45 protein-coding genes (2 of these 45 only partly in view) are annotated in these 115,343 nt (G+C 46.2%); 15 read left to right on the forward strand and 30 right to left on the reverse strand.

The genetic code is table 11. The features are described 5' to 3' along the window. Positions 1-1,581, reverse strand: the 5' portion of a protein-coding gene (locus DTQ70_RS14665; RefSeq protein ID WP_122931501.1) for a hypothetical protein. It extends 147 nt beyond the left edge of the window; 1,581 of the gene's 1,728 nt are visible here — the first part of the coding sequence; its start codon is at positions 1,579-1,581; its stop codon lies beyond the left edge, outside the window. A 59-nt stretch (positions 1,582-1,640) separates the two neighbouring features. Between DTQ70_RS14665 and DTQ70_RS14670 the strand changes: the two genes are divergently transcribed. Next, on the forward strand, positions 1,641-2,135 hold the full coding sequence (locus tag DTQ70_RS14670) for a histidine phosphatase family protein (protein ID WP_122931502.1): 495 nt from the start codon (positions 1,641-1,643) through the stop codon (positions 2,133-2,135). A gap of 4 nt (positions 2,136-2,139) precedes the next feature. Further along, a complete protein-coding gene (locus tag DTQ70_RS14675; protein WP_122931503.1) occupies positions 2,140-2,331 on the forward strand; it encodes a hypothetical protein in 192 nt (63 codons plus the stop codon). A 41-nt stretch (positions 2,332-2,372) separates the two neighbouring features. On the opposite strand, the gene DTQ70_RS14680 is transcribed toward DTQ70_RS14675, so the two are convergent. Continuing rightward, entirely contained in the window at positions 2,373-9,956 is a 7,584-nt protein-coding gene (locus DTQ70_RS14680) for an SdrD B-like domain-containing protein (RefSeq protein ID WP_122931504.1), read from the reverse strand. Positions 9,957-10,616: 660 nt separating this feature from the next. Next, a complete protein-coding gene (locus tag DTQ70_RS14685) occupies positions 10,617-11,303 on the reverse strand; it encodes a LytTR family DNA-binding domain-containing protein (RefSeq protein WP_122931505.1) in 687 nt (228 codons plus the stop codon). A gap of 305 nt (positions 11,304-11,608) precedes the next feature. On the opposite strand from DTQ70_RS14685, the gene DTQ70_RS14690 reads away from it, so the two are divergent. After that, entirely contained in the window at positions 11,609-12,190 is a 582-nt protein-coding gene (locus tag DTQ70_RS14690) for a helix-turn-helix transcriptional regulator (protein WP_122931506.1), read from the forward strand. A gap of 25 nt (positions 12,191-12,215) precedes the next feature. Here DTQ70_RS14690 and DTQ70_RS14695 read toward each other — a convergent pair whose 3' ends face one another. The 5 genes from DTQ70_RS14695 to DTQ70_RS14715 all read right to left on the reverse strand — a co-directional run bounded on the left by DTQ70_RS14695 (position 12,216) and on the right by DTQ70_RS14715 (position 18,389). Further along, positions 12,216-13,124, reverse strand: a complete 909-nt coding sequence (locus tag DTQ70_RS14695; RefSeq protein WP_229600135.1) for a DUF2279 domain-containing protein — start codon at positions 13,122-13,124, stop codon at positions 12,216-12,218. An 8-nt stretch (positions 13,125-13,132) separates the two neighbouring features. Beyond that, positions 13,133-15,217, reverse strand: a complete 2,085-nt coding sequence (locus DTQ70_RS14700) for a VWA domain-containing protein (protein ID WP_122931508.1) — start codon at positions 15,215-15,217, stop codon at positions 13,133-13,135. 149 nt (positions 15,218-15,366) lie between these two features. Next, a complete protein-coding gene (gene fabG, locus DTQ70_RS14705; RefSeq protein ID WP_028526963.1) occupies positions 15,367-16,113 on the reverse strand; it encodes a 3-oxoacyl-[acyl-carrier-protein] reductase in 747 nt (248 codons plus the stop codon). 34 nt (positions 16,114-16,147) lie between these two features. Continuing rightward, positions 16,148-16,723, reverse strand: coding sequence for an SIS domain-containing protein (locus DTQ70_RS14710; protein ID WP_122931509.1), 576 nt, complete (start codon positions 16,721-16,723; stop codon positions 16,148-16,150). Positions 16,724-16,850: 127 nt separating this feature from the next. Further along, the gene (locus tag DTQ70_RS14715) at positions 16,851-18,389 is read right to left on the reverse strand and encodes a maltokinase N-terminal cap-like domain-containing protein (RefSeq protein WP_122931510.1); all 1,539 of its coding nucleotides are present in this window, start codon (positions 18,387-18,389) and stop codon (positions 16,851-16,853) included. Between the two features lie 601 nt (positions 18,390-18,990). Here DTQ70_RS14715 and DTQ70_RS14725 point away from each other — a divergent pair. The 4 genes from DTQ70_RS14725 to DTQ70_RS14740 all read left to right on the forward strand — a co-directional run bounded on the left by DTQ70_RS14725 (position 18,991) and on the right by DTQ70_RS14740 (position 25,405). After that, a complete protein-coding gene (locus tag DTQ70_RS14725; RefSeq protein WP_122934415.1) occupies positions 18,991-22,281 on the forward strand; it encodes a SusC/RagA family TonB-linked outer membrane protein in 3,291 nt (1,096 codons plus the stop codon). Between the two features lie 19 nt (positions 22,282-22,300). After that, on the forward strand, positions 22,301-23,911 hold the full coding sequence (locus DTQ70_RS14730) for a SusD/RagB family nutrient-binding outer membrane lipoprotein (protein WP_122931512.1): 1,611 nt from the start codon (positions 22,301-22,303) through the stop codon (positions 23,909-23,911). Positions 23,912-24,026: 115 nt separating this feature from the next. Further along, a complete protein-coding gene (locus tag DTQ70_RS14735; RefSeq protein WP_122931513.1) occupies positions 24,027-24,578 on the forward strand; it encodes a hypothetical protein in 552 nt (183 codons plus the stop codon). Positions 24,579-24,772: 194 nt separating this feature from the next. Then, positions 24,773-25,405 carry a nitroreductase family protein gene (locus DTQ70_RS14740; RefSeq protein ID WP_122931514.1) on the forward strand — a complete coding sequence of 211 codons (633 nt, stop codon included), beginning with the start codon at positions 24,773-24,775 and terminating at the stop codon, positions 25,403-25,405. Positions 25,406-25,465: 60 nt separating this feature from the next. On the opposite strand, the gene DTQ70_RS14745 is transcribed toward DTQ70_RS14740, so the two are convergent. From DTQ70_RS14745 to DTQ70_RS14775, 6 genes are all read right to left on the reverse strand, one after another. Next, on the reverse strand, positions 25,466-26,251 hold the full coding sequence (locus DTQ70_RS14745; protein WP_164490039.1) for a helix-turn-helix domain-containing protein: 786 nt from the start codon (positions 26,249-26,251) through the stop codon (positions 25,466-25,468). A 61-nt stretch (positions 26,252-26,312) separates the two neighbouring features. Further along, entirely contained in the window at positions 26,313-26,891 is a 579-nt protein-coding gene (locus DTQ70_RS14750; RefSeq protein ID WP_122931516.1) for a cupin domain-containing protein, read from the reverse strand. Between the two features lie 75 nt (positions 26,892-26,966). Next, a complete protein-coding gene (locus tag DTQ70_RS14755; protein WP_122934416.1) occupies positions 26,967-27,584 on the reverse strand; it encodes an N-(5'-phosphoribosyl)anthranilate isomerase in 618 nt (205 codons plus the stop codon). A 96-nt stretch (positions 27,585-27,680) separates the two neighbouring features. Continuing rightward, positions 27,681-35,756, reverse strand: coding sequence for an SdrD B-like domain-containing protein (locus DTQ70_RS14760; RefSeq protein ID WP_122931517.1), 8,076 nt, complete (start codon positions 35,754-35,756; stop codon positions 27,681-27,683). 270 nt (positions 35,757-36,026) lie between these two features. Then, positions 36,027-37,931, reverse strand: a complete 1,905-nt coding sequence (locus tag DTQ70_RS14770) for a HAMP domain-containing sensor histidine kinase (RefSeq protein WP_164490040.1) — start codon at positions 37,929-37,931, stop codon at positions 36,027-36,029. 40 nt (positions 37,932-37,971) lie between these two features. Then, positions 37,972-38,652, reverse strand: coding sequence for a LytTR family DNA-binding domain-containing protein (locus DTQ70_RS14775; RefSeq protein ID WP_122931520.1), 681 nt, complete (start codon positions 38,650-38,652; stop codon positions 37,972-37,974). 213 nt (positions 38,653-38,865) lie between these two features. Here DTQ70_RS14775 and DTQ70_RS14780 point away from each other — a divergent pair, with 213 nt between their 5' ends. Continuing rightward, positions 38,866-39,447, forward strand: a complete 582-nt coding sequence (locus tag DTQ70_RS14780) for an AraC family transcriptional regulator (protein WP_122931521.1) — start codon at positions 38,866-38,868, stop codon at positions 39,445-39,447. A 104-nt stretch (positions 39,448-39,551) separates the two neighbouring features. On the opposite strand, the gene DTQ70_RS14785 is transcribed toward DTQ70_RS14780, so the two are convergent. The 11 genes from DTQ70_RS14785 to DTQ70_RS14835 form a co-directional block, all read right to left on the reverse strand. Continuing rightward, a complete protein-coding gene (locus DTQ70_RS14785; protein ID WP_122931522.1) occupies positions 39,552-49,127 on the reverse strand; it encodes an SdrD B-like domain-containing protein in 9,576 nt (3,191 codons plus the stop codon). 549 nt (positions 49,128-49,676) lie between these two features. Next, positions 49,677-62,462 carry an SdrD B-like domain-containing protein gene (locus DTQ70_RS14790; RefSeq protein ID WP_122931523.1) on the reverse strand — a complete coding sequence of 4,262 codons (12,786 nt, stop codon included), beginning with the start codon at positions 62,460-62,462 and terminating at the stop codon, positions 49,677-49,679. A 373-nt stretch (positions 62,463-62,835) separates the two neighbouring features. After that, complete coding sequence (locus tag DTQ70_RS14795; protein ID WP_122931524.1) at positions 62,836-63,675, reverse strand: transglutaminase family protein; 840 nt, start codon at positions 63,673-63,675, stop codon at positions 62,836-62,838. Between the two features lie 69 nt (positions 63,676-63,744). Further along, the gene (locus DTQ70_RS14800) at positions 63,745-64,479 is read right to left on the reverse strand and encodes a peptidase (RefSeq protein ID WP_028526977.1); all 735 of its coding nucleotides are present in this window, start codon (positions 64,477-64,479) and stop codon (positions 63,745-63,747) included. Positions 64,480-64,488: 9 nt separating this feature from the next. Further along, the gene (locus tag DTQ70_RS14805) at positions 64,489-65,472 is read right to left on the reverse strand and encodes an alpha-E domain-containing protein (protein WP_122934417.1); all 984 of its coding nucleotides are present in this window, start codon (positions 65,470-65,472) and stop codon (positions 64,489-64,491) included. 97 nt (positions 65,473-65,569) lie between these two features. Continuing rightward, positions 65,570-66,730, reverse strand: coding sequence for an aldose epimerase family protein (locus tag DTQ70_RS14810; protein ID WP_122931525.1), 1,161 nt, complete (start codon positions 66,728-66,730; stop codon positions 65,570-65,572). A 139-nt stretch (positions 66,731-66,869) separates the two neighbouring features. After that, entirely contained in the window at positions 66,870-78,779 is an 11,910-nt protein-coding gene (locus tag DTQ70_RS14815) for a BspA family leucine-rich repeat surface protein (RefSeq protein ID WP_122931526.1), read from the reverse strand. Positions 78,780-79,057: 278 nt separating this feature from the next. Then, positions 79,058-83,113 carry a two-component regulator propeller domain-containing protein gene (locus DTQ70_RS14820; protein WP_122931527.1) on the reverse strand — a complete coding sequence of 1,352 codons (4,056 nt, stop codon included), beginning with the start codon at positions 83,111-83,113 and terminating at the stop codon, positions 79,058-79,060. Between the two features lie 179 nt (positions 83,114-83,292). Then, positions 83,293-93,246 carry a glycine-rich protein gene (locus tag DTQ70_RS14825; RefSeq protein WP_164490041.1) on the reverse strand — a complete coding sequence of 3,318 codons (9,954 nt, stop codon included), beginning with the start codon at positions 93,244-93,246 and terminating at the stop codon, positions 83,293-83,295. A 354-nt stretch (positions 93,247-93,600) separates the two neighbouring features. Beyond that, positions 93,601-97,140 (reverse strand): T9SS type A sorting domain-containing protein, encoded by a 3,540-nt coding sequence (locus tag DTQ70_RS14830; RefSeq protein WP_122931529.1) that lies wholly within the window; start codon positions 97,138-97,140, stop codon positions 93,601-93,603. 402 nt (positions 97,141-97,542) lie between these two features. After that, positions 97,543-102,921: a T9SS type A sorting domain-containing protein gene (locus DTQ70_RS14835; protein WP_164490042.1), complete on the reverse strand. Its 5,379-nt coding sequence runs from the start codon at positions 102,919-102,921 to the stop codon at positions 97,543-97,545. 215 nt (positions 102,922-103,136) lie between these two features. Between DTQ70_RS14835 and DTQ70_RS14840 the strand changes: the two genes are divergently transcribed. The 4 genes from DTQ70_RS14840 to DTQ70_RS14855 all read left to right on the forward strand — a co-directional run bounded on the left by DTQ70_RS14840 (position 103,137) and on the right by DTQ70_RS14855 (position 109,563). Then, positions 103,137-103,853, forward strand: a complete 717-nt coding sequence (locus tag DTQ70_RS14840; protein WP_122931531.1) for a LytTR family DNA-binding domain-containing protein — start codon at positions 103,137-103,139, stop codon at positions 103,851-103,853. Between the two features lie 53 nt (positions 103,854-103,906). After that, the gene (locus DTQ70_RS14845) at positions 103,907-105,742 is read left to right on the forward strand and encodes a sensor histidine kinase KdpD (protein WP_122931532.1); all 1,836 of its coding nucleotides are present in this window, start codon (positions 103,907-103,909) and stop codon (positions 105,740-105,742) included. A gap of 43 nt (positions 105,743-105,785) precedes the next feature. Continuing rightward, complete coding sequence (locus DTQ70_RS14850) at positions 105,786-107,636, forward strand: tetratricopeptide repeat-containing sensor histidine kinase (protein WP_164490043.1); 1,851 nt, start codon at positions 105,786-105,788, stop codon at positions 107,634-107,636. Between the two features lie 79 nt (positions 107,637-107,715). Beyond that, on the forward strand, positions 107,716-109,563 hold the full coding sequence (locus DTQ70_RS14855; protein ID WP_122931534.1) for a sensor histidine kinase KdpD: 1,848 nt from the start codon (positions 107,716-107,718) through the stop codon (positions 109,561-109,563). A 12-nt stretch (positions 109,564-109,575) separates the two neighbouring features. Here DTQ70_RS14855 and DTQ70_RS14860 read toward each other — a convergent pair whose 3' ends face one another. The 4 genes from DTQ70_RS14860 to DTQ70_RS14870 all read right to left on the reverse strand — a co-directional run bounded on the left by DTQ70_RS14860 (position 109,576) and on the right by DTQ70_RS14870 (position 112,599). Then, on the reverse strand, positions 109,576-110,826 hold the full coding sequence (locus DTQ70_RS14860) for a DEAD/DEAH box helicase (protein WP_206019522.1): 1,251 nt from the start codon (positions 110,824-110,826) through the stop codon (positions 109,576-109,578). Between the two features lie 94 nt (positions 110,827-110,920). Next, positions 110,921-111,589 carry a DUF4386 domain-containing protein gene (locus DTQ70_RS14865; protein WP_122931535.1) on the reverse strand — a complete coding sequence of 223 codons (669 nt, stop codon included), beginning with the start codon at positions 111,587-111,589 and terminating at the stop codon, positions 110,921-110,923. A gap of 257 nt (positions 111,590-111,846) precedes the next feature. Continuing rightward, on the reverse strand, positions 111,847-111,990 hold the full coding sequence (locus DTQ70_RS30725) for a hypothetical protein (protein WP_164490044.1): 144 nt from the start codon (positions 111,988-111,990) through the stop codon (positions 111,847-111,849). Between the two features lie 150 nt (positions 111,991-112,140). Next, positions 112,141-112,599, reverse strand: a complete 459-nt coding sequence (locus DTQ70_RS14870) for a hypothetical protein (RefSeq protein ID WP_122931536.1) — start codon at positions 112,597-112,599, stop codon at positions 112,141-112,143. A gap of 112 nt (positions 112,600-112,711) precedes the next feature. Here DTQ70_RS14870 and DTQ70_RS14875 point away from each other — a divergent pair, with 112 nt between their 5' ends. The 3 genes from DTQ70_RS14875 (at position 112,712) to DTQ70_RS14885 (ending at position 114,777) form a co-directional block, all read left to right on the forward strand. Further along, positions 112,712-113,662, forward strand: coding sequence for a YafY family protein (locus DTQ70_RS14875; RefSeq protein WP_122931537.1), 951 nt, complete (start codon positions 112,712-112,714; stop codon positions 113,660-113,662). Between the two features lie 75 nt (positions 113,663-113,737). Continuing rightward, the gene (locus DTQ70_RS14880) at positions 113,738-114,166 is read left to right on the forward strand and encodes a VOC family protein (RefSeq protein WP_122931538.1); all 429 of its coding nucleotides are present in this window, start codon (positions 113,738-113,740) and stop codon (positions 114,164-114,166) included. A 158-nt stretch (positions 114,167-114,324) separates the two neighbouring features. Continuing rightward, positions 114,325-114,777, forward strand: coding sequence for a GyrI-like domain-containing protein (locus DTQ70_RS14885; protein WP_122931539.1), 453 nt, complete (start codon positions 114,325-114,327; stop codon positions 114,775-114,777). Positions 114,778-114,862: 85 nt separating this feature from the next. Here the strand turns inward: DTQ70_RS14885 and DTQ70_RS14890 are convergent, their stop codons facing one another. Continuing rightward, a protein-coding gene (locus DTQ70_RS14890) for a cupin-like domain-containing protein (protein ID WP_122931540.1) crosses the window boundary here: on the reverse strand, positions 114,863-115,343 show its 3' portion. Its footprint extends 365 nt past the window's final position; only the last 481 of its 846 coding nucleotides appear in the window; its start codon lies off the right edge, out of view — the gene reads right to left on this strand; it ends in the stop codon at positions 114,863-114,865.

The following is a 115,343-nucleotide window of genomic DNA, read 5'->3' on the forward strand; positions in this document are numbered from 1 at the left end:
ATTACGTGTTTTTAGAAACGCTTTCCGATCATGACTAGGTGTCAAACGGGCCGCCGAAATATAGGAAGTAGAGTCATTTGTAAGCAAAACAAACAGTGCATTTTTCGCTTGACTTTGGTCGATAGCTATCGACGAGTTTGCTATTTTTTGAATCAAAATTCCACCATAAGCAGGCAGCGTATCCACCTGATGTGTAAAAGGAACTACGCTCAATTTAGTTGTGTCTGCTCTAGTGGTCGGAATTGTCAACGAAGTATCAAGTGGTAAAACGTACATTTTTCGTTGAACCGACTCATCAAAATATTTTTTGGTCACGCTATTGGTCATTGTTTCCAACTTCCCGCTCACCCGACCATGTGCCCGCAACGACAGCGCATCAGCCACCAGCGAATTTCGGAAGTTAACCACTTCAGGCGCGGCAAACAGGTAGGTTCCCAAGAAAAAAAGCCCGCCAAAAAGTGTCATTCCAACAGCCACAAAATTGCGCACCTTTTGGGGAACCAAAATGAGCAGCGTCGAATACAAGGCCACCATTGCCATAACCGAATAAATCATGTAACGCGCGGGGGTTTCTAAGGCTTGGCCAGCGCGGGCGGTGGCTACGCCTAAGCCCGTAATGAGCAACCACGCCAACAATGCCAACAGGGATAAATTTTCGGGTTGTTTAGTAAAAAAGGTCAGGATTGTGGGGCGAGAAAAGGTGGACAACTCTTTACTCCTCTGACGAAAGACCGAAACCACAAACGTCCCTCCTACCCAAGAAGCCAATGTGAGCAACGCCAAAGTGATAGCTCCCCCCAGCACGGCAACTTCGGGCAAACGCCCACGCAGGTACGACGCCCCAGCGCCAAAAAATGAAAGTAAAGTAAGCAATGAATTTTTGAAACTTTTGTCCTGATTTAATGACCCAAAGCCAAAAGGATAGTACCAATAAAAAGCAACAGTAGTAAGAATACAGGCCAACAACCACACCAACGCAGCACGGTAACGATACTGAAGTAAAGGCATCAACAGCCCAACATACATACCAAATAGTCCGTTTCCATTGGTGTAGGTTAGCAAATAACCTCCTACAATTGCTCCTGCCAAAGTACCCCACTTAGGTACAGCAAGTAAATAATAGGTGATAATACCCACCACAAAAGAAGCGGTATATTGCCAAAGTGCGGCTGCCCAAAAAATATTCTCGTGATACGCAGGCGTAAAAAGAAACAGCCCAACTGGGAACACAAAATAAAAAGGCAATTTATTGACAGACAACACTTTCCAGAAATAGCCAAACAGGATAGCTACTAATAAACTACCCGCCAAAATCAACGTTCGGTAGTTGACTTGCCCCGTCAACAAGTAATCAACCCAAAAAGCAAGCTTTGCCGTAATCACCCCATGGCCATTGTGCTTAAACTCCAATGCCTGTAAAAATGCCTGAAATGTAGGGGCGTCGGTAAACTTTATAATATATTCCAGATAGGCATAATCATCAAAATAAGGGACATTGACTGCATTCTGAAATACGAAGCGATAAAAAACAAATGCAATGCTAAATAGCAGGAATGCAGCGAGATAATTAAAAAATTTCATGCGGGCGACACTTGGCGAGCCAGCAAAGATAGCCTATTTTTGCCAAAAACATTTCATCAATGACACGCTACTTATATATTGTTCGGCACGCAACCGCAGAGGACTCTATTTCTTTCTTTAAGGATTTTGAACGTGAACTTTCTGCGTATGGTAAAGCTGAAGCTACTCGAATGGGTCGTTTTTTGCATAATAAAGGGCTTGTCCCCGACTTGCTCATCAGCAGTTCGGCACCCCGTGCATTTCAAACTGCCCAACTGTTGGGCGAACAATTAGGCTACAGCAAAGAAAAAATTCAAAGCACCCGCAACTTATACGACGGAGGCCCAAGGTCTTACATTAACACCGTCAATCGTGCTCCTGAAAACTGTACACATTTGATGATTATTGGGCATAACCCTGACGCAAGTTATTTTTCAGATTACCTGGCCAATACCGATATAGATTCTATGGTAAAAGGTGGCGTGATTACCATTGCATTTGAAAACCTTCAATGGAGCGAAGTTTCTGCCGAAACAGGAAAGTTTATTAGTTATGATACACCACCCAACTTTTAAATTAATGAACCGAAATCGAAAAATATTTATCATTGTTAGCATCGTTTTTATTGCCATTTTCATAGGCGTTGCCATTGATATGGCAAGCCGCACGACTGCCCCTTGGAACAAGAAAAAACAGCTTGTCAGGGCATTTGATGTCGCCAGTGACGCCGACTCTATTGGAATTGATACCACTACTGTCAACGTTAAATAACAAAGGCGGCCCGATGGCCGCCTTTGTTATTTACGCTATTTTTATTTTCGCTTCTTCTTCACCGTAAACGGTACGCATATATCCACAGGACAGCAATTCGTCCCCGCTTCGATGATGACTGGACAACAGCCGTTGGCTGGGCACGCCTGGTTCGTCGCTGTGAAAGTATAAACGCCCACTTCCGAGAACAACACCACATTACCCGTCGCGACCGACGTCGTGCCGCCGTTTTTGAACCATTGTACGTTCGTCAAGTTAGCAGGAACACTCACTTCCAACTTTTGGTTTGGACATAAGTCAAAAGGTACCGTAAAGCATTGTTGGTCGATATCATCTTCACCACCTTTGCCGTTGCCTGGCGTGCTGTCTCTGTCTTTCTCGTTGGTCTTGCTGATTTCAGCCGTGTTCAAATGAATTCCCACCTGCGTTGCCTTCACTTGATAACGTAACGTTACCGTATCGCCTCCCGCAGCGATGTTGCCTATGTTCCACTTAATCACATTGCCACTGATTGTCGCACTACCACGACTCGCGACAAAGCTGCCGCTCACAAACTGCACCGTCGTAGCAATACTATCAACAACCTCTACTCCCGTCGCGTTCTTAGTCCACTCGTTCCATACTTTGATGGTGTAAGTCAGCACATCACCAACCCGTGCTATCTTCGTATTAATTGACTTCTTCAACGCCAAGTCAATCGTATCGATACAGCTTTGGGCATTAATCGTCGCTGGTACACGACTCGTGCTTATGGCCGTTGGACAGGTCGGGTCAGTGCTCCGCGCTTGGGCGTAAAAGGCTGTATTTGCCGCTACCGTTCCACTTGGTTTGTAATTTAAACCTGTGAATAACACCGTTCCGCCCGTTTGTTGGCTAAACCATTCTACCGTTGCTAGTCCCACCACCGTTGCTTTTAAGGTTGGGAAAGTATCCCCGATGCAAGCCGTCAAACTTGGCGTCAACAACTGGGGCAAGGCTGGATTACAGTTACAATTAACGCCCGCTATCGTCGTATCAGTCTTACAAATTGCGCTCAAACTGTCGGTAATAATCACATTCTGACCCGATGGAATACCTGATACCGTGTAAGGATTACTTCCGCTCAACGTGCCTTTATTCACTTTTACAATGCCTAACTGATTGTTAATCGTAAAGGTAAAACTGTAGGTTTGCGCATCATTTGAACATACAGGGGCCGCTGAACTAATTGTTGACTCTACACATGGAGCAGGGCAAGTAGGAACAATTACCTTCACCGTATCTTGACAACCATTTACCGAATAAACAAAGTCAAACGCCTTACCTTGGGCAGTGGCGTTGGTGATACTTACTAAACCTGAACTGTTCACCGTCGCGCCCGTTGGATTGCCCGTCAATGCTGACCATGTGCCCCCCGTTGGTGCCGCTGATAATTGAACACTTGATGGAACATTGCCGTTTGAACAAACCAAGGTCGTGTCTTTACCTGCGCTTGGTTTTGAATTCACCGTCACTACTACGTTCGCCGTGTCTTTGCAACCAGCTGCATTTTGAGCCACCAACACATACGTCGTTGTGCCAGTTGGTTTCACTGAACTTGGCGTTGCTACGGCTGTCCCGCTCGCCGTGCCCACTGTCCATACTGGACTCAAGTACGTATTGTAATTGGTAATCTTAGATGTCAAATCTACTGACTCGCCTGCGCAAATCGTCGCAGAACCGTCGGCAATTACTGGCTTGGCAAGTACAATCACTTGCGCCGTGTCCGTACACGTTTGACCACCACTTGTTACCGAATAGACAAACTTATACGTGCCTGCCGCATTCAAACCGCTGATATTGCCATTGGCGTCTATCGTTGCTGCGCTTGGGTTAGCGGGGCTGACAATTGGTGCCCATGTGCCACCTGTCGTCACTGCCGTTAACTTCGCCGTACTCGTCGGTTGGCATACATTCGCCGCATCAGCACCTGCATTTGGTTTCACGCAACCTGCGCATGGCGCTACCGTCACCGCGACCGTGTCTTTGCAACCTGCGGTCGTCGTGTAAATGAACTGATACGTTCCTGCCACACTCATACCCGTCACGTTGTTGCCAGAAATCGTCGCCGTCGCTGGAGTCGTGCCTAATTGTGACCAGCTTCCTCCCGCAGGACTTGGCACTAAAGTATAACTTGTTGCCAAAGTATTTGTCGCTGCATTCACGCACGCCAAGGTCGTGTCTTTACCCGCATTGGGTTTGGCATTCACCGTCACTACCACATTCGCCGTGTCTTTGCAACCTGCTGCATTTTGTGCTACCAATACATACGTCGTTGTGCCAGTTGGTTTCACTGAACTTGGCGTTGCTACTACCGTGCCATTTGCTGTTCCTATTGTCCACACGGGGCTTAAATACGTGTTGTAATTCGTAATTTTCGTAGTCAAATCAACTGACTCACCTGCGCAAATCGTCGCGCTGCCGCCGCTAATTACTGGCTTGGCATTTACTACCAAACGTACAAAAGCCGTATCCGCACAATTCACATCTCCCGTCGTGTTTACTACCACTGCGTAATATTTTGTTCCAGCCGTGGTTAATGCTGCGCCACTTGGTATAAACGTCGCACTTGTTGCACCGCTCACTGCTGCGCCCAAGCTGCTCGTTGTGTCTGCCAATGGGCCATACCATTTGTATTCCACCCCCGTACTTGGCGTGGCTGTGTAGGTCGTTGCTGCACTACCTACGCATATCGACTGTGTTTTCGGCGTAACTACTGCCACTGGTTTGGTACACAAAATACACTCATAGGTATAAGTCACTTTCGCACTTGCATACGCTCGCGTCCGTTGTAAAGCAAGCAAGTTGCCTCCACCGCCTGTCGAACTAAGTCCTGATAACGTGCTCACATTCAAAGGAACATTTCCCGTTCCAATAAAGGGTGCCAACGCCAATGCTGTATTATACGTAAACGTTCCACTCGCTGAGTCTGCTATCATCGGGTTTAGATACATGTCATCGTCATCCGTCGCATCTCCCGTCGCATTTGTCACCCAACGTGCATCCGTACGAGGATCTTTGAAGACCGTCAAATAATCACTCACCCACGATGACATCCGTCCCAAGGTTGTTGGCGTGGGTACTGGTGATGGAATACTATCTCCCGCCCAACTGCCCGTCGCTGGTACCAAAATACCTCCTGGCAACGTCGTCTGTGGAATCAACATTTCCAACGTATTCGTCGCAATGTCTGTCCCATTCAAATTAATCGTTGCCACCGAACTGGCCGTCGCACTGAAAGACTGAGATTGAGCTGCCCTATTCTCAAAGATGAAGGCCGTTTTGCCACCTACTAAATATTCTAACTTTACCGATTTTAATACCCGCGTACCGCCTTGTTCGTCAAACTTTGGTATGATAATCGGCAAGGAGTTTAGCTCTGTAATGTCAACTTGGGTACCATATTCATAGGTAACCGTGCTAGGCGTTCCTTGCACGCAAGTTACGGCACAAGTTCCTGGGTCGGTCACGACCACTGTCGTAGAGCAGCCTGTTACGTTATCCGTAATCGTTAAGGTCACGTTACCTTTGCCCGCGCTACCCGCTGGCGTACGCAATGGGGTATTCAGTCCGCAATTAATTGCTGTCGCCGCGCTGCCGTTTGACAACGTTATAACTAATGGATTCCCGCCTTGCGTAGCCGTTACCGTAAATTTATTAGCACTCATTGGAGTGGTGGACACACGAATACTGAATGTCATGTAATCGTTCGTACCATCTTCAGGCGTACCGTTGGCGTGGCAAAGTGGAGTAGCAGCAACGGGAACAATAGCATTCACAATTACGGCCGCCGTATCCGTACAATTCAGGCTACTGACCGAATACACAAAACGATACGTTCCTGCCACTGTCATGCCCGTTACGTTGCCATTGGCATCAATGGTCGCAGCCGCAGGGTTGGCAGGGCTACCAATCGGTGCCCATGTACCACCTGTCGTAACGGCAGTTAGTTTAGCAGTAGTAGCTGGTGCACAAACGCTCACATTATTTCCTGCATTTGGTTTGATACATACACAATTTGGAAGCGTAAATTTGTCCGTGTCTTTGCAAGCGGTGGTTGTTTGAAAACCTACATTGATGGGCACATCCACTTGGCCATTGCTTGGCATATTGAAGTTTACCGTCACTGGCGAAAGTACCCCTCCAGCAACATTGATGATACGGGTTGAATCTCCCGCAGTTACAACGATATTTTCGCCCGATGGATTACCCGACCAAGACACCACTATATCCAATGGCGCTTTGCCATCTTTGCAAGCACCTACGTTTACTGCATCTATATTTAATACACAAACGGCTGGCTGACATGGCAACGGGGTGCGTATGGTCTTGCTATCCTTGCATGTGCTGGTTCCACTAAAGACCGCATTGAGCACATAATCGGTATTGTTGGCAGGAAGTGTAAACGATACCAACGCGGGCGAAGTGGCTGTCGTTAGGTCAATGGTTTGGGTTACGCCATTGAGGGTAACGTTGATATTTTGGCCACTTGGCGCATTTGCCCAAGCTACAAACACATTGACTGTTACTTCACTGGCAGTACCTGTCCATACGCATGGACTAAGCGTATAATTCGTAATTTTGACATCACAGTTTGTATCTTGATAAATACCCAAATCCCACGTACGATCATCCTCGCCTGCATCTAAGGTTGTGACAATCGTAATGATACCATCAGAATCTAAAGCGTCATTGCCGCCCTGATCGGTAGTAGTGGTTACATAGCCTGCTGGTGGATAAAACTTGGCGAAGTAATCACCTGGTTGTAAGGTAGAGAACAAATATTTACCCGTGCCATCAGTCACTGTAAAGCCAACAAATAGGTCAGTAGCAGGGTCTGATACGCCATCGCCGTTGTCTTTATAAAGTTCCACGCGCACGCCCGATACCCCCGTTGCTCCGTCGTCCTGAATGCCATTTTTATTGGTATCTATCCACACATAATCACCATAAAGTGCAGGCTGTAAAGGCTTTAGTTTAATCCCCACTTTAATAGGCTCGGCGGCAAGCAATGGTTGATTATTGTCGGTACGAGTAGCAACAAAACCAAAGGAATTCCACGCAATTTCGTCATTGGTCGGGGCATCTACTGGCGCTCGCATCGGCCAACTGAAAACCAGCGAATCGCCGCCAATCAATGTTTTTGTACCAAAATCAATTTTTACCGCCTGAACTTGCGTAATATCCAAAGGTGGCGTCACGCTCCAGTTGGGAGGTGTACAACCCGTTGGGAAAGGCGAAGGGTCAGAGGGTTGCTTTACTTCATCACGGCAAGGATTAGAGACAGTTGTATAATAAACTGTTACCCCCGTTGGCGCAGAAATTGGATTGGCCAAGTTGGGGCGCCATTGGGTTTGGCGCCCTTGGGGATCAATCACACCTCGGTCGCCCACAAAAGGTAAAATATCAATGATTTTGATGTCTTTCATCACTACGTTACCCGTGTTTTTGATGATGAGACGGTAGTCGGCATCTCCTCCTGGAACCGTTTGGCCAAAAGCAGGATAACGAGAATAAGCGACATCGCACAGCCCTTTGACCCATTTGATGGATTCCATAGATGCAGAAGCGGCAATATTAATGTCACATTGTCCGTAATTTGTATTAGCTCTTCCTACCAACTCAGTAGTATTTCCGTCTAAATCCCAGTCCTTTGTATCCGTAAAATTCCCAAAGTTGTAGTCTGGCGCATTCGCAGAAGCATTGGAGAAGGTAGCAATAAACTCGGCATTATAAGAGCCAGGGGGAAGCGCTTGCGAAATTTTCACGGAAACCCCCACCGTGAATCGTTCACCGTAAGGTACTACAGTTCCGCTTGGAAATGTCCAGCGGTATAAATCTCGTAGTATTCCTCCCGTTGTGATATAATTAGGAATAATCTCTAAGGTAGGCGGGGTCGTAATGCCCGTATTATTAGCGGTAAAAGTCTCGGAGCCTGGCACATAAATAGAGCCCGAAGGGATCAATAAAGCACAGACAGGATTTAGACCATTTGAATACCCTATATCTGCGAGTAACGTACCAGAAAAAGCCACCGTTCCTCCTGCTACTTGCGCGCAATTTGACCCATGTGCTGCACTATATATAGCCCTGGAGGTAGTAGGTCGGGGTTGTAAAGTCACCGAACTGTTACATACTGTCCGCCCTGCTTGGTTGGGTATTCCTGCCGAAGTACTTGTCCACTCCATGCAGTTAGTGACTGTTTCGGCAGCAGTTACCTCTCCAATTGCTTTAAAATGCAATATCTGGTTAACTGCTAATATGGAAGCATTCGGAAGGAAGGGAGTTGTTAGGACAAACTTGATTTTTGTAAAGTAAGTACCTGAAGGAAGGTCAGGAACACCCGTAGCGGCGGCTAATACAACCCAAGTACTTCCTGACATATTGGTCTGGTACTCAATGTGATGAATATCCTCCCACTCAAGTACCCGTACCCCATTGTATTCGGCATCTTGGTCAATGATAACATTGGCAGGGATGGTTTCGATGATTTCTACATTTTCCAAAGGAACGTTTCCTGTGTTTGTAAAACTCCACGGATACGAAAATCGCTGCCCTGGAAAGTAATTACCACTTCCACCTTTGGCCAATACCGCAGCAGTAACAGGGTTGGCTAAGGTGGTCGTCTCTATTAAATCAGAAACACAGTTGCCTCCCACATTGTCGCCATTATTGAGCACAGCCGCACTCCCTGAAAAAGGCGTATAATCGACCGTTGCAGTATTGGTCACCACATCGGATGCGTTGAAAGTAGGTGAGTTAAATTTCACCTGTATATCTAAATTAAAATAAAAACTTTCCCACGTGCCATTGCCGTATTGTCGTAAGGTCAAATTTGGTATAGCGGCCGTAACCACCCCTGCGGAGTATGTTCCTGTCCCAACTTGGGTACCGTTAAGGCTATACACTTTGGCGCTGATAAACTCTGCATTGGCGGGTAAGTTATCGGTTACGGTAATATTCGTTGCCTGCAAAGTTCCAAAGGGGGTAAACAGAGGATTAGAACCTCCGTTTGCCGAGACCCGCACCCGATACGTTGTAATGTTGTTGATAGCTCCACCATTGAGTAATGTTTTCAAGGCACAAATCCGAGGGATGGCCGTTACATTGATACAATGATTTTTAGCCCCCGAAGTAGCCCCACTGCCATCCGTTATCTCGGCAGTTGTACAAAGTTGGGTATTGTTGGGCGTAGTCAGGTTATTGGTTCTGACAATAAACTCCAGTACGCCCGTCGAGCCCGATGGCACTGGATTGACAAAGTTTATGGTTAGTTTTTTGGCGCCTACCGTGTTGGTAAAAACGAAGTTCGCCACTGGCGCGTGGATTGTTCCCACAAATTCGCCCACGGTATAAATATTATCGGGCAAATTAATAACGGCCTTTACATTGGAGGCATTTCCTGTCGTACTGGAAATCGAATAATCCAATTGAAGCGTGTATTTATCTCCCGATTGGACGCTGGTCAGGTTATTTTTCTCTTTGTAGTCCAAAGAAATGGTTACCTGAGCCATCGCAGACAAGACTGTTCCCAATAACAAGGTTGTGAAACAAAATAACCTGTAGATTTTTGGATGAATAGAAGGAATGTAGATGTACTTTTTCATGGGTAAAATGTTTGGAATAGTATGTAACAAAGACCATCCCAAAAAGTACACAATTAACTAAAAAGGATACATACGGCTTCTTATAGGATACTAAAGAAAACGACAAACGAGATCAATCACCAACTATCATAAAGAAAGAAACAAACACAAGCAATCGCAATTATGGTGCCGACGATAAAACATTATTATAAAAAAATAATATCAACATATAAATAAGTAATCTATGTAAACATATAGCTATTTTTATTTATCATAAAATAGACATTCAGACACATTTATACACACAAACTACTGATTATAAAATAATTACATAAAATAAAAGGAAAATAAATATCATACAATTCATTAATACACTTAAAATAAGTACATAATTTATTCAACCTAAATGGATACTTTAAATCAATTAATTTTCAAAATTTTGCAGCAAATAAAAATAAATCATTTCTGATGTACTAAAATTAAAATACATATACCATACCTAATTATATTTCAAAAATAGGTCTATTTAAACTTTCAATACCTCTATTTTTATATACCAATACAAATTATATTTTTTAGTATATAATACGGAAGTAATGCAAGCCATTGGGTCCAAAACGCATAAACAAACCAAAGCCGATAAGTTTACTAGCTAAATTTGGTATATAGACTTATATCCCACTAAATAATAGTATTGAGGTTTTTCGACTGCAATTCATGTTTTGCCCGCCGACTTATTGGTAGCAAATGCCCCTCTTCAAGCTCTACCTGACTCTTTTCAAAGTCTATTTTTTTGACAAACATCTTCTGAACCAGAAAACTACGGTGTACTTGTAAAAAGCGACCTAGAGGCAGGTGTTGTTTCAACAACGTAAGCGATTTTTTAAACGCATAACGCTTGGTCTTGGTCTGAATGAAGGTGTAGGTACGTTCTACCTCGATGTACAGAATATCTTTAATCGCAATAATTTCACCGCGAGAAGTACCCCTGATAAATTGTGGTTCTTGCCTGATTTGTTGCGATAAGATTCGGATAGCGCTCTCTAGGGTATTTGTATGAAAGGGCTTTACTAAATAAAATACGTGCGTAAAATTGGCGACCTTCTCATAGATTTGGGGCACGTCTTCATTGATGATTAATATAATCGGAATGTGAAAAGCCCCCAACGACCCCAAGCATTCCTTGTCTTGTGCCGTTGCATCTTCGAAAATCGTCGCGATAATTAAGTCCACGTGACTTACTTCAATCAAATCAAGTCCTTCTTCACAAGAGCCAACTTTACCAACGATTGAGTAGCCTAAATCAGAAAGCAGGGTTTCAAAATGAGAGTTTTCCAGTGGATTGGATTGGATAAACAAGATATTCATAGGTGAGAATAAAGCGGTAAAAACCAAAAATCTTAGGCAAAAGAATTACTTATTATAATAAATACCTAAAGAAAATCTATAAACGTTTACCTAAAGGGTATATTCGATTTATATCAACGTGTTTAATAGGCATATAAAATATGTCTATTAGAAAAGTGTAGAATTGACACAAGTATAGTTTCGTAACCGTTTTAATACCTAATATACCCATTCAAGACCGTTTAATAAGTAGTCCCTTTTTAGCTTTAAAAAAATCCTTACTTTTGAAATCAGTATAGTTTACAATCGTTTACCCTACCAGTAATATGATACATATAGACCCTATTTCCAATCAAGTGGCTCCGCCCTATGTCAACATTTTTATTAAGCAAGAGGAATTACCACACGTAGTAGAACTACTACTACAAACTAAGGTACCCTTTGTTGTGAGCCACCAACCTAACGATGTAAATGTGACTTCACCTTCAAGCTATGACACTACAAATCAAGCTAGTATGGAAGACCCACCTTATGAAATGGGCGGGGGTTCAAAATCACAAGAAGGGCATGTAAAGCGTCTTTTTTCTCTAAAGAAGGAAATTGAACGAATGATTGATCATTATTTGTCGGCAGGAGAAGAACCCAATTTAGAAGTTGTTGCCCAACGTTTAAACTTTAAAGTATCGGTATTCAAGACACATTTTAAGGATGCGTACGGCAAACCATTTTATCAATTTTATATTGATAGAAAAATGGAATACGCCGCCGACCTACTGCGAAAAGGAGTCAGGGGAGCGCAGGTATCCCTACGAGTAGGGTATTCTCATCCCATTAAGTTTAATAAAATGTTCCAGAAGCATTTTGGGGTAACGCCAAAAAAGTACCAAGAAGCACTAAGTATTTATTAGAAGACCTCGTTCTGATAAGCCATTGTTAAAAATATAACCAATGGGCTTTGACTCCATATTTTCGCGTGTATTCCAACGTCGGAGCAGGTATTTTCACTGTATTTAGCAGAAAAAACAATGCCTTTAACCCTTTTCGACGGGTTGGAATACGCCGAAAATCTATGTCTAACGACAGGTAGTATTGCCGATAAGGGTCATACCCTAACATCCTACTTTTTTCGATTTCTGCCCCTACCATATCGTGAATGCCGTACCCAAACGACACACTAAGCCACTTTGGAAAGCGAGCGGCTGGTATAAATGAAGCCACGTTGAACGAAAACCAGTACGTTTGGCCGTTATAATCTTTAAGCCATTGTTCACTGAGGTTTTGCCCAAGCAGTTCGGGGCGAACTTTGGCAAGTGGCGTGGGGTGAAACGAAAATTTTGGAACAATGCGTTCTTCGTTCCAAAGTGCATACTGACCTAGGTACAACGACGGCCCCAGCACGTTGGCCACCATGTCGGAAGGTGAAAAACCATAAGTCGGGTATTGAAATCCATCCAAAATTTCGATAGGAGTCAAAAACAAAAAACCAGAAAGCGCACCGTACAAGGCAGCTTGTTTGCGGCTCACATTGGTTTGCCGATAAAGCGCCGCAGTATGGCGACAAATTTGGTAAGCTGTAAAGAAATGTCCTACTTTGTCGAGCTGTTGCCACTCGTGCGCATCGTCACTTACGTGGAAATGGCTGAAATCATTGGTCTTGTACCACGCCTTGCTCAAGCCATAAATAGACCCGACGTAGGCTGCGCTCTCTCCCGCCATTATCCAGCGCAAAGCTCGGTAATTGGGACGGGTCGCAAGTGTATCTTTTTGAGCAAAAGCCTCTTCTTTCCCCAACGTAAAAATGCACAATACTAGAATTACTAGCTGTCGTCTAATTTGAGGCATTATGATGGTTAATAACTTCCTTGGTACTTTCGTACTCCCCATTCGGCTGTTGCCAACAACAACAACAAGAAAAACAACCACTTGTTCTGAATCAGTTCGGACAAGTCTTCGGCACTGTCTAGGCGGTCAGGAGCCTTATTTTTAAGCAAATAGTCTTTCAATTGTGCAATTTGGTCGGCCTTCACAAACTGCCCGCCTGTTTGTTGGGAAAGTGCGCGTAGCATCCCATAATCAGCCGTCAAGTTAAGCGTTTCAAGCGCCAAATCACGCACAATAAACTGCCCCGTTACTGATTCTACTTTGTTTTGCAAACTGGTCGTTGCCTTGTACTGATATACCCCTTGACCAAGACCACTCAACTCAAAACGCGAACTTCCCTCGGCATTGGTATAAGTGTAGGGCTGGGTTTTTCCGCGTTCGTCTGTGATTTCGAGACGAATGCTTTGTCCGTACGTTTTTTCGTAAATATCGTTATATACTTCGGTTTCAAACGTTACTTTGTCGCCTACGTTGTATTCATTGGCTAGAGGATACACCCGAAACTTGCGTTTGTCTTCTTTGACCGAAATCAACTGAATTACTTTTTGAAGCAGCTCATCCACCGCTTCTTGTTTTTCGGTCAAGGCGTATTCTTCCATTCGCCATTGCCAAATCCCCTCTCCTGCCAGTACCGCCGATTTACGGGCACCACCCGTATTCAGCACCAACAGCGGCTTTGTAGTTTTGAGATTGCCTACGTTTTGGTACAACACCACCTCGCTACCAGGCGACAGGCGATATTCACCAAAAGGGACGGTCAACGGAGGCATTTTTTCCAAAATACGGAGTTTTTCGGGGTCAAGGTTTAACAAATTAAAGTTTGGGTTAAACCGCCCCGACACTTTATCAATTTGGCCTGGATTTGCCATCACCGTCACGGCCGAATTAAGCTGACTAGCCTTGGCAGTATTGGCTTGCGAACCTAAAATAAAGAAAAGAGGCGTGTTATCGCGCTGTAAATAGCGCTGAATAATGTCACCACCGATGTTGAACAAATCGGGCAATTGGTGCAAAATAATGAGATCATATTTTTTGTCGGGGTAAGTTTCAGCCGACGGATTGACGCCAAAGACTTTGACATCCACCTCGTAGTTGAGGTTTTTCTCTAAAATTGTCCGAATTGCTTTAATGTCTGGGTGAGTAGCCAAGGCCAATACAAGCACTTTCTCTTTGCCGTCGATGATGTCAAGATACACATCGCGGCGGTTATTTCGGGTCGTAAATTCACCCTTGAGCGCCTCCACCTCGATGACATAGTGTTGAAGCCCCTTGACGGTCGAAGTAGCTTGAAAAGAGATCTGTTTAAAATCATCTTTTTGACCAAAAGTCACGCGTTGGCTGCTCAGCGTCGAGCTTCCTTGGCGGAGTGTCACTGTCACCGTCTGACCTTGAAAACCGCTAGCAACAATATCGGCGTTAATTGGGAATTGATTTCCCAAGTAGGCAATTTTATTGGCCGCAATGTTCTTGATGCTAATGTCACGTTTGGGCAAGGTATCCCCCACGCCTACGCTGTGAATTCGGAATGGATAATTGGTAAAAGTGGGCGCAAGTCCTTGGTTGCTAATGCCGTCGGTGAGCAGCACCACATCGGTCAAGTTGCGACCTTCGTAGTTGCTTTTTGCTCCTCCCAACATGTCAGCGAGATTGGTAGTAGGCTGATTAAAAGCCACTTTCGACAACTCTTCTTGGTAATTTTCGGAATTTAAGGTTTGAACGGCCACATCTATTCCTTCATCGGCGAGGGCTTCACGAAGGTTTTCGAGGGCTTCGAGGGCTTTTTTTCCATAGCTCGCTACCGATTCGGAGTTGTCAATCGCCAGTACTACCTTCGACTTATCGCTGAAAGTTTGAATAGTTCTCAACAGCGGATTAAGCAGTAAAAAAGCGATGATACTCACCAGCGCTCCCCGAAAAAGGGCAAGCGCGTAGTTGGTTGTTTTACTCCAAATAGGTTTAGGTTGGTAAAGAAAAAAAGCATAGGCCGCCCCTGCCAACAAACACAATCCTACGTACCAATATGGTGTCTGAAAAATAATCTCGGCTGCAAACATTAGAGAATTATCGGTTATTTATTAGTCCATTTTAAATCAGCTACCCGCTTTGATTCAATAACCTACATTATTTTTATTTGTTACAGAAAAAGGCTTAGGATAAAAACTTCCCGAAAAGCTTGAAGCTTTCGGGAAGTTGAATCTATGTTTTACATCACCATTCCACCGTCCACTTGTAACACCTGCCCTGTGATGTACTTCGACATGTCAGAGGCCAAAAATACGATGCAGTCGGCTACTTCTTCGGGGGCACCACCGCGTTTCAACGGGATTCCCTGTTTCCATTCTTCAATGGCTTTTTCATTAAGCTCGCCCGTCATTTCGGTTTCGATAAACCCTGGCGCCACAGCATTGCAACGAATATTGCGTGAACCAAGTTCTTTGGCGACTGATTTTGTGAAACCAATCATTCCCGCTTTAGAAGCCGCGTAGTTGGCTTGTCCAGCGTTTCCAGTCAAACCTACCACCGATGTAATGTTGATGATTGACCCACTACGAGCTTTCATCATCACTTTGGTAACGGCTTTGGTCAAGTTAAAAATCGACTTTAAGTTAACGCGAATTACCTCGTCCCATTGTTCTTCGGTCATGCGCATCAACAAGCCATCGCGGGTAATACCTGCGTTATTAACCACTACATCAACCGTGCCGAAATCGGCCACAACTTGCGCGACAAGGTCTTCGGCCGATTTAAAATCAGAAGCATCTGAGCGATACCCCTTTACTTTTGTTCCAAATTGTTTGAGTTCTTCTTCTAAGGCTTGGCCTTTTTCGACGCTCGACAAATACGTAAAGGCCACTTGAGCTCCCTCTTGGGCAAAGCGAGTGGCAATGGCTTTCCCGATTCCACGAGAAGCCCCCGTTACGATAGCGACTTTGTTTTGTAAAAGAGACATGTATAAAATTGGTAATTAGTGTTCTACTGGGTCATTACTTAGGAAACACATTCTCCTCCACCAATTGGCACAGGATATGCCCTAGTAAGATATGGCACTCCTGAATACGAGGGGTATCTTTGGAAGGAATATTAATCAAAAAATTACTTACTTCTTTCATCTTTCCTCCCGTTTCGCCCGTCATACCGACGGTAATCATGCCGAGTTTATTGGCCGCTTCGAGGGCTTTGACGACGTTGGGCGAGTTGCCAGAGGTAGAAATTCCGACCAAAACATCGCCTTCTTTACCCATCGCCTCAATCATCCGCGAATAAATCACGTCGTAGCTGTAGTCGTTTCCGACAGCCGTCACATACGACGAATTGACGTGCAATGCCTCCGAATACAAGGGAGGGCGGTCGTAATAAAAACGGCCGCTAAATTCGGCCGCTAGGTGTTGGGCATCGGCAGCACTACCGCCATTTCCACAAAATAATACTTTTTTACCCGCTTTGAAGGCTTCGGTCATCGCAGCAGCTACTTCTGCCACGGTATTGAGTAAAGTTTCGTCGGCTAAAACGCGATTTTTTGTATCAATGGAAGCCTGTACGATGGATTGAATTTTTGACATTAAAATAAAAGGTTGTGCCCGAAAAACTCGGTACGAAGGTGATACAATGATTTTTAGACTAACCACTATACACCCCTACCGCGATGAATGGGCCATCAATGAACGCGACAAAAATACAAAACTTACCCTAGGATTGCATCCCCAATCGGCTAATCCTTACCGTTGGCTCTTTCAATTTCTCGATTTCACGGATAACTTCGACAATCCCGCGCAAGGGAATGTTCACCCACGATGGTCGGTAACTGATTTCGTAACCGAGTTCATAAACGGCTTTTTCGAGCAAGAAAAACAGCAATAAAAAGTTGATTTCGTTTTGACTTTTAAACAACGGATGCGGCCAACCAAAGGCTTCCAAGTAAGCATCCATGTAAGTATCGCGCATGAGTTTGTACCAACGGTCGGAAACGATTTGTAGCTTTTCGGACGAAATTCCCTTCGTTTCGGCACTTTCAAACAGCTTGGCACTCACGGCGTAGTGGTAGCTCCGAATCATCCCCGCCACGTCTTTGAGCGGACTGTGTTTTATTTTCCGTTCGGCAATGGTAGCCTCGGGTTCGCCCTCAAAATCAATCACGATAAAATCACCCTTGTCGGTCAGCACTTGTCCCAAATGGTAATCGCCGTGAATCCGAATCCGCAACGAATCCAACGGGCGCGTCAGCATTTCGTTGGCAAAATCATCAATCAATTCCCGCGCTTCCATAAAAATCCACGCCAAACGTTGCGTAGGTTCGTCGAGTTTATCGTAATTTTCAATCAACAACGCATAGCGACGGTCGAGGAGGTCAGTAAGACGTTTTAGTAAAAAATTACGGTAAAAATCATCAAATTTTTCGGGGGCAAAAGCTACTTCAGCGCTAGGGGCAAACAAGCCAAGGTGCATTTCGCCCGTGCGCTTTCCCAATAAACCAACTTGCTCAAACACACTTTCGTTGATACCAAACATCCCCGACGGGACGCCGTACATAAAGTCATTGAGAAAATCGCCCGTCAGCGCCCAGTTGTCTTTTTCGGCCCGAATGGCTTGCTGCATCATGCCCAACGTCACGTCGGGCTGCCCTGCTCGTTGCCACGTGATACTCCCCGCATAGGCAGGAATGTTGCTAAAATCAGAGTGTTGGGTCAAAAAACTCACCATTTCCACCTCAGGGTTGGTTTGGTCAAAGAGCTTTCGGTACAACTTCATAAAGTATTTCCCGCCAAACAACATCGCCGAGTTACTCGAATCAACGGGCAACACGCGGCTGTCAATCACCTCTGGTGCATCTGCCTCCGCAAGTCCTCTCCCTTTGGTCGCTTGCAACTGCCCATCGTCGGTCGAAAGTGCAAGTTGCCCATAAATAGAGGTATATAATTGATGCCTAAAACCTGCATCATAAATCGCATCAATCCATTGTGAGGTATCTGTTTTTTCAATGATTCCTTTAGCTGGAACATCCATGTCGCTTCCCACTTCCGCAAAAGGCAACTGGTATAATTCGGGCTCTCCGTCGTGGTAGGTAGCCTCTACTATTAAAATTACGGCGTCGCCCACGGGCAAACGATGTCGAATTTGAAAGCCTTTTTGAGCACGCGCTTTTCCCGCAAACCACCTACAAGTATTAAAATAAATAGGAAACACCTGAGTTTCGAGGTGTTCGATTTGAGTAGTAGTCAAATGTATCATCTTCGGTTAAGTGTTTTGAAAAACAGTGGTATGCTGTTTCAAAAGGTAAATATACAAGTAGTAGGGAGTAAAGTAGAAACTACCAAATATAAATAGCCGTAGGACAGGGTCCTACGGCTATCGTTCTTAACCTAAACTAAATCGTATGAGAATTTTAAAATGAATGTCTATTTTGAAATCTCGGGTCAAAGTTCTGCAAAAAACCAATCGCCCAAATCACCCGATATGCGCCATTTTTTTCGGCGTTTTCATGGCACAAAACTAGCAAATGCCCCTCAAAGCGTCGTTAAAAGCTCTGTTAGGCTTTATTTAAGTTTTTTTGGGGTAGCTAACTATGGGGGTAGCTAAAAATGAGGGAGGTATCCAAATGAAATACGGTTTTTTGGGGAAAGGGGCTACGGAAAAGAAAGCCATTTTTTGAAAAAATACGCAGAAAAGATGCCCATTGAGCACATAAACAAACTTCACATTCGGATAACATTAGCGAAAATAAACCACTAAAAACGGGTGATTTCTGGCATACATGAATTGGGGAACTTTGTTGTGGCAATTGTTTCGAGTTGCCGCAACAGATGTAAAAACCAAATTATCCAGTTCATCTATGAAAAAAAATCTATTGTTTCTGATGCTTGGTATGCTGCTAAGTGTCGGGTTCGTCCACGCCCAAAACCGCACCGTAACGGGAAAAGTTACTGCTAGTGCAGACGGCAGTCCACTGCCTGGGGTCAATGTCCTTTTAAAAGGCTCAAATACTGGTAGCTCTACCAATGCCGAAGGGGCCTACCAAATTCAAGTTCCTAACGGTGCTACCCTCGTTTTTAGCTTTATTGGTTATGCCAACAAAGAAGTAGTGGTAGGGAGCCAAACAACCATCAACGTATCGCTTTCGGACGATGTCAAACAGCTCGGCGAAGTGGTCGTAACGGCCGTCGGAATCGAACGTAGCAACAAAACCTTGGGGTATTCCGTCGAGCGCCTTTCGGCCGATAAACTGGTTCAGAAATCGGAGCCCGATGTGCTGAAAGCTATGCAAGGAAAAATCCCTGGGGTGAACATCAATGGTTCAGGGGGAACTGCGGGTAGTTCGTCGCGCATTACCATTCGCGGCGCTAACTCGTTCTTTGGCTCGAACCAACCGCTTTTTGTGGTGGACGGAATTCCTTACAACAACGACCTCAACGAAAGTGGCAACTTCCGCGACAACGGAGCGGCTTTTTCAAGCCGTATTGCCGACCTTGACCCCAACAACATTGCCTCTATGACGGTACTAAAAGGAGCTGCCGCCGCCGCTTTGTACGGAACTCGGGCTGCTAACGGGGTGATTGTGATTACGACCAAATCGGGCACCAACAAACTTTCTAAAAAAGGCTTAGAAATTACGTACAATTCTTCTTTTTCGGCCGAAAAAATCGCCAGCTACCCCGACTTCCAAAACAAATATGGGGCAGGTTCGCAGCAAGTATATGCCAATGCTAACGGAACGTGGGGCCCTGCTTTTGGTTTGGGGCGAATTTACAACGCAGCAGGTGGTTGGACCAACACCACTGCTCCCGTTGACTCAATTCCTATTTGGGTGGGTTACAACACCTACGCGGCCAACTATCCCGCGATTGCGGCTCAGTACGGCCTTCGTCCCAACGGCAACGTAGCCTATCAAGCCTATCCCGACAACGTCAAAAACTTCTTCCGTACGGGTAATGTCTATGAAAACTCCATCAGCATCACGGGCGGAGGGCCAAAAGCAAGCATTACCTCGGTGATTTCGCGCACCGACCAAAAAAGCTTTTTCCCTGGCTCGGCCTTTGAACGTACCAACATCAGCATTGGCGGAAATACCACCCTTGAAAATGGCATCGTCGTAGGTGCCAACTTGGCCTATACCAATACCGTTCAGGATAGCCCGCTCTTTGGGGGTGATGGGACGTCGCCACTCGCGCGGATGTTCCAACAGCCTCGTAACTGGCCACTTGATAAGCTTCCTTACGAAGACCCGTTTGGGAACGGTGTATTCTTCTTCCCATTTGGGCAAGCGGATAACCCTTTTTGGTCAATCAACAACAGCATTTATACCAGCAAGGTCAACCGTATTTCGATGAACGGGAGTCTTTTGTACGACATCACCAACTGGATGAATATCAGCTATAAAGGCGGCTATAATACGTACAACGACAACCGCTTTCAGCGCATTTCGGCAGGGTCACTTTCGGGTGCGCAAGGCATTGGAAGTATGCAGTTTGATGCCATTTCTTTTGGAGAACAAGACCATAACTTACTCTTAAATTTCAAGCACGATTTGACGCCCGACATTGACCTTCGAGCGGTGATTGGCGCCAACTACAACGAACGGAAATTTGACCAAACGAGTGTCAATGGTCTTGGGATTGTCACGCGGGGAATCGACCTGATTACCAACGTCAGCACCGTTACGCCCAACACAGGAAACACGGGCATGAGCAAGCGCCGTTTGTACGCAACTTTTGCGGATTTAACGCTAGGTTACAAAAACTACCTGTACCTTACACTCACGGGGCGTAATGACAAGTCATCGACCTTACCCGCCAACAACCGCAGTTATTTCTATTATTCGGGAAGTGCTTCCTTTATTTTGACCGAAGCCTTGGGTATCAAGTCGAATGTGTTGAGCAACGCCAAACTTCGGGTAAGTTATGCCAAAGTAGGGCGTGACGCCGACCCTTACCAAGTGCTTAATACCTTCCGTATCAACTTGGGTGAAAGCTCTGGCTTGGTAGGCTCAACCCGTTACAACGACTATCCGTTCAACGGCCAATCGGGTGCTTCGGTAGCAGCTTCGGCTTTCGACCCGAACTTAAAACCTGAGTTTACCAAAGAGGTAGAAGTAGGAACGAATCTTGAGTTTTTTGGTGGACGCGCGTCGTTGGACTTGACCTATTATAACCGTTTGAGTACCGACATCATCGCCCGCCGTTCGTTGCCGCAATCATCGGGTTATACTTCTTTTGTCACCAACTTTGGTTCTATTCGTAACTCAGGTATTGAAGCAGGACTTACTTTGGTGCCCATTCAACTAGCCAATGGATTTAAGTGGGATATTTTCACGGCCTATACCCAAAACCGCAACATCGTCGAGACTTTAGCGGAGGGTGTTGAAGAAGTAACGTTACGTAATATTTACACCAATCAGCCCATTCCTGTGGTGCGCCCTGGCGAGTGGTTTGGGGTATTGCGCGGTACAGCCGTAGCCCGCGACGAGAACGGCAACGCCCTCATTAATCCCAACACAGGTCTGACCATTCCTGATACCAAACAAAAAATCATTGGTAACCCTAACCCTAAATTTACCTTGGCAGTTAGCAACACTTTCCGTTTCAAAGGCTTCACCCTTAGCGGCGTGATTGACTATCGTCACGGCGGTGATTTGTATTCGTGGACTAACCAATTCTTGTTAGGACGTGGGGTAACGCAAGACACCGAAAATCGTGAAATACCTAAAGTAGTAGCGGGGGTTCTTGGCGATGCCAATACGCTCAAGCCGTTGTTAGACGGCGATGGAAAACCCATTCCTAACAACATTCAGGTGATGGAAAACAACCTTTGGTTCCAATCGGCGGGTGGTTCGTTGGCCGTCAATGCCCCTAACGAATTTTCGGTTTGGGACGCCACGGTTGTTCGTTTGCGCGAGATTACCCTGGGATATTCGCTGCCGAAAGGTTTGTTGGCAAAAACACCTTTTGGTTCGGCCAACATCACGTTGAGCGGTCGCAACCTTTGGTTTTTTGCCCCTAACTTCCCCAAACACTCCAACTTCGACCCTGAAGTAAACACCTTCGGAAACAGCAACACGCAAGGAATCGACCTATTTGCCGCTCCTTCTGTTCGCCGTTATGGGGTCAACCTAAGTGTTACTTTCTAACAACAAAACTAAAAATACCATGAATAGAATCTTAAAAAGTGTCACCCATATTACGCTCATTGCGTTCCTATTACTCCTCAATGCGTGTAACCTCGACATCAACAATGACCCTAATAACCCCTCGTCGGTCAATTCGAGTCAACTTCTTACCAATGCCCAACTCGACATTGTCAACTCACTCGGGGCTGGACCAACGGGCTTGGCCAATCCTGCGGGGGTTTTTGTACACCAAGTAACCCAGCGTAGCAATAACGACCAATACGCCATCACGGGGCAGGATTTTCCCGTGACCCAAGCGTGGGCCAACATGTACCGTGCCGTACAAAACTTAAATGTGCTCATTGAGCAAGCCAATGCAAGCCAGCAATTTGCCTACACGGGCGTTGCCCAAATCACAAAAGCAATGGCTTTCAGCTACATGGTGGACGTATGGGGTGAAATTCCTTTTACCGAAGCCAGTACTTCGGCCAAAGTTCCTTTTCCTAAGTTTGACAAAGGGCAAGACGTTTATCCTCAGCTTTTTGCAATGATTGATGAAGGAATTGCCAACCTCGCCAAAACATCGGCGCTCAGCCCTAAAACCGATGATTTGATTTATGGCGGAAACCTAACGCGCTGGCGGCAATTTGCCAAAACCCTGAAACTCAAACTTTATAATCAAATCCGTTTGGTTCAAAATGTGAGTACACAGGTGAATGCCTTGATTGCAGAAGGCGATTTGATGACGTCGGCGGGAAGTTTTTCACTCAACTACGGTACATCAAGTGCCCCCGATAACCGTAACCCGATTTTCCGTGAAGATTACAACATCACCACTTCGGGCCGCGACAATTACATCAGTCCGTATTTTCACGAAATTTTACTTGGAACGAGCACCCTCAATACCGTATTGGATGGCATTCGTGACCCGCGCATTCCGTACTATTATTTCAACCAACTTTCGGCGGCTCGTCCCACGGCCCAAAACCCCGTTGAGTACCGCAATGGCAACTTTGTGTCGATTTACTTTTCGTCGCAAGGCCCTAACCAAGGCTTTGACCAATCTTCGTCTAACACCATCGTTGGGTTGTATTACTGCGGTGGTCGGTACGACGATGGCAATGGCGTAACGGCAGCGGGCGTAAGTGGGGCTTCGGCCCGTGGTGATGGCCCACAACGCATTTTACCGTATCATTCCTACTTGTTTACCAGGGCTGAATTAGCACAAACGGGCGTCGGAACGGGCAACGCAAAACAATTATTTACGGATGCAATGAACGCCGCTTTTACTGAGGTCAACGCTGCGGCTGCTCGCGGAGGTGCCCCTGCCCTTTCGGCTGCCGTCATCAAAGAATACGTGGATGCTGTTTTGGTAAAATTCGATGCCGCCAATGACAATGGCAAACTGGAATTAATTATGACCGAAAAATGGATTGCCAACTTTGGTTTTGGGCTTGAGTCGTACAATGACATTCGCCGTACGGGTTTTCCAAAAATTTATGACCCTAACACGGACAACATTGCCTTTACCAACCTCAACCGTGGTTATCCTCAGTCGATGCCTTACCCAGTTCCTGGCGAGCTTCAATTGAACCCCAATGCTCCTGCCCAACGCGTGATTGCAACCGCAAAAGTCTTTTGGCAGAAGTGATTTAGTCGATAGTCGATGGTCGATAGATTATATTTCAAAAACCTTCACTATGGACTATGGACTATCGACTGTGGACTATCAACTATGGACTACTAAAAACAAACAGAACATTTTTATGAAAAAGACAACATATTTTCTCTCCCTCCTCGGTTTTTTCGTGCTGGCACTGGCTGGCTGTGAGACCAAAAGCCCGTTTCCTGATATTGCGCACGGGGCTAGTTTTGTGGCTTGGCCCGACCCGCTTCCTGCGGCTGTAACGGCGGCCAATATCAACATTATTAACGTGCCGCTTGCCAATGTAGCCTCGGCCAACATGGCATTTACGACCCAAAGTGCCAACGCCGACGAGATTTCAAAAGTAGATGCCTACGTAAGTCACGTACGTGGTACGGTAGTAACACCAACAGCTTCTACGGCCGCACCGCACGGCGTGATGGTCAAAACCCTGACGAGCCTCAATGGCAAAGAACAACTTTCGGTGTCGGAACTGCTTTCAAAAACGGGCGTAACCGCCGCTAATTTACGCGCCAACGACCGCCTTCGGGTTCGCTTTGTGGCAACGATGAAAGATGGTCGGGTATTTTCGTGGCAAAATTCGGGACCAGGAATTAATGCCAATGCTTTGGGTACTAATTTTACGCCCCTTCTTGATGTGATTTTACAGTAAACTACCTCCCAGTCGATTTCAAACGGGCAATAGGAAACTATTGTCCGTTTTTTTTTGCGCCAAAAACTACTGTTAATCAATAGATTACTTCTGCAAAAATCCCTTTAATGCGTTTTTAATGGCGCATTTGGAACAAAATCTAACGTACACTTGTATATTACGTACAGACATTAAATGTATCAACATATAAAATCATGGATTTAATTGAAAGCTTACAGTGGCGTTATGCCACCAAAAAAATGTCGGGCAAGCAAGTGCCACAAGACAAAATAGACTACATTTTGGAAGCCATCCGCTTGTCACCTTCTTCGTCAGGATTGCAGCCTTATGAAATTATTGTCGTAACGAATGAAGAATTAAAAGAGAAAATTAAGCCCATCGCGTTTGGTCAATCTCAAATTACCGACGCTTCGCATTTATTGATTTTTGCGGCGTGGGATAACTACACAGAAGAGCGTATCAATGCCGTTTTTAAACGTTCCAATGCCGAAAGAGGTCTTCCTGACAGCGCCACCGACGAGTACCGCAAGCGCTTGTTGGGCATGGTACTTGCCAACACACCCGAGCAGAACTTTGCCCACACGGCCAAACAATCTGCCATTGCGCTGGGCATTAGCCTCGTAGCTGCTGCCGACCAAGAAGTGGATGCCACTCCGATGGAAGGCTATAACGCCGCTCAATTAGATGAGTTGTTGGGATTGGCCGAAAAGGGGTTGAAAAGTACGGCCATCGTAGCACTTGGCTACCGTGATGAAGACAACGATTGGTTAGCAAAACTCAAGAAAGTAAGAACTCCGAAAGAGCTATTATATACCCACCTCAATTAACAGCCCACTCACAAGTAAAATGCCACCGATGACTATCTGTTCAGGGTGGCATTTTTTATTTTAATCCAACGTCGTATAGATTTTCAATTGATGACGACTTTCTTCTTCCGACAGCAATGCTGGGGTTGCGTCGGCAAAATCCTTAAAATCGCGCACCAAATGCCTAAAATCGTGATAACCTGTGATGGTGACTACATCCAGCCAGTCTAGTTTTGGATTTTTTTCTTTTAGTCGAAACGCCTTGCTAAATCGAACAATTCGAGCAAATGTTTTGGGACTTAGCCCCATTTTCTCGTAAAACTTCCGACGGAATTGCCGTCCGCTTAAACACGCCATATCAGCCAATTTGTCAATCGAATATACCTGCGGTGACTGTACCATTGTGTGAATAATTTTGTCAAAAGGCAGTTGAGATAATGATTGTCGAGCGTATTGGCGCACTAAAAATCCTTCGACCAAAGCCACCATCAAATCATAATTTGAGGTAGCCGCCAACTGCTCATTAAGCTCTCGTATTTCGGTTGGCCAAATCAACGAACTATCTATCGAACAGTCAAACAGCTCCGTCATTGGAAACTGCCCCAAAAGTGCGTGCAACCCACCTGGCCGAAACACCACTGCCACCGTGAGGTGATTAGGATGTAGTTCCAGGTTCACCCGCGTCACTTGCGGCCCAACAATAATGCTTGGCGCATTTGTTAATAAAGATGTTTCTCCACCCTTCCGACTAATGACGGGGTCACGGGCATAAAAGTACAAACACTGGTCTGGGCTAGCAGGAAACGGTTTGGTAATGATTCCTTTTTCGCGCTCAATTTCTACGTGCATAACCGTGTATTCTCTCACAAAAGAGCGCAAGGCTAAACATGGTGAATAAACACGTAAAAACATATTTGATACGGCTAGATTACAACTGAACTTGGTACTTTTTGATGATTTCGGGAAGTTTGTCCCAGAAATACACAATATCGTGTTTTTGTGCCAAAGCCGCAAAATCTTCGGGTTGAGGGCGAGTTCCTTTGGCCAGCACCTGACTCAAATCGCGCAGGTAGTCTTCGTGCCCCCCTGGCATACTGATTTCAAGGCACTTGGCAGGGATTGTTCCTGCATTCCAAAAGGTGTGCATTTTTCCTTTGGGTCTCAAATGTAAATCTCCCAAATGGAGTGTAACTACTTCTCCCTCAACCCACACCTGTACCGTACCCTCCAAGACATAGCATATTTCGTCAAACGTGCGGTGAAGATGGGGCGGAGCTCCTAACGCTCCTACCGAAATAACTGCTTCGGCAAACGCCAATTTGCCTCCAGTTTGGTTTTTGTTTAGTTTAAAGTCGAAGGTAGAACCCCCTATTTTAAGGCGTTCACCTTCGCCTTTCCGAACCAAAACTGCTTGGGTTGACGTATCGGAAGTAGCACTAAATCGTGGAAATAAACCTGCGACAAACAAGGAACGCAGCGTAAATCGGCGAGAAAAAACAGGCGTCATTCTAGTAGTGGTTTGTTGACACAAAACTAGAATGACGCCGCTAACAAAGTAGTGTAAAAAACGGACAACCTAAGGCTATTCGTCTTCCAATGCCTCCAGTACATCCATCAACTCCCCAAAATCTTTAAATCCTGGACGAATTTCTTCGCTTCCTCGTAAAGCAACGCCCGTTATTGGCGTCGTTTCAGACAAGGAAGACGCATTTTCGGGCGTAATTCCAAACCCAATTAAAATGGGAAAACGGCTCGCAATCGTCCCCAAAAACTCAGGCCAATCGCCGTCCAGCGCACTTTCAGAGGCAGATTCTAGCAAGAAGTAAGACGCATACTGCAAGTTGTTTTCCATGATTTCAACCACCGTGTCCACGTCTTGATCGGCTTCTACTCGTAAAATAATGGGTTTGATTGTCTCGGCTTTAAGCCACGGCAACACGCTTGCTTCACTCACCTGAACGGCATCGGGTTGATAGCTCATTATCTTTTCTAAAATCACTTCGGCATCGGTCGAAGTGGTTTCGGCCACAATTTGCACCCCCGAAATCCAAGAGCGTATTTCTTGAAATTTTTTAAGGTCAACAAAACTCTCCGAGGTTTCATCCACCGAAAAACCCAACATTTCCACCCCCATTCCTGCACAATAACGGGCATCGGAGAGGTTGGTTACATCACTTATTTTAACAATTGTCTTTAGCATATTTTCTTTCAAAATAACGGGCGAATATACACCAAATAAGCCAAAAGCCCCCACCAAATTGATTTGATGGGGGCTTTTACTAAAAATCCACTGCTTTTACTTCTTCACTTTCTTCACCGTAAAAGGAATACACAAGTCAACAGGGCAACAGTTTGTCCCCGCTTCGATGATGACTGGACAACAACCGTTGGCTGGGCACGTCTGGTTCGTCGCTGTGAAAGTATAGACTCCCACTTCCGAGAACAACACCACATTACCCGTCGCGACCGACGTCGTGCCGCCGTTCTTAAACCATTGTACATTCGTCAAGTTTGCAGGAACTCCTACTTCTAACTTCTGACCCGCGCACAACTCAAACGGTACCGTGAAACATTCTTGGTCAATGTCATCTTCACCACCTTTGCCGTTACCTGGCGTGCTGTCTCTGTCTTTCTCGTTGGTCTTACTGATTTCCGCCGTGTTCAAATGAATTCCCGCCTGCGTCGCCTTCACTTGGTAACGCAAAGTCACTGTATCGCCTGCCGCTGCGATATTGCCAATGTTCCACTTTATCACGTTGCCGCTGATGGTCGCACTACCACGACTCGCGACAAAGCTGCCGCTCACAAACTGCACCGTCGTAGCAATACTATCAACAACCTCTACTCCCGTCGCGTTCTTAGTCCACTCGTTCCATACTTTGATGGTGTAAGTCAGCACATCACCAACCCGTGCTATCTTCGTATTAATTGACTTCTTCAACGCCAAGTCAATCGTATCGATACAGCTTTGGGCATTAATCGTCGCTGGGACGCGGCTCGTACTTACCGCCGTTGGACAGGTCGGGTCAGTGCTCCGCGCTTGGGCGTAAAAGACTGTATTTGCCGCTACCGTTCCACTTGGTTTGTAATTTAAACCTGTGAACAACACTGTTCCGCCCGTTTGCTGGCTAAACCATTCTACCGTTGCTAGTCCCACCACCGTTGCTTTCAAGGTCGGGAAAGTATCCCCGATGCAAGCCGTCAAACTTGGCGTCAGCAATTGGGGCAAGGCTGGATTACAGTTACAATTAACGCCCGCTATCGTCGTATCAGTCTTACAAATTGCGCTCAAACTGTCCGTAATAATCACATTCTGACCCGATGGAATACCCAAGACTGTGTATGGATTACTTCCGCTCAACGTGCCTTTATTCACTTTTACAATGCCTAACTGATTGTTGACCGTAAAGGTAAAACTGTAGGTTTGCGCATCATTTGAACATACAGGGGCCGCTGAACTAATCGTTGATTCTACACATGGAGCAGGGCAAGTAGGAATAATTACCTTCACCGTATCTTGACAACCATTTACCGAATAAACAAAATTAAACGACTTGCCTTGGGCGGTGGCGTTGGTGATGCTTACCAAACCAGAACTGCTTACCGTAGCGCCCGTCGGATTGCCCGTCAATGCTGACCATGTGCCTCCCGTTGGCGTCGCTGATAATTGTACGCTTGATGGCACATTGCCGTTTGAACAAACCAAGGTCGTGTCTTTACCTGCGCTTGGTTTGGCATTCACCGTCACTACTACGTTCGCCGTGTCTTTACAACCAGCCGCATTTTGTGCTACCAATACATACGTCGTTGTGCCAGTTGGTTTTACTGAATTTGGCGTTGCTACGGCCGTGCCATTTGCTGTTCCTATTGTCCACACTGGACTCAAATACGTATTGTAATTGGTAATCTTAGACGTCAAATCCACTGACTCGCCTGCGCAAATCGTCGCAGAACCGTCGGCAATTACTGGCTTGGCAAGTACAATCACTTGCGCCGTGTCCGTACACGTTTGACCACCACTTGTTACCGAATAGACAAACTTATACGTGCCTGCCGCATTCAAACCGCTGATATTGCCATTGGCGTCTATCGTTGCTGCGCTTGGGTTAGCGGGGCTGACAATTGGTGCCCATGTGCCACCCGCCGTTACTGCTGTCAACTTCGCCGTACTCGTCGGTTGGCATACATTCGCCGCATCTGGACCTGCATTTGGCTTGATGCAAGGTGAGTACAAGGCAGCATCCACTGTCAAAATATCTTTCTTCGTTGGGTCGAATGGGTCAATCACATAGTTACCTGATTGACCTGTCGTTGGATCTACATCCGAGTCGTTGGCTTCGGTACCACCGCTAGTGCTCACGTCTTTCATCGCCGAAATGGCACACCCTGCTGGAATAGATGCCGCTACAATTTTGATGTAATACTGGCCTGCATCCAAGTTAGTGAACAAATATTTACCAGTCGCTTCGGTTGTATCTTTGGCGATGGCTGCAGTAGTCCCTACTTTATACAATTCCACCTGAACTCCTGCGACACCACCACCGTTGGGCGTGGTTTCATCTTGAATACCGTTGTTGTTGGTATCTTTCCATACGAAATCACCGAGGCTACCTTTTGGTACAGAACAACTGGGTGAAATGACAATTGTCGAATCCTTACAACCATCCAATATGGCTCTGATTGTTACACTGGTACCAACAGGAATATTCACAACTGAACTTCCTGACACCGTTCCTGCCGAAGCAGTTACTGTTCCAGTAGCACTAAAATCAACACGGTAGGTAGTGCCGCTCGCATCGCAAACAGGCGTAGCACTCAGTGTAGGCTTGGCCTTCACAATGATAGTACCTGCGTCGGAAGCAGTACAGCCATTGATGGTGCAGGTAGCCGTAAAACTTTGATTGACAACTACATTCGTTACAGTTAAAGTCGTACCAGTGGTTCCGTTGTTCCAAGAAATCGTTCCTCCAGTACATCCGGTAGCCGTCAGAGTGGCTGTCTCTCCAGTACATACCGAAACATCGGCTACCGTAACCGTTGGGTCATCTTTAATGTATTTGAATACCAACGCATTTGTAATATGAAACTCTCGAGCGAATGACCCGTTATAGAATACGTTGTAAGAGTTTACTCTGTAATTGATTTCATTCGTTGACGCGTTGACAATCGAACTTAGATTGAATTTGTCAATATCCAAATTAAAGTTTGATGTACCGTCAAATGAATTTTGTCCGTTCAGTAAGTTATCGCCCTGATTGACTCCATTAATGAACGTAGTTTCACCTTTATAGCTATCTCCCTCCCAACTAATAATGGTCAGTTCAGAAGATTTTATGCAAGGAGAAAGGTTAAGATTGCACAACTTGGTAGTTTGGTCAAATTCATTCGAGCTGAATACCCCATCGAATGTATCATAAAGGGTTATCTCGGACGGTGGTAAAGACGGATTTTCATACACGACTACCATTGACCAGCCACCATAGGCTGCTGCAAAATCGCACTCAGTGCCAGCATTATCCCAATCTAAATTGGTCAAGGTAAAGGCTCCGCCCGCAGTGACCAGCGAGGTCACATCGGCAAAAGCTCCATAAAAATCCAAACGGGGCGGCAGATTTAAGGTACGAGTCCAGGTTCTTGTCGCATTTACGGTCGTACCATTCAGGGTAACCGAGTTGTCAACATTGACATTACCGTTCGTATTGTTTGCACTACCCGACCAGTATAGATAAGCCGCTTTAACGGTTGAACCCGTTGGGATAGTCAGTGTTCGACTTGAAGAGCCAGCATCCATACATTGGCCTGGCCCAGCCAATTCTCCGCTATTTTCAACATTTCCGATGACGGTGTAGTTATAGCGACCACTGAAAGCCATTACTTGGTCGGCACAGGCAGCCTCACACGAATTTACCGTTATTTTTACGGTGTCACTGCAAGTACCTATATTATAAATAAAATTATAAGCTCCGGAAGCACTGCTGGTAAAGGCAACGGAGGCCACTCCCGAAGCGGTCGTACCCAAGGTAGCCCCTGCTGGGTTATTTGACTGTGCAGTCCAAGTACCCGTATTGGCAGTACCAGTCAGCGTGGCATTAGATCCCGCACAAATTGTCTGATCTACGCCCGCACTAGGTTTGGCATTCACCGTCACTACCACATTCGCCGTGTCTTTGCAACCAGCTGCATTTTGTGCGACCAATACATACGTCGTTGTACCCGTTGGTTTTACAGACGCTGGCGTCGTTACTGCCGTGCCATTGGCCGTACCCACTGTCCATACTGGACTCAAATAAGTATTGTAACTTGTAATCTTAGAAGTCAAATCAACTGACTCACCCGCGCAAATCGTCGCAGAACCGTCGGCAATCACTGGCTTGGCCAAAACTACTACCTGCGCCGTGTCCGTACACGTTTGACCACCACTCATTACTGAGTAAACAAAACGATACGTACCTGCGGCATTCAAACCACTGATGTTGCCATTAGCGTCTATCGTTGCTGCGCTTGGATTGGCGGGGCTGCCAATCGGTGCCCATGTGCCGCCCGCCGTCACTGCTGTCAACTTCACCGTACTCGTTGGTTGACATACATTCGCTGCATCAGCACCTGCATTTGGTTTCACACAACCTGCACATGGAGCTACTGTTACTGCTACCGTGTCTTTGCAACCTGCGGTCGTCGTGTATATAAACTGGTAAGTTCCTGTTACACTCATACCCGTCACGTTATTGCCAGAAATCGTCGCCGTCGTTGGACTTGTACCCAACTGCAACCAACTACCACCTGCGGGACTTGGTACTAAGGTATAACTTGTTGCCAAGGTATTCGTCGCCGCATTCACACAAGCCAAGGTCGTGTCTTTACCTGCACTAGGTTTGGCATTCACCGTCACTACCACATTCGCCGTGTCTTTGCAACCTGCTGCATTTTGTGCCACCAACACATACGTCGTTGTACCCGTTGGTTTTACAGAACTTGGCGTCGTTACTAACGTGCCATTGGCCGTACCCACTGTCCATACTGGACTCAAATAAGTATTGTAACTTGTAATCTTAGAAGTCAAATCCACTGACTCACCCGCGCAAATCGTCGCAGAACCGTCGGCAATCACTGGCTTGGCATTGACCACCAAACGTACAAACGCCGTATCCGCACAATTCACATCACCCGTCGTATTTACCACCACTGCGTAATATTTTACACCTGCCGTCGTCAACACTGCGCCACTTGGTGTAAACGTCGCGCTTGTTGCTCCGCTCACTGCTGCTGTGCCCAAGCTACTCGTTGTGTCTGCCAATGGCCCATACCACTTATATTCTACTCCCGTACTTGGCGTAGCCGTAAAAGCTGACGCTATGCCGCCTACACAAATCGTCTGTGTTCTAGGTGTGGCCGACGCCACTGGTTTGGTGCAACATTCTAGTGTCAAATCTTTCAGTAACACGTCCCAGCCTGTGCGCGTGCTCACCGTATTGGGAGACATATCTATGAACATGACAACTGCTCCAATATTCGACAAGTCCACACCACTGCCTACAAATGGCACTAAGTCACTGAATTTAAACTCTATGGCATTGAACGTCGAAGAAGTAAACTTAAAATTCTTGGTAATACGCGATGCTGCCCCTGCATTGGTATATAATTCCAACCGTATCTGCAACGAGTCGTTGGTATTTGGCGGAAAATCAGCATTTAACTGTGCTTTCAAACGATTGATGCCGAGTGCCGCAAAGTTTAATCCACCCAGGCCCGTTGGGTTTAGGTTGACGGCGTCGCCATCAAGGCCATCCCACTGGACTGTCAAAGTGCTTGATGAGGCCGCCTGATTTGTTATCTCAATTACGTTGCCGCCTGCAAAGTAAGGCCCCACCTCAAAGAGCGTTGTGGTGCTACTCGTTGGGATATTGGACACAAAATTCATATCACGCTCACCGCCCAGCAATATACTCGATGATTGCACGCTCGACACGCGACCGTTGGTTAGAGAGTTTTGTACAGTCGTCAATGAGTCGATTAGCATACCACAAAAAATGGGACTTGACAATGGAATAAACCCAGCATCGAAGCTATGGTTTGATGCCCCTTCACTACCTGTCGTCAGGTTGATACCTATTGAACCACCTTGTAAGGCAACGTCCGAATCGTTTTGGTCGTTGCCATTGTTGGCAGTAACATCTTTGGGTGAAATTGAAAATTGGCCTAATCCTGAAAGCGTTACTAATCCAGCCGTACTTTGACCTTCAGCAAATACCAATTTATAAGCTGTATTGGTAAGCAAAGCCGTATCAGCCCCTGTTCCGCTCCACGTTCCTACTGCAAGTGCTGATTTGGAGGAGAAATAATATTCACCCTGTGCGTTGGTCTTCGTTGTGGCTATTAGAGTATTGCCTTTATATAGTGACACGTTCATATTCGGAAGTGAGCCTTCGCATGGGTCTTGAATCCCATCTTTGTCAAGATCAATCCATACTCGATTACCGATTTCAATCGGTGCCAATCCACACAGATACTCTACATCACCCAACCCAGCCGATTTGCCGAATGATTCGGGGCCTGCATAGACGTAGTAACCCTGATTTCGCGATGAAGCACCCGTTGAGTTGCTGAACCAGTTTATACCCCCACTATCGTAACGAGTCTCGAAAGGATCCATGGCCGTCAGGGCGATTTCGCCACTACCTTTGCGAAACGCCAAGCCCCCCATCGACGTTTCAGCGTGGGGCTCGAACAAGAAATCGTGAAAGTAAAACTCACCACCACCTGGTCCTTGTCCTTTATTAGCTCCTCCTGACGTATTTGGCCCAGCAGTCCCATTGTTTTCTAATACATACGTGCCATTGTTATTATATATACGCAAAATATCACCACCCACAAAGGAAGACCACGTATCATTGATGTTTGTTGGACTAGCATTTCGCCAGCCAATTTGGTGAGCCGTTCGATCCATAAAAGCCAAAATCATAGAACCATCCACGTCAAACTCAATATCTGAAAAGATGGGCGTCGGATAAACAAACCCACGTTCTCCCCCTTGAATGTCGCAAGCAGCAGGGGGAGTATCTGTCCAAGGATACCAGCCAGTGTTGTTGATACAACTACCCCAAAAAGCATATCCTTTTGAGTAATCCATCGTCATGCTGAATATTTCCGTCCAGGTGGTACCATCTAAGCGATACACTTTTGAGTTCATATTTGATGGTGTTGTCCCATCACAAACACCCCCCATGAATAGTTTTCCCTCGTGGTATTTGAGGGCAAAAATTCTGAATGTACCTGCACAACCAGCGACTGTAGGCGGCGGATACGTACCTGCCAAGGTCTTTGTGCCTACATTGATTGCATAGATGGTTCGGTTAGTCAGATTCACAAAAAACAGGGTATCCGCATTTTTATTAAATTCAATGTTGCCAATACTCGTCTTACCCACAGCGGTATAACCCGCAGCATCAAGTGATTTAGCTAATTTATCACCCACCAAACCACGGCTTATATTGCGGTCTGCGATGGTTGTACCAGTTCCTACATTATCAACGGGAATTCCCAGTGTTTTGACATCCAGCCAATTGCTTACAACGGGTGCACCTGATGAATAATCTACCTGATAAATACCGCCTTCACCCAATGGACCAAACCCTACATGCCGCTTGGCAAAGGCACTGACCAGCATCTTTTTATTTTTTCTATCCCAAGCAATACCAAAAGAAGAACCAATTTGGCTGGCCGTCGCTGCTTTGGTGGCAGGGTCGGTTCCAGTAGCTGTACCATTGCCGATACTATTGTTGTCAAAAGTAACCAAAGCTCCGTCAGGGCCTGCCGTACCATTTACGAGTGGGTCTCCATTGGCAAAACAAGTAGTGGCTAAAAGCGGGTTGGCTTCGCAATAATCTTCTGGCCTAGCGATTCCTAGACTAGCACATTGTCCTGCTTGTACAAATTGTACAGTGGTTCGGCCCCCTGCACCTGCTTTTGTTAAGTTATAAGAAGAACTGACAATGGCAGGCAAGGTAAACTCAATTCGGTATTTTTGCCCAGCCACCATTCCCGTAAATTTGTAATTACCACTGCCATCGGTGGTAACCGTGCCTACCAAAATACCATTACAGTCATACGCTTTGACCGTAACTCCCTGTACACCAACAAGTGTTTCATCCTTGGCTCCGTTGTAGTTATAATCTTTCCAAACACTACCTGCAATCTCCGTTGCAGCAAGCGTAGGACAATTACTAATGGTTTGAGCCTCACTCCAAGCTATACTAATAAGACAAAGCGCTACTGCCAAAAAAGCAATACGCAACTTTTCGGTAAAGGTATCACCTCGGTGCAGTGAAGCATCGTGTAGCAGGTTATTCCTGTTTGAACGTAATAATTTTTTCATTGCGAAGTAGGTAAGTAAATGTTTGAATGAGTGGCGAACTAAGTGGTATATTTTGTTATGTAATTAATGCCAAAACATACCAACGCATCGTCTGACACAACTCTCACTCCGTCAATTTTCATACTAATCTACCCCATTAATCATTTACAGGGTGGTGAAATGCACAACATGGTGATAGACAACACGTCGTTCCAAACCCGACCGTTGAAACAAAAGAAGAAGCCCCTTTTAGCAACAAACTTGCCAAAGGAATTGAGAAAATAGAAGAATTTATCCTTTTGAAGTAGTAGCCAACCTGGCAGGAAATTGCAATTTGAAAGTTGTGCCCACGCTAAGGTTGCTGACGACACTGATACTGCCTCGGTTTCTTTTTACGAACCTAGCTACCATAATCAGCCCTAAACCCATTCCCTGCGTTCCCACAAATGCCTTTTGAGGGTTAGAAAATACCTTACGAATTACCGCCAATTTATCGGCATCAATTCCTTTACCGTTGTCGCTTATGATTAGCTCAATATATTTTGTATCTATCTGATGGGCATAAAGTTCAATTTTGCCTTCGGGCATCATCGCTTTGTATGAATTGTCCAATAGGTTCCGAACAATTAATTCGATGGCGTTAGGGTCGGCATAAACCTTCATTCCTTCTTGGCAAGTTACCTCAAAGAGAACACTTTTATTAACCCCCACTTTTTGGTATAGCTCCACGACATTCATCAGCAATTCTGATAGCAATACTTCGGTAGGATTATAGGGCAGCAATTGATTCTGAGATATTACCCAACTTAACAAATTTTCTAATATACGTTGAATAGCCAATCCTGACTCATCCAATGAATGTGCTAATCGTTCAATCGACTTATAATCTTTCTTTTTAAGGCAATAACCAATCGCTTCCGTCATACCGTGAAAAGCGTGCATAGGCCTTCTTAAATCATGGGCAATCATTCCAAACAGTTGCTCGCGTGAAGTGGTGTAGATTTTAAGTTCTTTATTTACTTTATAAAAATTATACCCCAAAATTCCTACGCCTATTATAACTAACCCTGCGACCAATAGGAGAATAAAACTACGTCGTTCGGTTTCCTTCAATGTGGTTATTTCTTTTTGCCTCGCATCAAACTCATACTTAGCTTGTAGCTCTAGCATTTTTATGTCGTTACTTTGTTGATTACTCAGGCGCTCATATTTCAATACGCTGTCGTCAATGCTTATCACCTCTTCAAACCTATTTTTACGAATCATAAAAGTCCGTAAATTTCCGTACAAAGCACTCTTCGATACATAATGAAGGGGCTCGTATTTATCCACAATACTTAGTCCTTTTCGGCAGTATTCTATCCCTTCTTCTATTTTATTGAGTTCCACACAATCGTTTGACAAATTGTAGTATATCACTCCTCTTTCGTGGGTCTGATTAGGGGCCAGAATACGCTCCGCTTTTTTATTCAGTTGGTAGGAGTCCAGGGTTCGATTTTGAAAATAGTATCCTATTGCCAAAAAAATGTACACTCGAAAATATCCATACGACAATTTTGGCTGTTTTTTAATGAAATCAATCGCTTGGTTTGACATTTTTTCGAGCTTTTCTGCTGACTTTGCCCCGTTTTCACCATATTCTACCAGTAGTTTGACGGCTTGGTAATATAAATAGTTATGGGGAGTTGGCTTTCTTTTATAATGCAGCTCGATATACTCAGTGTAATTTTTCTTAAAAATCTTTGCTTGGGTTTTATTTTCGCCAAAGGGAGTATATTGCAAAGTCAGGGCCAAACCATAGCAATGAAGTAGCCCTCCACTATCCTTCAATTTTTCAAAAATAGTAATGGCATTTTCTAATTCACTAAATGCTTTTTGATATTGTTTATGGCGATTAAAATAGAAGGCTCTAATGTAAAAATAGGCCCCACGACCTACTTCATCATCAAATTGATTTGATAATTTATTGATTTCTTCCGTGTGTGAAAGTAGCTTATTGATATTTGACCAAGTGTAACTTCGCTCAAGTATAATTAAGTTTTTGAGACGTTCTGTAGAAGGTTCTTTATGATTCTCCAGCCACTTATTAAGACTATCTACTTTAACAATAGGATGTACGTCAGAAAACGTAAAAGCTTGTAAATCTTTAACGTTAGAATAGAGAATAATAAATATCAAAAACAGTAGTTTTTCCATAGACATCTCAAGATGTTACAATGTAAAGAACAAATATCAACTATTGCTCAAACATTTCAATAACATCCTGCCGAAAAGAACGACCAACGGGTATTGACTTCCCCTGAACAATAATTTGCTGTGCTGACAAATCGAGGCGTTTTACATAGTTTTTATTGACGACAAATGCTCTGTGTACCTGCACAAATCTTTTATCCAAATCGAATAAGATAGCCCGTAATGTTCGCTTAAAAATATAATTACGCTCTGCCGTATATATGTGCACATAATTTCCATCGGCTTCTATGTAAAGTAAGCTATCGAAAGCTAAAAATATTTTTTGCCGAAATCTCCCAGGCAAACTTATCCCTTTAGGGGCATCATCAGGTGCGTTTTCTGGCACCATGGCATGAACCATACCCAATAATGTAAAAGGATGAAATGGTTTTACTAAGAAAGAAGTATTTGGTAATGATAACGCATTTTTAAGAAATTCATCCTGTGGATAACCCGTTAAAAATATAACAGGATAGTCTCGTTTCAAGCCTTTGAACAAATCATAGCTCAATCCATCAGGCAACATTACATCAGCTAAAACCAAATCTGGTTGGGTTTCACTCAAAAAATCTTGCGCTTCTTTGAGTGACCCTGTACTGGTTACCTCCAATATATTTGCTTCTTCTAACATCAGCAAAATCTTTATTTGCCAAAAGGGATCATCTTCAATAAGTAGGATAGTCATTCAGGGATTGCATTTTGTTCAAATATATACTTTTGGTATGGAAATTTTAGAAGTTCCCCTTTAGTACGGGGTGATAAAATGCAATTGAGGGTGACAAACTTTATTTCTCTTTTATTCATATACATATGGTGTATTTCATCACCAAGTGTCTATTGATTATATCTTTTTTGCACTAACGTTGCTTGTTATTTGAATAAACAACCATTAAAAATCATGAACAGCAACCTTATCTCATCCCCAAGTGATGTTTCTAAAAAGCAAACCTTAACTGTACGTCTTCAAATTGAGCAAAAAGATACAGCGATGCTTCTTTCCTTTTTGCTTTCAGAACAGATTTCATTTGAATTTGCGTACCAACCACATACTTCGCTGATACCTGTTATTTCTATTCCCAAAACACCACCCGCTTCTTTAACCAACACAAACGAAATAAACCCTACCCCCGTTTTTGCTAAGATGAGCAGTCTTGAAAAAATAAAATGGGCTTACGAGTTTTATATCCTACAGAAGCACTTGGGAGCTATCCCTTCAGAAATAGAAATATCCGCAAAGCTAAAGATCGCTCCAAGTCTTTTTCGTATTCTTTTTAAACGAAACTACGGCAAAGGATTTTACCAGCTTTACCTCGAAAAACGCATGGAATATGCCAGCGAGCTGCTACGTAGAGGTCTAAAATGCAATGAAGTAGCCAAGATGGTGGGTTACAGCAATAATTCAGCCATCAAATTCAATAAGATGTTTCAAAAGCATTTTGGCATGACCCCTAAAACATATCAGCGTGAACACATTAATTAATTGCTATTAAACACTCCTATACACACCATTTTTAGTTTTTAGAAAAAATCCCCCAGCAGGCAACCTACTGAGGGACTCATTGAGAGAGAGAATAGTCTCCTCTTTTACTTCTTCACTTTCTTCACCGTGTAAGGAATACACAAGTCCACAGGACAACAATTTGCACCCGCTTCGATGATGACTGGACAACAACCGTTGGCTGGGCACGTCTGGTTCGTCGCTGTGAAAGTATAGACTCCCACTTCTGAGAACAACACCACGTTACCCGTCGCGACCGACGTCGTGCCGCCGTTCTTGAACCATTGTACATTCGTCAAATTGGCAGGAACTCCTACTTCTAACTTCTGACCAGCGCACAACTCAAACGGTACTGTGAAACATTCTTGGTCAATGTCATCTTCACCACCTTTGCCGTTGCCTGGCGTGCTGTCTTTGTCTTTCTCATTGGTCTTGCTGATTTCAGCCGTGTTCAAATGAATTCCCGCCTGCGTCGCTCGCACTTGGTAGCGTAACGTTACCGTATCGCCTGCGGCCGCGATGTTACCAATGTTCCACTTAATCACGTTGCCGCTGATTGTCGCACTACCACGACTTACCACAAAGCTGCCGCTCACAAATTGAACCGTCGTAGCGATGCTGTCTGTTACTTCTACACCCGTCGCGTTCTTGTTCCACTCGTTCCATACTTTAATCGTGTAAGTCAGCACATCACCAACCCGCGCGATTTTTGTATTAATTGACTTCTTCAACGCCAAGTCAATCGTATCGATACAGCTTTGCGCATTGATTGTCGCTGGTACGCGGCTCGTACTTACAGCCGTTGGACAGGTCGGGTCAGTACTGCGCGCTTGGGCGTAGAAAACCGTATTCGCCGTTACTGTGCCACTTGGCTTGTAATTTAATCCTGTTGATAATACCGTTCCGCCCGTTTGTTGGCTAAACCATTCTACTGTGGAGAGTCCCACCACCGTTGCTTTTAAGGTTGGGAAAGTATCCCCGATACAAGCCGTCAAACTTGGGGCTAACAACACTGGAACTGGTGGATTACAGTTACAGTTAGGCCCAACAATCGTCGTATCTGACTTACAAATCGCACTCAGGCTGTCCGTAATGATCACACTCGCTCCCGACGGGATACCTGTGACCGTGTAAGGATTGTTCCCGCTCAATGTGCCTTTGTTCACTTTTACAACGCCCAATTTGTTGGTTACACTAAACGTAATGCTGTACGTTTGTACATCCGCCGAACAAACGGGAGCGTCCGTCAAAGTTACGCTGGTTGCCACACAAGGGGCTGGGCAAGTAGGTACAATTACTTTCACCGTATCTTGACAACCATTTACCGAATACACAAAGTCAAACGACTTGCCTTGGGCAGTAGCGTTGGTGATACTTACTAAACCTGAACTGCTTATGGTCGCTCCCGTTGGATTGCCCGTCAAAGCTGACCAAGTTCCTCCCGTCGGCGTCGCTGATAATTGTACACTTGATGGTACATTGCCGTTTGAACAAACCAAGGTCGTGTCTTTACCTGCGCTTGGTTTGGCATTCACCGTCACTACTACATTCGCTGTGTCTTTGCAACCAGCTGCATTTTGAGCGACCAACACATACGTCGTTGTGCCAGTTGGTTTCACTGAACTTGGCGTTGCTACGGCCGTGCCATTTGCTGTTCCTACTGTCCATACTGGACTCAAATAAGTATCGTAATTCGTAATCTTCGACGTCAAATCCACCGACTCACCTGCGCAAATCGTCGCAGAACCGTCGGCAATCACTGGCTTGGCAAGTACAGTCACTTGCGCCGTGTCCGTACACGTTTGACCACCGCTCGTTACCGAATAGACAAACTTATACGTGCCCGCTGCATTCAAACCACTGATGTTACCACTGGCATCTATCGTTGCTGCTGACGGGTTGGCGGGGCTGACAATCGGTGCCCATGTGCCACCTGTCGTCACTGCCGTTAACTTCGCCGTACTCGTCGGTTGGCATACATTCGCCGCATCAGCACCTGCATTTGGTTTCACGCAACCTGCGCATGGCGCTACCGTCACCGCGACCGTGTCTTTGCAACCTGCTGACGTCGTGTAAATGAACTGATACGTTCCTGCGATAGTCATACCCGTCACGTTGTTACCCGTAATCGTCGCCGTCGTTGGCGTTGTACCTAATTGTGACCAACTGCCTCCCGCGGGACTCGGTACTAGCGTATAACTTGTTGCCAAAGTATTTGTCGCCGCATTCACACACGCCAAGGTCGTGTCTTTGCCTGCATTCGGTTTAATATTCACCGTCACGACCACATTCGCCGTGTCTTTACAACCAGCCGCGTTTTGAGTAACCAATACGTATGTCGTTGTTCCCGTTGGTTTTACTGAGGCTGGCATTGTCACTACCGTGCCATTCGCCGTGCCCACTGTCCACACTGGACTCAAATAAGTATCATAATTCGTAATCTTCGACGTCAAATCAACCGACTCACCTGCGCATATCGTGGCACTTCCATCAGCAATTACTGGCTTGGCCAAAACTATTACCTGCGCCGTGTCCGTACACGTTTGGCCACCACCCGTAATTGAGTACACAAATCGGTAAGTACCCGCCGCGTTCAAACCACTGATATTACCACTGACATCTATCGTTGCTGCTGACGGGTTGGCTGGACTACCAATCGGTGCCCATGTGCCGCCCGACGTTACCGCCGTTAACTTCGCCGTTTTCGTTGGTTGACATACAGACGCTGCGTCAGCACCCGCATTTGGTTTTACGCAAACTGGGCACGGTGCTACCGTCACCGCAATCGTGTCTTTGCAACCTGCTACCGAAGTATAAATGAACTGATATGTGCCTGCTACCGTCATGCCTGTTACGTCGTTACCAGAAATCGTCGCCGTCGTTGGAGTCGTGCCCAATTGTGACCAGCTTCCTCCCGATGGGCTTGGACTCAGCGTGATACTCGTCGCTAGCGTATTGGTCGTCGCATTCACACACACCAAGGTCGTGTCTTTGCCTGCATTTGGTTTGACATTCACCGTCACTACCACATTCGCCGTGTCTTTACAACCAGCCGCGTTTTGAGCAACCAATACATAGGTAGTCGTACCCGTTGGTTTTACTGAGGCTGGCGTTGTCACTACCGTGCCATTCGCCGTGCCCACTGTCCACACTGGACTCAAATAAGTATCATAATTCGTAATCTTCGACGTCAAATCCACCGACTCACCTGCGCATATCGTGGCACTTCCATCAGCAATTACTGGCTTGGCGTTCACTACCAATTGTACAAATACCGTATCCGCACAATTCGCATCACCCGCCGTATTTACTACCACTGCAAAATATTTCGTTCCTGCCGTGGTTAATACTGCGCCGCTCGGTGTGAAGGTTGCACTCGTCGCGCCACTCACTGCTGTGCCCAGGTTGCTCGTCGTGTCTGCCAATGGGCCGTACCATTTGTATTCTACCCCTGTGCTTGGCGTGGCTGTGTAGGCTGTTGCTGCGCCGCCTGCACATATCGTCTGTGTTTTCGGCGTAGCAAAGGCCACTGGTTTGGTACACAAGATACACTCAAATGTATAAGTTACTTTAGCACTCGCATACGCCCGCGTCCGTTGTAAAGCACGCAAGTTGCCTCCACCGCCTGTCAAACTAAGGCCAGATAACGTACTCACTTCTAAAGGCACATTGCCCGTCCCAATAAAGGGAGCCAGCGCCAATGCTGTATTATACGTAAACGTTCCACTCGCCGAATCCGCTATCATCGGGTTGATATACATGTCATCGTCATCCGTCGCATCGCCCGTCGCATTCGTCACCCAACGCGCATCCACCCGAGGGTCTTTGAAGACCGTCAAATAATCACTTACCCACGACTCCATGCGACCCAAGGTTGTCGGTGTGGGTACTGGCGATGGAATACTATCTCCCGCCCAATTACCCGTCCCTGGTACCAAAATACCTCCTGGCAACGTCGTTTGAGGAACTGCCATCTCTAACATATTCGTCGCGATGCCTGTTCCGTCCAACGTAAGCGTCGCCTCAGAACTTGCTTTGGCATTGAACGACTGCGATTGGGCTGCCCTATTCTCAAATATAAAGGCCGTTTTGCCACCCACTAAATATTCTAATTTCACCGATGTTAGCACCCGCGTACCGCCTTGTTCATCAAACTTTGGTATAATAATCGGCAATGAGTTTAGCTCTGTGATGTCCACTTGGGTACCATACTCATACGTCACTGTACTAGGCGTTCCTTGCACGCAAGTTACAGCACAAGTTCCTGGGTCGGTCACAACTACAGTCGTCGAGCAGCCCGTTACGTTATCCGTTATCGTTAAGGTCACGCTACCTTTGCCCGCGCTTCCTGCTGGCGTACGTAATGGGGTATTCAGTCCGCAATTAATTGCTGTCGCCGCGCTGCCGTTTGACAACGTTATAACTAATGGATTCCCGCCTTGCGTGGCCGTTACCGTAAATTTATTGGTGCTCATGGGCTCAGTGGACACATGGATGCTAAACGTCATGTAATCATCTGTACCATCTTCGGGCGTACCGTTGGCATGGCAAAGAGCTGTCACTGCGGGAACCGTGATTTTGCTCACATCCAATTGAACAAAAGCCGTATCTGCACAAGTCACATCGCCCGTCGTATTCACCACTACCGCATAATATTTTGTTCCTGAGGTAGTTAATGCTGTACCCGTTGGCGTAAACGTCGCATTGGTAGCACCACTAATGGCCGTTCCTAAACTACCCGAAGTGCTTGTCAATGGGCCGTACCATTTGTATTCTACGCCCGTACTTGGCGTAGCCGTGAAGGCTGAAGCAATACCACCTACGCAGATCGTTTGTATTTTTGGAGTCGCTGAGGCTACGGGCAAAACACAACAAGCCACTGGTGCAATAGTTATCGTCGTGTCTTTGTAGCAACATTCGCCGTTATAGAAACGAATCGTGTATGTTGCGCCCGCGTTACTAATGCCTGTCACCAAGTCTTTGGGGAAAGTGCTACCAATCGCCGTGGCTGTGGCGTAAGTCGTATCGCCACTCCATGCACCCGTTCCCGTTTTTGTCCTATATTTATCATAAGGAGCTATCGCAATGCTCAAACTGATTTTTCCATCGTTTTGAGGAACTGTAACCGCACATTTGGGAGCTGTCAAGGTGATTGAACTAGCGCCAATCGAAGGACTTGTACAATAAAATCCTGCATCAAAAGTATGATTGACACTTCCTGCATTTCCAGTGGTAAGATTAATACAAAAAGCGCCACTGATTACCTCCGCATCGCTGTCGTTTTGGTCGTTGCCGTTGCTGGCCGTGGCATCTTTGAGCGTTACGTCAAATTGACCCAAACCCGCCACTGTTAGTTTTCCTGCAACTAATTGGCCTTCCCCAAAAACCAACTTATAAGCTGTGTTTGGTAGAAGTGTGGTATCAGCACCTGTGCCTTCCCAAGTTCCCGTAGTCAGGGTTGATTTTGATGAAAAATAATATTCGCCGTTGGTACCCGTCTTGGTCGTGGCGATTTTGGTCGTGCCTTTGTAGAGCGTTACGTTGATGTCTTTCAGCGCTTTTTCACAAGGGTCTTGTACCCCGTTTTTGTTGGCATCGTTCCACACGTAGTTACCTAGTTCGAGGTAGGTTGGAATAGAACATCCTAGTTCAATATCTCCTAAGCCCGTTGATTTCCCAAATAGTCCTTTATTACGTATGCCTTGGTACACCACATAGCCTCCATTTTTAGCTCCCGTTTGGTTGTTTGCTTTAATAACTCCCCCTGCATCAAATGGGTTGGACGACCAGTCCGCTGGCACATTATAACCTCCCACGGGATCCATCGCGGTTGTCACGATTTCGCCCGAACCTGGGCGTAAAGCAAGCGCTCCTAAGGCAGTTTCGGCATGGGCCAACTCTATGTTACCACCATTGTAAGACCAAGTAAGGTTTTCATCATAAAATTCCCCAAAACCTGGCCCTTGGTCATTGGTTGGGTTTGACCCCGTGGTTGGCCCCGCTTTTGCTGCATTTTCTAAAATATATGTTCCATTGGAATAATAAGCCCGTAAAAAGTCTCCTCCCGACGTCGTAGAATACAGCGGTGAGTTCCCCGTTGGGGCATAGTTGACACTTCCGCCGATTAATCCTGCGCGGTCGCCAAAACCCAAAATCATTGACCCATCAATGTCAAACTCTATATCGGTCAACATAGGCATGGGGTACGTCCAGCTATAGATATTCCCACCCATGTCTCTTAGGGTAGCAATGTAAGTACTCCAATCATCCGTCCAAGGAAACCAACCTGTTACAGCTCGCACAGAGGGATGCGTATCCGCTGGGCCTTTGGGGTAAGTCAAAGGAAAATCAAACACAGTTGACCAAGTTGAGCCCGTCAATTTATATACGTAAGCCCGTAGATCTGATTTGTTCTGAGAAATACTTCCATCACAAACAACGCCCACATAGGCATTTCCATCCACAATTTTCAACCCAAACGGGCGCGCTACCCCAGCTACACAGCCAGGATTAGGAATCGTATAGCCAATAGCATCGGCTGCTGTTGGTTTTGTCGTACCGTCTGCATTGTAGGCAGAAATATTGACTGAATAGAGCTTCTTGTCATACACATTGACAAACCAAAACATATTACCATCTTCGCTCAAATCAATGTCCCCAATTCCTACTTTTCCAATTTGCGAGATTACGGAAGGATCATTAGACGCATCTGCACGATTGGCAGGAAGAAGTCGGGCGGCGTTTGAAAGCACGGGGCTTCCAGCGTCTTCGACATCAATGTTCAAATCGTTTTTCACATTGATAAAACTACTCACCACTGGCGAAGCTGGGTTTGTCAAATCGGTTACATAAATCGCCGCAATTCCGTCAGGACCAAGTCCCGCATGTCGTTTCAAGATGGCCGATTGGAATATTCGTTTGGTAAAACGGTTGTAAGCCGTTCCCCATAAAGTACCTACTTGAACGGCGTTGGCAATGTGCGATGGCGCTACGTATCCACCACCAGTTTGATTGGGAAGTCCTGTATTGGCATAATCAAACATAACAGTCGCATCCATCGTTCCAGCATCTCCGCCCGCCAAGGGATCACCGTTGACAAAGCAAGGCACAAAAACAAGGGGGTTCGTTTGGCAATAATCGTTGGGATCTAACACTCCTAAATCCACGTTGCAGTCGGCTGCGGTAACAAATTGTACGGTTGTCCGTCCATCGGCTCCATTGACCGTTCCGTTGCCATAAATAGAGGGTAAATTGCTAAACTCGACCCGAATTGGATAACTTCCTGCAGCCAGCCCTGTAAATACATACTTACCGTTGAAATCGGTGGTGGTTGTACTTACCAGCGCCCCATTACAATCAAAGGCTTTCACGGTTACTCCTTCCAGCCCTTGGGTTTCACCCGTTTGTTTTATCCCATCGGCATTGTAATCAAAAAACACCGAACCTCCCGTTTGGTTAGCCCCACAAACCAACGGTTCGCAAGCAGCTGGTGCACTGAAGGTGGTGCTAGTAACCGAGCAGGAAGTCGTTGTTGAAAAATTGGCACTTACCGATAACCCACTTGCGCCATTGGCAGGAATTTCAAAAGCAATCACTTGGGGTGAAACAATAGTTTGAGAGCCAGTTGCCCCAAAACCATAATTGACACTGATTGACCCAGGTGTAATTGTTCTAGTCGCAGGCACACTCCCCGCTGGCCCCGTTACCGTGATGGTTTCGCCCGCTGGTGCGTTTTGCCATGCTACTTCAACGCTGACCGTGGCCTTGCTGCCATTGTTTTGGTAACAACCCGAAACCATCGGCTTGACGGTAATAGAGCAAGTGGCAGTACAGGTTACTGCCGCTACTGTGATGGTTGTATCTTTGGTACAGTTATCGGCCCCGTTGAAAAATCGAATCGTGTAAGTTCCTCCTGTATTGGGAATGTTATTTTGTAAGGTTGAAGGAAACGAAACAATTGCCGTTGCTGTCGAATAAGTTGGCCCCGAATATGTTGCCCCCGTACTGATACCATATCGGTCGGCATTGTTTATACTATTAAGAACAATAGCACCATTATTGTCGGCAGTAGCTCCGCTGCAACTCGGAGCTGAGACAGCTGCGCCGATGGTACTGGGTACTACGCAGGGCTCTGGGTCTCCAACATTCCCAATTTCGACATCCCCTAAAGCCAATCCTTTTGAACCCAAAAGTGGGTTAGCGCCAACTCCCGCGCCTCCATTGTAGGAAACCAAATCTTGGTTATCAATCATGGTTCCTGCCAGGCTCATTACTGTTAGTCCATTGCTGTTTGACGCAACAGGATCCACAGTTACTCCGATAAACTCATTTGAACCACTTTTATAAGCAATACCTCCAAGGGCTGCTTCGTTTTCGAGGTTTGACATGGCATCACCATAATAATTGCTAATGGTGCTACTCCAACTCCCTCCCCCCGATGATAACACCCTGACGACGTCGCCGCTGGCACGTACCCGTTCGTCGGTATTGGATGTCCCAGGTTGGGTATTACCTTCCGACCCCGTTTGCAATCCATGTCTGTCCATCAGGGAGATGAGCATCGAGCCATCGTCTAAAATCTCCAAATCAGCTATCAATGGCTGTGGGTATAATTGGAAATACCCATCTCCAATGTTTGGAATACCATTGGTATAATCATCGTACCAAGGTACCCACTCTGCGGTATTATTATTCCCCACGCCAGGATTTCCGCGTGCGTAATTCAAGTCAATTGCGACCACTTGGGTAAAATTCCCAGTGGTTTTATCTAGTTTAAAAACGTAGCCTTTTAGTTTGGCTCGGTTACTCACACTTTCACGATTTGTTGTTGAAGAAAGATCAATAGGACCTGAGGTTGTTGGTGCAGCGGGTGTCACGTTTTCAGCGGAAGCTACCACCCCTAAATACACTGAGCCATCGCTTGTTACCTCTAGCCCCCAAGGACGCAACTCACCATCAGTAGGGGTAACTCCCGTTGATGTTGCATTGATAGGATATACCTTTCCAACTGTTGGATTACTAGAGTTGCTAATGTTAACTTCTATTAATTGACGGTCTCTTAAATTAACAACCCATAAAGTATTACGAGTCGGGCTAATGTCCATATCCCCTAAACCAGATTTACCAGCCAAAGCATAGGCTGGGTTGTCCGCATTTGGATCACTGAATGCCCCTAGCGTCCCATGGTCATTGCTAGCACCCGTGTTGATAGTCACCGAACTACCGTTGGGCAACTGGCCTGTTTTTCCATTCAGGTCAATTAATAAACTTGCCGTGGGAGTGCTACTTGATGCAGGAATGACATAGATAGCCCCAGAGCCATTTGGCCCATAGCCCGAATGCCTTTTTAAAGCGGCGGCAGCATAAAATGAATTAATCCGAACGTCGAATGCTGTCCCCCAAGTAGCACCAATTTGGCCGAAATTTGCCAAATGGCTAACTGCAGAAGCCCCCGAAGATAAACTATTACTCCCCTGCCCTGCATTGTAATACACACCAACAAAAGCATCTTGGGTGCTATTATTTGCGTTTGTGTGGCTACCATTGACATAGCATGGAACTCCCACAACGGGCGTTTGGGCACGTACTAAATAATTGACCGTACATTGCAAAAGCAACACAATGTATCCAATGACAGGCAAATAAAGTTTTTGAGTTTTCATTCAAGAAAATTCTAAATAGTTGAAAACGAAATTGATGTGCTCCTAGTCAGTAACCATCTTCTCATCTATTCACATGCTGTATAATGCGAAATAAATTATTTCATTTTTGTAAAATATATACCCAAAAATGAAGGGTCACTTCAAAAGAAGACCACGATTTGGTTTGTAGCAACTACCATACCATTTTTCTCAAATGATATACCTTATTCTAAAAAATCAGTACATTAAATACTAGTTATTTATTCCATTTCAGTTATTAAAGGAAGTAGTCCACCAATAAAAAACGCTATTTAAGAATATATAGAGTGTATTAAAGCCCACTCTATGTATGTCTTTTAAGTGTTCAATCAAAAGTTTTTGAAACATTCAAACTAGTCCCGGTACAGGCGTAACATTTGTAGTAGCAGCTAACTTTTATGTTCAACTATTTAAGGCTCGACACACACCACACAAAACCCTCATTTTCAGAAATTTACACCTTTAATAAGTACAAAAAAAATAGGCTACCCAAAAGGCAGCCTATTTAAAGTTGATTTAACTATCCTCTATTTATTTTTTCACTTTTCGCACTGTAAATGGCACACAAACCTCGGCTGGGCAACAGTTGGTGCCTGGTTCGATGATGACTGGACAACAGCCGTTGGATGGACATGTCTGGTTCGTTGCAGTGAAAGTATAAACGCCATCTTCACTGAATAATACCACATTACCCGTTGCAACGACCGTTGTACCACCGTTTCTGAACCATTGGACATTCGTCAAATTGGCAGGAACACCTACTTCTAACTTCTGACCCGCGCACAACTCAAACGGCACCGTGAAGCATTGCTGATCGATGTCATCTTCGCCACCTTTACCATTACCTGGCGTGCTGTCTCTGTCCTTCTCGTTGGTCTTACTGATTTCGGCCGTGTTCAAGTGTACTCCCGCTTGCGTCGCTCGCACTTGGTAGCGCAAGGTCACTGTGTCGCCATTTGCTGCGATGTTACCTATCGTCCACTTAATCACGTTTCCGCTGATGGTCGCACTGCCTCGGCTCGCTACAAAGCTACCGCTCACAAACTGCGCCGTGGTCGCGATGCTGTCCGTTACTTCTACACCCGTCGCGTTCTTGTTCCATTCATTCCACACTTTTACCGTGTACGTCAGCACATCACCCACTCGCGCTATTTTAGTACTAATTGATTTCTTCAACGCCAAATCAATGGTGTCGATGCAGTTTTGTGCGTTGATGTTGGCAGGAACTCGGCTCGTACTAATGGCTGTCGGGCAACTTGGGTCAGTGCTGCGTGCTTGGGCGTAGAACACTGTGCTACCCGTTACGGTGCCAGCTGGTTTATAATTTAAGCCCGTTGACAGCAACGTTCCGCCTGTTTGTTGGCTATACCACTCTACAGTCGCCAAACCTACTATCGCTGCTTTCAAGGTCGGGAAGGTATCACCGATACAAGCCGTCATGCTTGGTGCCAACAACACTGGTACTGGAGGGTTACAGTTACAATTAGGCCCAACAATGGTCGTATCGGCTTTACACAAAGCACTCAAACTATCAGTGATAATCAAACTCGCACCCGATGGAATACCAGTTACGGTATATGGATTATTGCCTGTTAAAGTCCCTTTGTTGACCTTCACAATGCCCATTTTGTTGTTTACCGTAAACTTAATGCTGTACGTTTGAACGTCCTGCGAACACAACGGCGCTTCGGTCACAATCACACTTGATTTCACACAAGGCACAATCAATCCTGCATCCACCGTCAAGTTATCTTTTGCAATACCCGTGCCTAATGCGTCGATTGGCACCACTTGACTCCGTCCTGTTGTCGGTCCAAAATCACTGTCTTTGGTATCATCAGCGCCTTCGTTTTGTTTACTTGTAATTTGACACGTATCGGCCAAACTTGAAAGGACAAGTTGCACAAAATAATTGCCGCTCGACAAGTTGGTAAACAAGTACTTACCCGTTGCATCGGTGGTATCTTTGGCTACCAAAACAGGTGTTGGAGTAGTTATACCTTCCAAGCGATATAGTTCTAGGATTACTCCAGCCACTCCTTTTTCCGCTGGCAAATCTTGTAAACCATTGTTGTTCACATCTTTCCAAACGAAGTCCCCAATCGAACCTTTGGGAGAGTACAAGGCCGCATCCACCGTTGGGTTGTCTTTGACAATGCCTGTACCCAATGCGTCTATCGTTACAGTTTGTGATAAGCCCGTCGTCGGGTTGAAATCGCTGTCTTTCGTATCGTCGCCGCCTAAATCTTGCTTACTGCTAATCACACAACCTGCTGGTAAACTCGTCGTCACAATTTTTACTTGGTACGTGCCTGAGTTCAAATTTGAGAACAAGTATAAACCATTGGCATCCGTCGTGTCAGTCGCCAATACGGCGCTCGTCGATGGGTTCAACAATTGAACAATCACACCCGCTACCGCTGGTTCGCCTACATCCTGAACGCCATCATTGTCTTGATCTTTCCAAACATAATCCCCAATCGAACCTTTTGGCGAGTACAAACCTGCGTCAACCGTTGGGTTGTCTTTGACAATGCCTGTACCCAATGCGTCTATCGTTACCGTTTGTGATAAGCCCGTCGTCGGGTTGAAATCGCTGTCTTTCGTATCGTCACCGCCCAAGTCTTGCTGGCTGCTAATCACACAACCCGCTGGCAAACTCGTCGTCACAATCTTTAATTGATAACTGCCTGAGTTCAAGTTCGAGAACAAGTACAAACCATTGGCATCCGTCGTGTCAGTCGCCAATACGGCGCTCGTCGTTGGGTTCAACAATTGAACTATCACGCCCGCCACCGCTGGTTCGCCTGCATCTTGTACGCCATCATTGTCTTGGTCTTTCCAAACATAATCCCCAATCGAACCTTTGGGAGAGTACAAACCTGCATCCACCGTTGGGTTGTCTTTGGCAATGCCTGTACCCAATGCGTCTATCGTTACCGTTTGTGATAAGCCCGTCGTCGGGTTGAAATCGCTGTCTTTCGTATCGTCACCGCCCAAGTTCTGCTGGCTGCTAATCACACAGCCTGCTGGCAAACTCGTCGTTACTATCTTCACTTGATAACTGCCTGAGTTCAAGTTCGAGAACAAGTACAAACCATTGGCATCCGTCGTGTCAGTCGCCAATACGGCGCTCGTCGTTGGGTTCAACAATTGAACTATCACGCCCGCCACCGCTGGTTCGCCTGCATCCTGAACGCCATCATTGTCTTGATCTTTCCAAACATAATCCCCAATCGAACCTTTGGGAGAGTACAAACCTGCATCCACCGTTGGGTTGTCTTTGGCAATGCCTGTACCCAATGCGTCTATCGTTACCGTTTGTGATAAGCCCGTCGTCGGGTTGAAATCGCTGTCTTTCGTATCGTCACCGCCCAAGTTCTGCTGGCTGCTAATCACACAGCCCGCTGGCAAACTCGTCGTTACTATCTTCACTTGATAACTGCCTGAGTTCAAGTTCGAGAACAAGTATAAACCATTGGCATCCGTCGTGTCAGTCGCCAATACGGCGCTCGTCGTTGGGTTCAACAATTGAACTATCACGCCCGCTACCGCTGGTTCGCCTACATCCTGAACGCCATCATTGTCTTGGTCTTTCCAAACATAATCACCAATCGAACCTTTGGGAGAGTACAAACCTGCATCCACCGTTGGGTTGTCTTTGACAATGCCTGTGCCCAATGCGTCTATCGTTACAGTTTGTGATAAGCCCGTCGTCGGGTTGAAATCGCTGTCTTTCGTATCGTCACCGCCCAAGTTCTGCTGGCTGCTAATCACACAGCCCGCTGGCAAACTCGTCGTCACAATCTTCACTTGATAACTGCCTGAGTTCAAATTTGAGAACAAGTACAAACCATTGGCATCCGTCGTGTCAGTCGCCAATACGGCGCTCGTCGTTGGGTTCAACAATTGAACTATCACGCCCGCCACCGCTGGTTCGCCTGCATCTTGTACGCCATCATTGTCTTGGTCTTTCCAAACGTAATCCCCAATCGAACCTTTTGGCGAGTACAAGGCCGCATCCACCGTTGGGTTGTCTTTGGCAATGCCTGTACCCAATGCGTCTATCGTTACCGTTTGTGATAAGCCCGTCGTCGGGTTGAAATCGCTGTCTTTCGTATCGTCGCCGCCTAAATCTTGCTTACTGCTAATCACACAGCCTGCTGGTAAACTCGTCGTCACAATTTTTACTTGGTACGTGCCTGAGTTCAAATTTGAGAACAAGTATAAACCATTGGCATCCGTCGTGTCAGTTGCCAATACGGCGCTCGTCGTTGGGTTCAACAATTGAACTATCACGCCCGCTACCGCTGGTTCGCCTACATCCTGAACGCCATCATTGTCTTGGTCTTTCCAAACATAATCCCCAATCGAACCTTTTGGCGAGTACAAACCTGCGTCAACCGTTGGGTTGTCTTTGACAATGCCTGTACCCAATGCGTCTATCGTTACCGTTTGTGATAAGCCCGTCGTCGGGTTGAAATCGCTGTCTTTCGTATCATTACCGCCCAAGTCTTGCTGGCTGCTAATCACACAGCCCGCTGGCAAACTCGTCGTCACAATCTTCAATTGATAACTGCCTGAGTTCAAGTTCGAGAACAAGTACAAACCATTCGCATCCGTCGTGTCAGTCGCCAATACGGCGCTCGTCGTTGGGTTCAACAATTGAACTATCACGCCCGCCACCGCTGGTTCGCCTGCATCTTGTACGCCATCATTGTCTTGGTCTTTCCAAACGTAATCCCCAATCGAACCTTTGGGAGAGTACAAGGCCGCATCCACTGTTGGGTTGTCTTTGGCAATGCCTGTACCCAATGCGTCTATCGTTACAGTTTGTGATAAGCCCGTCGTCGGGTTGAAATCGCTGTCTTTCGTATCGTCACCGCCCAAGTTCTGCTGGCTGCTAATCACACAGCCCGCTGGCAAACTCGTCGTCACAATCTTTAATTGATAACTGCCTGAGTTCAAGTTCGAGAACAAGTACAAACCATTGGCATCCGTCGTGTCTGTGGCTAATACCGCGCTGGTCGTCGAATTTAACAATTGCACAATCACACCCGCTACCGCTGGTTCGCCCACATCTTGAACGCCGTTGTCGTTTTGGTCTTTCCAAACGAAGTCCCCAATCGAACCTTTAGGCGAGTACAAACCTGCATCTATCGTTGGATTGTCTTTGCTCAGGCCACCAATTACTGGGTCTAACTTCACTACATTGCTCAGACCGTTTGTGCCAAAATCATTATCAGTCACATCTGGTCCAAGGTCTTTTTGAGAACTTATCACGCAGCTATCGGGCAAGGTACTCAACACCAACTGAACGATGTAATCACCTTTAGGCAAGTTTTTGAACTCATACTTACCGCCCGTTGCCGTTACGGTAGAATCCAACTTAGCGACAGGATTACCACTTGCGTTGGCAGACCACAATATCATTTTCACACCATTTACCCCTGGCTCACCGCTGTCCTGCTGACCATTATTGTTTAGGTCTTTCCAAACAAAGTCGCCGATTGAACCTACGGTTGAGTTAAATCCAGCATCGAAGGTATGATTTGCCCCTGCATCAGGTGTGGTTTCACAAATTACAGGATAACCTTGTAAAACAGCGGGGGCGGTATTGGTGGCAATTTCAAAGTCACTGTCGTTTTGGTCGTTACCCCCGTCAGTTGTGCTGTTAAGTTTTGTCAACTGATAGCCTACTCCACCTACCGTTAGTGAGCCAGTAGTCGTGTTAAATTTACTATCTTCTTTCCCAATCACGATATAGTACTGGGTGTTAGGTTGTGGCCCTAAAACATTGGGTTTGGCAGCGCCAATCGTATCAACAACGTTGGTGGCATCGAAATAATACTCCCCTAGTGCATTCGTTGTATCTTTGGCTAAGAAATTACCCAATTTATCATAAAGACTCACGACCACATTGGCAATACCAGGCTCGTTGCAAGGGTCTTGCACTCCATCTTTATCGGTATCAATCCACAAACGGTTACCAATTTGGACGGGTGCAACGTCACAAAGCGCTTCCAAATCTCCCAAGGCAATGGCCTTACTAAAGAAGGTTGTGCTCATCGACACAGGAGTTACTTGGTATCTTCTGGCGCTGTTACCGTTGGTATTATTGAAGTACGTCACCCCCGATGACACCACATCAAATGGATCTAACACAGTCACTGCTAACTCATTACGACCTGCGATAAATGCCATACCACCGTAGCTGGTTTCTAAGTGATCAGTCTGGTAGTTATCACCCGAATAAAACTCACCTCCACCTGGGCCTTGGTTGTTGCCGACACCTCCTGCTGAGGTATTGGTACCCACTTTACCATTACTTTCGAGGGTGAAATTACCCGCATTGGCATCTGCTCTCAACACATCGCCCGCAATGGTGGAACGAATGGTAGCAGTTCCGTACGTTTTGTAATTTCTATCGCCCGATTGATGTCCAAAACGGTCAAAAAAGCCTAATACCATGTCTCCATCTTCCAAAAACTCAATGTCTGACAACACGGGTTGAGGATATACCGTGAAAATATCCACATTAAATGCTTTGTCAATCGCGCCCGTCCATGCTTGCCATCTTACAACAGGTTCTTGACTATAAGGGCGGCCGTGTGTGTAAGTAAGTGGTACGGTCAAAACAGGAGTAAAAATGGTAGAACCATCGTCTGTCAACTCATAGACAATGCTTTTTAGCTGTTCTTTGTCTTGGGTCAACTCGGCAGGGCAAGTAGTTCCTACATACACTTTTCCTTTGTGGTATTTCAACGCAAACGGATAAGCCCTGTCTTCAAACTTCGCCCCTGCTACTGACCAAATTTTAATCCCACTCAAAATCGCGTTGGCATCTCCTCCTGGCAAGTCATTAATAGTAATATCCAAGCGATCATCGGTGACGGCCACGTTGTTGAACATTTGTGAAACACTCGCATTGGCCGCTATCGCTAGGGTTTGCGCTGTTCCTTCTACTGTATTGGTCTGATTTCTTGCCGCTGTATTATTACCAAAGTACAATTGAACATTGTATGTACCATTGGGAAGGCTAATCTTGTACTCAAACCCTGCCCCATTTCGGAACGTCGAATAAGCCGCGCCAGAACGTCCTGAAGAAGTTGTGACCCCTCCCGAGAAGAATTCATCACCCACAAAACCATTGATCAATGCGCCATTGACGTTTCCTCCTGCTTTAATATACAAAGTATCGTAGCTGCTTCCGCACGCTTTGGGAATATTAAAAGTTGTCAACGCTCCTGCTGAACCATCGGTATTGATAGCAATTTTGTGCAGTTGACTGCCTTTGGGATTCACCACCCAAAGGGCTGAGTTATCGTGTGAAATGTCAATGTCACCAATCCCAACCTTTCCAATTAATGGGAAGGTCGTAGCGTCATTACTAGGGGCAGTAGGAACACCCAATCCACGGGCAGCGTCATCACCAATGGTACCAAAATCTAAATTATAAGGCGCTTTGGTTAAATCAGCCCAAACGCTGTTGGTTAAAGTCGCCGCGTACGGATTTGAAGTTTGCCAAATGATGCCTAAATCGCCTTTGTTATCTCCATCCATGTCTTTCAATCCTGCATGTCGTTTGAGGAATGAACCCGTAAATAACTGTTTGGTCTGGTTGTTATAAGCAGTGCTCCATACCGAGCCAAACTCGCCTTTATTAGACAAATACTGGGGTTGAGGCGTCGTACCAGAAGTATTGTAGTTAAACTTCACCAAGACTTCCAATGGATTAACCCCATTGCCTGACGCTCCGTTGACAAAGCAAGTAGTAGTCATCAAAGGACTTGCCTGACAATAATCGTGCAAGCCCGTCAGTCCCATGTCCACCGTACAATTAGGTGCAATTACAAACTGCACATCCGTACGGCCGTCCACCCCGTTGTTGGTAGGACGAGCCCAGACAGGGAAGGTAGCACGCACAAATTCAATGCGTACGGTATCGTTGGCCGCTGTGACATTAGTCAACGTATAGCGGCCACGGTAATCGGTCACGGCGGAGTCAATTTTCGCGCCAGCACAGTTGAAGGCATATACTTTAATTCCCGCAAAACCCAATGAATCGGTGGTATTGAATACGCCATTGTTGTTAAAGTCGTTGAAAACCGTTCCTCCTATGGTGTTCGTACAAGGAGGCGCAGGACACAACACTGTGTTTACTTTGAAGGTCGTGTCTTTAAAACAAGCGTTTTCGCCTTTGAAAACCCGTACTGTAATGGTACTACCTGCGATTTGATTGTTTAAAGTAAACGATCCCGTGAAAGTCGTCGCCGATGCGTAAGCGGTATTAGTACCAATCGCATACTTGTCGCCATTCGACGTAATCGTCACGGAAGCATTGTTTTGTACAACCCCGTTTGAACAAGTAGCATTTACTTGCGTAAAGGCCGTGAACAACGGCTTAACGCAGGCGGGAATGAAGCCAGCATCAAAGGTGTGATTAGCACCTGAACTTGGGGTAGCTTCACAAATAACGGGGAAGCCTTGCAACGCCACAGGGGCTGAACTACCCGCCAGCTCGAAATCGCTGTCGTTTTGGTCGTTACCACTGTTTTGGGTACTGTTCGCAATGGTCAATTCATATTTTTGACCCGTACTCAACGTAAGTATGCCGTCAGCTCGGTTGAACTGCGCCCCCGTACCGATGGTTTCTTTCCCAATCACAATATAGTATTGGGTATTAGGTTGTGGCCCTCTGAAGTTAGGTTTGGCCAAACCTACGGTGTCCACCACGTTGGTTGCATCAAAGTAGTATTCTCCTAGCGCGTTGGTGGTATCTTTGGCAATAAAATTACCCGCTTTGTCATAAAGGCTCACGACCACGTTGGCAATGCCAGGCTCGTTGCAAGGGTCTTGCACCCCGTCTCTGTCGGTATCAATCCACAGGCGGTTACCAATTTGAATGGGTTGTGGGTTACATTGTAATTCTAAATCCCCCAAGGCATACCCTTTGCCAAAGCTAGCTACCCCACCACTATACAGTGTGTATGCCTTGTCGGCCAGCCCAGTCGTATTATTAAGCCAAATCGTCCCTCCCGAATAAATAGTATTATTCGCATCCATGGCAGCCATAATCACTTGGCCTGAGCCTGGCAAGAGTGCCAAACTACCCATGCTGCGCTCGTCGTGGTTGTTCATCCACGTATCCCCAAAATAGAACTCTTTGCCTCCGCGTCCTTGGCCGTTAGGAGCATACGTCGAAGACGCATTGTAGTTTTGCTGGGCGGTTGTACCACCCACCGTCAATGGCCCTACTTTACCATCATTCTCAATTTCATAAATACCGTTGTTATTATACGCGCGCATCACGTCACCGCCCGTTACACCTTGTTCGGCCAAAACGCCGTTAGGGAAGTTATTGGCTTCACCCGTTTGGTGTCCCCAACGATCCAAGAATCCTAAAATCATGGAACCGTCCACGTCAAATTCAATGTCTGACAACACAGGCTGCGGATAAAGGTCATGCAAGCCTGTCTGAACCGCCACCGTAAAGTCATCAGTCCAAGGATTCCAATGCGACTGTTTGTCTAAGTCACTACCCGTTAAAGCGGTGTACCAAGTAGCAGCCCCACGATCAAAATCCAATTTAAAGTTAAGTACTTGGCTGAATGTGCCAGTAGCAGGCGTAAACTCATAAACCACAGCTTTGAGGTCACTGCGTAGCTGCGAAGTAGCAGCGTCACATACCCCACCCACATATACTTTTCCACGGTAGGTTTTGGTTGCCCAAGGACGCCACTCGCCACCCACACAACCAGGCGTAGGAATCACCCAGCTCGTCACATTACCCGCCGTCGGGTTTGTTGTAGGTACACGATAGAGTTTTTTGGTGGCTAAATTAATGGTATAAAGAAATTCTTCATCTTCAGTAATGTCAATGTCACCAAGGCTAACTTTTCCAATTTGGGCAAAAGTAGTGGCATCGGTATTGGGTGAACCTGCAGCCGTGTTTACACCACGGGTAGCGTTGTCGGCGATGCTGCCTGTGCTTTCAACGGTATTCATGTCAAAAAACAACGTACCGTTGAGTCCTGTCGCATCGGGATTAATTTGATAAATAGCCCCTCCGCCGTTTGGCCCCATGGCCGAGTGGCGTTTGAGGAAAGCTGCGGCAAACAGACGGCTGGTGGATTTTTGGTAGGCAATCCCCCAAGTTGTCCCAATCTGATTGGTATTTGACAACTGTTTTTTATTGGCATTTGCCCCTCCACTCGTTACATCGTACGAGAAGCGAATCAGCGCGTCACCCGTGGCGGTGGTAGCTCCATTGACGTGGCAAGGAACCATCACAAACGGGTTGGTTTGACAATAGTCAGTTGTTAAACCTAAATCCACCGTACAATTAGGGGCAATCACAAACTGAACATCCGTACGTCCGTCAGTGCCGTTGTAAGTAGGCTTAGCCCAGGTAGGGAACGTAGCGCGAACAAACTCAATACGTACCGTATCGTTAGATGCCGTTACGTTGGTCAAAGTATAACGCCCACGGTAGTCGGTCACGGCGGAGTCGATTTTCACGCCTGCGCAGTTGAAGGCATACACTTTAATGCCCGCAAAACCCAAGGAGTCTGTTGTATTGAAAACGCCGTTGTTGTTAAAATCGTTGAAAACCGTTCCTCCGATGGTGTTGGTACAAGGAGGAGCGGGACAAAGTTTTTGGTTGACCAAAATGGTGGTATCGCGGTAGCAAGCATCGGCTCCGTTGAAAATACGGAAGGTAAGCAGCGAACCGGCGGTGAGGTTATTGGCAGTAAATGAGCCTGTGAAAGTTGTAGCGGCGGCGTATAACGTTGAAGTGCCAATGGCATATTTATCCCCCGTGGCGGTCACTGTTACCGAAGCATTATTATTGACAACAACTCCTGAGCAAGTTGCCGTTACTTGGGCAATGTTTGTAACCGCAGGTAAACACGAACGATAGCCGACATCAAAGCTGTGGTCGGTAGCGCCTATATCGCCCGTAGTAAAAGCGATTTGACCGTTGGTTCCCGCGTCAGAATCAATCAAGTCGTTGGTGCCTGCGTTGAGCGTCGTGATTGAATTAGTCCCTACCGCCGCTGGGAATTTTAATATATAATTGGTATTGGGCAGTAAGTTTATGCCATATTTGGCTGAGCTGGTATTCGTGCCCGTCGCCGAAGAGAAGTAATAGTTACCATTGGCGTCGGTTAGTACCGAGTCTATTTTGACCCCATTCGCATCGCACAAAATTACTTTTACGTTGGCCAGCCCTAGCTCTCCCGCGTCTTGAAAACCATCCGCGTCGGTATCTTGCCATACGCGGTTACCGATTTCGATGGGCGCAAACGTCCCCGTCAATTCGAGGTCTCCCAAACCGATGGCCTTTCCTAAGGCGGTATTGGTAGCCCCTGGTACCGAGCCATCGCCATAAAGCCGATAAGCCCCCGAAGCAGCCCCGTTGGAGGTCGAGAATTTCACCACACCCCCAGTTACGTAAGCGTCAGGATCCATGATTGTCATCAAGACGTTACCCGTTCCTTTTAGTACTGCCATTGCGCCCATTGACGTTTCGGCATGAATACCAAACGCTTCTGCATTAAAAAATTCTCCTCCTCCAGGCCCTTGCACATTACCAACCCCTCCCGAATACAGCTCCCCGTTGATGGAGTTGTAACGCCCGTTGCTTTCAAGCGTGAATGTTTGGGTCTGGCAATTTAATCCCGCTACTTGTATATCTCCCCCCGAAGTACCGTACCTGATTTCGGTACTTGTAGAAAGAAAACGGTAATTGTTAGCCCCCAATTGGTGTCCTGCACGGTCCGAGAACGTAAGCAACATATCACCTCTATCCGAAAACTCTATGTCACTTAATATCGGTTGTGGATAGGCCAAATTGAAGGCACCATTCCAAATAACATCACTCGCTCGGTGGGTCCAAGGATACCAACGATTGTCGCCAGTTGTGCTGGTCGTTGTTCCTTTGGTATAATTGAGGGGATAATCCAACAAAGGCGTGTTATTGAACGTAAGATTTCCAGTTGGGTCGTTAACTTCAAACACATACGCGCGTACATCAGAGGCACCGTTGATGGTGATACTCCCGCCATTCTCACCCGTCGAAACGGCTCCTACGTACAGTTTTCCACGGAAATACTTCAATGCCCAAGGGCGGAGCAGCCCGTTGTTGACAGTTATGTTTGGCAAACTATATTCCACGACTTCGGTAAAAGTCGTGGGATTGGCTGGGTTGTCAAATTTCATGCGTAAGAGTTTACGCGAGTACAAATTGACCACAAAAAGGTATTGTTCATCATCGCTAATTTCCAAATCACCTAATCCTACTTTACCCACTTGGTCAAAGGCAGCGGGGTCATAAGTAGGCGTAGTTGGCGTACCTGACAGGCCGCGTTGGGCGTTGGTACCCATTACCCCTAGCCCTTCTGGAAGCCCTGACACGGGGTCGGTACTTCCAAGAAAACTCACCGATACACCCGTATTGGCCACTGCGGGCGAACCTGCCGTAGCGGTAGCAAGTGCATAGCTGGTGCTACTTCCATAGGCGGGTGCGGTAGCCGCCGCACGCGTACGGAACCCGTTTTTATCTAAGTCGTACAAAGAATCGGCCACAAAAGTGGCTTCATCAATGATGTAAATTCCGCCAGTACCGAGTTGACCCAATCCAACGTGCCGCTTTATCAAGGCCGAGGTAAATATTTTTTTTGCTTTACGGCTGTATGCTACCCCCCAAGTAGCCCCAATCATATAACCATTGAGTTTTTTGGAAGGAGGGGTAGTGCTACCCGTATTGTTGTACGGAAAACCAACAAACCATTCACTCGCTCCCGATGCCCCCCCCGATGCGACGGGGTCGCCATGTACATAACAAGGGACATACACCATGGAGTTTGCAGCGCCAAGATTAAAGTCATTGGGGTAATACAGCCCAAAATTAACATTGGTACTATTGCCTTTGGCAAATTGCACCGAGCTTCCGTACGTAGCCCCTCCCAATGCCGAGAAATCTAACGAGTCGATGGCGCATTGACCAGAAGTAGGAAGCACAAACTCTACCCGAACATCGCCCGTACCGCAACCTGCCACGTTATAGTTAGGAGCGGTATTGCCTGACGTGGTAGTGGTGCCACATAACACCCCCGACCCTGAACTGGTGTTGTACACATTGACAACAACTCCTGGGATCAGTGGCTCGTTGGTGTCGCGCGTGCCATTTCCGTTAAAATCTCTAAATACGGTACCTCTCACCTGAGCATATCCTTGTAAACAGGACAATGTTAAGCCCAAAGTAAAAAGAAGAGGCACCACGAAGCGACTGGAAGTAAAAGCTATTTTCATAACCAAAATTTGATTTAGGATGCGGACTGCTTGAGTTTGCAGCTAAACAGAAACAATTAGTGTGCCAATCCTTTAGGGATATTCAATATTTCTTTTTGGGACACAGAAATAGCTCAATGGCGCTCAAAAGCACCAAATATGCAAATAAATAGCTTTAAAAACAGAAGAAGCAACACCAAAAAAAACCCTGATAATCAAATTATTATCTAAACAAAAAAGAAGGTTAAAAGAAAATAAATATGCCTAATAGCAAGACAAAAAGCAGGTATAAATTCAAAGAAAACTTGGAATACAAAATTTTCAATATAGTATATTAGGTCGTCAAAAACACGGGTTACGTCGTGTTTTAAAAGTACCACTAAAAGACATAAAATTATCCAATTCCTACGACTACTTCGGTGGTCAATAAGGAGCGAGCACGCCCGCGAAATGTACCCGATAATGGTGCGATAGACTGAGGCTCTGCCGACGCTGCCAGATACACGTGGTTATTCCCAACAGCTTGTCCTTCGGTAGGGTCAAAACCACGCCACCCTGCACCAGGCAAATACACTTCCGCCCAAGCATGTAAATCATTCTCTTGCAATACATTACCATACAAATACCCGCTTACAAAACGCGCCGCTAAGCCAATACTTCGACAACAAGCCACAAACAATTGGGCAAAATCTCGGCAGGAACCTTTTCGGCCAATCAAGGTGTGTTCGGGCGACATAGGAGCGCCTACTTCGCGGCGTTCATAAACGTAGTCTTGGGCGATGGTTCTACAAAGCGTGGTCAAAAAAGGAACGGTCATCCATCGTACTGAAGCGGCCGTATGACGGGCATACTGTTCGACATACGTAGTTACCCCTTCTCGTACAAGATACGGTTGCAAATATTTTTTTAGGGAGGCAGAATAATGAAACGGCAAGCGCTCGGTTTCAAACGGAAATAAAACAAATCCGAAGGGATTGAAGGCGTTGGAAACCAAGGTCATTTCCACCGAAATCAACAATCGGTCGGTCATTTCTCGAAAATAGGCGGTTTGTTGGTGATTTCCCTCTGCATCAACATTTTGTACCAGCATAGTGGGCGTGGGTTCTATCACCAACGAATACCCAAGCAGGCGCTGGTGAGGAGAAGCTTTCGGTTGCAGATAGATGGTATGAGCGTCGAGGCTAACGGCTTCGGAATACGAATAAGAGAGTTTATGCAAAACGTGTATATTCATAACAATGTACCCTGAGTTGAAAAGGCGTATATATAAATAAAAAAAAAGGTGGAGATTTACTCCACCTTTTTATACTTTATCTCGAACTTTATCAAGTATCGGATCCATCCAATCGTTTGGTAAACGCTGGACAGAATTTTGGAGCAACATACTCCATTGCAGCGACAAATGCGCTAAATCATCTTTTTGAAAGCGGTGTTCGGTCAGGTGGAAGCTTCCTTCTTCATACATAACCACATCAATCGGATAATCAACGTCGTTGGCACTTACCCGCGTTGAATCAAAAGACAAAAACCCGACTTTGAGCGCATCCATCAAAGAGGAATCATACTTTAAACTCCTGAACAACAGTGGTTTTCCGTAATTAGAATTACCAATAACGAAAAATGGCGACGTTTCTCCCACCTCTACCCAGTTGCCTTCGGGATACAGCAGGTAGAGCTTGTGTTCGTCGTCGTCTTCCAATTGCCCCCCCACAATGGCGTGCAAATTGAAACGAAGTCCAGCCGCATCCAGCGCTTCTTTATCTTCTCGTGCCACGCGCCTTACTTGTTGGCCAAAGGCATTGACGGCCTTATACAGTTTGTTGAAACTCCCATCTTCTTCTTCTAACACTTCTCGAAAATAGGTCACGGCTTTGTCACGCACCGAGCGTAGCCCCGATGTCATGATAAACAACGAATGATTTTCGAGCTGATGGACCGAAATTTTTTTGTTGGTGCTCACTTCAGTACCCGACGTGAGGCGGGTATCGGCGATGGCTACCAGCCCAGAGGCGACTTTAATGCCAAGACAATAGGTCATTGTAAAAACTTAGGATTGAGATTGGTACTGAAACGCTTCGACAGGTTTGATGTCGAAATACGTTTCAAAAATTGCTTTACTTACCTCATTTCCGCGAATTTGGAATTGGTCGAGGTATTGGTGCAAACCTGTTTCAAAAATATCTTCAATGTCGGTATATTCAATTTCAGAGCGAAGTTTACCCATTTTTTTCTCCGCTTGGTTACTAAAACGGTTGGATGTAGGCGTGCCCGAAATTTCGTACAACGATAACTCAGCCTGACGAATACAGTGGGCCATTGCACGCGGGAAGAGTTTATCAAGAATCAAAAACTCGGCGATGTGCTTTGGCGTAAGCATCTGATTTTGTTGACGATACATATTATAGGCACTTACCGACTTCAACACTGCCGTCCAAAGCACGAGTTCGAGCGTACTGCCCGTCACGTCGGAGTCGGGCATGAGTGTAAAATACGATACGTCCAAAAAACGCGACGTTTTATCGGCACGTTCCATGAAACGCCCCAAACGCCCAAAATGCCATGCTTCATTGCGCGTGATGGTCGCATCCACGATGCCGTAAAACAGCTGTGTTCCGTTCCTCACTTCCGAATAGAAATCCTGCATGTGGTTTAAATCCCACTCTTCTTTAGGTTGTACATTGCGCAACCACAAGTAAAGTTGGTTCAGGTTTTCCCACATTTCCTTCGAAATACTTTCCCGAATCGTCCGCCCATTTTCCCGTGCGGCCGAAATACAGGTATAAATCGAGTTCGGATTCCGCTTGTCGAACGTCATGAAATTAATCACGTTTTCGCGCGTGGGCTCGTCGTAATGCTGGTAAAACAAATAGTTATCGGCAGTAGCAATCAGCAGTGGCTCCCATTGTTCGCTGACGCTGGGAGGCAAGTCAAATGCCAAATTGAAATTTACTCCGATGAAACGAGCATAGTTTTCAGCTCGCTCTATATAGCGATTCATCCAGTAAATGGAATCTGCAACGCGGCTTAACATTGCCATACTATTAAGGTGGGGGTTGGTGAATGACAATCGCTAAACTACTGTAATAATCCGAAATGGCCAAATTTTTTACTGTATGTCTCTCTGTAAACTACTTTGCCGAAAATTTATATACTGTTTTGGTATAATATTCTTCGCCAGGACGTAAAACAACGCTTGGGAATTGGGGCTGGTTGGGAGAATCAGGGTAATGTTGGGTTTCAAAGCAAAAACCAATACGCTTACGGTAGGTAATGTCATTTTTGCCCGTAATGTTATTGCTCAAAAAGTTACCTGTGTAAAACTGAATTCCTGGCTCGGTTGTAAATACTTCCATAAAACGCCCCGACGCAGGTTCGTAGGCCGTTGCAGCTGGGCGCAAAGTCTTTGGTTCTCCATTGACTACCCAACAATGGTCATATCCCCCACCTACTTTGATTTGGTCATCCTCGGGGTCATTGATTCGCTCCCCTACCACGTGTGGTTGAAGAAAATCAAATGGTGTTCCTTTCACCGCACGCAGCTCGCCCGTCGGAATCAAGTTTTTGTTGACGGGCACCAAATAGTCGGCATTAATCGTCACAACGTGGTCGAGTACGTCTGTTTTTGCACCAGTAAAGTTAAAATAGGTATGGTTTGTCAAATTGACAATCGTCGTTTTGTCAGTCGTACTTCGGTATTCAATTTCCAAGGCATTATCGTCGGTCAAACGGTACGTCACCTCCGTAGAAAGCGTTCCTGGAAAACCCTCTTCCCCATCAGGACTCACGTACGACAATTTCAGGGCATTTTCTGCTTCTATCACTTCTGCTTTCCAAATCTTTTTGTCAAAGCCTTTTTTCCCACCGTGAATGCTATTGACTCCGCTGTTGACAGCCAATGGGTATTCTTTTCCTTCCAACGTAAATTTTGCATCGGCAATTCGGTTTCCGTAACGGCCTATCAATGCCCCAAAGTAGGGCGATGCTTTGAGGTAACCATCCAAGTAATCATAGCCCAGCACTACATCTTCTTTTTCTCCATTCTTGTCGGGCACTAACAAATGAGAAATAATTCCGCCATAATTAGAGATACGTACCTCTACCCCTGCTGCACTTCGCAAGGTAAATAAGTCGGCCGTTTGGCCATCGGGCAATTGCCCAAAAGTTGTTTTTGTGATTGTGTTCATCTTTTTGTTAGACGTCTTTTTTGTCGATTTTTGAGCGAAGCTACCCACGCAAGCTTCCACACTTATCAGACATATCATTGTCAAATTAAATACAAACTGCCGCATAAAAATAGAAATTGGTGAGGTAAAACAACGTTTTCTTTTTTTCAAAGCATGAATCTTTCTAATTCTCTCCTTTTTAAACAAAAAAACAGGGACACTTTAGCAAAGCATCCCCGTTCATTCAATCATTTCACTCTGTTTGTTAATCTACTTTTACTACCTTCAGCGTCGCTTGTTTGTCAGGCGTGGTTACCTTCAAGAAATACATCCCCGTCGGCAACTCACTCACCCCAAACTCCTCTTGGTGCGTGTTGGTCTCAGGAGTAAATTGGCGGCTCAACACCTCACGACCTGCTGCGTCAGTCAAGGTAGTCTGCACCATTTGCCCTTTGCTGTCTTGCACTTTCAAGCGGAGAATGTTGGTGACGGGGTTGGGAAGGACAGTGGCAAAGACACCGTTATCGGTTAGCTGTTTTCCGTTATCCGACCCTTGCCCTTTGCCTTTTGCCTCTTGCCCATTTGCCATTTCTCTCGCTGCGCCCACGCCTACCCCGTCTTTCGACTGGATTCTGAACCAATATTCTTGGTACGCCAGCACATTCCCTTGAGGCTTCCGCGTCGAGGGATAAATGCTCCCCCACCCCTTCATGTCCCAATAGCGAATACTCAACTTGTACAAGCCTTTTGGTAAACCCGCGTCATAAACGTTGCCGCCTGAACCGTTGTCCTCATAAAATCCATACGCGGGGTGGTTGGGGCCGTATAGCTCCGTCCAACCTTCGCGGTTGGCATACATAAAGTACGGCGCATTGTTCTCGTGCGTGTTGAAGGAACGAATTACCCCCATCTCGGGCGTGGCCAACATGTCAAACGTCAATGAACCATTCGTACCTAAGGCACACGCATCCGCATGAATCGTCCAATAACGTGGCGCCATTTTATTCGCATTCTCAACGTAGTACAACGTCGGGCTCTGCTGCGTGCTTTGATCTAACTCTGGCCCGCCATCGGCAGTAATAAATTGACTACTCCACGCCGCGCGGTCGTTAATCTTTGTCGCCGACTTAGACTCTCCAATGTTGATCAAACTCACCACAAATGCCTTCCAAGATACCTCTTTACGGTTACTCTCCGCACTCTGGCAACCGCCCTCAAAAACGCACTTCGCCCAGTAACTCTGCTTCGTTACGTTGCTAAATGCTACCTCAAAACTTGGCGTCGTTACGCCCGTATTCCAAAACGTTTGACTCCCCACTGGACAATTCGCCGACACCGTCACCGTGGTTCCTGTACACACTATTTCTTGCGAGACCGTCACTATCGGAGCTACATGAATAGGTATCACCGTAAACGTCACCACATTACTCTTTTCACTCACACAGCCGTTTTCGGTTTGGCATCGTGCGTAGTAAGACGTCGTTTCACTTGGAACGGTCGAGGGAAGACTCGATAATGAAACGTTCGTGGTGGCGTTGTACCAAACCGTCCGCAAGCTCCCGCATGAAGATTGACCGCTGAAAATTGAAGATGGATTACAACTGCTTGTAGGGGATAGCGAAACGGTAGGTGCAGTTGGAATATTCACTAATTTTAACCGCATCACTCCCGATTCACTCTCCACACACGATGACGTACCGTCCGATTTACGGCAGCGTACGCGGTAGTTATGAAACTGATTGTCAAGCAATCCCAAGGGAACACCTGCGCTGTATTCCCCACCATCAACTGAATAAAGAAGCAATTCTCCTGCACCACAATTGGCTGTAAACGAAATCGGACTGTTGGTCAGACTACACACTTCTTTGGTTTCCCCCGCTGCTACTGTCACCCCGTCCACCAACATCGACACATTCTGAGGAACCGAAGCGCGGTAATTAATCGTCAATTCAATAGGATTCGTATAAGTCACTGGACAACTCACATCACAGGCCGCTTGGTAGCGGTGCGGTTGGTTATTGGATGATTGGGTAACTGGGGCTGTCGCCGACCATTCACTCCATGAACCACTGCCCACTTGTACTCGCCAAACTGGATTTCCCACTACACATAAACCCGAAACTGTAAACTGCAAACCGTTAACAGGATTCGCATCTGTATCGCAAAAAACTTGTGTGTTGCCTTCATTTAGGCTTTGTTGTAACGTATTCAGTACAATAGTAGGCTTACCCTGCACAGTAACCACCGCGCTACCACTCTGAGTTTGTGAACAGTTCGCATCTCGTACACTTACTAACGTATATGTATAGATGCCTTCTGTACTTGTGCTTTGATTTACTGTCGCACTCGAACTTCCGCTCGTTGTCGTGACCTCCTGTAAATTACCCCCGTTTATCTGATAGCTGAATGTATATGGTGCAACGCCGCTACTCCCCGTGAAGGTGAGAAGTGGAGCGGAACTGCCTTTGCATAGTACAACAGTTCCACTTAACGTGGCCGTGAGCAGCGAACTAACAACGGTATTCACCGTCAAACTCAATGGCGATGACACACAACCCGTTACCGTATTTTTTGCCGTCACTTGATACGGATTCGGAGCCAAACCACTGAATGTCGCTGACGTTTGATAGCCATTGCCAACGCTATATTCAATATCTTGCCCCAGCGGTGCTGTCACTACAATCGTACCAGTGGGTGTCGTACAAGTGGGCTGCTGCGTTACACTCGCTGTCGGGATGGCTGGTGCGTTCGGCACCGCATTCACCGTCAAACTCAATGGCGATGACACACATCCCGTTAACGTATTTTTTGCCGTCACTTGATACGGATTCGGAGCCAAACCACTAAATGTCGCCGACGTTTGATAACCATTGCCAACGCTATATTCAATATCTTGCCCCAGCGGTGCTGTCACTACAATCGTACCAGTGGGTGTCGTACAAGTGGGCTGCTGCGTTACAGAAGCTGTCGGGAGGGCTGGTGCGTTCGGCACCGCATTCACCGTCAAACTCAATGGCGATGACACACAACCCGTTAACGTATTTTTTGCCGTCACTTGATACGGATTCGGAGCTAAACCACTGAAGGTCGCCGACGTTTGATAACCATTGCCAACGCTGTATTCAATATCCTGACCCGTGGGCGCAGTCACCACAATCGTACCAGTGGGTGTCGTACAAGTGGGCTGCTGCGTCACACTTGCCGTCGGGAGGGCTGGTGCGTTCGGCACGGCATTCACCGTCAAACTCAATGGCGATGACACACAACCCGTTAACGTATTTTTGGCCGTCACTTGATACGGATTCGGAGCCAAACCACTAAATGTCGCCGACGTTTGGTAACCATTGCCAACGCTGTATTCAATATCCTGACCCGTGGGCGCAGTCACCACAATCGTACCAGTGGGTGTCGTACAAGTGGGCTGCTGCGTTACAGAAGCTGTCGGGAGGGCTGGTGCGTTCGGCACGGCATTCACCGTCAAACTCAATGGCGATGACACACAACCCGTTAACGTATTTTTGGCCGTCACTTGGTACGGATTCGGAGCCAAACCACTAAATGTCGCCGACGTTTGATAACCATTGCCAACGCTATATTCAATATCTTGCCCCAGCGGTGCTGTCACTACAATCGTACCAGTGGGTGTTGTACAAGTGGGCTGCTGCGTTACAGAAGCCGTCGGGAGGGCGGGCGCGTTCGGCACGGCATTCACCGTCAAACTCAACGGCGACGACACACATCCCGTTACCGTATTTTTTGCCGTCACTTGATACGGATTCGGAGCCAAACCACTGAAGGTCGCCGACGTTTGATAACCATTTCCAACGCTGTATTCAATATCTTGCCCCAGCGGTGCTGTCACTACAATCGTACCAGTGGGTGTCGTACAAGTGGGCTGCTGCGTTACAGAAGCTGTCGGGAGGGCTGGTGCGTTCGGCACCGCATTCACCGTCAAACTCAATGGCGATGATACACAACCCGTTAACGTATTTTTTGCCGTCACTTGATACGGATTCGGAGCCAAACCGCTAAATGTCGCTGACGTTTGATAGCCATTGCCAACGCTGTATTCAATATCTTGACCCGTCGGCGCTGTTACTACAATCGTCCCCGTTGGCGTTGTACAAGTGGGCTGCTGCGTTACAGAAGCTGTCGGGAGGGCGGGCGCGTTCGGTACGGCATTCACCGTTAAACTCAAAGGTGATGAAACACATCCCGTTAACGTATTTTTGGCCGTCACTTGATACGGATTCGGAGCCAAACCACTGAATGTCGCCGACGTTTGATAACCATTTCCAACGCTGTATTCAATATCCTGACCTAGCGGCGCTGTCACCACAATCGTACCAGTGGGTGTCGTACAAGTGGGCTGCTGCGTCACACTTGCCGTCGGGAGGGCTGGTGCGTTCGGCACGGCATTCACCGTCAAACTCAATGGCGATGACACACAACCCGTTAACGTATTTTTTGCCGTCACTTGATACGGATTCGGAGCCAAACCACTAAATGTCGCCGACGTTTGATAACCATTGCCAACGCTGTATTCAATATCCTGACCCGTCGGCGCTGTCACCACAATCGTACCAGTGGGCGTTGTACAAGTGGGCTGCTGCGTCACACTCGCTGTCGGGATGGCTGGTGCGTTCGGCACCGCATTCACCGTCAAACTCAACGGCGATGACACACAACCCGTTAACGTATTTTTTGCCGTCACTTGATACGGATTCGGAGCCAAACCACTGAATGTCGCCGACGTTTGATAACCATTGCCAACGCTGTATTCAATATCCTGACCAAGCGGTGCTGTCACTACAATTGTACCCGTTGGCGTTGTACAAGTGGGCTGCTGCGTTACACTCGCTGTCGGGAGGGCGGGCGCGTTCGGCACCGCATTCACCGTCAAACTCAACGGTGATGATACACATCCCGTTAACGTATTTTTGGCCGTCACTTGGTACGGATTCGGAGCCAAACCACTAAATGTCGCCGACGTTTGATAACCATTGCCAACGCTGTATTCAATATCTTGACCCAGCGGTGCTGTCACTACAATCGTCCCCGTTGGTGTTGTACAAGTGGGTTGCTGCGTTACAGAAGCTATCGGGAGGGCGGGCGCGTTCGGCACCGCATTCACCGTCAAACTCAATGGCGATGACACACATCCCGTTAACGTATTTTTGGCCGTCACTTGATACGGATTCGGAGCCAAACCACTGAATGTCGCCGACGTTTGATAACCATTGCCTACGCTGTATTCAATATCTTGACCCAGCGGCGCTGTCACTACAATCGTCCCCGTTGGTGTCGTACAAGTGGGCTGCTGCGTTACAGAAGCTGTCGGGAGGGCGGGCGCGTTCGGTACGGCATTCACCGTCAAACTCAATGGCGATGAAACACATCCCGTTAACGTATTTTTGGCCGTCACTTGATACGGATTCGGAGCCAAACCACTGAATGTCGCCGACGTTTGATAACCATTTCCAACGCTGTATTCAATATCCTGACCTAGCGGCGCTGTCACCACAATCGTACCAGTGGGTGTCGTACAAGTGGGCTGCTGCGTCACACTTGCCGTCGGGAGGGCTGGTGCGTTCGGCACGGCATTCACCGTCAAACTCAATGGCGATGACACACAACCCGTTAACGTATTTTTTGCCGTCACTTGATACGGATTCGGAGCCAAACCACTAAATGTCGCCGACGTTTGATAACCATTGCCAACGCTGTATTCAATATCCTGACCCGTCGGCGCTGTCACCACAATCGTACCAGTGGGCGTTGTACAAGTGGGCTGCTGCGTCACACTCGCTGTCGGGATGGCTGGTGCGTTCGGCACCGCATTCACCGTCAAACTCAACGGCGATGACACACAACCCGTTAACGTATTTTTTGCCGTCACTTGATACGGATTCGGAGCCAAACCACTGAATGTCGCCGACGTTTGATAACCATTGCCAACGCTGTATTCAATATCCTGACCAAGCGGTGCTGTCACTACAATTGTACCCGTTGGCGTTGTACAAGTGGGCTGCTGCGTTACACTCGCTGTCGGGAGGGCGGGCGCGTTCGGCACCGCATTCACCGTCAAACTCAACGGTGATGATACACATCCCGTTAACGTATTTTTGGCCGTCACTTGGTACGGATTCGGAGCCAAACCACTAAATGTCGCCGACGTTTGATAACCATTGCCAACGCTGTATTCAATATCTTGACCCAGCGGTGCTGTCACTACAATCGTCCCCGTTGGTGTTGTACAAGTGGGTTGCTGCGTTACAGAAGCTATCGGGAGGGCGGGCGCGTTCGGCACCGCATTCACCGTCAAACTCAATGGCGATGACACACATCCCGTTAACGTATTTTTGGCCGTCACTTGATACGGATTCGGAGCCAAACCACTGAATGTCGCCGACGTTTGATAACCATTGCCTACGCTGTATTCAATATCTTGACCCAGCGGCGCTGTCACTACAATCGTCCCCGTTGGTGTCGTACAAGTGGGTTGCTGCGTTACAGAAGCCGTCGGGAGGGCTGGTGCGTTCGGCACGGCATTCACCGTCAAACTCAATGGCGATGACACACATCCCGTTACCGTATTTTTTGCCGTTACTTGGTACGGATTCGGAAGCAATCCGCTGAATGTCGCCGACGTTTGATAGCCATTGCCAACGCTGTATTCAATATCTTGCCCCAGCGGCGCTGTTACTACAATCATACCCGTTGGTGTTGTACAAGTGGGCTGCTGCGTTACAGAAGCTGTCGGGAGGGCGGGCGCGTTCGGTACGGCATTCACCGTTAAACTCAAAGGTGATGAAACACAACCCGTTAACGTATTTTTTGCCGTCACTTGATACGGATTCGGAGCCAAACCGCTAAATGTCGCTGACGTTTGATAGCCATTGCCAACGCTGTATTCAATATCCTGCCCCGTCGGCGCTGTCACTACAATCGTACCCGTTGGTGTCGTACAAGTGGGTTGCTGCGTTACAGAAGCCGTCGGGATGGCGGGTGGAGTTGGCACGGCATTTACTGTCAAACTCAAAGGCGATGACACACATCCCGTTACCGTATTTTTGGCCGTCACTTGATACGGATTCGGAGCCAAACCACTAAATGTCGCCGACGTTTGATAACCATTGCCAACGCTGTATTCAATATCTTGACCCAGCGGTGCTGTCACTACAATCGTCCCCGTTGGTGTTGTACAAGTGGGTTGCTGCGTTACAGAAGCTATCGGGAGGGCGGGCGCGTTCGGCACCGCATTCACCGTCAAACTCAATGGCGATGACACACAACCCGTTAACGTATTTTTGGCCGTCACTTGATACGGATTCGGAGCCAAACCACTGAATGTCGCCGACGTTTGATAACCATTGCCTACGCTGTATTCAATATCTTGACCCAGCGGTGCTGTCACTACAATCGTCCCCGTTGGTGTTGTACAAGTGGGTTGCTGCGTTACAGAAGCTGTCGGGAGGGCGGGTGCGTTCGGTACGGCATTCACCGTCAAACTCAATGGTGATGACACACATCCCGTTAACGTATTTTTTGCCGTCACCTGATACGGATTCGGAGCCAAACCACTAAATGTCGCTGACGTTTGATAACCATTGCCAACGCTGTATTCAATATCCTGACCCAGCGGCGCTGTCACCACAATCGTACCAGTGGGCGTCGTACAAGTAGGCTGCTGCGTCACACTCGCTGTCGGGATGGCGGGTGCGTTCGGCACCGCATTCACCGTCAAACTCAAAGGTGATGATACACAACCCGTTAACGTATTTTTTGCCGTCACTTGATACGGATTCGGAGCCAAACTACTGAATGTCGCTGACGTTTGATAGCCATTGCCAACGCTGTATTCAATATCCTGACCCGTCGGCGCTGTCACTACAATTGTCCCCGTTGGTGTCGTACAAGTGGGCTGCTGCGTTACAGAAGCCGTCGGGAGGGCTGGCGCGTTCGGCACCGCATTCACCGTCAAACTCAATGGCGATGACACACAACCCGTTAACGTATTTTTTGCCGTCACCTGATACGGATTCGGAGCCAAACCACTGAATGTCGCCGACGTTTGATAGCCATTGCCAACGCTGTATTCAATATCCTGACCCAGCGGCGCTGTCACTACAATTGTCCCCGTTGGTGTCGTACAAGTAGGCTGCTGCGTTACAGAAGCTGTCGGGATGGCGGGCGCGTTCGGCACGGCATTCACTGTCAAACTCAACGGCGATGACACACATCCCGTTACCGTATTTTTTGCCGTCACCTGATACGGATTCGGAGCCAAACCACTAAATGTCGCCGACGTTTGATAACCATTCCCAACGCTGTATTCAATATCCTGACCCAGCGGTGCTGTCACTACAATCGTCCCCGTTGGCGTTGTACAAGTGGGTTGCTGCGTCACAGAAGCTGTAACGGTAATATCGCACAGACCAGTTCCCTGAATGGCGAAGGTGTAGGGATTTGCATTGCTGGTATTGTTGGCAATGCTCACCGTAGCTGTTCTTAAACCCGAAGCCGCAGGATTGAAAGTGATCTGAAAAGTCGTACTGCCATTTGCCGCCACGGGCGAAGTCGGCTGAGTGGTGACGGTAAACTCTGCGGCGTTTGTGCCGCTGATGGTTACTTTGTTGGGGTTTCCAGTCAAATTTAATGTCCCCAATGCCGTATTTACGATGGTGAAAGTGCGGACGACGGTGCCCGAGTTTACATTTTGTGAACCAAAATCGGTATGGTCATCGGCAGAAGGAGCAGTATCGCCGTTTACAATAGAAACATCATTGCCTTTGAGGTTGATTTCTGCAGGAAAACACACATTCGTATAGATATCTCCTGCGATGGTCCAACCTTTGTTGTTGACCAGATTGGTTCGGGCGGCCTGCCCCGCACAGTATTGTAAGGGTGAAGCACTGCCCAAATTTTTGTTAGTATAGCCGGCGGCATCCCAACCGATAAGAATCGCATCATAATTGGCCATTGAAATAGCGGAATTAAGAAATAGATCAGTCATTGAGGTGGCACTCGCAATGTTCCAATTACCTACATTTCGGTTAAATGATGTGGCATTGTGAAACATTTCATCCATTGCGGTTACATTGCTCACATTCCAATTGGTGATGTTTCCGTTAAAAGCAGTTGCATTCTCGAACATTTTACTCATGTTGGTGACCCGACTCACGTTCCACGAATTCAGATCCTGATTGAAAACTGTGTTTAAACTAAACATACCCCTCATAGTGACCGTAGCGCCCGGGGTTGTGTTGATTGTCCAGTTCAAGGGTTGATTGAAGGCTGTGGCCTGCCCAAACATAATCTCAAAATCAGTTACCTTACTGACATTCCAATTGGAAAGGGGCTGATTAAAGGCTGTATTGTTGGCAAACATCGCATACATATTTGTCACATTACTTACATTCCAACCGCCAATGGGTTGATTAAATGAGTTGGCCCCGCGAAACATATGATCCATTGACGTAACGTTACCTACATTCCAATTGGTAATGTTTCCGTTAAAAGCAGTTGCATTCCAAAACATGAAACTCATATCGGTGACCCGGCTAACATTCCACGAATTCAAATCCTGATTAAAGGCCCCAGCGTTTGCAAACATATACTGCATGGTGACATTAGCGCCCAGAGTCGTATTGAGGGTCCAGGTATTTAAAGGTTGATTGAAGACCGATGCATCCTCAAACATGCTTCTAAAATCAGTAACCTGACTAACATTCCAATTGGAAAGGGGCTGATTGAAAGAGGCTGTTTCCGAAAACACACCATACATATTCGTGACACTGCTCACATCCCAACCGTTCAGATTGGCATTGAGAGAAGTGGCATTCCGAAACATTTCTTGCAGGTTGGTCACGTTACTTAAATCGGGGCTGTCATTGGCCAGCACGTTCAGATTGGAACAACCATGAAATGCTCTGTACATTGTTATCCAGCCGATATCCCCCCATTGATTCACGGACAGGATTTTGTCTTTGTCTCCTCCATCGCCAAATTGTATGGACGTAAGCCCTCCTCGAATAGCCACAGTATAGGTACCAGCCGTCCCAAAGTTGTGGGTGACGGGGCCGCTCACGCCCAATTGGTCGAAGGTGCCATCGTTGTTCCAATCTACGTCGTAGGTTCCGTTGGCAGGAATGGTGATGGAGGTGCTGTTGGAGGTGCCAGGGTTATTCGTTTTCCAAGTGGTTATAAAGGGTCTCGTGCCGCCAGGCGGGTTTTCCTGAAGCTCATACGCGCCCATATCCACCGTACCGTTGTTGAAGATGCGGGGATTACCGTCCAAATCAGTAGTTACACCATTGGGAATGAGGGCATTATTACCCACATTAATGGCTGGAGAGCTGGGTTGCAGACGGAGGTTGCCCGTTGCTGCGTTGACAAAAATCGGATTGGTGTTGAAAAGGCTATTATCGGCTGTAACGCCTGTTGGAGCACTGCTGCCGTTGATGAGGCTGTAGGAAAGCGTCATGGTGGCTGCGCCTTCGAGCAGGATTTCATTGGTGTTTTGCCATAAGATACAATTGCGGAGCAGCATAGGGCTGGTCGGAGCAACACTTGTGGTGTGGTAAACAGCACTACCGCCATTAGTAGCAGCATTATTATAAAAGGTGCAATTGGTGAATGTTGAAGTGATCCGCCCGCTGGAAGCGCCATTGGCATAATAAACGCTGCCTTTATCCCCGGCAGTGTTGTTCATAAAAATACAGTTGGTAAAGCTGTGGTTTACTCTGCCTGCATTGGATCCGTTGGCATGAACTGCTGCTCCATTACTCGTAGTGCTGTTGTCCTTAAAAATACACTTGGAAAAAGTTGCTTCTCCATTTCCACTTTGTGCAGATTCGTTGTAAGCCCCACTATTGCTGGTTATGGTAGCGGTGGAGGTATTGTTTGAGAAAGTACAATTGGTAACCGTAGTAATGGTTTTCCCTCCATTTGAATTAGAAAAGATTCCAGGGGCATAGAAACTTTCGCTGTTCCCAGAGATAGTAGAATTTTCAAGCAATAAAATAGCCTTTCCACTGGAGTTTTCGCTAAGGTTACCACTATTGAATACAGCAGGTCCGACATTTCCCTGGATTTTGCAATTGCGGATGGTAGCATTACAACCAAATGGAAAACCTATTCCTTCATTGTGAATCCCTCCTCCTGAAAAGCCAGAAGCACGCTTCCCTGCAGTAATGGTGAACCCGTCCATCGTAACCCCTTGTGCCACATTCTGAATATGTAAAACAATATTAGAATTTGTGCCCTGTACATGGGCAGCAGTGACTGCCGGGTTGGCGGTGTCATTATTGTCAATATCCCCACTAAGAATGGTCAGGTTCGAGGAAATATTTCGCTGAGAAAGCATACTTTCTGTGCCTGCGAAGCCACCATAAATGTCCACCGGAAAGTTGATATAAAAAGTTTTGGTATTAGAAATACCCGGGCTGTCATTTCCAGTTTTATCCTTAGACGGTTTGTAAGTGCCTGCCGCAACCCAGATTTCTTGAATATTGCTACATCCTCGTGCATAATCAATGGCGCTTTGCAGGCTGGTATAGGCATCCGTCCACGAAGTCCCATCATTGGCACCACCGGCATCGTGTTTGACATAAAGGCGGGTTGCTGCTCCGCAGGAACTGGTAGCAGGCTGAGTAAATACACCTACTCTTGTGAAGTCTCCTCCAGCACTAATCGGTGTACCATTGACATAGGCTTGTCCACCTGCGTAAAAACTGGTAGTATTGTGCAAAGGTGTAAAAGAGTTCATTGGGGCTGCTGTGGAAACCCGAAAGGTATATTGATTACCATTCGTGAACGCCTTGGAGCCACTGCCTCCAGCAATTTCGATAAGAAGGTAGCTTCCAATTTGGGTCAATACCATACCTGTCTGAGAATATTGTAGGGTTCCGCTAAAACCATCCCCTTGATAAATGTTCAAATTCCAAACAGGGTTACCATCACTAACAATACCGGAAACTGAAACAATGAGTCCGGCAAATTCACCATTGCAGCCACCACTCATGGTAAAGCTTTGGGCAAAATCGGTTACTGCACCTCCGCCTGAGCTCGACGGCGAGCCTGTGTTCACACACATCGTTTGTCCGATGACTGTTGTCGTGCCACAAAAGGCAATCAATAAAAAGCACAACAAATGAGTAATGAGTTTTTTCATCGTAAAAATTGAGTTTGAGTAAGCGTTTTCGGGACAGAAGAAAGAAAAGGAGAAGAACACCCACTTCGTCAAACCGATGTTTTAAGCCTCCTCCTTTTGGCTTGCTTTCTACTATAAAAAACAAGGCAAATGTGCCTGATTCGGACATTCAGGTGTTAGCTCAAAAAGAACATTTATTAGTCCATTTCGGACTTTTTGCGTTTTTCTAACCCAAAAAGCATAAAAAAAGCCCCTTTTGGGGACTACGAAGAGAATTCCTTTGGGTTGTTGGCCAATGGCTAATCGGGATAATCAGAAGGCAGCACTCCGTACTTTTCTTGAAACACCCGGGCAAAATAGGAGAGGTTTTCAAAGCCGACACCAAAGGCAATATCGGAGACTGTCCCTGCTTTCTGAGTGAGCAGGTCGGCCGCTCGCTGCAATCGATAATGGCGCACAAATTCGATGGCGGTTTGGTTGGTGAGGGCTTTTAGCTTACGTCGCAATTGCACTGGGGCCATGTTCATTTCTTCGGCAAACTGAACTACGTCAAATTCGCTTTTCGAAATGTGTTTGTCGATGACCATTTTGGCTTTTTGGATAAAGACCTTATCCATGGAATTAACCTTCACTTCCGTCGGTTTCAACTCAATCACTTCTTGGCGAAACAGTTCCCTGAGTTTTTCTCGAATCTTAATCAAATTTCGAACTCTGGCTTTGATTTCGGACGCATTGAAGGGTTTAACCAGGTACTCGTCAGCCCCCAAGTCGAAGCCTTCAAGACGATCTTCCAACGTAGCTTTGGCCGTCAGCATGACCACAGGAATGTGGCTGGTTTTCTCGTTGGATTTTAGCTGTTTGCAAAACTCAAATCCATCCATGCGGGGCATCATCAAATCGCTGATGACGATATCAGGTACAAATTCAGTGGCTTTTTCGAGTCCTTCCTGCCCATCGCAGGCTTCAATAACTTGGTAAGCCTCTTCAAAGACCGTCCGAATGTAAGCCCTTAAATCATCGTTGTCTTCTACAATGAGTAAAAGAGGCTCATCATTTCCTAAGGAGGATTCTTGGCTGTTTTCTATTGCTCTTTTTTCAATCGTTTCTGTTTTAGTGCCAAATCTGTTCAACACTTCTTCAGTAGATAAATCTGATGAATCGGCAAGAGGGACAAGAGGTATTGTTACCTTAAAAGTGGTGCCTACGCCCTGTTGGCTTTCCACCTGAATAGTCCCTTTCAAGAGATTGACTAGTTCTTTGACCAGCGCCAAACCAATGCCCGTTCCTTCGTAATTACGTTTTGTAGAACTGTCAATTTGGTAAAAGCGGTCGAATATTTTATTCAATTTCTCAGGATCAATGCCAATGCCGCTGTCCGAAATGGTAATTACAGCCCCCGTCCCCCCGCCCCCGATGGGAGAGCTGTATTCTACAGACATCTCAATACGCCCCCCATTTTCGCTAAATTTAAACGCATTGGAGAGCAAATTAATAATGATTTTCTCCATTTTATCGGCGTCAAAATTGGCGAGGACTTTTGGCTGATTTTGATGAATCAAGAACGTGATACTTCGGTTTTCTGCCAGCGATTGAAAGGAGCTCCCCAACAACTGGATAAACCTCGCAATGTCGCCCGGTTGAAGATTAACCTGCATTTGACGGGCATCGAGTTTTCCTAAATCCAGCAGTTGATTGATTAATTCCAACAAACGCTGTGCATTGCGTTGCATCATCGGAAAGCGAGTATCTCGGGCGTAATCCTTTACTATTTGTTCCATAGGCCCCAAAATCAAGGTGAGGGGCGTCCGAAATTCGTGCGAAATATTGGTAAAAAACTGCGTTTTCAATTGGTCGAGTTCAGCCAGACGTTCGGTTTCTTTGTCTTTAAAACGTATTTCTTCCTGTAATCGAAAGCGGTTCAACTGATTTTGATACACCCGATAAATGACGTAGGAAATAACACTCAGGTACAACAAGTAAGCCCACCAAGTACGGTAAAAAGGCGGGTTAACCCGAATCTCCAACGCAATGGGCTGGCTCCAGACTTCTCCGTTGGTACTTCCCTGCACCCGAAAAGTATAGCTCCCGCTTGGCAACTGCGTAAAATTGGCAAATCGGGTAGTACCCGTTTCTACCCAATTGCCATCAATTCCTTCCAGTTGATAGCGAAATCGATTTTTAACGGGATTGCTAAAGTCCATGATGCCAAATTCAAGACTAACCTGATTTTCGTCATGAGCCAGTTGGAGCGAAGGCAAAAATTCAATGGCTTTCTCCAAAATATTGTTGTCATCGCCTGGAACTACGGCTTTATTGTTTACTTTTAATCCGATGATTTTAATAATTGGCGGTTTTTGTATGCTTCCCATGGCCGATGGGCGAAAGCTCGTAACACCGTTTACCCCTCCAAACAATAACTCGCCCGAAGGCGCTTTGAAATACGAATTGGTGTTAAACTCATCATCCTGCAACCCGTCTGATTTATTGAAATTAGTACAAATCAATGATTTTGGGTTTAGCCGTGCAATACCTCGATTGGTACTGACCCACAGGCTTTTATCTTCTCCTTCCAAGATACCATAGACGACTTTATTGGGTAACCCTTGGGCTTCGGTAAAATGTTCAAATATCCCAAGTTGCTTATTCAAACGCTCCAAACCACCTCCTTTGGTGCTTACCCACAGGTACTTGTCAGGAAGAAATGGGTCATCTATCATTCCCGAAACAAAATCTTCACTCAAACTACGGCGGTCGGTTTTGCTGTTTTTATAGAGTGAAAAGACAGGAGAGGTTTGTGGATGTTCGGCCTTAATAAGTCCTTTTTGCGTACCAATCCACAGCGTATGCTGCTTGTCCTGATACAAAGCAAATGTTTCAACAGCGGCACCACTTTTGGGCAACAGTGAATGATAGCTGAAAACTTGAAACTGCTCAGTTGTGGGGTTAAATTTTATCAAGTTCCCTTCCGTATGGCCAATCCATATATTTTCTGCACTGTCTTGCAAGAGCTTAAAACTTCCGCTTTTCAATTCGTTGAGCGGAGGGAGAGGATACTCCTTGATTAACTGCCAATCAACCGAATATTTCTTCAAACTTCGGTTGACTTTAGTCCCTACCCGACCTAGCAACCAGAAATCGTTGTGTTTGTCCTGAAGCAGAACATCATGACCCTGCGTAAATACGTAGGTCACATTGGAAATAGGCTTTAGCCTATTTGCCAGTTTATCCAATTCATAAAAATGGTAAGATGGGCGGTAATTACCGTGTACATACACCCTTCCCTGCTGGTCCTGATAAAGCGAAGAAGGGGAGTGTTGAGGCAGAAAAGAGTGGAATTGCTTGATGCGCGGATTAAACTTGAGCAGTCCGTATCCGCCGGTAGCTACCCATACGTTACCATTTTGGTCTTTGAATAATTGGTTAATGATGTCTTTTTCGGGCGGCAGTTGGGCAAAGGCATTTTGCGGCGTGAGTTCATTTAATTGGAGAAGTTCATTGACTTTGAAAATCCATACATATTTCTGGTTGCAGATGGCAATAGTGCCGTCCTGAAAAATATTGACAACTATTCGCTGGTTTGAAGGAGTTTTAAAGGTGATTTTTTTAACAAAAGTCCCTTTAATACAGAGTAACACATCCGTTCCTAAGAACCAAAATCGTTTCTCCGCATCTCGAATCACATTTGCCCATGGCGCGTCAGTTTTTACGTTTTTAATGGATAAAAATTCCGGTTCAGATTGATAAATAGTTTCTGAATACCTAAACTCGATGCTTGTTTTATCAAATACAAAATCGGGGACTGCTGTTTTTTTTGACGGAACGCCGCCCGACGGAACGCCGCCCGAAACAGTTTGAACCCAATCGGAGAAGTCGTTTTGTGGAGGGTAAAATTGCTTGGGAATAATTTTAAAAAGCTTTCCTACCTGACTTGTAATAATCCAAATCGCGCCAGCTTTATCTTCTTTTAGATAAGAAATTTCATAATTCCCTGCATTGGTAAGCTGTTTATCAATGATATTGGCGTGATAAAACCGATGCGTTTGAGGGTCATAGAGATTCAAACCATCTTTTTGGGTACCCACCCAAATTCGCCCTTGGGTATCTTCCAGTAAGGCAGTACAGGTATTTCCCGAAATGCTAAACGGATTGTAAGGATTATGAGTAAAAACGTTGAAATTATAACCATCGTACCGATTTAATCCATCTTTCGTGGCAAACCATAAAAAGCCCTGGCGGTCTTGAATGAGGTCATAAATCATCCCCTGTGAGAGACCGTCAGAAATAGTAATCTCTTGCCACCCGTTGGTTTGGGCAAGCAGCGAAAAAGGAAAAAACAGAAAAATCCAAAATCTCATTTTCGGGTTCACTTTCAAATTCAAAATAACGAAAATTTAATCGATTCTAACTAGCTAGCTTTGTAAAATCGCTTCGTAAAATTTACTAACGACATAAAAAAACGGACGACTCCCGCCTTGGGAATCGCCCGTTTCTGTACTGCTAGTTGTCTGTATTCGACAGCTAAATCGGTCTTTTATTACTGAATTTTCAACACTTTCAAGGTTGCCTGTTTGTCAGGCGTGGTTACCTTCAAGAAATACATTCCCGTTGGCAACTCACTCACCCCAAACTCCTCTTGGTGCGTGTTCGTCTCAGGTCTAAATTGACGACTCAACACCTCACGACCCGCAGCATCAGTCAATGTAGTCTGCACCATTTGCCCCTTGCTGTCTTGCACTTTCAAACGCAGAATGTTGGTGACGGGGTTAGGGAGAACAGTGGCGAAGGCTCCGTTATCGGTTAGCTGTTTTCCGTTATCCGACCCTTGCACTTTGCCTTTTGCCATTTCTCTCGCTGCGCCTACGCCTACCCCGTCTTTCGACTGGATTCTGAACCAATATTCTTGGTACGCCAGCACATTCCCTTGAGGCTTCCGCGTCGAGGGATAAATACTTCCCCAACCCTTCATGTCCCAATAACGAATACTCAATTTGTACAAGCCTTTTGGTAAACCTGAATCATAAACATTTCCTCCCGCACCATTGTCGGCGTAGAAACCATACGCGGGGTGGTTGGGGCCGTATAGCTCCGTCCAACCCTCGCGGTTGGCATACATAAAGTAGGGCGCATTATTCTCGTGCGTGTTGAAGGAGCGAATCACGCCCATCTCAGGCGTCGCCAACATATCGAACGTCAACGAACCCGTCGTCCCCAGTCCACACGCATCCGCATGAATCGTCCAATAACGAGGTGCCATTTTATTCACATTCTCAACGTAGTACAACGTCGGAGACTGCTGCGTGCTTTGATCTAACTCTGGCCCGCCATCGGCAGTAATAAATTGACTACTCCACGCCGCGCGGTCGTTAATCTTTGTCGCCGACTTAGACTCTCCAATGTTGATCAAACTCACCACAAATGCCTTCCAAGATACCTCTTTACGGTTACTCTCAGCACTCTGACATCCGCCCTCAAAAACGCACTTCGCCCAGTAACTCTGCTTCGTTACGTTGCTAAATGCTACCTCAAAACTTGGCGTAGTTACCCCTGTGTTCCAGCTCGTTGTACTTCCTGCTGGACAGTTGGCCGAAACCGTCACCGTTGTTCCTGTACACACCACATCTTGCGATGCCGTCACCAAAGGCGCTACATGGACTGGTATCACCGTAAACGTCACTACATTACTCTTCTCACTCAAACAGCCATTTTCGGCCTGACAACGAGCGTAGTACGACGTCGTTTCACTCGGCGTTTGGACGGGAAGCGTTGACAGAGAGACGTTGGTTGAAGCATTGTACCAGATGGTCGTCAAACTTCCACAACTTGTACTGCCACTGAAAGATAATGGCGTTCCACAACCACTCGTCACATTCAGGCTTGCCACAGGTACTTGAGACAAACTTGTAATGCGCAAACGAATTACACCCGATTCCGTCTCTACACACGATGCCGTACCGTCCGACTTACGACAACGTACCCGATAATTATGGTAATTGCCATCCACCAACTGCGTCGGTACAACTCCGCTGTACTCGCCTCCGTCCACCGAATAAACCACCGTTTCTCCCGTTGCGCAGGTCGCTTTGAAGTTCAGTTCATTGCCTTCGATGTTACAAATGTCTTTCGTCTCTCCCGCTGCCACGGTCACCCCGTCCGCCAACAGAGACACATTCTGAGGAACCGAAGCACGGTAATTAATCGTCAACTCAATCGGTGACGTATAAGTCACGGGACAACTCACATCACAGGCCGCTTGGTAGCGGTGCGGTTGGTTATTGGATAATTGGGTAACTGGGGCTGTCGCTGACCATTCGCTCCATGAACCACCTCCCACTTGTACTCGCCAAACTGGATTTCCCACTACACATAAACCCGAAACTGTAAACTGCAAACCGTTAACAGGATTCGCATCTGTGTCGCAGAAAACTTGTGTATTGCCTTCGTTCAACGTCTGTTGTAACGTATTCAGTACGATTGTAGGTTTCGTCTGCACAGTAACCACCGCACTACCACTCTGAGTTTGAGAACAGTTGGCATCACGCACACTTACTAACGTATAAGTATAAACTCCCTCTGTGCTTGTACTTTGATTTACTGTCGCACTCGCACTTCCGCCCGTTGTCGTGACTGTCTGTACACTGCCTCCATTTACTTGATAGCTAAATGTATAGGGTGCAACGCCGTTACTTCCCGTAAACGTCACTGTCACCGCAGAACCGCCCTTGCAAACTAACGAAGTACCACTAACAACTGCCGTCGGCAAGGCGTAATTAGTCACCGATGCACTGCCTGTCATCGAAGTCGTACAACTCGTAATCGTGTTGGTCGCTACTACCGTGTAAGTGCCCACATCTGTCTGATTCCCAAACGATATAGCACTGCCTGTGCCACTCAAAGCATTGCCTATTAGCACATCACCTTTCTTCAGTTGGTAACTTACCCCAGTTTCCGAACCGCTCAAGCCTACCAATACGCCCGAGCCACCTGGGCAGAAACTGCCACCGCCTGTGACACTAAATAATGAGGGTAAGGTATTGATTGTTACGACCGCATTGCCTGACATACTCGAAACACAACCTCCCGTGGCGGTCGTTGCCTCTACCGTATAGAGTCCCGCTTGCGTCTGATTTCCAAACGAGATAGCGTTGCCCGTTCCTGCTACTACACTGCCTACATTCATGTTGTCTTTCTTGAGTTGGTAATTCACACCTGTTTGCGAACTCGACAAGCCCACCGCTGAACCGATACCGCCTGCACAATACGCGCCACCGCCTGTTACGTTGTAGGCTGTCGGTAAACTAATCACCGTTATTTCCACGCTACCTGTCATGGCTTGCGTACACGTTACCGTACTGGGCTGCGCTGCTGCACCCACACCAATCCGCGCTGGGACGGCACCGCCCGTTTTTTTGGCTTCTACCGTGTAGGTGCCTGCAACAGACTGATTGCCAAACGAAATCGCCGAACCTGTCCCTGCTACAGCACTGCCTACATTGACACCGCCTTTCTTCAGTTGGTAACTTACCCCAGTTTCCGAACCACTCAAGCCTACAACTACCCCTGAGCCGCCTTGGCAGAAACTACCTCCACCTGTGACATTGTAGGCCACAGGCTGCGCTACTACGCTCACGACCACATTACCACTCATCGTCGCTATACAGCCTCCCGTGACAGTCGTCGCTTTTACCGTATAGAGTCCCGCTTGCGTTTGATTTCCAAACGAGATAGCACTGCCTGTGCCTGCTACTACACTGCCTACATTCACGTTGTCTTTCTTGAGTTGGTAATTCACACCTGTTTGTGAACTCGACAAACCTACCACCGAACCGCCACTGCCTGCACAATAAGGGCCGCCGCCTGTGACGTTGTAGGCTGTCGGCAAACTACAGACTGCCACCGTAATCTCATTGCTCGTAGCCATCGCTGATGAAGCACAAACATCACTACTGGTCATTTCAACCTTAATCTTATCTCCATCGGCCAACGTAGTAGTCGTTAAAGTTGCTCCTGTTTCATTCGGAATTGTTACGTTATTCTTTTTCCAAATGTAGGTAGGCGTTGTACCACCGTTGGTCGGTGTTGCGGTAAAAGTCACACTTGTGCCAGCAGTGATACTACCGCTTGGATTGGCAGCAATCATTACCGATGGAGTTACAAAATCTGGCAAGGTAACTCGTTCATAAGCTCCCATATCAACGTTCGTATGTTGGATACGAACATTTTGAAGTAAATCCAACGTAGCAGTTGCTTTGGCATTATTTCCAGTGTTAAGGGCTGGTGAGCAACCTCCTAAGGCTAAACCATCGTCGATAGTTGCATAGAGATTATCTGCTCCGTCAGGATCACTTGTATTCACAAACAACGGATTGGCATTTGAATTGCCTGTACCCGCCACTATCGTAGCACCTTGTACAATACTGTATGAGATTGTAGGCGTAGAAGTACCAAAATCAATCTGTTGCTGGGCTCCGCCAGCAGCAGAGGTATTATTCCACAAAATACTATTGCTAATCGTCACTCCATTGGGAGCATAAATAGCCCCGCTAGTCTCAGTTGCACTCGTTGTTGAGTTACCATAAATAGTATTATTGGTAATGGTAGCAGCAGACGAATTGAGATACAATGCTCCTGCTTTTTGGCTTGCTTGGTTATTGACAAACAGACAGTTCTCAAAATTAGGAACCTCTTGACCTGTATTTTTGTCTTGGTAAACAGCTCCACCGTTGGTTGCTGTATTATTAGCAAAAACACAACGTTTAAAATCAATAGCAGTGCTACCATTGAAAAACAAATAGATCGCTCCTCCTTTGACTGCACCCGTATTTGAGATAAAACGACAATCGGTAAACGTTGAAGAATTACCACCAAAGTTATCAATAACTACAGCTGCACCAGCGGGATTTGTCCCTGTCCCTTTGTTATTGATAAAAGTACAATTTGAAATAAGAGAGTTGTTATTGTAAGTAAGGAGATACATCGCTCCACCATAAGGGCTACTGTTGTTTTCAAAAGTACAATTGTTAATGGTTACCGTACTTTCTTGACTATTTAGTCCACCGCCACTGTTGCGATAAAAAATATACCCTTCTACTCTAATTGAACCTGCAGAGACTGAGCTCGTTGTTCCGTTTGCTATTTTAAGTCCATCCAGCACCGTACTTGGCCCATCTTCAACCGAAACAACTACGTGGTAACAGTTATCAGAGGCATCGTTTAGGTTACCAATATCACCACTCAAAATAGTTACGTTGGTCGCTGGGTTTCTTTGCGTACGCTCAGTCTCAGTACCAACAAAGCCGCCGTAAATTGCAATTCCATCTTTTAGATAAAAAGCTTTATCCCGTGGGTCTGTTGGTGACGCATTACCCGACGGATCTTTGGCAGGAATATAGGTACCTGCTGCTACCCAGATTTCGGTGACACCACATTCATTGTTGATAGCGGCTTGTAGGTCGCTCGTTGCATTGGCCCAAGAAGAACCATTACCCGTTCCCGTTGGAGTTACGTAAATACGGTTCGTAATATTTTGACAAGCATTTGTTACAACCATCGTAACCTCATTACTCGTGGCCGTCGGAGTGGAAGCACAAGCATCGTTACTCGTCATCACACAGGTAATCTTATCGCCATTGACCAAAACCGCATCAGTATAGGTTGCACTATTTGTGCCTACATTGTTTCCGTTTTTCTTCCATTGATAGCTTGGTGTGGTACCGCCATTGGTAGGCGTAGCGGTAAAAGTGACACTTGTACCGGCCGTGATGCTACCGCTTGGGTCGGCCGTGATGGAAACGGAGGGCGAACAACCACCTACTGTGAAGGGTGAACTGTCAATAAAATGATCAAAATCGGGATTGCTCACCTCGAATATACGCCCCGTGCCGATGGCTCCTAATTCAAATTTCAACGAGAAAACTGCCGACGTCTGACTGGGTTGCCACGTAATGGTATTGGCACCACCCTGACCATTGCTTACGGCCAAATATTGTGAAATATCCGTATCGTTGCTAGGAGTACCACTGTAAAGCAGTGCCACATACTTTTCTCCAACGATACCCCCAGTAACCGTAGCCGTGATAGGCTGACCGACGGTATATGTGGTTGAAGCGGGCGACAGGGTTAAACCCAAGGTAGGTTTGGGCAAAATCTCAAGGTTAGTAATACTCGCATAATCAACTGGATTAGAGGCGTTTGTTTCTTCTACATCAAATACTCGACCTGTGCCTAACACTCCCGTGCCCGCCACAAATTTGACGATGAACCAGCCACTGGTTTGGCCTGCTGGCATGGTAAATGTATTGCCCGTACTCCCCGTACTGTTAGATACATAAGCCAAGTCCAGAAAATTGGCTGCGGGATCATTCGGATCTCTATCATATAGATTTAGGGTGTATTTGTTGCCAGGAGTCCCCCCTGTCACAGTCACCTTTACACTTTGAGCGATGGTATAACTTGGCGAAACGGGGCTGATAGTAACGCCCATTGCCGAGATTTGAGCCTGTCTAGTTGCTGAGACTGGCACGTCAGCAGCTGGGGTTGTTAGTGGACAGCCCGTACCCGTTACCTCAAAGGTAGTAGTGTAAGCAGGCTGCCCAGCTGTGCCAAGTACCTGAATCGTATAGGTTCCTGGAACGGTAATAGTACCAGTAGTGAGATCTGGCTTGTCAACGACGCCGCTACCTCGATAGGGAAGGATATTGTCGTAATTACCTGGCCCAGAAATCAGAAAACGTACCCCTGTTCCAGTAAAGGTTACTTTGCCAGGACAGTTTGTCGGCCCAAGCACTAAGGAGCTAATGTTTTTGACATTAGGAAGGTTGCCAGCTTGCGTCACGGCCATCGTAATTTCGTTGCTCGTCACTGGGGTTGTAGAGGCACAGGCAGCGTTGCTCGTCATCACACAGCTAACCTTGTCACTATTGGCCAGTGCCGCATCCGTGTATTGGTTGCTGTTAGTACCTACATTGTTCCCGTTCTTCTTCCATTGATAAGAAGGTGTTGTGCCACCGTTGGTAGGTGTAGCTGTGAAAGTCACGCTTTGTCCCTGAGTGATATTGTTTCCTGGGCTAGCCGTGATATTCACCGAGGGGGTAACTGAGGCTGTAGGAGTCACTACGGCGGCTACCCGCTGCGTGCTGATACATCCTTGTCCCCAGGTAAGAGTCAAGATCCCATTTCCATCATTTTCTCCCTGTGTATGGACGACATTGCTGCAAAGGGTGGGGTCAGTATAACTGCTACCACCGCCGCCGCCACCTGTGTAACCGCTAACATTCTCGCCACCGCCGCCGCCGCCGTAGTAGCCACCACCACCACCAGGGCCATAATAATCACCAACTTCAGATCCTTTACCACCCAGACCAAGAGTACCAGCATAGCCGCTCCCTATATACCCGTATCCACCAGCACCACCCTCCGTTTGGGTGCCACCGCCGCCGCCTTTAGCATTATTATTATACTGCGTACCACTTTGGCCAATCAGACCACCGCCATTACCACCTTTTTGATCCCCTGAACCGCCTCCACCACCAGCCACAACGACCCGATTGGTAAGGGCTGTACCGCCAATGCGAATGTCGGTTGCGCCACCTCCGGCACCATTATAAGTACTTATTGTACTGCCACCGCCGTTATAGCCACCAATATCCTCATACCTTCCCGTGGGCAATCCACCCACAAAGAGGTTCAGCACCTGTCCCGGTGTTACCTGAAGGTCAGTGGTAACGCTACCGCCTTTTCCAGGAGTACTGCCATTGTAATCGCCGTTACTACCGCTGGCACCTTTAGCCACTACGGTAAGTTTGGTTACACCCGCTGGAACGGTAAAAGTTTGCATCCCGCCAGTAAAGCCAAAAGACTGCGTTCCGAAAGTGACCCCGTTGACCTGGGCGTAATAGGTAGTAGGAGCCGTTGGGCTAACGCTAAAAGTAGCTCCACTGGCCGAGTTGCCCAGCAGTGTTCCACTTGTGTTGGCGTTGTACCAATCAATGGAACCATTAACGGCCGTGGCTGATAGGGTAGATGGACTGCCAACGCAGCCTGGAACGATGGTCCCCATAACGGGCACTTCGCCTGATACAGTGGAAACAGTGCCAGTCATAGTGGCACTGCAACTACCAGTTGGGCTCTTTGCCAAGACGGTATAGCTACCCAAATCAGTGATGCCTTTAAAAGTTAATTCGGCACCCGTACCGACCAAAGGCACACCTACTAGGCTGCCATTTTTGTTGAGTTGATATGTGTAATTAATTTCTGAGCCAGCAAGGCTGAGAGTAGCCCCGAGTCCCTCGACACAAGTGTTGGATGAAGAAAATGTAAAAGTAACCGGCGTACTGCACATGGTGCTGTAAATTTTACCATCATTACTAATAGACGCATAAATGCCGTTACCGTAAGTCATGTTCAACAAACCAAACGACAAATTAGTCGGTTTGCCGGCCCAGCAGATGCCATTAGAAGAAGTAAGCACATCCCCTGGCGTTTCAGAGTATCCATCGGTAACGATAAACTCGCCGTTCAGGAAGTCTATAAAACTTAGAAAGTCGGTGGCACCCGTGTTTTGAGGAGTCCAGTTGATCCCATTGACTGAAGTAAGAGCCTTTCCATCCGAACGAACCGCTACAAATTTTCCATTCCCGAAGGTAACGTCCACACTGTGATTATCGGGAGAAGTTACGTCCCACAACTGCCAATTAATAAGGTCATTGGAAGCGATTACCACATTACCCAAGCCAGACGCTACCCAAGTATCATTGCCATAAGCCACCCCCCTATAGACCACATTGGAAATATTTTGGGAAATTGTTGTCCAGGTAATACCATTATCTGTGGATTTAGCTAATCCACCTCCTCCTACAACAACCCAGGTGCCATTAGCATAAGCGATATCATTCAAGCCAGATTGTAGAGGAACAGAGTGATTTGTCCAAGTCACTCCATCTGGAGACGTTTGAACGATTCCATTCAGTAAACGGCTACCGCCAACGGCGACAAACTGGCCATTAGCAAAGGTAACATTCTGAAAACCATTGAAATACGCAGAAACAGAAACGGCAGCGTGTGTTTGTTTGGTCCAGTTGACACCGTCTGTTGAAGTAAAAATATACCCTTTTGTACTTTCGTAAGCGTGGGCCATTACGGCAACAAACTTCCCATTGCCATAGGCCACCCCTCCACCGTCGAAATCATCCACAGTAGTGATATTCGAGACTTGCTCGTAAAAAGTTGAAGAGAAGGGGCTAGGAGGAGTGCACGGGTTCACCGTCATAACAATTTCGTTGCTTGTGGTAGGTGAAGTACAGGTAACGTTGCTTGTCATCACACAGGTGATCTTAGCCCCATTGGCTAAATCCGTATCGGTATAAGTGGCACTGTTGGTACCAACATTGTTGCCGTTCTTTTTCCACTGATAACTCGGGGCAGTACCACCGTTGGTGGGCGTAGCCGTGAAAGTGACGCTCGTGCCAGCAGTAATGCTTCCGCTTGGGTTGGCAGCGATGGAAACGGAAGGGGCGACACTGGGAGGTGTACAAGTGCTCACCGTCATGCTAATTTCGTTGCTTGTAGCCATAGCTGGTGAGGCACAAGTAGCGTTGCTTGTCATTGCACAAGTGATCTTAGCCCCATTGGCTAAATCCGTATCGGTATAAGTGGCACTGTTGGTACCTACATTGTTGCCATTCTTTTTCCACTGATAGCTCGGGGCAGTACCACCGTTGGTGGGCGTAGCTGTGAAAGTGACGCTCGTGCCAGCAGTAATGCTTCCGCTTGGATTGGCAGCGATGGAAACAGAAGAGGTGACAATCGGATTAAGGACTACGGTGATAGAAGCCCCCGCACATGCCTGTCCTGTTATTGGTAGCCAGCCATCTACAGGAGGAGTATTTGATGTACTCAAATTTTGAAAAACAGTCCTATCCGCAGATGTACTGAAGATATACCATCTATCAGTACCCCAATAAATGTCATTTCCATCTTCATCATAGATGTCAGGTTTACCGCCGTAGGTTTGCCCAATATCCCTGTAGGTACCACCTATGGTACCACAATCCGTAGTAACGGTATAGCAAGGCCCTGCGGCAATACACTCACCTTGACTCACTGTAACATCCAGTGGAGCGTTGTCAGCACCGCAGGATGTTACTCCATAAGAGAGCCATCCACTTGTTGGAGGAAAATCGCCCGATGATGAGGTATTGTAGGCAATGTCTTTACTATTGGAACGAATATACCACTTTTTGTCCGAATGAAAGTATATCCTGCCATTTCCCGTGCTGGAATAGAAACTGGCTCCACTTTTTACATATTGACCTGATTCTATGCTTGTACAAGCGCTGGCAACCTGGATGCAGGTTTGGGCCATTGTCCCAGTAACGAATAAAAGCCCAAACAAGAGCAGCAGTACAAAACTACCGCGAGGAATTAAGGAGGATAGATTTGGTAGCGAACCATTTCTACACCTCCAAAGTGTTTGATAGATGTTTTTGTTCATTGGTTTAATAAAAAATGAGTTGGGTAAAATGAATCGAAATAGATGCCTTTTTCCTAAGGTGTTTACTTTTGTAAGAAGCCAGACAGTCATAGGAAGATTTCAAAAGTAAAAAGGCTGGCTAGTAGAAAGGAGGCCGATTTTGTGAACTTCACGAAACGGGGTTATTACTTCTTAAACACCGTTTTCCAGTACACAAAAACTCTACTTCAACCGTTGAAACCGACAAATCGGTTATGACAACAATTTAGGTTCATTAGTGACATATAAGTTCTGATTTAACTCAAAAAACAAGGGTCGCTGAAACTTATCAGCGACCCTTCATCAATGTTTCTAACATCTTCTACTGTTCACCCATTAAAGCTTCACAACTTTTAAAGTACTTTGGAAAGCTTCTGATTTCACCCGCAAGAAATATATTCCCGTTGGCAACTCACTCACCCCAAACTCCTCTTGGTGCGTGTTCGTCTCAGGTCTAAAATGGCGGCTCAACACCTCACGACCCACTGCATCAGTCAACGAAGTCTGCACCATTTGCCCCTTGCTATCTTGAACTTTCAAACGAAGAATGTTGGTGACGGGGTTGGGGAGAACAGTGGCAAAGACACCCTTATCGGTTAGCTGTTTTCCGTTATCCGACCCTTGCCCTTTGCCTTTTGCCTCTTGCCCATTTGCCATTTCTCTCGCTGCACCCACGCCTACCCCATCTTTCGACTGGATTCTGAACCAATATTCTTGGTACGCCAACACGTTGCCCTGAGGCTTCCGCGTTGAGGGATAAATACTCCCCCAACCCTTCATGTCCCAATAGCGAATACTCAACTTGTACAAGCCTTTTGGTAAACCAGCGTCATAAACGTTGCCGCCTGAACCATTATCTTCATAAAATCCATACGCAGGATGGTTTTGCGCATATAACTCCGTCCAACCCTCGCGATTGGCATACATAAAGTACGGCGCATTGTTCTCGTGCGTGTTGAAGGAGCGAATCACTCCCATCTCAGGCGTGGCCAACATATCAAACGTCAACGAACCCGTCGTCCCCAATCCACACGCATCCGCATGAATCGTCCAATAACGTGGTGCCATTTTATTCACATTCTCAACGTAGTACAACGTCGGAGACTGCTGCGTGCTTTGATCTAACTCTGGGCCGCCATCAGCCGTGATAAACTGACTACTCCACGCCGCGCGGTCGTTGCTCTTTATCCCCGATTTACTCTCCCCAATATTAATCAAACTCACCACAAATGCCTGCCAATAAACCTCTTTACGATTACTCTCCGCACTCTGGCAACCGCCCTCAAAGACGCACTTCGCCCAGTAACTCTGCTTCGTGATATTGCTAAATGCCACCTCAAAACTTGGTGTGCTTACCCCTGTGTTCCAGCTTGTTGTACTTCCTACTGGGCAGTTGGCCAACACCGTCACCGTTGTTCCTGTACACACCACATCTTGCGATACTGTCACTATCGGCGCTACATTAACAGGTGTTACCGTAAACGTCACTACATTACTCTTTTCACTCACACAGCCGTTTTCCGTCTGGCAACGAGCATAGTAAGACGTCGTCTCACTTGGAACCGTCGAGGGAAGACTCGATAATGCAACGTTCGTGGTGGCATTGTACCAAACCGTCCGCAAGCTCCCGCACGATGATTGCCCACTAAAAATTGAAGCGGGGGTACAGCTTGTTGTTGGCGATAATGATACAGTAGGCGCAGCTGGAATACCTACCAATTTTAACCGCATCACTCCCGATTCACTCTCCACACACGATGACGTACCGTCCGATTTACGGCAGCGTACGCGGTAGTTATGAAACTGATTGTCAACCAATCCCAAGGGAGCGCCCGCGCTGTATTCGCCACCATCGACTGAATAAAAGGTTACTTCCCCTGAACCACAATTGGCCGTAAAAGTAATGGGACTGTTGGTCAGACTACACACTTCTTTGGTTTCCCCCGCTGCTACTGTCACCCCATCCACCAATAGCGATACATTCTGAGGAACCGAAGCACGGTAATTAATCGTCAACTCAATCGGTGACGTATAAGTCACGGGACAACTCACATCACAGGCCGCTTGGTAGCGGTGCGGTTGGTTATTGGATAATTGAGAAACTGGGGCTGTCGCTGACCATTCGCTCCATGAACCACCTCCCACTTGTACTCGCCAAACTGGATTTCCCACTACACATAAACCCGAAACTGTAAACTGCAAACCGTTCACTGGATTCGCATCTGTATCGCAAAAAACTTGTGTATTACCTTCGTTTAACGTTTGTTGTAACGTATTCAGTACAATTGTGGGTTTGCCCTGTATTGTCACTACTGCACTACCTGTTTGAGTTTGATTACAAGCATTCGGCGAACCCTCTTTTACACTAACTAAACTATATTCTAACGTCCCTACCGCCGTCGTAAGTACGTCTATACTTGCTACATTAGTACCGTTCTCAGTAGTTATCTGAAATTCATTTCCTCCATTTAACTTGTAAGTAAAAGTATATGGAGCCGTACCTGATGCTCCTATAAAAGTAATTGTGTGGGAGAGACTTCCCTTACAAACCGTAGCGTCCCCTGTAATTGTTGCCGTGGGGAGCGGCTTCACCGTCACACTACTTGTCGTAACACTACAGCCCATAGCTGTTTCTGTAAAAGTAAATGCCACACTTCCTGCCGATACACCCGTTACTACTCCCGCATTACTCACAGTCGCTTTGCTGTTGTCGCTACTCACCCAAGTACCTCCATTGGTAGGACTCAATGTAATTGTACTACCTGCGCATACAGTTTCAGTGGGTGTACTTACAATAGGTAAGGAATTTACCATGACACTACTTGTCGTAGCACTACAGCCCGTAGCTGTTTCTGTGAAGGTAAATGTCACACTTCCTGCCGATATACCCGTCACTACTCCCGCATTACTCACAGTCGCTTTGCTGTTGTCGCTACTCACCCAAGCACCTCCACTGGTAGGACTCAATGTAATTGTACTGCCAACGCATATACTTGTGATGGATGCGCTGACAGTAGGTGGTGGATAGTTAGACACCACAACTGGATTATTTTCATAAGTAGCTTCGCAAGATTTATTATCTTGTAAACGTACTTTGAGGGTATAATTTCCAGCTGCTAAACCCTCAAATGTAGCACTGCTTTGCCAACTAGCCCAATCGTTTATAGTATATTCTAAACCCTCTGCCACTGTAGTATTTACAATGATAATACCCGTTGGACTATCACATTTTGATTTTACAACGGTTGGGGCGGTAAATTTTGGTGGGTCGCATTGAGAATTACCAATTGTAATAGATGCCGAATGCAGCTGTCCCGCTTCTATTGTCTCAACGTCATAAACTTTAATCGTCCAATCACCGTTTCGGGTAGCCCCCACCAAAGATGCTAAAGTACCTACGGGCTTCGTATTACACGAAGATGGTAAAAACGTACCGCCAGGAATAGTAATATTATTCTGGCTAGGAAGTTGATTGGTAGCATTTTGGCTGATTGTAATGACATTTGCACTTACAAAATCGGAATTACTGTAACATTGAGTTCCAATCGTATTTACAATGGTAATTTCTGAACCACCTGGAGGAATGATGCCAATTTTAATATCCCCCGCCCATTTATGCCTAATGGCGAAACTTACTTGCACCTCATTGGCATCAGCAACCGTTCCAGAAAGCCCTGACACAGTAATTGTCTTGGAAATAACTCCTCCATCAGGAATACCAGCAGGAAGGCCAGTGGCGGAAAATGTCTGTGCAATTAAAATAGACGTACCACAGAACCAAAAGAAGCATGAAAAAATAGCACATTTTAAATAAAACCATTTTCCCCTAAAAAACAAAGGTGTTTTCAAAAAACGGGAATGAGTAAAATTACGCATAGAACAAACAAATTTATTTTTGACCAATAACACATTAAAATTATTTTATATACTTCATTAAAAAGAATTCAATACACATATTTTTATAAAACTATTTTTTATTATTTTTTGCATTATATAAATTTCATTGTTGATAAATATTTAATATCATCACAATAAATCCGAATTAAAAACAATATTTTCACCAAGCACATGGATATTTTTATCAAAATTGTGTTTTGTATATTTCAAAATAAAGAAAAAAATAAATAATCCTTGAATAGCAACTTTTTTTACACAAAACTTATCATTAAATTCATTAAATGCCCAATTATTACTAAACTTTAATTCTCAAAATAAGGGCCGCTGAAACTTATCAGCGACCCTTCATCACTGTTTCTAACATCTTCTACTGTTCACCCATTAAAGCTTCACAACTTTTAAAGTACTTTGGAAAGCTTCTGATTTCACCCGCAAGAAATATATTCCCGTTGGCAACTCACTCACCCCAAACTCCTCTTGGTGCGTGTTCGTCTCAGGTCTAAAATGGCGGCTCAACACCTCACGACCCACTGCATCAGTCAACGAAGTCTGCACCATTTGCCCCTTGCTATCTTGAACTTTCAAACGAAGAATGTTGGTGACGGGATTGGGGAGGACAGTGGCAAAGACACCGTTATCGGTTAGCTGTTTTCCGTTATCCGACCCTTGCACTTTGCCTTTTGCCTCTTGCCCATTTGCCATTTCTCTCGCTGCACCCACGCCTACCCCATCTTTCGACTGGATTCTGAACCAATATTCTTGGTACGCCAACACGTTGCCCTGAGGCTTCCGCGTTGAAGGATAAATACTCCCCCAACCCTTCATGTCCCAATAGCGAATACTCAATTTGTACAAGCCTTTTGGTAAACCAGCGTCATAAACGTTGCCGCCTGAACCGTTGTCCTCATAAAATCCATACGCAGGATGGTTTTGCGCATATAACTCCGTCCAACCCTCGCGATTGGCATACATAAAGTACGGCGCATTGTTCTCGTGCGTGTTGAAGGAGCGAATCACTCCCATCTCGGGCGTAGCCAACATGTCAAACGTCAACGAACCATTCGTACCTAAGGCACACGCATCCGCATGAATCGTCCAATAACGTGGTGCCATTTTATTCACATTCTCAACGTAGTACAACGTCGGAGACTGCTGCGTGCTTTGATCTAACTCAGGGCCGCCATCAGCCGTGATAAACTGACTACTCCACGCCGCGCGGTCGTTGCTCTTTATCCCCGATTTACTCTCCCCAATATTAATCAAACTCACCACAAATGCCTGCCAATAAACCTCTTTACGATTACTCTCCGCACTCTGGCAACCGCCCTCAAAGACGCACTTCGCCCAGTAACTCTGCTTCGTTACGTTGCTAAATGCCACCTCAAAACTTGGTGTGCTTACCCCTGTGTTCCAGCTTGTTGTACTTCCTACTGGGCAGTTGGCCGACACCGTCACCGTTGTTCCTGTACACACCACATCTTGCGATACTGTCACTATCGGCGCTACATTAACAGGTGTTACCGTAAACGTCACTACATTACTCTTTTCACTCACACAGCCGTTTTCCGTCTGGCAACGAGCATAGTACGAACTCGTTTCACTTGGAACCGTCGAGGGAAGACTCGATAATGCGACGTTCGTGGTGGCATTATACCAAACCGTCCGTAAACTCCCGCACGATGATTGCCCACTAAAAATTGAAGCGGGGTTACAACTTGTTGTTGGCGATAATGATACAGTAGGCGCAGCTGGAATACCTACCAATTTTAACCGCATCACTCCCGATTCACTCTCCACACACGATGACGTACCGTCCGATTTACGGCAGCGTACGCGGTAGTTATGAAACTGACTGTCCACCAATCCCAAGGGAACACCTGCGCTGTATTCCCCACCATCGACCGAGTAAAGAAGCAATTCTCCTGCACCACAATTGGCCGTAAAAGCCATCGGACTGTTGGTCAGGCTGCACACTTCTTTGGTCTCACCCGCTGCCACTGTCACCCCGTCCACCAACATCGATACATTCTGAGGAACCGAAGCACGGTAATTAATCGTCAATTCAATCGGTGACGTATAAGTCACGGGACAACTCGCATCACAGGCCGCTTGGTAGCGGTGCGGTTGGTTATTGGAGGATTGAGAAACTGGGGCTGTCGCCGACCAGTCGCTCCATGAACCACCTCCCACTTGTACTCGCCAAACTGGATTTCCCACTACACATAAACCCGAAACTGTAAACTGCAAACCGTTAACAGGATTCGCATCTGTGTCGCAGAAAACTTGTGTATTGCCTTCGTTCAACGTCTGTTGTAACGTATTCAGTACGATTGTAGGTTTCGTCTGCACTTTCACTTCGGCGCTACCTGTCATGGCTTGCGTACACGTCACCGTACTGGGCTGCGCTGCTGCACCCACACCAATCCGCGCTGGGGCGGCACCGCCTGTTTTCGTAGCTTCTACCGTGTAGGTACCTCCAGACTGAACGCCAAATGAAATCGCTGACCCTGTCCCTGCTACTACACTGCCTACATTGACACCGCCTTTCTTCAGTTGGTAACTTACCCCAGTTTCCGAACCGCTCAAGCCTACAACTACCCCTGAACCGCCTTGGCAGAAACTACCTCCACCTGTGACATTATAGGCCACAGGCTGCGCTACTACGCTCACGACTACATTACCACTCATCGTCGCGACACAATTCCCCGTCGTGTTCGTTGCTTCTACGGTATAAGTTCCCGCTTCTGTCTGATTTCCAAACGAGATAGCACTACCAGTGCCTGCTACCACACTGCCAATATTGCTACCACCTTTCTTGAGCTGATAGTTCACGCCCGCTTGCGAACTCGCCAAACCTACCACCGAACCGCCACTGCCCGAACAATAAGGGCCACCGCCTGTTACATTGTAGGAAGTGGGGGGGACGCAAGGTGGGGCGCATTCTCCCGCAGTGAAGTTCGGAACGGCGCAAAATTTATTATTTGATACCCACCCAGTTAAAGGGGGCGTATTGGAAGTCGATGGATTTGAGTAGATGTACGGATGAGCTTCAAGGTTATTGGTAGTTCTGTTTATATTCCATTGTAGCGTACCCGTTGCTGGAATACCCTTTGAATATTCCAACACCATGGCATCTCCCCCTCCCAGGTCTAACACCAACTTTGGTTTACCGTTGGTCATTCCTGTTTGTACATAAGTACCATTCAGTACCCCACAGGCATCGCTGACGCATATTTTTATGGGATTGGCAATGGTCACACTCATTTCTATCTCATTGCTGGTAGCAGTTGCCGACGCAGTGCAAGTCTCACCGCTGGTCATCACACAGGTAATCTTATCTCCATTGACCAAAGCCGCATCGGTATAAGTAGCACTATTTGTGCCTACGTCGTTTCCGTTTTTCTTCCATTGATAACTTGGTGTGGTGCCGCCATTGGCAGGCGTAGCGGTAAAAGTCACACTTGTACCAGCCGTGATACTGCCGCTTGGATTGGCCCCAATGTTCACCGAAGGTGTAGCCAGATTTCGAAGTGGGCCGCATCCTCCGCTCAGGATAGGTGTGCCACTACAACCTACATTGGCATCCGTTACCCAGCCTGTACAAGGCAAGTTAGAAACAGAACCTGTGCTATTGGTAGCAACCGGCCATCCTTCGGAATCGTACAATTCCCACAAGCTACCTGTCCAACGAATGAGGTTACGATCTTGCAAAATCCACTTGGGAGCACCGTTTTCTTTGCCCGCAGGAACGTAAGTACCATTGTAATCACCGCAAGACAAACCCGAAATCACAATGTTGGTGGGCGTTTTAGCACAGGGGTCTTCAATCGAAACTACAATTTCGTTGCTCGTCTTGGTCGCTCCGCAAAAGTCATTGTTGGTAACTTCAAAGGTGATTTTATCGCCATTTTCAAAGTTGGCCGACGTATAGGTCGAACTCCACGCTTGGGGGATATTCGTTCCGTTTTTCTTCCACTGATAGTGAGGTTCACCGCCTTGGTTGCCGATGGTAGCCGTAAAGGTGAGGCTTGTGCCCGGCAGTACTGTACCCGTTGGACTGACCGAAATAGAAGCTGTGGGCATGACGATAGGAGCAATGACGACGTTGGTAGTGATCACCTCCAAACAACCGTCATTGTCAACGGTGTAAGTAACGGTGTAGCTGCCGGCGGTACTTTTGCTTGGGTCTATTTTTCCCGTTTGAGCATCAATCGTAAGTCCCGTTGTAGAGCTGTAGCTTCCGCCGCTGGCGCCTGTGAGGGTCACAGTGCCTTCCGTAACGGTTGAACAAAAAGGAGACCCCGCATAGGAAATCGTAGTAGTTGGAGTAGGGCAAGGTGGGCATTCGCCGCTGGAAACGGTAATAGATGAATGGCAGTTAGCGCCATCTGTGGTAAACGGCACCCAGCCCGTAGTGGGTGGAGCGGTGTTCGTTGAACTGTTATAAAACAGCGATACATTCATTGAATTTCGGATGTACCAGCCTTCGGGGTGATTGGGGTCTCCTGCCCCCCAATAATAAAGGCGGTTTTGGTCATCGTCTTTCAAATCGGGGCGTTCGTTCGATATACCGGTTTGGGTGTATGTGCCCGCAGTAGTGCCACAACCAGACTTTACACACATAACAATAGGATTGGCAACTTGCAAGTTGGTACTGAGCGTAAAATTAATTGTACTTAAATCACACGAACCTCCAGTACTAGCCTGCCAGCATGAAGTAGGCACAGTTTTAGTCGTTGTTACGTTAGATAACTGACCGTTTACTCCCCCACCGATTTTCCATCTTAAACTTGACTTATCGAACTTTAATTCTTCCCCATCAGACCTTTTATAAACAGGCCGCTCATCAACAATACCAGATAAGTAATAAGTACCATTAAAGTGGGAGAGGCAACCGGTATTGACCAAAACGGAGGCAGCAAAAGTATTAGCAGGTTGAATGTATTCCCCATAAGCCACTTTGATATTGCCGCCAACGCAGCCACTATTTACTACTGTCCAGTCGCACGTGGGGGGCGCATCGGCAGTGGAGGCTGCCTTGTAAGCAATACCCATCGAACCACTCACCACCCACTGGGCATTGGGGGCATCGTAGTAAAGTTCATTGTTGTCGGAATCAACAAATTTTTTCTTGCCATTTAGCGTCCCCTTTTCAACGTAATTACCTGCCAAATTGCCACAGTCGGTATAAACAGCATACCGTTCTAAAATCGTAAGACTTACCGTTGTGCCGTCACTGTTGTTAAAGGCAACGGTGAAATCTCCCGTCGCAGTGGCCTGAAAATGCTGAACCTGTGAATATAAATATTGTTGTGGGCCAACTTTTTGGCATGTTCTAATCGTTGGCGCACTACATTCATCTCCTCCACTTATCCAGAAAACGGGTGAGTTGGCGGCTGTACAGATTTGCGTGAAAGAGGCAGGCATAATTGGTGTACGAAACGCCGCTACATTTGGAGTAATACAGACACTATTTTGGTTTGCATTTTTCTGAATGCCATAGCTGTAAATGGTTTCGTCCTTATAAAAAACATTGTTGTTTGTGCCGTCTTTATGATAAAATTTGTAGGCGGGGTAGCCAAACCCCGTAAAATCATTGACAGGAACAATAACTTCAGTAGTAGTAACGGGGCAATTGGTCTGCGCCTCAGCAGTGCTAAGGCAGCTCGAAAGCCCGATAATAAACCAAAACGCAACCCACAAAAACGACTTCAAATGTTTTTGGGATAAATGATTCAGTGAATGGATAATTGAGCTCATGATCGGTAAATGAAACTTAGAGTGATGATTTTTCGCAGAAGATATGTAGTTTTGTAAGAGACCAAGCACACTTATGGATGTACCAAAAGTAGAGTGGCTCGGTGGGACAAAATAGCCCAAAATGGCATAATTCATGAACAGTGCTTTTTACTACTTGAACCTGCCTTTTTGGTACATTAAATCATAAATCCAACCATTGGAATCAACCCTAGCTCGTGAAAATCAATACCCTCATCATTGACGACAATCCCAATTGGCGCCTGACTTTAAGTAAGTTTGTGGAAATGAACCCCGTTTTGAAGTTGGTAGCCGTTTGTGAATCTGCTTTTGAAGCGTACGCCAAACTCACTGAAAATGAGGTTGACTTACTCATTTGTGACATTGAAATGCCCGATATTTCGGGAATAGGCTTAGCCAAAAGCCTGCCCAACGGCCCTTTGATTATTTTTGTGACGTCTCACCAAGAATATGCCTTAGACTGTTACGAAGTTTCACCCGTTGATTTTCTGCTCAAACCCCTCAACTTCGAGCGCTTCCTGCAAAGCATCGAAAAGGTACGTAAACGCCTCCTCAGCCAACCCGAAGACATATCACTGAGCCCCTATTTTTTCGTAAAAGATGGGCATAATTACGAGCAAGTTCTCTACCACAATGTGCTCTATATGAAAGCACAAGAGCACTTTTTGCACATTGTCACCCCCAACCACACCTATACTCCAATGCTTTCGATTTCAAAAATGGAAGAGCAACTCAAAGGAGATGTCTTTTTGAGGGTACATCGGTCGTACTTGGTGCATCGGTTGGCCATTGCTACCATTACCAAAGACGATGTCATTTTGAGCAACGGCGAGAAAATTCCGATTGGAGATCAGTATCGCGCCAAAATCAATCGCCAACACATTGGGGGCAACCTCATTAACCGAAATGGCTAAGTAATCACCAAGCACCACCTATTTTTTGCTTTTATTCTCTAAATACCCTATCAATGAAGTGTATTTACCTACTCCTGTGTTTTGAATTTACCCTCCAGATTGCGCTTAAAGCCCAAAATAAATCAAGTTTTGACAGCCTGAAAACGGCCTTTTCAAAAGCAACTTCCGATACGGCAAAGTTGCGTATTCTATTTGCGGATAGACCCATGAAATACATGAGTAATTCTGATGGACTGCTGACGCTTTACCAAGAGGGATACATGCTGGCGAAACGGAAAAATGACAAAGTTGCTCGATTCAGAGCGATACACTACACGGCGTTGACATATATGTATGGTAAATTAAACGAGGAACTAGCCTACAAATGGCTTCAAAAAGCATTGGTAGAAGCAACCGCCGCAAAAAATAATCTATTTATTGGGACAGTCTATTACGCCATGGGAATTATACATGATCATCAAGGAAACCGAGACGAAATGTATAAAGCTTTCTTTAAGTCGGCCGACTATATTGAAAAAGCTCCCGACCCCGTTGTTGGCCCGTTTAATGCGCTTTCTGTAACCTTAGAAAATGATAAAAGGTGGGAAGAACAACTCTCCATCAACAAAAGAATGGTGGCTTTGATGGAACGAACCAAGGCCCCCCTAACCCAACTGGTGATTGCTTATGATGCGTTGGTTAATGCGTTAAGGCACTTCCCTAACCGAAAACAAGAGTTCGCTTATTACCGTAACAAAACCCTGGCAACGATAGACAGCGTACCCATGTCGGCTATTACACCCGATGTTCTGTTAATTATTGCTTCTGTTTGCCATAAGTACAATCGTTCTGATTTAGCTATAAACTATGCACAACAAATACTTAATTGGGGTGACAAAAACGGGGATCTCGCTTCTAAATGCCTTGCAAATAGTTTTTTATCGGAGGTGTATGAAGAACAAAAAAATTATCAACTTGCACTTAAATATTCAAGACAATTTCACATTTTAGATACCCAACATATTGAAAGCCGTTTAAAAGACGACGCAGGCAAAAAGATCATTAAAGCCCAAGCCGACTATGAAATTGCCCTTAAACAAAATGAGGTAGAAAGGCAACAACTATACACATATTTGTCGATTGCTGTAGCTGTATTAGTGATTATGCTGAGTATTGCCATTTATTATATTTATCGCCGTGAGCAGGCTCGAAAAGCTGAATTTCAACAGCTCAACGCCACCAAAGACAAACTCTTCGCCATCCTCTCGCACGACCTGCGCTCGCCCGTGGGCGTCCTCGAAAACAACGTCATGCTCACCAACTGGGGTGCACTGACCCAAGAGGAATTTGTTGAAGCTACCCAAAGTTTGGGACAAGAAATTAGGCAAGTAAGAACCATGCTCGACAACGTACTGCATTGGTCTATTTCGCAACTTGGGGGCATGAAACCAAACCCAAAAACAACTTATGTCTTGCCCATCATTGAGGCTGAAACCAAACTATTATACGCCAGTGCCGAAGCCAAAAGGATAAAAATAACCAGTCTCATTTCGCCCCAAGCGCAGTTGGTGATTGATTCAAACCATTTGGCCATCATCATCAGAAATTTGCTGCAAAATGCCATCAAATTTACCCCTGCTCAAGGAGAAATCAGCATAAAAAGCGCCGAAAAAGGAAAGCAATTCCAGCTCGAAATCAAAGACACTGGGATGGGAATCTCCCAAGAACGAGTGCGTAAGTTGTTTACAATTGACGAAAACTCTTCTCAGCAAGGTACTTCCCAAGAAAAGGGGACGGGACTAGGATTGGTCTTGGTGAAAGAATTAGTAGAGGCCAATAAGGGAACCATTGAAATCGAAAGTGAGCTAGGTGAAGGGACTACATTTTCCATCACTTTTCAGCAATCCTAAAAAGCAAAAAATGAATTAATTGAGAAATTATAAACAACTCACCATGTCCCGAATTTTAGTCTTTCTTGGGGTCATTTTGTGTGCGCTTTCATCCACCCAAGCACAACAAAAAGCTGCCGCAAGCAAAATAGATAGTTTAGCCAAGCATTTTTATTCTGCCAAAACGAATGCCTCAAAAATTCAGGTAATGCTCAACGCGCCCAAACGAATTGATGCGTATTTTGAAAAACCTGACCCTATTATAGACCTCTACCAAAAAGCACTTAAAATAGCAAAAAGTAGGGATGACAAAAAAAGCATCATCTCTTTTTTGATAGAGATAGCCCATCTTAAGATGTACACTGTTTTGGATGAGCCACAAGCATTCAGCCTATATTCGCAAGCTTTAAAATATGCTGAAGAAACAAATGACTTCGCCCTCTGCGCCCAAATATGCAAAGAAATGGCGACCATTAGCGAACATCAAAACTTCAAGGCTGAAATGTATAAATATTTGTTGAAGTCTGTCGAATATACCGAAAAATCGCCAATTGCTTTTTTGAACGCTTATAAGTGGCTGAAATACATGTACTTAGAAGACAACCGAATAGATGATGCCCTAAAAATCAGCAATCAGTGTATAAAGCATGTCAATGAGCGCTCAGCCTCAGTAGAACAGAAAGCATTGGCTTATGGATATTTGTATGAAGTCTTGAAGAAAATACCTAGCAAAAAAGAAGAAGCCAAGACGTGCCGGAAGCGAACCGTGGCATTCCTAAAGAATGTAAAAGAGGAGAGTGCATATGATCATTTAGAGGATATAGCTACGGTTTGTTATGAGGTGGAGCAATATGAATTAGCTATTGAATTTGCAAGCCGTATTTTTAGCCGATCAAGCGTTAATAAGCACATTGTGCTCAATAAAATGCTTTGTTATAAGATAATTGCTGATTCGTACGAGCGGCTCGGGCAGTACCAAAAAAGTTTAGAGAATTACAAAAAATATTCGGAGCTATATGTAAATTTTTTAAAATCTACGGTAAGTTTAGAGTCAGGCAGAAAAGTAATTCGAGCCGAAGGCGAACGTAACCTGCTGATGAAGCAAAACGAGGTAGAAAAAGAGCGATTTTATCGAAATTTGAGTTTTGCCATTGCGGCTTTTGTACTTCTTTTGGGAGGAGTTGTATTAGCTTTTTATAAACGTGAACAAAGACAAAAAAGGGAGTTAACCCAACTCAACGCCACCAAAGACAAACTCTTCGCCATCCTCTCGCACGACCTGCGCTCGCCCGTGGGCGTCCTCGAAAACAACGTCATGCTCACCCATTGGGGAGCACTGACCCAAGAGGAATTTGTTGAAGCTACCCAAAGTTTGGGACAAGAAATTAGACAAGTAAGAACCATGCTCGACAACGTACTGCATTGGTCTATTTCGCAACTTGGGGGCATGAAACCAAACCCAAAAACAACTTATGTCTTGCCCATCATTGAGGCTGAAACCAAACTATTATACGCCAGTGCCGAAGCCAAAAGGATAAAAATAACCAGTCTCATTGCGCCTCAAGCGCAGTTGGTGATTGATTCAAACCATTTGGCCATCATCATCAGAAATTTGCTGCAAAATGCCATCAAATTTACCCCTGCTCAAGGAGAAATCAGCATAAAAAGTACCGAAAAAGGAAAGCAATTCCAGCTCGAAATCAAAGACACTGGGATGGGAATCTCCCAAGAAAGAGTGCGTAAGTTGTTTACCATTAACGAAAAATCTTCTCAGCAAGGTACTTCCCAAGAAAAGGGGACGGGGCTAGGATTGGTCTTGGTGAAAGAATTAGTAGAGGCCAATAAGGGAACCATAGAAATCGAAAGTGAGCTAGGTAAAGGGACTACATTTTTCATCACGTTTCAGCAATCTTAAAAAGTAAAATTTGCTAACTAACCGACCTTCCCCGCAAGTGAATTTTTATAGATTAATCAAGAAATTATAACAACTCACCATGTCCCGAATTTTCGTCCTACTTGGGATCATTTTGTGTGCGCTTTCATCTGCCCAGGCACAACAAAAAGCTACCGTAAGCAAAATAGATAGTTTGGCTAAACTCTTCGATACCGCCCAAAGCAATGTCAAAAAAATTCAGGTAATGCTCGAAGCTCCTAAACGAGTTGATACCTATTTTGAAAAACCTGCCCCTATCCTAAATCTCTATAAAAAAGCCCTCATACTTGCCGAAAGCATCGGCGATAAGAAAAGCACTATATCACTTTTAATAGAGATTGCTTATTTTGAGATGTATATCACGTTTGATGAGCCCAAAGCCTTCCAACTATATTCCCAAGCTTTAACTTATGCCGAAGAAGAGAAAGATTATGCCTCCTGTGCTAAAATAGGTTTTGAATTAGCAGCCATCAACGAGCATCAAAACCTTAGGAATGAAATGTATAAGTACTTTTCAAAAGCAATAGAATTCAATCAAAAATCGCAGGTTTTATATCTTAGGCCCTACCGTTGGGCTTATGCGATGTATTTGGAGGATAATCGAATCAATGAGGCCCTCGAAGTGGGTAGGCAGGCCGTCCGTTACGTGGATGAGCGTTCAGCTCCAGCTGAGTTTAAGGCATTGGCCTACGGATATTACTACGCTGTATTAAAGCGAATGCCTAACAAACAACAAGAAGCCGCTATTTATAAGAATAGGATTGTGGAGCTATTAAGGCAATTTAAAACTCTTTCGGAAACAAATCAATCAGACGATATTGCCACTGTTTGTTATGAAGTTGAGCAATATAAATTAGCCATTTTCTTTGCCAATCAATTGTTTACAAAAACAGATATGGATAGTCAGCTTGAGGCTTCCAAGGTACATTGTTACGAAATGCTTTCGGCTTCTTACGAACGCTTGGGAGACTACCAGAAAAGTTTAGAACTCTACAAAGAATACTCGACTGCTTATGTAAAGGTGCTTAAAAATATGCTCACTTTAGAATCAGGTAGGAAGGTCATTCGAAGCGAAGGTGAACGTAACCTACTTATGAAACAAAAAGAGGTAGAAAAAGAGCGGTTTTATAAAAATTTAAGTTTTGCCATTGCAGCCTTTATTCTGATTTTAGGAGGTATTGTTTTCTTATTTTATCGAAGAGAACAAAAAACAAAACAAGAATTAACCCAGCTCAACGCCACCAAAGACAAGCTCTTCGCCATTCTCTCGCACGACCTGCGCTCGCCCGTAGGAGCCCTCGAAAACAACGTCATGCTCACCAATTGGGGTGCGCTGACTCAAGATGAATTTGTTGAAACTACCCAAAATTTGGGGCAAGAAATCAGGCAGGTAAGAACCATGCTCGATAACGTACTGCATTGGTCGATTTCGCAGCTTGGGGGAATGAAACCAAATCCCAAACGCTTGTCGCTAAATGAAGCCATTCAAGAACAACTAACGCTCCTACAACCTGCTGCCGATGCAAAAAACATTACCCTTCGGCTCCAAATAAAGGAATCGGTGTTTGTCAACGCCGATAAAAATCACGTTGCCATTATCTTCCGAAATCTCTTGCAAAATGCCATAAAATTTACGCGCTCGGCGGGTACTATCGACTTACTTCACCACGAAGACAACGCCTTTCATTACATTCAGGTCAAGGATACGGGCATTGGGATGTCGCCGCAGCAACTCGCGCAGCTTTTTCAATTGGGAGAACAAAACTCACGCCAAGGTACTGCCGCTGAAAAAGGGACAGGACTGGGTCTTGTGTTGGTGAAAGAATTGGTAGAAGCCAATGGGGGCAGCATTGATGTCACTAGCCACCCCGACGAAGGAACAAGCTTTTCTCTCCGTTTTCCAAAATAACGACATACGCTCCTACCCTTGCGGTGCAGGCTTTGGGCCTTTTGAGCCTTTGGGAGGGCCGCCTCTTCGGAATGGGCGTTTGTTATTTTTAGGCTTTTTGTTGGACGCCGCAGGCTTATACTCTGGCCCGTCGCCAAGGCTCGCTGGCAGCACTACCTTTGGCAGTTCTTTGCCAATAAGCCGCTCAATGGCCCCGAGTTTTCTTTGGTCTTTTTCGTTGATAAACGTCACGGCCGTGCCCGTCGTGGCCGCGCGGGCGGTGCGTCCGATTCGGTGAATGTAATCTTCGGGGTCGTGGGGAGCGTCAAAGTTTACCACCAAATCAATCCCTTCTACGTCAATCCCACGTGACAAAATATCCGTTCCAATTAGAATAGGCAAAGCCCTGCTTTTAAACTCTCGCAAAATCTCTTCTCGTTCTTTTTGCTCAAGATCGGAGTGAAACGCTTTGGCCTTTACTTTGGCTTTTCGGAGCTCTTCGTTAAGTTTTTTTACGTTTTCCTTCGTGGAAGCAAAAATGATGATGCTTTCGTAGCTGCCCTCCTTCAAAATATGTTTTAGCAACGGTATTTTTTGGGCGTCATAGGCCAAATAGATTTGTTGCAAAATTCCCTCGGCAGGTTTGGCAACGGCAATGCTGATTTGCTCTGGATTCCGCAAAATCGTCTTGGCCAGCGTTCTTATTTTTGGCGGCATGGTTGCCGAAAACAAAAGCGTTTGGCGTTGTGAGGGCAAATAGCTGATAATCTTGATGATGTCATCATAGAAACCCATGTCTAGCATACGGTCGGCTTCGTCCAAAATCAAGTGTTGCAGGTGTTTAAAGTTGATTTCGCCCATTTGTAAAAGCGCAATCAAACGCCCTGGCGTAGCAATGATTACATTGCCACCGTCGGCCAAAGCGCGGCGTTGTTGGCTCCATGCCGCGCCATCACCACCGCCATAAATGGCAATGGAGCTTACGCCCGTAAAATAGCCCAAGCCTTCGATTTGTTGGTCAATTTGGATGGCTAACTCGCGGGTTGGCGCTAAAACAAGGGTATTGAGGTGCCGAATTTCGTCGGGGGCAATGATAATTTTATTCAGAATTGGCAGCAAATAAGCCGCTGTCTTACCCGTTCCCGTTTGAGCGCAGGCAATGAGGTCTTTATTGTCAAGAATAACGGGAATTGCTTGGGCTTGGATGGGGGTAGGTTCGTCAAAACCCATGGCATTTAGACCATCCAAAAGCTCATATTCAAAGTCAAAATCGTCGAAAGTCAATGGTGATGTGATTAAAGGTGAAAATACAAAAATAGATTTTTTAGCACAATAATCTACTTATCTCCTCTCTTTTACCACAATAAGCTACCCTCTCCTACTCCTTCCCGCCTCTCACCATGAGCCAAACGGCCAATGAAAGTTCGCCCAAGGCCATTGGAGCGCTTAAAATCGCTTCGATTTGCCCCCGATAAACTTCAAAATTTGCGATGACCTGTTGGGCTGTATGAATACCTACATAACAAACTCCCGCAAAAACGACCAGAAGGCCCAGCCATTTTGGGATTTTAGGCGACTTTAAAATCAAATACCCCAACACCAACAAGTGAACGCCAAACAAAATTAGCCCCAACGACCAAGCCCGCAAGAAATCTTCTAAATGCGCCATGACCTCTGCTGCGTTTTGCATTTTGGTAGCATCTAACAAAGGGAGCAACGGCAGTAGCGCCGCACCGAGCATAAGCGCATAGACCCAGCGAAGCACCGCCGCCAGCATCGACAAGTGTGAGTGGGTACGGTAAAAGAAGCTGTAAAGCGCCCAACCTACCAGCACATCCAAGAGTAAAACCCCGACAAACGTGGCTACCACCCAATAGACAAGCGAAGGGGCTTGCTTAAATTGTTGAAAAGTCGCCCACGTATCTCCTTCCACGTACAAAGTTTCAAACGCATAACCATAACCTATGCCCGCCAATAAGGCCATCAAGATTAAAGAACTACCTGCCAACAGCGCCATTGAGCGCTCTCGATTTTTTGTAAATCCCATACACTTTATTTTTTGAATGTTGGGCACAAAATTATCGACTCGCTCTGGTACAATTCATTAACCTAAGATAAGAAATGAGTGGTGCGTTCGGATACTAAATGACGTGCGTTCGGATACTCATATCCGAACGAAATCGACGAAATCGGGAGGTTGTGAGCAACCTCCTGCACAATGTGCGTTCGGATACTTATATCCGAACGAAATCTGCGAAATCGGGAGGTTGTGAGCAACCTCCTGCACAACGTGCGTTCGGATACTCATATCCGAACAAAATCGACTAAATCGGGAGGTTGTGAGCAACCTCCTGCACAACGTGCGTTCGGATACTCATATCCGAACAAAATCGGCGAAATCGGGAGGTTGTGAGCAACCACCTGCACAATGTGCGTTCGGATACTCATATCCGAACAAAATCGACGAAATCGGGAGGTTGTGAGCAACCTCCTGCACAACGTGCGTTCGGATACTTATATCCGAACGAAATCGGCGAAATCGGGAGGTTGTGAGCAACCTCCTGCACGGCGTGCAACCTCCAGCACAGAGCGCACGCACTACGATTTCTTTACAAATTTCAACGTCAATTTCGTCATACGGGGTGGGTCATAGAGCGTGCTGCGGGTCTCCATCTCAAACGCATCTTCATACACGTTGCGCGGATAAATGTTCCAGCCTCCCGTTTTAGCCACGGTATCACGCAAAGCAATGACATTTTGTTTTTGGTATTTTTCCCACTGAAAATGCTTGTTTTCGGTAGCTCCCTTAAAATGTCCTTCAAACGTACCATTGGGCAAAAAACGTACCCAATCCATATATTCGTCAAACTGAACCCCGCTGATGTGCGGAATATGCTTACCTTCTTTAAAGACAGGCGCTTCGTCCATGAGGATTTCTTGAATTTGCCATTTAGACACCCCCGTTAGTCGGGCTTGGGCTTCGTCAACGTTTTCGGCAGGGCGATTACAGCCCAACAAAATCAGTAGAAAAATGGGTAACAAATGGCGTAATTTCATCGCTTTTTTTCGTATTTTTAGCCCTAAATAAACTTTCAAATACCTTCCCGAAAGTTTCAGAACTTTCGGGAAGGTATCTCTCCGTACAAGTATAGCGCATTTTTTTAAAACAATGAACCGCATCGACCGCCTTACAGCCATCTTGATTCAATTACAATCTAAGCGCGTAGTGAAAGCCCAAGAAATCGCTGATCGTTTTGCCATTAGTCTTCGTACTGTGTATCGCGACATACGCGCGCTCGAGGAAGCAGGCGTTCCGATTGGTGCCGAAGCGGGCATTGGGTATTTTTTGGAAGACTACCATTTACCTCCCGTTATGTTTTCCAACGAAGAAGCGAGTGCGTTGCTTTTTGGAGCAAAGTTGGTAAGTAAAATGGGCGACGCTTCGCTCAATGAAAGTTTTGAATCGGCACTTTACAAAATTAAATCGGTTTTGAAACGGTCGGAAAAAGAACACCTCGAAGACCTCGATAGCCGCGTAGCAGTACTGAACCGTCGCCGTCAGCAGCCATTTTCGGAGCATTTGCTCCACCAAATTCAGCAGGCCATTGTTCGCCAACACGTTTTGTTGATTGATTACGTCTCCAATTATCAGCCACAGGCTACGCAACGCGAAATTGAACCCATCGGACTCGTTTACTACAACTCACATTGGCACTTGATTGGCTATTGCCGCCTTCGGGGCGACTACCGCGATTTTCGTACCGACCGCATTCAGCAATTAGTCAACACGGAGAAGTTTTTCCAAAAACAAAACCTGTTGACCCTTCAAGCCTACCTTGGTCGCCTTCGGGTGCAGGAAGATTTGGAAGAAACTGTCGTTTGGGTACACCGTGGCGCGGCCGTTTTTATGCAAGAACAAAAGTACAGTTGGGGATTCATTTCCGAAGAAACCCAGGGCAAATACGTCCGTATGACGTTTATGACGCAGTACTACGAAGGCATCGGTCGGTGGCTGCTTTCGTACGGCAAACACATCAACGTCGAAGGCCCTCAAAAGCTCAAAGATACCATGCGCGACATCGTTTCAGAAATAGCCGAACACTATCTGCAACCCTACTGACATACCGTTGTCACTACGGCTATTTACCTTTGTAGAGTCAAATAAAACAACACATTATTTAACCTACAACAAGCCATGACAACAATCAATCCTTACTTCAGCTTTTTGGGAAACACCGAAGAAGTTTTCCTTTTTTACAAATCCGTTTTTGGCGGAGAGTTCGCTGGTCTTCAACGCTTTAGAGACATCCCTGGCGGCGAAAACATGTCGGCCGACGAGCAAGATAAAATCATGCACGTAGCCTACGAAATAGCGCCAGGTTACGTACTCATGGGTACCGACTCCCTCGAAAGCGCTGGGCATACCGTCAACGTGGGAAACCATATTTCGCTTTCTATCGGAACTGACAACAAAGAAGAAGCGGAACGTCTCTTCAACGGTTTGTCGGCAGGTGGAGAAATCGAAATGCCCCTTCAAGACACTTTCTGGAATGCCTACTTTGGGGCGTTTACCGACAAATTTGGCGTAAAATGGATGGTAAATTACGACTATCCGCAAAAGTAACTTTGAGTACCTTCCCGAAAGTTCAAAACTTTCGGGAAGGTTGTTTTGAAGTGCGTATTTCGGCGCTTTTACCGACAAGTTTGGCGTAAAATGGATGGTAAATTACGACTATCCGCAAAAGTAACTTAGCAGCTATTACCCTATTTTTTTCAACAGCCATGAATAACAAATATACCAAACCGTTCACCGCCCTCGTTTTTATAACCCAAACGACACTTCCACAGCTAGGCGCTCACGTTGGACACGTTGCGCAAGATTTATACCGCGAAGCAGCGGCGCTAAATTTACTTCCAACGGGACCTATCCACTGGAATTACGTAGGTGTGGACGGCAAGCCTGACACAGTTTTTACCCTCGACATTGTGTTACCCGTTCAAGGGAAAGAAGTGACTTCTGATCGCTTTGCTTTTCAAACCATCCTACCTTTCAAGTGCATATCGCTTGTACATGCAGGCCCTTGGGAAGAGCTTCCTCAGGTGTATGGAAAGGCCATGAGTTTCATCCATTCGCAAGGCTTGCAACTGAGTGGCGCCAATCGCGAACTCTATGTAATAATGGACTTTGAAAACGTAGCTAACAATGTCACCGAGGTGCAAATTGGCGTTTTGTAAATAGAATAGTATTCAGTGTTTGCACGGTTAACAGACTACGAAACCTTCCCGAAAGTTAAAAACTTTCGGGAAGGTTGTTTTTTGTTTATATAAGCGCCAACGCCCGCTCGTTTGCTTTTTCTTCTTTCCAGTGTTTCCAAGTCGGCCCCAACACTTTGTTCATGCCTTTGTCAATCACAAAATGGCGGGTAATGTTCCACAAACCACGGAGGCGCGTAAACATTGTATCGTTGGAACGCAACGCAATCGAAAATCCTCCGTCCACATAATGAATGAAATGCCAAAAAGTAGAGGGAATAAAAATGGTTTCGCCGTGTTCGAGGGTCGTGTCCCAGCCTTGTGCTTTTCGGAATGCGGGATAACGTTCGTAATCGGGTTTTAAAACATTGACGTGGCTTTGTACCGTAAACGGATGCTGATACAAATACGGACTTTGGTCGGGAGCAAAAAGCACCACGCGTTTGCGGGTCTGAAACTGTGTCAAAAACACCGAAGAGCAATCAATGTCATAGTGCAGATTGACGACGGCATCTTGTCCACCAAAAAACATAAACGGATACTCTTTC

It is taken from the genome of Runella sp. SP2 (genome assembly GCF_003711225.1).
GTDB lineage: Bacteria > Bacteroidota > Bacteroidia > Cytophagales > Spirosomataceae > Runella.

What these genes read in the sequence shown, in the direction of transcription:
- DTQ70_RS14670 (WP_122931502.1), top strand. Translation starts at nt 1,641, where the DNA reads ATGACACGCTACTTATATATTGTTCGGCACGCAACCGCAGAGGACTCT.
- DTQ70_RS14675 (WP_122931503.1), top strand. Translation starts at nt 2,140, where the DNA reads ATGAACCGAAATCGAAAAATATTTATCATTGTTAGCATCGTTTTTATT.
- DTQ70_RS14680 (WP_122931504.1), bottom strand. Translation starts at nt 9,956, where the DNA reads ATGAAAAAGTACATCTACATTCCTTCTATTCATCCAAAAATCTACAGG.
- DTQ70_RS14685 (WP_122931505.1), bottom strand. Translation starts at nt 11,303, where the DNA reads ATGAATATCTTGTTTATCCAATCCAATCCACTGGAAAACTCTCATTTT.
- DTQ70_RS14690 (WP_122931506.1), top strand. Translation starts at nt 11,609, where the DNA reads ATGATACATATAGACCCTATTTCCAATCAAGTGGCTCCGCCCTATGTC.
- DTQ70_RS14695 (WP_229600135.1), bottom strand. Translation starts at nt 13,124, where the DNA reads ATGCCTCAAATTAGACGACAGCTAGTAATTCTAGTATTGTGCATTTTT.
- DTQ70_RS14700 (WP_122931508.1), bottom strand. Translation starts at nt 15,217, where the DNA reads ATGTTTGCAGCCGAGATTATTTTTCAGACACCATATTGGTACGTAGGA.
- fabG (WP_028526963.1), bottom strand. Translation starts at nt 16,113, where the DNA reads ATGTCTCTTTTACAAAACAAAGTCGCTATCGTAACGGGGGCTTCTCGT.
- DTQ70_RS14710 (WP_122931509.1), bottom strand. Translation starts at nt 16,723, where the DNA reads ATGTCAAAAATTCAATCCATCGTACAGGCTTCCATTGATACAAAAAAT.
- DTQ70_RS14715 (WP_122931510.1), bottom strand. Translation starts at nt 18,389, where the DNA reads ATGATACATTTGACTACTACTCAAATCGAACACCTCGAAACTCAGGTG.
- DTQ70_RS14725 (WP_122934415.1), top strand. Translation starts at nt 18,991, where the DNA reads ATGAAAAAAAATCTATTGTTTCTGATGCTTGGTATGCTGCTAAGTGTC.
- DTQ70_RS14730 (WP_122931512.1), top strand. Translation starts at nt 22,301, where the DNA reads ATGAATAGAATCTTAAAAAGTGTCACCCATATTACGCTCATTGCGTTC.
- DTQ70_RS14735 (WP_122931513.1), top strand. Translation starts at nt 24,027, where the DNA reads ATGAAAAAGACAACATATTTTCTCTCCCTCCTCGGTTTTTTCGTGCTG.
- DTQ70_RS14740 (WP_122931514.1), top strand. Translation starts at nt 24,773, where the DNA reads ATGGATTTAATTGAAAGCTTACAGTGGCGTTATGCCACCAAAAAAATG.
- DTQ70_RS14750 (WP_122931516.1), bottom strand. Translation starts at nt 26,891, where the DNA reads ATGACGCCTGTTTTTTCTCGCCGATTTACGCTGCGTTCCTTGTTTGTC.
- DTQ70_RS14755 (WP_122934416.1), bottom strand. Translation starts at nt 27,584, where the DNA reads ATGCTAAAGACAATTGTTAAAATAAGTGATGTAACCAACCTCTCCGAT.
- DTQ70_RS14760 (WP_122931517.1), bottom strand. Translation starts at nt 35,756, where the DNA reads ATGAAAAAATTATTACGTTCAAACAGGAATAACCTGCTACACGATGCT.
- DTQ70_RS14770 (WP_164490040.1), bottom strand. Translation starts at nt 37,931, where the DNA reads ATGGAAAAACTACTGTTTTTGATATTTATTATTCTCTATTCTAACGTT.
- DTQ70_RS14775 (WP_122931520.1), bottom strand. Translation starts at nt 38,652, where the DNA reads ATGACTATCCTACTTATTGAAGATGATCCCTTTTGGCAAATAAAGATT.
- DTQ70_RS14780 (WP_122931521.1), top strand. Translation starts at nt 38,866, where the DNA reads ATGAACAGCAACCTTATCTCATCCCCAAGTGATGTTTCTAAAAAGCAA.
- DTQ70_RS14785 (WP_122931522.1), bottom strand. Translation starts at nt 49,127, where the DNA reads ATGAAAACTCAAAAACTTTATTTGCCTGTCATTGGATACATTGTGTTG.
- DTQ70_RS14790 (WP_122931523.1), bottom strand. Translation starts at nt 62,462, where the DNA reads ATGAAAATAGCTTTTACTTCCAGTCGCTTCGTGGTGCCTCTTCTTTTT.
- DTQ70_RS14795 (WP_122931524.1), bottom strand. Translation starts at nt 63,675, where the DNA reads ATGAATATACACGTTTTGCATAAACTCTCTTATTCGTATTCCGAAGCC.
- DTQ70_RS14800 (WP_028526977.1), bottom strand. Translation starts at nt 64,479, where the DNA reads ATGACCTATTGTCTTGGCATTAAAGTCGCCTCTGGGCTGGTAGCCATC.
- DTQ70_RS14805 (WP_122934417.1), bottom strand. Translation starts at nt 65,472, where the DNA reads ATGTTAAGCCGCGTTGCAGATTCCATTTACTGGATGAATCGCTATATA.
- DTQ70_RS14810 (WP_122931525.1), bottom strand. Translation starts at nt 66,730, where the DNA reads ATGCGGCAGTTTGTATTTAATTTGACAATGATATGTCTGATAAGTGTG.
- DTQ70_RS14815 (WP_122931526.1), bottom strand. Translation starts at nt 78,779, where the DNA reads ATGAAAAAACTCATTACTCATTTGTTGTGCTTTTTATTGATTGCCTTT.
- DTQ70_RS14820 (WP_122931527.1), bottom strand. Translation starts at nt 83,113, where the DNA reads ATGAGATTTTGGATTTTTCTGTTTTTTCCTTTTTCGCTGCTTGCCCAA.
- DTQ70_RS14825 (WP_164490041.1), bottom strand. Translation starts at nt 93,246, where the DNA reads ATGAACAAAAACATCTATCAAACACTTTGGAGGTGTAGAAATGGTTCG.
- DTQ70_RS14830 (WP_122931529.1), bottom strand. Translation starts at nt 97,140, where the DNA reads ATGCGTAATTTTACTCATTCCCGTTTTTTGAAAACACCTTTGTTTTTT.
- DTQ70_RS14835 (WP_164490042.1), bottom strand. Translation starts at nt 102,921, where the DNA reads ATGAGCTCAATTATCCATTCACTGAATCATTTATCCCAAAAACATTTG.
- DTQ70_RS14845 (WP_122931532.1), top strand. Translation starts at nt 103,907, where the DNA reads ATGAAGTGTATTTACCTACTCCTGTGTTTTGAATTTACCCTCCAGATT.
- DTQ70_RS14850 (WP_164490043.1), top strand. Translation starts at nt 105,786, where the DNA reads ATGTCCCGAATTTTAGTCTTTCTTGGGGTCATTTTGTGTGCGCTTTCA.
- DTQ70_RS14855 (WP_122931534.1), top strand. Translation starts at nt 107,716, where the DNA reads ATGTCCCGAATTTTCGTCCTACTTGGGATCATTTTGTGTGCGCTTTCA.
- DTQ70_RS14865 (WP_122931535.1), bottom strand. Translation starts at nt 111,589, where the DNA reads ATGGGATTTACAAAAAATCGAGAGCGCTCAATGGCGCTGTTGGCAGGT.
- DTQ70_RS30725 (WP_164490044.1), bottom strand. Translation starts at nt 111,990, where the DNA reads ATGAGTATCCGAACGCACATTGTGCAGGTGGTTGCTCACAACCTCCCG.
- DTQ70_RS14870 (WP_122931536.1), bottom strand. Translation starts at nt 112,599, where the DNA reads ATGAAATTACGCCATTTGTTACCCATTTTTCTACTGATTTTGTTGGGC.
- DTQ70_RS14875 (WP_122931537.1), top strand. Translation starts at nt 112,712, where the DNA reads ATGAACCGCATCGACCGCCTTACAGCCATCTTGATTCAATTACAATCT.
- DTQ70_RS14880 (WP_122931538.1), top strand. Translation starts at nt 113,738, where the DNA reads ATGACAACAATCAATCCTTACTTCAGCTTTTTGGGAAACACCGAAGAA.
- DTQ70_RS14885 (WP_122931539.1), top strand. Translation starts at nt 114,325, where the DNA reads ATGAATAACAAATATACCAAACCGTTCACCGCCCTCGTTTTTATAACC.